This is a genomic window from Paenibacillus baekrokdamisoli (genome assembly GCF_003945345.1).
GTDB lineage: Bacteria > Bacillota > Bacilli > Paenibacillales > Paenibacillaceae > Paenibacillus_Z > Paenibacillus_Z baekrokdamisoli.
Genome location: NZ_AP019308.1, coordinates 3,921,660 through 4,037,002 on the forward strand (window position 1 = coordinate 3,921,660; position 115,343 = coordinate 4,037,002).

Annotated in this window: 108 protein-coding genes (1 of these 108 only partly in view); 22 read left to right on the plus strand and 86 right to left on the minus strand. The window is 46.3% G+C overall.

The window, feature by feature from the left end:
• Nucleotides 1-165: 165 nt before the first annotated feature.
• Complete coding sequence (locus tag EKN16_RS17415; RefSeq protein WP_125659868.1) at nt 166-555, plus strand: DoxX family protein; 390 nt, start codon at nt 166-168, stop codon at nt 553-555.
• Between the two features lie 92 nt (nt 556-647).
• Complete coding sequence (locus tag EKN16_RS17420; protein WP_125659871.1) at nt 648-1,424, plus strand: pirin family protein; 777 nt, start codon at nt 648-650, stop codon at nt 1,422-1,424.
• Nucleotides 1,425-1,577: 153 nt separating this feature from the next.
• Here EKN16_RS17420 and EKN16_RS17425 read toward each other — a convergent pair whose 3' ends face one another.
• The 9 genes from EKN16_RS17425 to EKN16_RS17465 all read right to left on the minus strand — a co-directional run bounded on the left by EKN16_RS17425 (nt 1,578) and on the right by EKN16_RS17465 (nt 8,951).
• Nucleotides 1,578-1,799 carry a hypothetical protein gene (locus tag EKN16_RS17425; RefSeq protein WP_125659873.1) on the minus strand — a complete coding sequence of 74 codons (222 nt, stop codon included), beginning with the start codon at nt 1,797-1,799 and terminating at the stop codon, nt 1,578-1,580.
• 109 nt (nt 1,800-1,908) lie between these two features.
• A complete protein-coding gene (locus tag EKN16_RS17430; protein ID WP_125659876.1) occupies nt 1,909-2,649 on the minus strand; it encodes an ABC transporter permease in 741 nt (246 codons plus the stop codon).
• The gene (locus EKN16_RS17435) at nt 2,642-3,565 is read right to left on the minus strand and encodes an ABC transporter ATP-binding protein (protein WP_125659879.1); all 924 of its coding nucleotides are present in this window, start codon (nt 3,563-3,565) and stop codon (nt 2,642-2,644) included. Before EKN16_RS17435 ends, EKN16_RS17430 begins: the two co-directional genes overlap by 8 nt.
• A 15-nt stretch (nt 3,566-3,580) precedes the next feature.
• Nucleotides 3,581-4,432, minus strand: a complete 852-nt coding sequence (locus tag EKN16_RS17440; RefSeq protein WP_164522847.1) for an ABC transporter permease subunit — start codon at nt 4,430-4,432, stop codon at nt 3,581-3,583.
• Entirely contained in the window at nt 4,429-5,385 is a 957-nt protein-coding gene (locus EKN16_RS17445; protein WP_125659884.1) for an ABC transporter ATP-binding protein, read from the minus strand. Before EKN16_RS17445 ends, EKN16_RS17440 begins: the two co-directional genes overlap by 4 nt.
• Complete coding sequence (locus EKN16_RS17450) at nt 5,382-6,518, minus strand: hypothetical protein (RefSeq protein WP_125659887.1); 1,137 nt, start codon at nt 6,516-6,518, stop codon at nt 5,382-5,384. The genes EKN16_RS17445 and EKN16_RS17450 overlap by 4 nt, the downstream gene beginning before the upstream one ends.
• Nucleotides 6,515-7,036 carry a sigma-70 family RNA polymerase sigma factor gene (locus tag EKN16_RS17455; RefSeq protein WP_125659890.1) on the minus strand — a complete coding sequence of 174 codons (522 nt, stop codon included), beginning with the start codon at nt 7,034-7,036 and terminating at the stop codon, nt 6,515-6,517. The genes EKN16_RS17450 and EKN16_RS17455 overlap by 4 nt, the downstream gene beginning before the upstream one ends.
• A 119-nt stretch (nt 7,037-7,155) precedes the next feature.
• Entirely contained in the window at nt 7,156-7,386 is a 231-nt protein-coding gene (locus tag EKN16_RS17460; protein ID WP_125659893.1) for a DUF3502 domain-containing protein, read from the minus strand.
• Between the two features lie 179 nt (nt 7,387-7,565).
• Complete coding sequence (locus tag EKN16_RS17465; protein ID WP_232016552.1) at nt 7,566-8,951, minus strand: MFS transporter; 1,386 nt, start codon at nt 8,949-8,951, stop codon at nt 7,566-7,568.
• A 56-nt stretch (nt 8,952-9,007) separates the two neighbouring features.
• Between EKN16_RS17465 and EKN16_RS17470 the strand changes: the two genes are divergently transcribed.
• The gene (locus EKN16_RS17470; RefSeq protein WP_232015825.1) at nt 9,008-9,703 is read left to right on the plus strand and encodes an ArsR/SmtB family transcription factor; all 696 of its coding nucleotides are present in this window, start codon (nt 9,008-9,010) and stop codon (nt 9,701-9,703) included.
• Between the two features lie 276 nt (nt 9,704-9,979).
• On the opposite strand, the gene EKN16_RS17475 is transcribed toward EKN16_RS17470, so the two are convergent.
• From EKN16_RS17475 to EKN16_RS17490, 4 genes are all read right to left on the minus strand, one after another.
• A complete protein-coding gene (locus EKN16_RS17475) occupies nt 9,980-10,846 on the minus strand; it encodes an SDR family oxidoreductase (protein WP_125659899.1) in 867 nt (288 codons plus the stop codon).
• Nucleotides 10,840-11,352 carry a hypothetical protein gene (locus EKN16_RS17480; RefSeq protein ID WP_125659902.1) on the minus strand — a complete coding sequence of 171 codons (513 nt, stop codon included), beginning with the start codon at nt 11,350-11,352 and terminating at the stop codon, nt 10,840-10,842. The genes EKN16_RS17475 and EKN16_RS17480 overlap by 7 nt, the downstream gene beginning before the upstream one ends.
• A gap of 113 nt (nt 11,353-11,465) precedes the next feature.
• Nucleotides 11,466-12,029 (minus strand): MarR family winged helix-turn-helix transcriptional regulator, encoded by a 564-nt coding sequence (locus EKN16_RS17485; protein ID WP_125659905.1) that lies wholly within the window; start codon nt 12,027-12,029, stop codon nt 11,466-11,468.
• 152 nt (nt 12,030-12,181) lie between these two features.
• Nucleotides 12,182-12,715 carry a general stress protein gene (locus tag EKN16_RS17490; RefSeq protein WP_164522848.1) on the minus strand — a complete coding sequence of 178 codons (534 nt, stop codon included), beginning with the start codon at nt 12,713-12,715 and terminating at the stop codon, nt 12,182-12,184.
• Between the two features lie 301 nt (nt 12,716-13,016).
• Between EKN16_RS17490 and EKN16_RS17495 the strand changes: the two genes are divergently transcribed.
• Together EKN16_RS17495 and EKN16_RS17500 are read left to right on the plus strand one after the other, a co-directional pair.
• Nucleotides 13,017-14,189, plus strand: coding sequence for a magnesium transporter CorA family protein (locus tag EKN16_RS17495; protein ID WP_125659910.1), 1,173 nt, complete (start codon nt 13,017-13,019; stop codon nt 14,187-14,189).
• 296 nt (nt 14,190-14,485) lie between these two features.
• Nucleotides 14,486-15,274, plus strand: coding sequence for a lipase family protein (locus tag EKN16_RS17500; protein ID WP_125659913.1), 789 nt, complete (start codon nt 14,486-14,488; stop codon nt 15,272-15,274).
• Between the two features lie 123 nt (nt 15,275-15,397).
• Here EKN16_RS17500 and EKN16_RS17505 read toward each other — a convergent pair whose 3' ends face one another.
• From EKN16_RS17505 to EKN16_RS32310, 4 genes are all read right to left on the minus strand, one after another.
• Entirely contained in the window at nt 15,398-15,760 is a 363-nt protein-coding gene (locus tag EKN16_RS17505; RefSeq protein WP_125666381.1) for an MmcQ/YjbR family DNA-binding protein, read from the minus strand.
• The gene (locus EKN16_RS17510) at nt 15,747-16,214 is read right to left on the minus strand and encodes an MEKHLA domain-containing protein (protein ID WP_125659916.1); all 468 of its coding nucleotides are present in this window, start codon (nt 16,212-16,214) and stop codon (nt 15,747-15,749) included. Before EKN16_RS17510 ends, EKN16_RS17505 begins: the two co-directional genes overlap by 14 nt.
• A gap of 177 nt (nt 16,215-16,391) precedes the next feature.
• On the minus strand, nt 16,392-16,613 hold the full coding sequence (locus EKN16_RS17515; protein WP_125659919.1) for a hypothetical protein: 222 nt from the start codon (nt 16,611-16,613) through the stop codon (nt 16,392-16,394).
• A gap of 123 nt (nt 16,614-16,736) precedes the next feature.
• Nucleotides 16,737-16,913: a hypothetical protein gene (locus EKN16_RS32310; protein WP_164522849.1), complete on the minus strand. Its 177-nt coding sequence runs from the start codon at nt 16,911-16,913 to the stop codon at nt 16,737-16,739.
• A gap of 265 nt (nt 16,914-17,178) precedes the next feature.
• Here EKN16_RS32310 and EKN16_RS17520 point away from each other — a divergent pair, with 265 nt between their 5' ends.
• Entirely contained in the window at nt 17,179-17,784 is a 606-nt protein-coding gene (locus EKN16_RS17520; protein ID WP_125659922.1) for a TetR/AcrR family transcriptional regulator, read from the plus strand.
• A 20-nt stretch (nt 17,785-17,804) separates the two neighbouring features.
• Entirely contained in the window at nt 17,805-19,301 is a 1,497-nt protein-coding gene (locus tag EKN16_RS17525) for an MDR family MFS transporter (RefSeq protein WP_125659925.1), read from the plus strand.
• Between the two features lie 122 nt (nt 19,302-19,423).
• On the opposite strand, the gene EKN16_RS33770 is transcribed toward EKN16_RS17525, so the two are convergent.
• Together EKN16_RS33770 and EKN16_RS17535 are read right to left on the minus strand one after the other, a co-directional pair.
• Nucleotides 19,424-19,582, minus strand: coding sequence for an IS3 family transposase (locus EKN16_RS33770; RefSeq protein WP_125659928.1), 159 nt, complete (start codon nt 19,580-19,582; stop codon nt 19,424-19,426).
• Nucleotides 19,583-19,672: 90 nt separating this feature from the next.
• Nucleotides 19,673-20,593 carry an AraC family transcriptional regulator gene (locus EKN16_RS17535; protein WP_125659931.1) on the minus strand — a complete coding sequence of 307 codons (921 nt, stop codon included), beginning with the start codon at nt 20,591-20,593 and terminating at the stop codon, nt 19,673-19,675.
• A gap of 183 nt (nt 20,594-20,776) precedes the next feature.
• On the opposite strand from EKN16_RS17535, the gene EKN16_RS17540 reads away from it, so the two are divergent.
• The 3 genes from EKN16_RS17540 to EKN16_RS17550 all read left to right on the plus strand — a co-directional run bounded on the left by EKN16_RS17540 (nt 20,777) and on the right by EKN16_RS17550 (nt 22,961).
• Complete coding sequence (locus EKN16_RS17540) at nt 20,777-21,508, plus strand: ThuA domain-containing protein (RefSeq protein ID WP_125659934.1); 732 nt, start codon at nt 20,777-20,779, stop codon at nt 21,506-21,508.
• Between the two features lie 2 nt (nt 21,509-21,510).
• Nucleotides 21,511-22,545 carry a Gfo/Idh/MocA family protein gene (locus tag EKN16_RS17545; RefSeq protein WP_125659937.1) on the plus strand — a complete coding sequence of 345 codons (1,035 nt, stop codon included), beginning with the start codon at nt 21,511-21,513 and terminating at the stop codon, nt 22,543-22,545.
• 191 nt (nt 22,546-22,736) lie between these two features.
• A complete protein-coding gene (locus EKN16_RS17550; RefSeq protein ID WP_164522850.1) occupies nt 22,737-22,961 on the plus strand; it encodes a hypothetical protein in 225 nt (74 codons plus the stop codon).
• Between the two features lie 281 nt (nt 22,962-23,242).
• Here the strand turns inward: EKN16_RS17550 and EKN16_RS17555 are convergent, their stop codons facing one another.
• Nucleotides 23,243-24,865, minus strand: coding sequence for a glycosyl hydrolase (locus tag EKN16_RS17555; protein ID WP_232015827.1), 1,623 nt, complete (start codon nt 24,863-24,865; stop codon nt 23,243-23,245).
• Nucleotides 24,866-25,068: 203 nt separating this feature from the next.
• Here EKN16_RS17555 and EKN16_RS17560 point away from each other — a divergent pair, with 203 nt between their 5' ends.
• Nucleotides 25,069-26,040: a class 1 isoprenoid biosynthesis enzyme gene (locus EKN16_RS17560; protein ID WP_125659943.1), complete on the plus strand. Its 972-nt coding sequence runs from the start codon at nt 25,069-25,071 to the stop codon at nt 26,038-26,040.
• 121 nt (nt 26,041-26,161) lie between these two features.
• On the opposite strand, the gene EKN16_RS17565 is transcribed toward EKN16_RS17560, so the two are convergent.
• Nucleotides 26,162-27,946, minus strand: a complete 1,785-nt coding sequence (locus EKN16_RS17565; RefSeq protein WP_164522851.1) for a sensor histidine kinase — start codon at nt 27,944-27,946, stop codon at nt 26,162-26,164.
• 293 nt (nt 27,947-28,239) lie between these two features.
• Between EKN16_RS17565 and EKN16_RS17570 the strand changes: the two genes are divergently transcribed.
• The 3 genes from EKN16_RS17570 (at nt 28,240) to EKN16_RS17580 (ending at nt 30,285) form a co-directional block, all read left to right on the plus strand.
• Entirely contained in the window at nt 28,240-29,046 is an 807-nt protein-coding gene (locus EKN16_RS17570) for a M15 family metallopeptidase (protein ID WP_232015828.1), read from the plus strand.
• A gap of 104 nt (nt 29,047-29,150) precedes the next feature.
• Nucleotides 29,151-29,921, plus strand: coding sequence for a class I SAM-dependent methyltransferase (locus EKN16_RS17575; RefSeq protein ID WP_125659949.1), 771 nt, complete (start codon nt 29,151-29,153; stop codon nt 29,919-29,921).
• A 112-nt stretch (nt 29,922-30,033) separates the two neighbouring features.
• Nucleotides 30,034-30,285 carry an NHLP leader peptide family RiPP precursor gene (locus EKN16_RS17580; protein ID WP_125659952.1) on the plus strand — a complete coding sequence of 84 codons (252 nt, stop codon included), beginning with the start codon at nt 30,034-30,036 and terminating at the stop codon, nt 30,283-30,285.
• Between the two features lie 48 nt (nt 30,286-30,333).
• Here the strand turns inward: EKN16_RS17580 and EKN16_RS17585 are convergent, their stop codons facing one another.
• The 7 genes from EKN16_RS17585 to hisJ form a co-directional block, all read right to left on the minus strand.
• A complete protein-coding gene (locus tag EKN16_RS17585; protein ID WP_125659955.1) occupies nt 30,334-32,187 on the minus strand; it encodes a sensor histidine kinase in 1,854 nt (617 codons plus the stop codon).
• A gap of 30 nt (nt 32,188-32,217) precedes the next feature.
• Nucleotides 32,218-32,547: a DUF1904 family protein gene (locus EKN16_RS17590; RefSeq protein ID WP_125659959.1), complete on the minus strand. Its 330-nt coding sequence runs from the start codon at nt 32,545-32,547 to the stop codon at nt 32,218-32,220.
• Nucleotides 32,548-32,559: 12 nt separating this feature from the next.
• Entirely contained in the window at nt 32,560-33,117 is a 558-nt protein-coding gene (locus EKN16_RS17595; protein ID WP_125659962.1) for an SLOG family protein, read from the minus strand.
• Nucleotides 33,118-33,276: 159 nt separating this feature from the next.
• Complete coding sequence (locus tag EKN16_RS17600; RefSeq protein ID WP_125659965.1) at nt 33,277-33,861, minus strand: xanthine phosphoribosyltransferase; 585 nt, start codon at nt 33,859-33,861, stop codon at nt 33,277-33,279.
• A 70-nt stretch (nt 33,862-33,931) separates the two neighbouring features.
• Entirely contained in the window at nt 33,932-34,864 is a 933-nt protein-coding gene (locus tag EKN16_RS17605) for a metallophosphoesterase family protein (protein WP_125659968.1), read from the minus strand.
• 75 nt (nt 34,865-34,939) lie between these two features.
• Nucleotides 34,940-35,668: an MgtC/SapB family protein gene (locus tag EKN16_RS17610; protein ID WP_125659971.1), complete on the minus strand. Its 729-nt coding sequence runs from the start codon at nt 35,666-35,668 to the stop codon at nt 34,940-34,942.
• 410 nt (nt 35,669-36,078) lie between these two features.
• Nucleotides 36,079-36,894 carry a histidinol-phosphatase HisJ gene (hisJ, locus tag EKN16_RS17615; protein ID WP_125659974.1) on the minus strand — a complete coding sequence of 272 codons (816 nt, stop codon included), beginning with the start codon at nt 36,892-36,894 and terminating at the stop codon, nt 36,079-36,081.
• 295 nt (nt 36,895-37,189) lie between these two features.
• Here hisJ and EKN16_RS17620 point away from each other — a divergent pair, with 295 nt between their 5' ends.
• A complete protein-coding gene (locus tag EKN16_RS17620; RefSeq protein WP_125659977.1) occupies nt 37,190-39,007 on the plus strand; it encodes an APC family permease in 1,818 nt (605 codons plus the stop codon).
• A gap of 142 nt (nt 39,008-39,149) precedes the next feature.
• Here the strand turns inward: EKN16_RS17620 and EKN16_RS17625 are convergent, their stop codons facing one another.
• The 11 genes from EKN16_RS17625 to EKN16_RS17675 form a co-directional block, all read right to left on the minus strand.
• The gene (locus EKN16_RS17625; protein WP_125659980.1) at nt 39,150-40,592 is read right to left on the minus strand and encodes a bifunctional 2-methylcitrate dehydratase/aconitate hydratase; all 1,443 of its coding nucleotides are present in this window, start codon (nt 40,590-40,592) and stop codon (nt 39,150-39,152) included.
• A gap of 32 nt (nt 40,593-40,624) precedes the next feature.
• Entirely contained in the window at nt 40,625-41,746 is a 1,122-nt protein-coding gene (gene prpC / locus EKN16_RS17630; RefSeq protein ID WP_125659983.1) for a bifunctional 2-methylcitrate synthase/citrate synthase, read from the minus strand.
• 114 nt (nt 41,747-41,860) lie between these two features.
• Nucleotides 41,861-42,763, minus strand: coding sequence for a methylisocitrate lyase (gene prpB / locus EKN16_RS17635; RefSeq protein ID WP_125659986.1), 903 nt, complete (start codon nt 42,761-42,763; stop codon nt 41,861-41,863).
• Nucleotides 42,764-42,792: 29 nt separating this feature from the next.
• The gene (locus EKN16_RS17640; protein ID WP_125659989.1) at nt 42,793-43,929 is read right to left on the minus strand and encodes an acyl-CoA dehydrogenase family protein; all 1,137 of its coding nucleotides are present in this window, start codon (nt 43,927-43,929) and stop codon (nt 42,793-42,795) included.
• A gap of 6 nt (nt 43,930-43,935) precedes the next feature.
• Nucleotides 43,936-44,799 (minus strand): 3-hydroxybutyryl-CoA dehydrogenase, encoded by an 864-nt coding sequence (locus tag EKN16_RS17645; RefSeq protein WP_125659992.1) that lies wholly within the window; start codon nt 44,797-44,799, stop codon nt 43,936-43,938.
• A gap of 80 nt (nt 44,800-44,879) precedes the next feature.
• Nucleotides 44,880-46,067 carry an acetyl-CoA C-acetyltransferase gene (locus EKN16_RS17650; protein WP_125659995.1) on the minus strand — a complete coding sequence of 396 codons (1,188 nt, stop codon included), beginning with the start codon at nt 46,065-46,067 and terminating at the stop codon, nt 44,880-44,882.
• Nucleotides 46,068-46,082: 15 nt separating this feature from the next.
• The gene (locus EKN16_RS17655; protein ID WP_125659997.1) at nt 46,083-47,204 is read right to left on the minus strand and encodes an acyl-CoA dehydrogenase family protein; all 1,122 of its coding nucleotides are present in this window, start codon (nt 47,202-47,204) and stop codon (nt 46,083-46,085) included.
• A 140-nt stretch (nt 47,205-47,344) separates the two neighbouring features.
• A complete protein-coding gene (locus EKN16_RS17660; RefSeq protein WP_164522852.1) occupies nt 47,345-49,288 on the minus strand; it encodes a stalk domain-containing protein in 1,944 nt (647 codons plus the stop codon).
• A 57-nt stretch (nt 49,289-49,345) separates the two neighbouring features.
• A complete protein-coding gene (locus EKN16_RS17665; RefSeq protein WP_125660003.1) occupies nt 49,346-50,806 on the minus strand; it encodes a glycosyltransferase family 2 protein in 1,461 nt (486 codons plus the stop codon).
• Nucleotides 50,807-50,891: 85 nt separating this feature from the next.
• Nucleotides 50,892-52,901 (minus strand): hypothetical protein, encoded by a 2,010-nt coding sequence (locus EKN16_RS17670; protein ID WP_125660006.1) that lies wholly within the window; start codon nt 52,899-52,901, stop codon nt 50,892-50,894.
• Between the two features lie 393 nt (nt 52,902-53,294).
• Nucleotides 53,295-54,497 carry an MFS transporter gene (locus EKN16_RS17675; protein WP_125660009.1) on the minus strand — a complete coding sequence of 401 codons (1,203 nt, stop codon included), beginning with the start codon at nt 54,495-54,497 and terminating at the stop codon, nt 53,295-53,297.
• Between the two features lie 470 nt (nt 54,498-54,967).
• Here EKN16_RS17675 and EKN16_RS17680 point away from each other — a divergent pair, with 470 nt between their 5' ends.
• Nucleotides 54,968-55,249: an ArsR/SmtB family transcription factor gene (locus EKN16_RS17680; protein ID WP_125660013.1), complete on the plus strand. Its 282-nt coding sequence runs from the start codon at nt 54,968-54,970 to the stop codon at nt 55,247-55,249.
• An 84-nt stretch (nt 55,250-55,333) separates the two neighbouring features.
• Complete coding sequence (locus EKN16_RS17685) at nt 55,334-56,530, plus strand: MFS transporter (protein WP_125660016.1); 1,197 nt, start codon at nt 55,334-55,336, stop codon at nt 56,528-56,530.
• Between the two features lie 421 nt (nt 56,531-56,951).
• On the opposite strand, the gene EKN16_RS17690 is transcribed toward EKN16_RS17685, so the two are convergent.
• The 22 genes from EKN16_RS17690 to EKN16_RS17795 form a co-directional block, all read right to left on the minus strand.
• The gene (locus EKN16_RS17690) at nt 56,952-59,012 is read right to left on the minus strand and encodes an acyltransferase family protein (RefSeq protein ID WP_125660019.1); all 2,061 of its coding nucleotides are present in this window, start codon (nt 59,010-59,012) and stop codon (nt 56,952-56,954) included.
• Nucleotides 59,013-59,968: 956 nt separating this feature from the next.
• Complete coding sequence (locus EKN16_RS17695) at nt 59,969-61,564, minus strand: response regulator (protein WP_164522853.1); 1,596 nt, start codon at nt 61,562-61,564, stop codon at nt 59,969-59,971.
• On the minus strand, nt 61,530-63,314 hold the full coding sequence (locus EKN16_RS17700; protein WP_125660023.1) for a sensor histidine kinase: 1,785 nt from the start codon (nt 63,312-63,314) through the stop codon (nt 61,530-61,532). Before EKN16_RS17700 ends, EKN16_RS17695 begins: the two co-directional genes overlap by 35 nt.
• 124 nt (nt 63,315-63,438) lie before the next feature.
• Nucleotides 63,439-65,160, minus strand: coding sequence for an extracellular solute-binding protein (locus EKN16_RS17705; RefSeq protein ID WP_125660026.1), 1,722 nt, complete (start codon nt 65,158-65,160; stop codon nt 63,439-63,441).
• A gap of 101 nt (nt 65,161-65,261) precedes the next feature.
• A complete protein-coding gene (locus tag EKN16_RS17710; RefSeq protein WP_125660030.1) occupies nt 65,262-66,134 on the minus strand; it encodes a carbohydrate ABC transporter permease in 873 nt (290 codons plus the stop codon).
• Between the two features lie 84 nt (nt 66,135-66,218).
• Nucleotides 66,219-67,217 (minus strand): ABC transporter permease, encoded by a 999-nt coding sequence (locus tag EKN16_RS17715; RefSeq protein WP_164522854.1) that lies wholly within the window; start codon nt 67,215-67,217, stop codon nt 66,219-66,221.
• Between the two features lie 215 nt (nt 67,218-67,432).
• Nucleotides 67,433-68,119, minus strand: a complete 687-nt coding sequence (gene deoC / locus EKN16_RS17720; RefSeq protein ID WP_125660036.1) for a deoxyribose-phosphate aldolase — start codon at nt 68,117-68,119, stop codon at nt 67,433-67,435.
• 20 nt (nt 68,120-68,139) lie between these two features.
• Complete coding sequence (locus tag EKN16_RS17725; protein ID WP_269462710.1) at nt 68,140-69,093, minus strand: DNA-binding transcriptional repressor DeoR; 954 nt, start codon at nt 69,091-69,093, stop codon at nt 68,140-68,142.
• A gap of 44 nt (nt 69,094-69,137) precedes the next feature.
• A complete protein-coding gene (locus EKN16_RS17730; RefSeq protein ID WP_125666389.1) occupies nt 69,138-70,094 on the minus strand; it encodes an ABC transporter permease in 957 nt (318 codons plus the stop codon).
• 2 nt (nt 70,095-70,096) lie between these two features.
• Nucleotides 70,097-71,170 carry an ABC transporter permease gene (locus EKN16_RS17735; protein WP_125660039.1) on the minus strand — a complete coding sequence of 358 codons (1,074 nt, stop codon included), beginning with the start codon at nt 71,168-71,170 and terminating at the stop codon, nt 70,097-70,099.
• Nucleotides 71,167-72,690, minus strand: a complete 1,524-nt coding sequence (locus tag EKN16_RS17740; protein ID WP_125660042.1) for an ABC transporter ATP-binding protein — start codon at nt 72,688-72,690, stop codon at nt 71,167-71,169. Before EKN16_RS17740 ends, EKN16_RS17735 begins: the two co-directional genes overlap by 4 nt.
• Before the next feature lie 130 nt (nt 72,691-72,820).
• Complete coding sequence (locus EKN16_RS17745) at nt 72,821-73,924, minus strand: BMP family lipoprotein (protein WP_125660045.1); 1,104 nt, start codon at nt 73,922-73,924, stop codon at nt 72,821-72,823.
• Nucleotides 73,925-74,329: 405 nt separating this feature from the next.
• Entirely contained in the window at nt 74,330-75,133 is an 804-nt protein-coding gene (locus EKN16_RS17750; protein ID WP_221226754.1) for a DeoR/GlpR family DNA-binding transcription regulator, read from the minus strand.
• A 52-nt stretch (nt 75,134-75,185) separates the two neighbouring features.
• Nucleotides 75,186-76,301, minus strand: coding sequence for an ABC transporter ATP-binding protein (locus EKN16_RS17755; protein WP_125660052.1), 1,116 nt, complete (start codon nt 76,299-76,301; stop codon nt 75,186-75,188).
• Entirely contained in the window at nt 76,298-77,128 is an 831-nt protein-coding gene (locus EKN16_RS17760) for a carbohydrate ABC transporter permease (protein WP_125660055.1), read from the minus strand. Before EKN16_RS17760 ends, EKN16_RS17755 begins: the two co-directional genes overlap by 4 nt.
• 19 nt (nt 77,129-77,147) lie before the next feature.
• Nucleotides 77,148-78,080, minus strand: coding sequence for a carbohydrate ABC transporter permease (locus EKN16_RS17765; RefSeq protein WP_125660058.1), 933 nt, complete (start codon nt 78,078-78,080; stop codon nt 77,148-77,150).
• Between the two features lie 103 nt (nt 78,081-78,183).
• The gene (locus EKN16_RS17770; protein ID WP_164522855.1) at nt 78,184-79,557 is read right to left on the minus strand and encodes an extracellular solute-binding protein; all 1,374 of its coding nucleotides are present in this window, start codon (nt 79,555-79,557) and stop codon (nt 78,184-78,186) included.
• A gap of 131 nt (nt 79,558-79,688) precedes the next feature.
• Nucleotides 79,689-81,041: an aspartate aminotransferase family protein gene (locus EKN16_RS17775; protein WP_125660064.1), complete on the minus strand. Its 1,353-nt coding sequence runs from the start codon at nt 81,039-81,041 to the stop codon at nt 79,689-79,691.
• Complete coding sequence (phnX, locus tag EKN16_RS17780) at nt 81,031-81,849, minus strand: phosphonoacetaldehyde hydrolase (protein ID WP_331852352.1); 819 nt, start codon at nt 81,847-81,849, stop codon at nt 81,031-81,033. Before phnX ends, EKN16_RS17775 begins: the two co-directional genes overlap by 11 nt.
• A 99-nt stretch (nt 81,850-81,948) precedes the next feature.
• Nucleotides 81,949-82,905, minus strand: a complete 957-nt coding sequence (locus EKN16_RS17785) for a PHP domain-containing protein (RefSeq protein WP_125660067.1) — start codon at nt 82,903-82,905, stop codon at nt 81,949-81,951.
• Nucleotides 82,905-83,885 (minus strand): CehA/McbA family metallohydrolase domain-containing protein, encoded by a 981-nt coding sequence (locus EKN16_RS17790; protein ID WP_125660070.1) that lies wholly within the window; start codon nt 83,883-83,885, stop codon nt 82,905-82,907. The genes EKN16_RS17785 and EKN16_RS17790 overlap by 1 nt, the downstream gene beginning before the upstream one ends.
• A 343-nt stretch (nt 83,886-84,228) precedes the next feature.
• The gene (locus tag EKN16_RS17795) at nt 84,229-84,483 is read right to left on the minus strand and encodes a hypothetical protein (RefSeq protein ID WP_125660074.1); all 255 of its coding nucleotides are present in this window, start codon (nt 84,481-84,483) and stop codon (nt 84,229-84,231) included.
• A gap of 129 nt (nt 84,484-84,612) precedes the next feature.
• Between EKN16_RS17795 and EKN16_RS17800 the strand changes: the two genes are divergently transcribed.
• Nucleotides 84,613-84,900 (plus strand): hypothetical protein, encoded by a 288-nt coding sequence (locus tag EKN16_RS17800; RefSeq protein WP_125660077.1) that lies wholly within the window; start codon nt 84,613-84,615, stop codon nt 84,898-84,900.
• On the opposite strand, the gene EKN16_RS17805 is transcribed toward EKN16_RS17800, so the two are convergent.
• Both EKN16_RS17805 and EKN16_RS17810 read right to left on the minus strand, forming a co-directional pair.
• The gene (locus EKN16_RS17805; protein ID WP_125660080.1) at nt 84,897-85,997 is read right to left on the minus strand and encodes an N-acetylmuramoyl-L-alanine amidase family protein; all 1,101 of its coding nucleotides are present in this window, start codon (nt 85,995-85,997) and stop codon (nt 84,897-84,899) included. The genes EKN16_RS17800 and EKN16_RS17805 overlap by 4 nt on opposite strands.
• 126 nt (nt 85,998-86,123) lie before the next feature.
• Complete coding sequence (locus EKN16_RS17810) at nt 86,124-87,080, minus strand: 3'-5' exoribonuclease YhaM family protein (protein WP_125660083.1); 957 nt, start codon at nt 87,078-87,080, stop codon at nt 86,124-86,126.
• 178 nt (nt 87,081-87,258) lie between these two features.
• Between EKN16_RS17810 and EKN16_RS17815 the strand changes: the two genes are divergently transcribed.
• On the plus strand, nt 87,259-87,741 hold the full coding sequence (locus tag EKN16_RS17815; RefSeq protein ID WP_125660086.1) for a GAF domain-containing protein: 483 nt from the start codon (nt 87,259-87,261) through the stop codon (nt 87,739-87,741).
• A gap of 112 nt (nt 87,742-87,853) precedes the next feature.
• On the opposite strand, the gene EKN16_RS17820 is transcribed toward EKN16_RS17815, so the two are convergent.
• The 4 genes from EKN16_RS17820 to EKN16_RS17835 all read right to left on the minus strand — a co-directional run bounded on the left by EKN16_RS17820 (nt 87,854) and on the right by EKN16_RS17835 (nt 94,395).
• A complete protein-coding gene (locus tag EKN16_RS17820) occupies nt 87,854-89,143 on the minus strand; it encodes a homocysteine synthase (protein WP_125660089.1) in 1,290 nt (429 codons plus the stop codon).
• A gap of 521 nt (nt 89,144-89,664) precedes the next feature.
• Nucleotides 89,665-92,250: a metallophosphoesterase gene (locus EKN16_RS17825; RefSeq protein ID WP_125660092.1), complete on the minus strand. Its 2,586-nt coding sequence runs from the start codon at nt 92,248-92,250 to the stop codon at nt 89,665-89,667.
• Between the two features lie 3 nt (nt 92,251-92,253).
• Entirely contained in the window at nt 92,254-93,519 is a 1,266-nt protein-coding gene (locus EKN16_RS17830; RefSeq protein WP_125660095.1) for a class I SAM-dependent methyltransferase, read from the minus strand.
• 84 nt (nt 93,520-93,603) lie between these two features.
• Nucleotides 93,604-94,395 (minus strand): nucleotidyltransferase domain-containing protein, encoded by a 792-nt coding sequence (locus tag EKN16_RS17835; protein WP_125660098.1) that lies wholly within the window; start codon nt 94,393-94,395, stop codon nt 93,604-93,606.
• 185 nt (nt 94,396-94,580) lie between these two features.
• Between EKN16_RS17835 and EKN16_RS17840 the strand changes: the two genes are divergently transcribed.
• Together EKN16_RS17840 and EKN16_RS17845 are read left to right on the plus strand one after the other, a co-directional pair.
• Nucleotides 94,581-95,909, plus strand: a complete 1,329-nt coding sequence (locus EKN16_RS17840) for a helix-turn-helix transcriptional regulator (protein ID WP_125660101.1) — start codon at nt 94,581-94,583, stop codon at nt 95,907-95,909.
• Nucleotides 95,896-96,717 (plus strand): WYL domain-containing protein, encoded by an 822-nt coding sequence (locus EKN16_RS17845; RefSeq protein ID WP_125660105.1) that lies wholly within the window; start codon nt 95,896-95,898, stop codon nt 96,715-96,717. Before EKN16_RS17840 ends, EKN16_RS17845 begins: the two co-directional genes overlap by 14 nt.
• 79 nt (nt 96,718-96,796) lie before the next feature.
• Here EKN16_RS17845 and EKN16_RS17850 read toward each other — a convergent pair whose 3' ends face one another.
• The 18 genes from EKN16_RS17850 to EKN16_RS17935 all read right to left on the minus strand — a co-directional run bounded on the left by EKN16_RS17850 (nt 96,797) and on the right by EKN16_RS17935 (nt 113,299).
• Nucleotides 96,797-97,408: a GTPase domain-containing protein gene (locus tag EKN16_RS17850; protein WP_125660108.1), complete on the minus strand. Its 612-nt coding sequence runs from the start codon at nt 97,406-97,408 to the stop codon at nt 96,797-96,799.
• A complete protein-coding gene (locus EKN16_RS17855; protein ID WP_125660111.1) occupies nt 97,405-98,493 on the minus strand; it encodes a GTPase family protein in 1,089 nt (362 codons plus the stop codon). The genes EKN16_RS17850 and EKN16_RS17855 overlap by 4 nt, the downstream gene beginning before the upstream one ends.
• 21 nt (nt 98,494-98,514) lie before the next feature.
• Nucleotides 98,515-99,150 (minus strand): WD40/YVTN/BNR-like repeat-containing protein, encoded by a 636-nt coding sequence (locus tag EKN16_RS17860; RefSeq protein ID WP_125660114.1) that lies wholly within the window; start codon nt 99,148-99,150, stop codon nt 98,515-98,517.
• Between the two features lie 131 nt (nt 99,151-99,281).
• The gene (locus tag EKN16_RS17865; protein ID WP_125660117.1) at nt 99,282-100,181 is read right to left on the minus strand and encodes an SMP-30/gluconolactonase/LRE family protein; all 900 of its coding nucleotides are present in this window, start codon (nt 100,179-100,181) and stop codon (nt 99,282-99,284) included.
• A gap of 184 nt (nt 100,182-100,365) precedes the next feature.
• Nucleotides 100,366-100,569 (minus strand): cysteine-rich CWC family protein, encoded by a 204-nt coding sequence (locus EKN16_RS17870; protein WP_125660120.1) that lies wholly within the window; start codon nt 100,567-100,569, stop codon nt 100,366-100,368.
• 193 nt (nt 100,570-100,762) lie between these two features.
• On the minus strand, nt 100,763-102,205 hold the full coding sequence (locus tag EKN16_RS17875; protein ID WP_125660123.1) for a nicotinate phosphoribosyltransferase: 1,443 nt from the start codon (nt 102,203-102,205) through the stop codon (nt 100,763-100,765).
• Nucleotides 102,206-102,247: 42 nt separating this feature from the next.
• Nucleotides 102,248-102,790 (minus strand): cysteine hydrolase family protein, encoded by a 543-nt coding sequence (locus EKN16_RS17880; protein WP_125666393.1) that lies wholly within the window; start codon nt 102,788-102,790, stop codon nt 102,248-102,250.
• A 71-nt stretch (nt 102,791-102,861) separates the two neighbouring features.
• On the minus strand, nt 102,862-103,635 hold the full coding sequence (locus EKN16_RS17885; protein WP_125660126.1) for an NUDIX domain-containing protein: 774 nt from the start codon (nt 103,633-103,635) through the stop codon (nt 102,862-102,864).
• 117 nt (nt 103,636-103,752) lie between these two features.
• Nucleotides 103,753-104,094, minus strand: a complete 342-nt coding sequence (locus EKN16_RS17890; protein WP_125660129.1) for a low molecular weight protein tyrosine phosphatase family protein — start codon at nt 104,092-104,094, stop codon at nt 103,753-103,755.
• 18 nt (nt 104,095-104,112) lie between these two features.
• Nucleotides 104,113-104,682, minus strand: coding sequence for a GNAT family N-acetyltransferase (locus tag EKN16_RS17895; RefSeq protein WP_125660132.1), 570 nt, complete (start codon nt 104,680-104,682; stop codon nt 104,113-104,115).
• A gap of 162 nt (nt 104,683-104,844) precedes the next feature.
• Nucleotides 104,845-105,360 (minus strand): hypothetical protein, encoded by a 516-nt coding sequence (locus tag EKN16_RS17900; RefSeq protein WP_125660135.1) that lies wholly within the window; start codon nt 105,358-105,360, stop codon nt 104,845-104,847.
• Between the two features lie 16 nt (nt 105,361-105,376).
• Complete coding sequence (locus tag EKN16_RS17905; RefSeq protein ID WP_125660138.1) at nt 105,377-105,967, minus strand: P-loop nucleotide/nucleoside kinase family protein; 591 nt, start codon at nt 105,965-105,967, stop codon at nt 105,377-105,379.
• Between the two features lie 215 nt (nt 105,968-106,182).
• Nucleotides 106,183-107,622: an FAD-dependent oxidoreductase gene (locus EKN16_RS17910; RefSeq protein ID WP_125660141.1), complete on the minus strand. Its 1,440-nt coding sequence runs from the start codon at nt 107,620-107,622 to the stop codon at nt 106,183-106,185.
• A gap of 198 nt (nt 107,623-107,820) precedes the next feature.
• Nucleotides 107,821-108,636, minus strand: a complete 816-nt coding sequence (speD, locus tag EKN16_RS17915; protein WP_125660144.1) for an adenosylmethionine decarboxylase — start codon at nt 108,634-108,636, stop codon at nt 107,821-107,823.
• Between the two features lie 179 nt (nt 108,637-108,815).
• Nucleotides 108,816-109,313: a CYTH domain-containing protein gene (locus tag EKN16_RS17920; protein WP_125660146.1), complete on the minus strand. Its 498-nt coding sequence runs from the start codon at nt 109,311-109,313 to the stop codon at nt 108,816-108,818.
• Between the two features lie 152 nt (nt 109,314-109,465).
• Nucleotides 109,466-110,665, minus strand: coding sequence for an alanine racemase (alr, locus tag EKN16_RS17925; RefSeq protein WP_125660149.1), 1,200 nt, complete (start codon nt 110,663-110,665; stop codon nt 109,466-109,468).
• A gap of 86 nt (nt 110,666-110,751) precedes the next feature.
• Nucleotides 110,752-111,885 carry an alanine dehydrogenase gene (ald, locus tag EKN16_RS17930; RefSeq protein WP_125660152.1) on the minus strand — a complete coding sequence of 378 codons (1,134 nt, stop codon included), beginning with the start codon at nt 111,883-111,885 and terminating at the stop codon, nt 110,752-110,754.
• Between the two features lie 166 nt (nt 111,886-112,051).
• The gene (locus EKN16_RS17935) at nt 112,052-113,299 is read right to left on the minus strand and encodes a PucR family transcriptional regulator (protein WP_125660155.1); all 1,248 of its coding nucleotides are present in this window, start codon (nt 113,297-113,299) and stop codon (nt 112,052-112,054) included.
• Nucleotides 113,300-113,529: 230 nt separating this feature from the next.
• Here EKN16_RS17935 and EKN16_RS17940 point away from each other — a divergent pair, with 230 nt between their 5' ends.
• On the plus strand, nt 113,530-114,954 hold the full coding sequence (locus tag EKN16_RS17940; protein ID WP_125660158.1) for an amino acid permease: 1,425 nt from the start codon (nt 113,530-113,532) through the stop codon (nt 114,952-114,954).
• 191 nt (nt 114,955-115,145) lie between these two features.
• Here the strand turns inward: EKN16_RS17940 and EKN16_RS17945 are convergent, their stop codons facing one another.
• A protein-coding gene (locus EKN16_RS17945) for a TetR/AcrR family transcriptional regulator (RefSeq protein WP_125660161.1) crosses the window boundary here: on the minus strand, nt 115,146-115,343 show its final stretch. It continues 396 nt past the right edge of the window; the window shows 198 of its 594 coding nt (coding positions 397-594); its start codon lies beyond the right edge, outside the window; its stop codon occupies nt 115,146-115,148.

Below are 115,343 nucleotides of genomic sequence, written 5' to 3' on the forward strand. Positions count from 1 at the left end.
CACTTGTCAGGAAGCTTGGCATTGCCGCACAAGGGAGCTTTACTTAGCTGAGATTCAATGCTCTCAACGTTCCTAATGAGATAGCTGTGCTTTCAAAGTTGCTTTGTCGTACTCATTAATATTTTAATAGTAGGAAATCTAATTATAAAACGGAGGAGATTGTATATGAGTATCGCTCTTGGATTATTGATTATTCGCTTGGTATTTGGATTGATTTTTGTCGGACATGGTGCACAGAAGCTGTTTGGTTGGTTTGGCGGATATGGCTTAAAAGGAACGGGCAGCTGGCTTGATTCTATCGGTGTCAAACCAGGTATTGCAGCTGCCTTTGTAACAGGATTATTCGAAGTGGTCGGGGGACTATTGTTCGCGCTTGGACTGTGGCTGCCAGTTGCAGCAGCACTTATCGTCATTCTCATGATTGGTGCCATCATATCCGTTCACGGTAAAAATGGATTCTGGATTACCCAAAACGGGATCGAATACAATGTCATAATCATCGCTATTGCTGTTGGCCTTGCCTTAATTGGTGCTGGCGATTATGCGATCGGTTAATCGTTAAAAGCTTATGCTTACCGAATGACGTCTTTCTTGCAAGGATGAATTTGAGGATAGTATGTAAAACAATCATTTAGGAGGTCAAAACGATGCAAACACTTGTCTATGGACCTAGTTTACAGGCTGTTGGATCATTTGATGGGGGCAAAATTACGGAGCAGAAACCGATTGGCTTTCCTGGAGAAGGCTCGGCTTTGAAACGCCTTGGTCCTCTGTTCTATTGGGCTTGGGCTCATTCGAAGCAAGATGGTTATATCCCTCTCCATCCTCATCAAGCATTCGAAATTATGACTTATGTTATTGCCGGCAAAGCCGAGCATGGCGATACGTTAGGAACAAGAAGTACAGTTGGTGCTGGCGGTGTTCAGCTGATGCAGACCGGATCTGGCGTTAGCCATGAAGAACGATTCATCGGGCCAGACATGGAGGGGTTCCAAATCTGGTTCGAGCCTCATATGGAGACAGCTATACTCAGAAAGCCAACTTATAGCCAATTCGAGCATAAGGATTTCCCTATCATTGAAGGTGATGGGTATGTCCAAAAAACAGTTATAGGTAAAGAGTCACCCATCCAAATTGTCGCAGATGCTCTTATGTGGGATGTTGAAATTGCTCCAGGCGCAAGCTATACGCATCAGGTACCGAAGGATCGAACGATTTCGGCACTTGCTATACGCGGTGATGGCACTTGGACGAATGGCTTGGACAGCACGCATCGTACCGCTTTTCATCATAAGGATTTCATTGTGGTACGCACCGATGCTGAGGTTGAAGCTGTAATTGAAGCCACCTCAGATTCACCACTGCGGCTCTTGCTTATCGAGGTTCCGATAACCGTCGATTACCCGCTTTATCCGAAACGTTAATGAGTCTTGAAAATGACAAGAAGGAGATCCCATGCGCCTTTTGCACCGGGTCTCCTTCTTGTCTATCCTGCTATATAAGTTGAACTTTAGAAACGAACAATGAACCGCTGCACAGATGGAATGTTCTTCCGATCGCTGTTGAGCCCGGATTTCTTATTTTGTCCCCTGATAAGGGGGAAATCCGGTCTCAAAGGCGAACGCTGATGCTTTCGTATCCACTTTACAAGTGCCGGATATGACATACATAATCTCAATCATTTCATGAGCATGGAAGCCCATATGAAAGTCGTTCCACTGTTTATAGTAATAGGCGCGAATATCCGGACGATAATCGCCGTTAATCCACTTCAAGTCGAACAAACTACTAGACTCCATGTCAGCACCTCCATTGTCCAACGGGGGATCATCCGTGCAGGTCAACAAGTTCGCCTAGAGACAAGTACGCCTAGAGTGTCATAACTTTTATTAATCCTCACCTTACTGCTTACCCGCTATGCACATCGGCTCTTCGGAAATAGTAAACAATAAAGACGAGAGGAACGAAGAACGCAATAAGCATCGTTGTAACACCTATCGAAGCAACATTTAACTTAGGTGACATATCCAACACCAGATTGAGCGGTACGCTCCAAGGATAATACATAATAAATTTGGACTGCATAATCGTGATTTCTGAAATGACTGCAAAGATGCCAAGCCCTATAGCTGGAATATAGCTGCGCCCTAGAATAGCAACAACTGCTGCAATAGGAGCCAGAGCAAACTGCAAGACCAGCAGCAGCCCATACTTGGCCAGCGCTTCGCCCATTATTGACATTGTCAACGAGTCATGCGGCACAATGTACCCCGATACCCATGTCAGCAGAAAAGAGAGCAATAAGACAGCCAGCATAACAGGAATAACAATGATAAACTTAGCTGTCAATACTTGATAGCGTGGCTTCGGGCCTGTCAGCAGATTATTAATGGTCCGCTCCTGAAACTCACGCGCGAACATAAATCCAATAAGGAGCGAGAACAAGGTCGGGCACATGAGCATGGTCATCAGCATGAGATTATCGCCAAAATGGGTAGACCAGTGCAGAATCGTATTCTTGTCATAACTGTACCGATTGAGTACTACAGCTAAATTAAGTAACACTGGAAGCAATGCACCAATAAGGATCAGCCACTGCATCCGGGACCTCTTCCACTTGATCCATTCACAGGCTATTAAATTAGACAATTACTTTACCTCCCTCAATTAGATTGACAAAATAATCCTCTAATGAATCTTTAATAGAGCTGAGACTATGCACGAGTATGCCTTCACGGTTGAGAAAACGGTTCATCTCCCCCGCATGCTCCCCTACATCATAAACGCGCAGCCAGCCAGCCTCTTCAAGGCGACAATCCTGAATATGCATATTGTCAATTAATAACTCTCTGGCCTTCTCCGGCTGATCCACCTGAAGACCAATATATTGTCTATTCTTCTCTTTCAAGCGCAGCATGGATGTTTCCTCGAGCATCACCCCACCGTGAATGATACCGACTTTAGTGGCGAGCTGCTCGACTTCACTAAGAATATGACTGGAGATGAGAATCGTAATCTTCCGCTTCTGAGCCAGCTCTTGAATGAGCAACCGAATTTCCTTGATGCCCATCGGATCCAATCCATTAGTCGGTTCATCCAGAATGAGCAGCTCAGGACGATGCAGAATTGCTCTGGCGATTCCGAGGCGCTGCTTCATACCAAGAGAGAACTGAGCGGCTCTGCGATTGCGTGCTTCCCATAAACCCACGGTATGCAGCGCTTCTTCCAAAGCTTCATTCCCCTTCATACCCATCATCCGGCGATGGATATCCAGGTTCTCAACAGCCGTTAAATTTGAATAGAAGCCTGGATATTCGATAACCGACCCGACTTTGCCGAATATTTGGTTGCGGCCTGGCCTGACTCTCTCACCAAAGAGCTCAACGCTGCCTGAGGAAGGCTGAATGAGACCCATCATCATCCGAATGGTCGTTGTTTTACCTGCACCATTTTGTCCGAGGAAGCCATAGATGTCCCCCCGCTGTAGGGACAAATGAACCTTGTCAACGGCCTTGATATTTTTATATTGCTTACAAAGTCCTTTAACCTGCACGATCGTTTCCATGAACGAACACTTCCTTTACGTGATATCTTTTCTTCTAAAAGCCAAACATCCTATGAACAGCAGCAATAGAAAATATACAATGGCATACAGGATGAACGTGAAGCTGGGTACATTTGTCATTGAGAAGGGGCCTAGCGACCTTATCAAATCGGAATCGATAGGCAAATCTGGCCCCCCCACAATTTCGTAGTTCAAGCGGCGAGAGAGGGAATCTGAGGGCATCAGAAAAGAAAGGAACAGCGAAACTTTACTGATTGCCAAATTACTTTGGCTCATGTTAGACAAACTCTCTGCAAATCCGCTGAATAGACTAAGGCCATAGAGCATGGCACAAGCTACACCGTTCCCCAGCGTAGGCAGAAAAGTGGAACCGAGCATGGAGAGTGCCAGCAGCAGAAGCGGTATGAATAGGAATAAGAGAAACGACTTCAACAAGGCTGCCGGAAGAAGCGGAAAATGCATCAGACTATGTACTGGGAGGACAATAGCCCAGAATAGAACCGCGTTATATAACAGCATCCAGCTTGCCATTCCAACATATTTGCCTAAGTAAACTTTCCACCGAGATATTGGTCTAGCTAGCTGTGACAGCATTAATCCGCTCTCTATTTCGCCTGAGATCGCCCCCATCGTTGCAAAGAAGACGAGGAAAGCAGCGATCATCTGGGCGAAGAACAAACCAAGAACAAGAAAAGTGCCACCCTGCAGCATTTCTTGAACCCGTGATAGATGACGTAGATCCGAATTATGCGCTGATTTCCATAATCCCGTGTTATACAAAGCAAGGAAGGCCACCGTAAGAAGGCATGTAATCAGCATGATTTTTTTACGGAAAAGCTCTTTACCGGCAAAAGCAAGCCACATCATGATCTTAGTTCCTCCTGACTTCCGGACATCGCCAGGAACCATTCCTCTAAACGTCCTTGAACCGGACGTACCTCATAGATCGTCACGGCTTGTTCCATGAGCACTCGGTTGATCCAGCCGATCTGCTCGCGATTGCGTGCTGTAACGTTAAGAATGGCTTCGCCGTTGTCATCCGCCGTCTTAAGTGAACAAGTCAACCCAGGAAGAAGCTGCTGGGAAACAGTATCCATGAGCTCTGGGAACCACCCGCCAACATGAATCTCCCAGTTCATTCCGGACCGCAGCAGTTCGCTCATCGGTCCAACTGCACGCAGCCTTCCTTGATGTAGAAAGGCAACCTCATCGCAGAGCGCCTCCACATCCTCCAGCAGATGGGTATTCAAGAAGACCGTTTTCCCCTCCGATCGGAGCCCCTCCAGCAGCTCGCGCACTTCATATCGGCCAATGGGATCAAGTGCCGATGAAGGCTCATCCAGAATAATGAGCTCAGGGTCCATAAGAAGGGCACAAGCAATACCAAGACGCTGCTGCATCCCTTTGGAATACTGGCGAACGCGATCATGTCCACGCTGCTCCAGGCCAACTTGGTTAAGCACTTCTTTGAACCGCTCTACCATACGAGGGGACCTTGTCTGTGATAGGGTCATGCCGCTGAGGCATGCATGGTAGGCAAGTACCTCTGTTCCCGTCAACCAGTCCTGGAAGCGAAACAATTCCGGTAAATATCCGATGCGCCGACGCGATTCTGTCGCACCGATCGGAAGGCCGAACAGCTGTCCGCTGCCCGAAGTGGGATGCAGCAGACCAACGATCATTTTTACGAATGTACTTTTACCCGCTCCGTTTGGTCCAAGCAGCCCGAAGATTTGGCCGCGTTTCACCTCAAGCGTTATGTCAGTACAGCCACTTCCTGTTGCATAGGTTTTAGTCAACCCATTCGTCTTCAAAATCATGATTGGATCAATCCTTTTGCTTCTTGAATAAGATTCTCATCGGACGGATAGTCATCAAGCGAGCCGCTAAGCTCATATACCCAGCCATTCTGGAGCCAGAGAAGAGATCTTCTGTGATCCGTAGAGCTTAGTATCGTCTCTAGCCCAGCAACTATGACCGATCTGATATCCCCCCCATTCGTTGGTAGCGGAAGGGTATGACGCCAATCCCCAATTCCAGCTAGCTGGGAGCGAATGCTATCCGGCAGTATAGGCAGATCTAGGACAGCTTCGCGCACCTGCTCCAGATCGACGCCTTCAGGTACTTCTATAGAAGGAGCAGGGAACTGGCTTAAACTTTTGCCAGATGATGAGAGAGCATCCTCCTTCTTCTTGCTTGCTTGCATCAGGAATGTGCCGGATAATTGGAGCTGAATGGGCTTATTATTAACCGATTTAGGGAACACAGTCTGACCGCCAAGCAGTGTAATCAAGGTGTTGATTTCTTTCGTATGCAGCTTGAATATTAGCCTTTGCTGCGGTTGATAGATCACTTGATTCGAGTCAACGCCTTGGAAAGTTTTCAACGGATGGCCTGCTATTGCGCTGGCTTCAGCCAAACTCACAGTCTTAACTGGGCCGTCACCCTGCTGTTCAATTTCTCCATAACGTTTCAAATCCAATTGACGGACGCCGCTTGTTCCCTGAGCTAGTGCTTCGCGAAAGGCATCCAAGTCGGAGCTGCTGATCGAAACAGTTTCCAAATGCTGTACACGGAACGTACTCAGCATTGAGGCCATAACCGTCTTCCCCCAAGGACTCAGCAGCAGTAACCCCGCTACTAGAGCAGACATCCCTAGAGAAAGCCATCTCTTAGTCATTCGATTAGGCTTATTCCGGCGATTCATTCCTTTCTTTTCGGATAATGATACTTCCCTCTCATCGATAAGCTGAGGAGAAATGCTTTTCTCAATGGACTGCCCCACCTGAACGACTTGTTCAACAGCATGCTTAAGCTCTCCATGCTCTTCGTTAGCAGATTTGCTCCAGAATTCCGATAAAGGTTCCCGCTTTAGCTTCTCAGCCATTCTCTCCCATGCATGATCAATATCTTCGTCGCTGATGTCCAGCTGCTGCTTATTATCATCTCTCATGAATCCATAACCCCCTCAGATGGCATATTCTGCTTGAACCGTTTCGTCGCTCGCATCAAGAGCGTGCCGACAATCTGCGGATTTACCTGCAGCGCCTCGGCAATCTCAGCATGGCTGTAGCCCTTCTGCTTCAGTAATAAAGCTTGTCGATCCCGATCGGATAGCTTAAGAAGCACCTGCCTTACAATATCTCTCTCCCAGTCCCGAATGACCGTTTCCTCATTGGAGGGATAGACTCGCTCCTCAGAAAGCATCTTGTTCCTTTGTCTATTCATTAATTCATTTTCTCGCCCCGATGAGCGGTAATAGTCATATACGATTCGGGTTAACACCCGGTGAAGCCAAGGCCCTACTCGACTGAGATCCTCTGGAGGATGGCGATACAGTCGTAGGAATACTTCCTGAGTCAAATCCTCAGCAGCCGCTCGATCATCGATCAAGCTGACGATCTTGCGAAGGACCGAAGGATAATGCTCCCGAAATACCTTTTGGAACAGGGCTATCGTTTCAATCTCCATCTCATTCTCACTCCTTCACTCTATAAGACGAAGGTTTCCCTAGAAAGATAGCAGGCCTACAAAAAAAAGCGGTCCTACAGGTAATTACACCTGCAAAACCTCCTGCTTACTCTATTTCTTTAGCCTTCCATTAGCTTCTTAAAGGCATCCAACTGACTTTGGATTTCCGCTTTCACTTTCTCGTAGCCAGCTGATTTCAGTTTCTCACGAAGATCGTTAACCGCTTTAGCTGGATCATCGGTTTTTCCGAAAATAATAGCTGGAATTTGTTCGCCGATAACTTGGCTAAAATAAGTGCTTGATAAATGCGAAGCATTGGTGCGTAGAAGCCCGCTGCGCAGACGGATCATTCTTACGATCGCTGTTGTCTCCCTATTTCTTGATTCTATCCCTTAGGGGTAGAAATAAGGAGACAAAGGCGAACGCTATCGCTTCTTCAGAACGATTCCGTCTGCTTCGCTTAGGTTTTCGTGATGCCAATCACTGATTATGGTTTAGAGCCAAAATAAAGCATATCCTTCTAGTGTAGTTACCGACGGAACAATCGCAATGAACCCATGCCGAGTAAAGCTATCAGAACTGCAACGGCCGCAATAATCCAAAGTTCACGAAACGTTGACAAGTATCCTGCTGCCCCTAAGTTTGAGTCGAAATGAATCATGGAGGTAGCTGTCGATGTACCCACGGCGAGCCCAATGTTATGTATCATGCGCTGAATAGATCCGATTGTTCCCTGTAATTCATGATCTACCGAACCCATAATAGCCAATAAATTTGCGGGAATAAATAAACCTGCACCCATCCCATAGAGTAGTAACAAGGTACCATATGAGGCGGCATGCCAGTTCAATTGCATTGTACCTAATGTTATAAGGGCGATGAACATGATTCCAAACCCTGATGCCGTTAACAGACCTACACCCCAGATACCGATAAGCTTTCCTGATAATCTAGAAAGCATTACGAGACCTAACGGGGAAGTTAAATTGACTAATCCCACCTGCCATGGTTCAAGGTGAGTTACCTCTTCGAGAAAATATGGCGGAACAATAAAAGCAATTGCAGTGGCGAAACCTAAGACCAGGCCGGACAGTATAGGGACAACGAATGTGACTTTGCGGAATAATGACAATGGCACAATGGGATATAATACTCGAGTGTCCCATACCATATAGCCGATAAGAGCTAACGCAAAGAGGCAGAATGGAAGCATCCTCGATAATCCATGTAAAGAATTCGCTGAAAGTCCATAAAGAAGTCCGAATGTAGCAACCCCCAGGAGAATATTACTCACTAAGTTGAGCGAGACTCGGCCGTATTGCTCTTTCGTCACCCTTATAAGCCTAAAGCTCCCCCACAGTCCTACTGCACAAATGGGGATGTTAATCCAAAAAATCCATCGCCATCCCACGAAAGAGAGAATTAGCCCGCCAGCGCTTGGCCCCAATACATTACCAAGTCCAAGTATCATTCCCAAGGTACCTAAAGCAGTCCCATGCCTTTCTTTTGGAATACATGTGGTTATAATAGCCGCTGATGTGGCTTGAAGCATCGCTGCACTCATTCCTTGAAGCCCCCTAAACAATATCAGTTGGGGAGCAGAGAATGACGCGCCACATAAAATTGATGTAATAGCAAATAGGATCAAACCCATTGAATAAACCTTCAACCGACCAATTCGGTCGCTAATACGGCCAAAAACTACGATAGTGGCACTAAGTGAAAGAAGATACAAAGTAACCGTCCACGCAACTACATGGACACTGACGTGAAAAGTCTGACCCAGTGTCGGTAGCGCCACGTTTATAATGCCCGTGTCCAATGTGGATAGAAAAAAACCAACCCCAGCTGTAAAAATAATCGGCCAATCGCGTGTGCTTGCATGTTGTTGATTTATTGCAATTAATCCCTGCATGTACACTACCCGGCTTCCTGTTATATATTAAGGCGATTGTAGCATGCAGTTATTTCATGTATCATCGAAATATGAATATGTACAAAAACATCGCATCTGTCGCAGCTCTCATAGGTGACCCAACTCGTACAACTATCCTCTCTTCTCTTGCAGATGGGCGTGCACTAACTGCAGGTGAATTGGCCTACATTGCTGAGGTATCTCCACAAACAGCGAGTGCTCACCTCACCAAATTGGTCGAAGGAGGGCTTCTAGTCATGCAGGCACAAGGTCGGCATCATTATTATCGGCTAACGAGTTCGAAAGTGGCAGAAGTCATGGAGGAAATAGCCTCTCTCGCACCCCCAGCTCCCACCCGATCCCTACGTGAATCTGATCAAGCAAAGGCGCTTCGTTTTGCCAGGACATGTTACGAGCATTTGGCTGGTGAGCTCGGGGTATCCATTACCAATGCACTTTTGAAGAAGGGGTACATCAAGGAATCGAACGAAAAGTACCAGCTCACTAATTTAGGGGAACAGTGGCTCATTGCGTTTGGTGTGAAGATAGACGGGTTAAATCGGCTTGCAAGCTCGATCCCTCGCCACATCGACTGGACTGAACGTCACCACCATATAGGTGGCCCTATCGCAGTTGGTATCACTCGTCGTCTACTCGAACTGGGTTGGGTTACGAGAGGTCCTGTTCGGCGTTCTATTGTACTTACTGATGCTGGGCGCATCCATATTCAACGAGAGTTCAACTTTGAATAATAAGGTTTTGGGAAGCATTTGCTGGCGGGACTCCTATAGAGAGTTTTAAGTGAATCGTTATTTGGGTATCTCCATTTTTTTGAGTCGTCGGAAGAGGAATGTTAAATCCGAATAAAATAATTGAGCCGTATTCCTTAGAGCAAAGGATTACGGCTTTTATATGTTTATTATTCTTTTAGCTTATATTTCCGTTAAAATATTGGCGGGACAAGATTAGATAATTTCCTGTTTGGGGGTATTTTAAAATCCTAACTTAATGGTTATGAGGCAGAACCCCTACCGGAAATTTTCTACATACTCATGCAGAAAAGCGTCTAGACTGCGGGCCTCTCTACCGAGCAATCGCTTTACAGTGTCCGTAGGCTTTTCCGGCACCACCGTAGTCATGGTTTGAATTTCCACAACGTGGTTCGCTAGCCAAGGAGGCATATGCCCGTGTTCGATTAGATTGCTGTGTAATACTTGGGGGTCCAAGTTGATGTAGCTTATCGGCCGATTAAGCAGGGCAGATAGTTGACTGGCGATCTGGGGATAGCTAAAAATCTCCGAACCGGTAAGCGTATATATTTGGCCTGATACCTCGCGATTGGTCAGAACTTCTGCGGCTACATCTGCGATATCGCGACAGTCAATGAAGTTACAGGGTGAATCGCCCATGGAGCCGAAGAAAACATTTTGAGTTGTGATCGTTGGTGCAAAGCGCAGTAAGTTTTGCATGAACGCATATGGGCGCAACACGGTGTGGGTAAGGCCCGATTCACACAAGGTTTTCTCGATTTCGTGATGCCAGCCCGCCACTGCCACTGGAGAGCTCTTCTCAAAGGCAGGACTCGATATTTTGACGATATGTTCGATTCCAGATTCTGCGGCAATCTGGATGATCGAAGTCTCCAATTCGATTTGTCTTGGACTGTTTGACATGGCAAGGAAGAGCTGGCTAGCTCCTGCAAACGCCCGGCGCAGCGATTCGGGGTCGGAAGCATCGGCCGCTGCGACCTCGATTATCGATCGGCCTTTATCCCCGATCTGATCACGCAACTTCTCAGGCTCTCTGCTCAGCGCCCTGACGGGCATGCCAAGATCCACCAAACGTTTCAAAAGCGCACTACCTATCGTACCTGTTGCTCCAATAATAACTACCATTTTTTATCTTCTCCTTTGGATGAAAAATTTGTTTTGACGGCAAGACGCCACCGCCATGTTACTATCGTGCTGGCAATCACTCCGGATAACGGGAAATCAATCCAGACACGATCGACCCAGGTCAAGTTATCCATCGGAATAATAATTCCTAGTAAATTAGATGTCGCCCATGCGGCGAATAGGCCAAACGCTGCCCCCATCAATGCGAACAGCCCAACCACAACCAAGTGAGGTGCGCCGATGATCCACCGTTTATGGCCTCCCCGGCTGCGCAACCAAAGACCAAGCATCAAGGCTATGAAGGCCGATGCTCCGCCGATTGTGGTCAAGGCCCCTATTTGGAGCCCCTTGTCGGCAGTGACCAATCCCCCGATTCCTGCCATAATGGCAGGAGAAACATAAGCCATTACAACTTCACGCCACAGTACAAAAGTCTTTGCGCCAGAACCAGCAGCCTTGATGTCATAAAAACCTTCTGTCTTACTCGGGTATTCTGTCTTGTTCATTCAGTTACATCCATCCATTCTTCTTTTAAATTGTTCAGCAATTGCTGTTAGCTTCATATAATTAGGAGGCTAACTATATAAGAGTGAAAATGGGCTAGCTTCACTAGCCCGTTCTACTCCTTACTGATATTTTTCTTTGGCTCGCCTGGTTCGTCCGTAAGTGCTGAAATGCCTTGTGTAACTCGGCCGAGCAGGTCCAGAAATACACTGCGCTCCTCGATACTGAGTAAACTCACCATGGCTTCCAGCCGTGCAAAATGCTCGCGAGCCATTTCACAGAGCTTCTTCGCTCCTTGCTCTGTCAATTTAACCGCTTTCTGACGGCCATCGACTGAACTTAATCGCCGGGATACGAGGCCATCTCGCTCAAGAATGTCGATAAGACCAGTCACTGTAGCACGTGTAACACCTAGATGCTCCGCCAATTGCGAGGGCAACTCTTCTCCTTCGTGATCTTCAAGATCAGCCAATAAACGATATCGCCCTGTTGATAAACCAAATCTGGAGAAATGTATCTCCGATGCATGTCCAAGCTTGGCTCCCGCTGCCATCAGCCTAGACGCGACGAGCACAGCCTGTGCGTCTACGTCTAGATTATAGCGATCAATTTGACGCTTGGATTGTGCAAGCGAGGGAACAGCGTCAATGTCATTTACTGCTTTATTTTCGTTGTTCATACACATAGTATGGCACCTAATTACTTTTGTGTCAACACATTCTTCTAACACAGCTTCAATAACTGCTCATGAAAGCTCGTCCAGTACGAAAAGCCGCCCCTCAAGTAGATCATAAGTCTACCCTTGGGACGGCTATTGGTTGGATGCGTAAACTATAGAATCCGCTTAGCCCCACTGCGGCGCAATGCCGCTTCCGCAGCACCGCTGCGAGTCAAAGTAGGACCTCCGTTATCTGTGTCATCACCCGTATCAGCAGCAACAGCAAGATCACCCTCTGCTATTGCCTTACGGCAGCTGCTAGCTGCATCATTATCAAGTCCGAGACCGACCAAAGCTTGCTCTATCTTATCATCATCTTCGTATAGGGCTGCGCCGACTAGAGGGGTACCATTGGCATATGGACCTGCGACCCCGGATAGTGTTCCCATCGTATACATCCCTCCAGCTAATCCGGGAGGCACAACACCAAGACCTATTATAGGGCCATCATTCGTATGTCCTCGCCTATCTACGAGCTCATTCATCTCTTCAGCATGTACATTTGTCTCTGATTCCACGCGCTGTGAATGCTCCCTATCTTTGGCGAGCACCTTGATTTCAGTTTTGATAAACCCCTCCATCTCCAATGCCTGAATCGCTTCTATGACCTGACTTTCATTCTCAAAAATCCCGATTTTCATTGACATGTGGACACCATCCTTAAGATTATATGGGAAGCATAAGCGCATCGAATTACTTAATCTTGGTATACCCTGTTTCATCTGGATTCAATCGAATGAATAGTTGATATGATATGGAGCTTACCGTTAAAGAAACGACAGAGATTCTTGCAGGCCGATTATAATGGCTTGTTTTCTTTGTTAGGTAGACTTTTTGCAGCTGTGATGACATATTCTAGGGCATCGGTAGTTGTGTCAGATTCATGTTCGCGTTATGATGGTAAAGATAAGTTAGAGCATGAACGGACAAGCAGGAGGCTCGTAAACCATGATGCATCGAATGCTGCGTTTTCCTTCCAAATGGGAGTGGCATGTGCTTCACGAAGTACGGCCGGAGACGGCCAATCTTAGTAGTCGCCGTCATAAGCAGGATGCCCCTTCCTCCCCTTTCATCCAGCTGAATACGACGGACGATAACGCGGAAGCGATCTATAACATAAAACAAGCGAATCCCGAAATGGCTGACTGGCTAAGCGAGGTAAAGAGCTCCAAGCATAATCACGTTGTCGTATCAGAGCTTCCAAGTGGAGAACCTGTCCTTTATGGGACATTAATTTTTCAAGCTTCTGAGGATAAGCGTGACTTATTACCTCTTCACTTCTGGGTAACGAATGATAAGATAGCGACAATTCACGCGGATTATCGCTTATCCATCAAGCTGCAGATGGAGCCCTGGGAAGAGAAATTGAACCGCTGTCAGGCTGCGCCAGAAGCCTTCTTCGTTATGCTCGGTCTCATCTTGGAGACTTTCCACACCGGTCTAGATGATTTTGAGACTCGTCTTGGAAATTTGGAGCAGAAGATGGAGCGTCGCAATCGCACCGGTCTTATGAACATTATATTTGAGCGCCGATATGAGCTGCTCCACTGGAGTCACTTATTTATTCCCATCCGTGAAATTCAGGCTGCAGCCAAAGAAGCATTCCTAGGCAGCTTGGCCGACCAGGAAGAATATAAGCGAATGGAATTTAAACTGGATCGTGTCCAGGCGCTATTCACCCATTACACGATGGAAATTGATACCCTAATTATGATGGATGACGCAATATCCAACTTTCGCGGCAACGATATTATGAAGACTCTGACGATTTTCACCGCACTATTCACACCCGCTACGGTGATAGGAAGCATCTGGGGAATGAACTTTAGTCGTATTCCATGGCATTCTGAACCCTGGGGCTTCATGGTTATTTCCTTGCTCATTGTTGTGTCTACGTTAATCATTTACGGGTGGTTGTGGAAAAAGGGCTGGACAGGCGACTTATTAAAAAGCCGTAAGCCGCATGATATCGTCAGCTCCTCCTCAACATTGTCCCTCCCTTCCCCACAAGGCCGATCTGACGATAAACAATTGACCCCGCGAGGTACGCGATCAAACATCAGAAAATCCGAGGAAGAAGAGATTAAGCCGGCTCGAATACCTCCGCGTTCCAACCGTTAACGGTTGCCTAAAGCAATGAAAAAGGGAGCTGCGTTGAATGCATCTCCCTTTTTCATGCTCGCCAAGGCGTCTAAACGTTCATCTTGAAACCAAACAAGCTTATTGCGGTATTCCACCGTAATAAGCTTGTTTCTATTTATTATAGAAGTCACTTCAATGCACTCTTTACCCAACCATCTAGAGATAGATGGTTTTGGGGTTTGCGAAGGGAGCTATCCACCTCCTCTTGTTAGGACATCAGCCTAAAGCATATTGGCCTATGACGACATACAATGCGATAAGGGACGGTGGAGAAGATGAATGGTAGTAAACTCGACAACCAATCGGCAATCTTTCTGGCGGCAGTTTGTGGGCAAACCTATAATCAGTTCGCCAGCTTGCAGCAATCGTTTCTTGTGCCTTACGGCTATCAGGTTGTTGGATCTTTTCAGGCTTCCGCTTTTTCAATTAATGAACAGCCCTTCGGCTTTGTTATCGAATCGGAACGAGCTGCTATATTGGCATTTCGAGGCACAAGCACCGCCACTGACTGGGTTACAGATATGATGGCTCAGCAAATTACTTTCACTCCTGTTAAGAATAGTGGACTTACCCATAGAGGCTTCACCGAAATCTATATGAGCGCACGCGATCGCGTGTTCAAATTACTAGATAAGCTTCCGAATAATAAACCACTCTTTATCACTGGGCATAGCTTAGGGGGGGCACTCGCTATTTTGGCTACTCTCGATATTACGGTTAATCGCAACTTCAATCAAATCATTACTTATACTTATGGCTCTCCGCGGGTTGGTGATCCTGCCTTCGTACAATATTATAATGCGTCTGTGCCGACTAGTATTCGTGTTCAGAATGAATATGACATCGTCCCTCACTTGCCGCCTCTTGTGTTCAAGGCGCCGAAAACCGACAAAACCTTCTATTATATGCATGTGAAGGCTGAAGAAAAACGTAGTTTTCGAAATGGCAGTATTGGAGGTAATCATATTATAAGCAGCTATTTTGCCGATTTAGCTCGTGAATCGCCGATTTTTGCTGAAACCATTTGTTCACAACCTCTCGGATGGTGTCCAGAATTGCAATAAAATACAAAATCCCTCCTTTCACGTTGATCAACACGATATTCTTATCAATATGGGATTACGGTCATTCTTTACACCATAACCACCATTCTGATTCTCTATATATGGAAATAATCCCGGTATTCCTTAGACGATGTAAGCTGACCATTGGTCTCGCTCCGCTTTGGGCAATCCTTTCACGACGAGCTTGTAGGAGTGATCGATCATATCCTGAAGCTCTTCTTCGGGGATGGACCCATCAAGACGGATCGAATTCCAGTGCTTCTTATTCATATGATAGCCAGGCGTTACAGCTTCATACTGCTCACGAAGGTTCTCAGCTATTATTGGATCACATTTCAGCGATAGGCTGTCTCCTGACAGCAACGCAAACATTTTCCCACCGATCTTAACGACCAGCGGCTCTGGTCCAAAGGGATAATCCTCCGCTGATCCTGGCTTAGATAAACAATACTCCTTGATGAACTCCACTTCCTCAAACCTCCTCATAACTAGCGAACGCTGCTGCTTGCCCATAATAAACACCATGATCATCCGTTAAATTCCAGACGATAGCCTGTTGAATACGAAATCGGCGGCCGCTGCTTGAGATACGAATGCCGCTATAATCGTCGATATAGCCTTTCTCATTCACTGCTTGAAGAAAACGCTGGCGCTCCGCTTGAATAAGGGGCTCTGCCGTATGCTTGGATTCGGTCTGCGTGAAGTGCTCGAAGCTCATCTCCCATAACTTTAACGCCTCAAGATTCCCATAATTAAGTACGGGATCAGCTTCAACTCCATGGGATAGCACAACAATAGGCGCTTCATAAAGCTGCTGCGCCAATGGCTGACTAGTGTCGATTTCGAATAGCTCCTTGCCAAGTAGACGTCGGTAGCTGCCCAAGATAATACGTGCGTGACGCTCAGAGGTCCTGTTCTCATTATTCTGTTGATGATTCATCCGTATAATGGCTCCCTTACAGCTGCTTTTCTTTCAAGAAGAAACGGCTAAACGCCGTCCTTGGCGGTGAAGCAAGTTTCTTCCCTCTGAAATATAAGCAAAGTATAGTGAAAACATATACTTTCTTATATTTTGAAAAAGAACTGAGAGCAGATGCTCTCAGTTCTTTTTGGTGGGTTACACACCCATTTTCTTGCGCTGGTTGTTAACCTTTTTGTGGTTTTGGCTTTTCATTGTTTGTTGATTGCCGCCTGGACCGTGTTTTTGTTTACCGCCTGCAGCTTGCTCCAGTTTCTTCTGAGCTAGCTTCTGCTTCATTGCTTCTGCAAGTGAAACCTTCTTCGGCTCTTGCTTCTCTTGAGCTTCGGATACTTCTGGCGTTTGTTGTTCGTCTGACATGAGATCACCTCATCTGAATGTACTAGTTGTATTGTATCGCTTTTTCAATCAGCTTTCCAGTAGGAAGAGAGCAAATGAAGCAGATTTAGACAATTGCCTATAAGCTCCCTTCACTTATAAAGCTCACTCTCTTAGCGCTTCCTTAAGCTTCGTCGACATGGTATCGAGCCGTCCCGATTGAAGCCGTCCCCTCAATCTCGTCAGTTCTAGGGTAAGCCGTTCCTTATCTTGCTGTAATTCGGCAATGACCAATTTAGCCTGATCAAGCTGTTCCTGCAAGGAGGGCTGGGTATTAGGCATGAGGATGAGTACCTCTCTTTCATCAGTTGCTAATCAACCGTTATGCTGTCATTTTAGCGCTAATAGCAGCCAGAAACAACTCTATCCTCGTTTCATAACGTATATTCCGACCACTTTGGCTGCTTTTCGGCTGGTGACTCGAAGAGACTTGAGCTGTTTGGGGTACTCTATGAAGAACCACCCATACGGCTGCCGAAACTAAGGTTGACATTCACCTGAATTCAAGGTATGTTAAACATTGTTTTAAACACTGTTTAAACTTACGATCGGAGTGATTACCTCGACTAAAGAAAAAATACTTAATGCAACCTTGGAACTAATCAAAGCAGAAGGCATCGAAGGGGTAACCATTCGTAAAATAGCCGGAATTGCCGGAGCCAATGTCGCTCTAATTAATTATTATTTTGGTTCTAAAGAAAAGCTAATTAGCGAAACACTCAAAATCCAGCTGGATTCGTTTCGGGAAGCTTTCTCTGTTTTTGATGAAATAGAGATTCCTCCCATTGCTCGTCTGAAGAAATTTTTACTTTGGTATACGTCATCGCTTCAAGAGCACCCTGAGCTTGTTAAACGGCTCCTTGGTCAAGATCAGCTTTTCGAATCGCAAGCTGAATACGCCAGCTTTCTCAAGCGTCAAGGGATCGAAAAACTAAGCTCCACGCTAATTGAAATCATGGGCGAAACCAGCAGGGAAAGGATCCTGCTTATGATGCAGCAGATTTTCGCAGCTATTTTTTCTCCGATTATTAAGGCTTCTTTCGTTCAAAAGCATGAATCAACCGACGATTTGCATTACTATCCTTCTGCAACCGTCGAAGAGCAAATTGATCTTTTCTTAGATCATTATTTCTACAAATACATCGCTCGTTGAGCAGAAAGCAGAGGCCATTCATGTCAGCGCCAGCGCAATCGAAAATCCCTGCAAATGCAGGTGATAACTTCTCCCTAAAGGCCATTCTTCCTCCATTGTTAGCCATTATCGTCGGTATGATTATGGTTATCTTGGACAGCACGGTCGTCAACAATGCCATTCCTAAGCTTGTCGAATACTTCGATACCGACCTGAAGACCATTCAATGGACCGTTACCGGTTATACACTCGCCTTGTCTGCCGTCATCCCGCTCGCTGGATGGCTAACCGATAAGTTCGGCTCCAAGCAAATATTTCTCACTACGATTACCTTGTTTACGATTGGCTCGATCCTCTGCGGAATTGCTCAAACACCAGAACAATTGATTTTCTTCCGTATCATACAAGGTTTAGGCGGCGGTATGGTCTCCCCAATCGGGATGGCTATGGTATTCAAGCTCGCTCCTGCTGAACGACGGGGATCCATCATGGGTGTGCTCGGCATTCCGATGCTGATGGCGCCTGCATTCGGTCCGATCTTATCTGGGTGGCTTGTAGATTCTGTCAGCTGGCATTGGATCTTCATCATCAACTTGCCGATCGGTATCGTCGCTTTCATTCTTGGTAAGAAATATCTGCCCAAATCTGATCGTCATCAAGCACCGCATCTCGACATTCTCGGTATGTGTCTTGCTCCAATCGCCTTCTCCATGCTGGCTTACGGAGTGAGTGAAGGCGGCACGAGCTGGTCATCCACATCGACTATTACCGGCCTTGCTGTCGGCGGTGCCGCTCTAATCCTCTTCATTATTGTAGAACTACGTCAGAAACAGCCGCTTCTGGAGCTCAAAGTATTCAAGTCCTCTGACTTTACAAGGAGTATCATTCTGACTTGGATCGTGCAGCTCGCACTGTTTGGTGCGATGCTGATAGTCCCTCTATACTTACAGGGCGTTAAGCATTATACGGCACTGGAAACAGGTTGGATACTACTTCCGCAAGCACTCTGTGCAGGAATCGGGATGCCGATCAGTGGCCGATTATTTGATAAAATCGGTGCAAGACCGCTTGCTTTCTCCGGTCTTCTCGTCGTCGCTATCGCTTTGTACATTCTATCCGGCGTTGCCGTTGACACCAGCCTGTGGGTCATCATTGTGTCCATTAGCTTAATGGGTCTTGGCATGGGCTTCTCGATGATGCCGCTCAACACGCATGTACTGAACTCAGCACCGCGGCGATTAGTAAGCCGTGTAACGCCGCTTACTACAGCGGCGCAGCAAGTCGTCGTCTCGTTCGCAGTAGCTGGCCTTACCGGCTACCTAACCTCACAAATCACCTCCCATGCAGCAGGTGCGGGAAAAGAGGCAAATCCTCTAACAGCTGTCGTAGCTGGTTACGGTGATACGTTCTTCCTAGCTGCATGTATCGCATCTGCAGGTGTTGCACTCAGCCTTATCCTGCGGAAGCCAAGGCTTAAGGAAGAGGATCAGCTTAGCGGCGGCGACAAGCCGGATCCCGCTATGATGATGGGGCACTAAGTTATGTGCAGCAGCTTCCCAATCATTCGGACTAACAAATAAGAGATAGGGCTGACCCTTAGCAGCGATTGCTGCTTTGAACTGCACCCCGTCAAGTAGACAGTACAAATAATAAAAATCGATTAAGCGGCCTTGGTCCTGAATTCTATCGGACTAAGGCCGTTTAGTTTTGTCTGCAAGCGCTCGTTATTGTAAAAATAAATGTACGTATCGATATCCTTTTGAAGTTCTTCGAAGGTGGGGTATATACGACGATGACACAGGATAACCGTTGATCCCAATTTGCTTTTCGTTTCTTGTAATCACCGTATGAAACTGAACGCAGACGAATATATTTTATCGCCGATGAATTCTTCCGCTTCTATAGGCAATTAATCTAAAGCGCGAAGCCGTTCCTTAAACTGCTTGGGAGAGCAATCGTTGAATCGACGGAACATGGCATAAAAGTGGCCTAGGTTGGAGATACCTACCGACTCGGCCACTTCCGCTATGCTCACGTCGTTAGTGAGCAGCTGCTGTTCGGCCTTCTTGATCCGCTTGTAGACGACGAAGTCGGTGAACGACATGCCGACGGCTTTCTTGAACGTCTTAATGAAATGGGTGTAGCTCATATTGACGAGCCCGCTAATTTCGCTCACGGACAGCTTCTCGCTCAAGTTTTTTTCGACATAGTCGACCGCGGGCTGGAGTCTTCCGAGTAGTCGATTGTCGTTATAATTCAACTGCATTTGGGTATCGTGGCGGAGCAAGAGCAACAAAATATTTTTAATCCGGGAGGAAACGGCGAGCTCGTAACCGATTTGCGCGTCGTTCATCTCCCGATATATTTCCCTTATGAGTGCCACGGTCTCTGTTCGTACGTCCCGATTATCCCTATAGATATAATTGAGAGAGCTAAGCGGACGAATGACTTCGGAGAAATGCTGCATACTATTTAGCGTGCTTAGGTCCCAGTATTTGCGTAAGTCGATCTGAAACACAAGCTGACTCATGTTCCCTTCCTTCGTCTGCATCGTCGTGTGAGGTTCTGAAGAACCGAACAACGCGATATCCCCCTTGCGCAGTACCAGTTGTTCCTCTCTGTAGAACGCCGTCAGTTCCCCTTTTAGAATGAGAAGAAACTCCACTTCCTCGTGATAATGCCATTCGGTATACCTTTTTTGCCTCCAATCCTGTTCCCTTCTCCGGAAAGTTTCCTCGGAAGCAGGATCTTCAGAATCGATTTGCCAAATGCGCATCGCGAGAAAAGGATTTTGGTATACGACTTGCTCGTGACGCATCTCCGGATACATGGACCAAGCTCCTTACGAGTTAGGATGTGCGACAGGATCGCGTAACGATATTTTAACATAACCGCTCAGTTTGTTATAAGCGATGACAGAATACCGTAAGAAATGAATAGAATTGGCAATCGATTGAAGCGTTTTCCTCGACTAAAATGAAGAGGGAAATCAACGTTAAGGGAGAATCCATTTATGAGCCAAGTGATCAACGTTACGGTTTGGAACGAATATCGTCATGAGAAAAGTAACGAGACAGTAGCTTCAATCTATCCGCAAGGAATGCATACGGCGATCGCCGAGGGTCTGGACATCAAGGGGAACATACAGATAGCTACCCTGGACGATCCGGAGCATGGCTTGTCCGATGCGGTATTAAACGGAACGGACGTCCTCATCTGGTGGGGACATATGGCGCATGGTGAAGTTCAAGATGTCATCGTGGAGAAAGTGTATCAGCGCGTGCTTAAAGGTATGGGGCTGATCGTGCTTCACTCGGGTCATTTTTCAAAAATATTCAAGAAACTGATGGGTACCTCATGCGATCTGAAGTGGCGGGAAGCGGACGAAAAAGAACGCATTTGGGTCGTCAATCCGGGACACCCGATCGCTGACGGCATCGGCGAATACATCGAGCTTCCGCAGGAAGAGATGTACGGCGAGCACTTTGACATCCCGCAACCGGACGAACTCGTCATGGTGAGTTGGTTCGAGGGTGGAGAAGTATTCCGCAGCGGCTGCTGTTATACGCGCGGCGCGGGCAAAATCTTCTACTTCCGCCCGGGTCACGAGACTTATCCGACTTATTATAACCCGGAAGTTCGCAAGGTCATTTCCAACGCAGTGAAATGGGCTGCTCCGGTCAACCGCGAGTACCCGTGTTACGGTCATGCCCAGCCACTAGAGATCATTAAGGAGATAAATTAACGATGCTAAAAGTAGGAGTTATCGGTACGGGCGGCATATTCAAGTTCGCTCATCTTCCGGGATGGCTGTCGCACAAGGAAGTGGAGATCGTTGCGATCTGCGACGCGTTCCGCGCGTCCGCGGAAGCGGTCGGAAAGGATTTTCCGGACGCTAAAGTTTATGATGATTATCGCGAGTTGATCGCCGATCCGTCGATCGATATCGTTGGGATCAGTACACCGAACCTGTACCATTCGGAGATTGCCATTGCTGCTTTGCAGAAGGGCAAACACGTATTTTGCGAGAAGCCGGATGCGGTTAATCCGATCGAAGCGCAGAAAATGGCGGACGTTGCGCGCGAGTCTGGCAAGCTGCTTATGACGATGCGCAACAACCGATTCAGCGAAGAAGCAAAATTTGCTAAGCGGATTATCGGCAACGGGCAGCTAGGCGATTTGTACATGGGGCGCTGCGGCTGGATTCGCCGCCGGGGAATCCCGGGACGCGGCGGCTGGTTCACGACGAAGGAGCTTTCCGGGGGCGGTCCATTGATCGACCTAGGCGTGCACATGATCGACATGGCCATGTGGTTGAGCGGCAATCCGAAGCCGGTCACAGTGTCGGGATCGACCTATCGCAAGTTCGCGGATCGTCCTGAAGCCGACGGGGAAATTCCTGCCGGAACGTTCGACGTCGAGGATCTGGCGGCCGGATTTATCCGCTTCGATAACGGAGCATCGCTGCAAATCGAATTTAGCTGGGCTTCCAATATCGAGGAGGAGAAAAAATTCCTGGAGTGGAGAGGTACCGAGGGCGGTTTCAGTCTAATCAACGATAAATTGAAGATCTTCACGGAAAACGAGGGCGTACTGATCGACCAACAACCTCAGTTCCCAGCAGCCGCGATACCGCAGCATACCGCCAACATTCAACACTTCATCGAGTGCGTGCTTGGCCGCGAAACTCCAATCATTACGCCGGACCACGGCGTGGATATGATCAAGATCCTGTCCGCGATCTATGAATCGGCAGAGCTTGGGCGGGAGATTAGATTGTAAGATCAGGATTGCAAGATTAGATTGCAAGATTAAGAATTGACAAATATAAGGATCTTCTGCATAATCTCCTTATTGAATGATCCAATCCCGGTCGTGAAGCACACCCGGCAGCGTCTTTGACGCTTTGCCTGCGGTGTGCTTTTTGCGTGGACTTGCGTAATAAGAGGAGAGGAAGTGACAGCTTGAAGGAAATGGAGACGATGAACGTCGCCCCCTTTACCCAATGGCTTGTCGACGTTGCCCTTCGCGGCGAATCGGCTGGTCTCAAAATAGACGATAATCCATCATTCTGCTTAATGGATACGGGTTATTCAGAGTTTAACGGGAGGTTACTCTTAATTAGCACGCTCCCGGCATCAAAGAACCGTCAGGCTGCTGACGGTTCTTTTTGCAATATTGCGCGCCTGCACAACTAATTGATGTGAGTTCAATCGAGGTAAGAGCCAAGTCGCCTCGTAGCTGACAGGCAACTGGTGGAGAGATCCTAAGGTTGAAGACCTGTGACAAAGTACCCCTGAGAACCCATGATGCTAAGTTCGACGCATTCGATCTCTTCGAGGATGGCGAGTTTCTCTTTCGCACTATATTGAACTTTGGGCATGAAAAATGCTCCCCTCATTGTAGCTCAGGTTTTTATTATTTAACCTGTCTACCATATGGGGAGCATATCACTTAAGGGTCAGCCCTATTCTTTGTTTTATTTGACTGTAACGGATACCTTCTGCGTTGTTATCAGCTTATTCTGGTTATACGCTTTAATGACAATGTCAATCTTCTTCCCCTTGTAAGGAGCGAAATTAATCGATGCGGTCCATGGAAGCTGCGCAACTGCTGCAACTGGCTTGCCGCCGATTTCGTAAACGACCTTGCTCAGCGTCGCTGACCATGTCTTCACATAAGCGGATACCTTTTGAACGGATGCGCCAACCGACTGATTGTTGATCGGTTTATAAGCAATCGGTGATTCATCACCGATCGAAGAAAGATAGAATGGATTCGAGATCGACGTCTTATAAGCATCCAGCAGCTTCTGATTAGCAGACAGCATGTAATATTTGATCCGATTGGTTGAATCATGGTTGCTATCAAACCAGAATACTGCCTTCACCCTTGGATATAACATCGGCAGCGAAGCATAGAACTCCTTCGTCTTATACACCGCCCAATCTGTCTTGTCCTGCTTCTTCTCCGGATACATATAGGCTACACCACCCTCGGAGATAAAGACCGGCTTACGTGCAGCGTAGAGCTTATAAATTTGATCGAATTTCTCGACATGACTGGAGCGGTCTTCACCCTGCTTCAGGGGATCCGTTGAAGGGTTGAATATCGTGTACAGACTAACCCCCACCCAATCTACAGCATCATCGCCCGGATAGTAATCTTGAATGTTATAATCTGGCAGTCGGTCTGGCGCCCATACCATCACGACGTTATCGGGTGCCTCTTCATGGAATACCTTGGACACAAGCCTAAACTTCTCGATATAAGCCTTTGGACCATCGTTATGCCAGGGAACCCAATCCCCATTCATCTCATTCGCGAATCGCAGGAAGATCGGAATGCCAGCTTCCGCCACATCTTTAGCAAGCATCCGCAAATAGTCGTTGTCATTCACTTCAGACAATCCCTTAAGCGGCTGCAGTCCTATCTCCAGGGCAGTGCCATTCTTGCGGGCGTATTCGATATGCGTTTTTAATTTAGAGAAGGAATCCCCATATTTAAAATAGAGCAAATATGCTGCATGCTTCTTGCCTGTCATCTCCGGAAATGCATCCGAATAGAAGGGCTTGGAATTCTGCGCGTTATGCACCTTTGGATCAAGCTCCGCATAGGCACCAAGCAGAGCCCCATTCTTCGGCTCGAACCTTGCACCATGCGTATTCGCAGCGCCAACCGTCTCTGCATTCGTTTCTATGAACAGCTGGGCATTGCTGCGCAGCATATCCGCCTTGCGTTTAGCGGCAATACTAATTTGCGTCTGATTCGCTTTGGCCGAATATTCCGCTTCTTTATCATAGTTGACCACAGCTAGATCGAAGTTGACCAGCTTAACATAATCGTCTCCGATGCTGCGATACATTTGTGCCAAATTCCCATACTGCTTGGTCTGTTCAAATTCAGGCAGCGTCTGCTTATATTTATTGATCGCCTCAGCATACTTACCTTGTTCGTCCAGCTTGCGAGCTTCCTTCATGATTCCCCATACATCCTGCGCTTGAACGTCATTAGAATGAAACGTAGTAACGCTTAGCACGACTACAAGAATAACCGCGAGCATTTTCCATCCCATTGCCATCATTCGACTTTTCCCTGACACTTTTGCCCCTCCTACTTGTAGGTCTTTATAATCAAACATGGATAATTTTACTATGCATTCAAACTTTAAGGACAGACATATTTTGTAAGAATCATATTAGGGTTTTACTCCAATTAAACCTCCCGCATCCTAAAAAATAGCAATTGTCCCATCAAATAAGGCTGGGTTATACTCGATGTAAACGATAGAAAGCGGTGAGGAAATTGTCGAATTGGAAAACAGGCTTCCAAGATGAGCTTGGTATCGTATTTGCTGAAGCGCAAGACCTCTTAGCTGCTTTTCCCGCTCCACTTGCTATTCGTGGACTTCAATATTTGGACAAGTTCAATCCTTTAGCAGCAAACAGCACAAAGAATTATATTTGTTATTTGCTGCCCTTTTGGCTGCAGGAAACAGTAAAGGCAGATCAGCGAATTTGCCGAAGAATGGCGCTTGCCAACGTATTTCTCATGCTGTACTTTTTCATACAGGATGATGTGATGGACAGTACAGAGGTTCATACCGATTGGAATCAGCAGCTAGCACTCTCCAATCTGTTCTATCTGACCTTCCTCAACATCTATAGAGAGGATTTTCCTTCTGAATCGTCGTTCTGGTTTCATTTCCAAGCTTATATCACAGAGTGGGCCGTAAGCGTTGCTACTGAAGGACAGGCTTCTGAAAGTGCGGCAGACCCGATCCGGTTCGCTAAGAAGGCTGGCCCACTCAAGCTCGCAAGCACCGGTATGCTTCTGCTGACGGACCAGACAAGAGTGATCAAGCCGGTGTCGGATGTTGTAGATCAAGTACTCGTCACCCTTCAAATGGTAGACGATTGGGTGGATTGGGCGGAGGATCTAGCTGATGGCAATGAGAACAGCCTACTCGCCTTCATTCGAGATGAGCTGCAATTGCCAGCAAGCGATACGTTAACGGTAGAACAGGTGAATACCGTGCTCACGCTTCAAGGCGGTCTCGAGCGGTTCGCTAAGCAAGCTCTAGCTCGCCATGAGCAGCTGCTTCAAGCAAAGCCAGCTATTCCCCTGCTGCTGGCCTTCCATGATGCGCTTGCTCAGGATCTGCTTCAAGCCTCTGCTCGGCTGCAGCAGCACAAGCAAGCTCGCCTGCGTGGCGGCTTCGTTAACTGGCTTGCAGCCAAGCAAGAAGAAACGGCTAACGTCGTCCTTGGAAGCTAAGCAAGTTTCTTCCCTCTGAAATAGAAGCAAGGGATGGAGAATACTTATACTTGCTTTATATTATAAAAAGACGGTTGTTATTGCCTGCCATATACAGCAGGCATGAATAACAACCGTCTTCTTATTGCTTCACAATTGGAAACCGGATAATAGCCTCCGTTCCGGTTCCCAGATTACTTTTGAACTCCAATTTGCCTTCCATAAGCTCAATAATACGGAACGTCACCATTAATCCAAGCCCTGTTCCTTTCGTTTGACTTGAGAAGTACGGCTCACCGAGTCTTTTGAGTGTTGACTCCTCCATGCCTCGTCCGTTATCCCTAATATGGATAATGGCTTCTCCTTGTTCTTCATACGCCCACAAATGAATACTGCCGCTCCCTTGCAGCGCTTCAATGCTATTCTTAATAATATTAATAAAGGCTTGCTTCAATTTAGATGAATTGCCTCGCATATGTAGATCTTTGGGAATGTTCATGACGATCTTGCCACCCTCCTGATTAGCAAGCGGCAGCAAAATACCTTCTACATGCAGCAGTTCCTCTGCTAGATTAAGCACGCATACTTCTTCCAGCTGTGGCTTAGCGAAGGTCAAATAATTCGTGATAATATTGGCTGCGCGGTCAAGCTCCTCAATGGCTAGCTTCAAATACTTGCGTTCCTTATCCGCATTCGTGAAGTCCCCCATTAGCTGTAGGAATCCACGAGTCACTTGAAGCGGATTACGCACCTCATGCGCCACAGAAGCTGCAAGTTGACTAATAACCTCCATTTTCTCCGAGCGTTGAAGGCGGTTATTATACATTTCTAGCTCCTTCGAGTACTTCACGATTTGCATATGACTATGCGCGAATCGCTTGCCAAGCAAAATAACTAACGAGCAAATGAACCCAATAAGCCCATATTTCCAAAGGTGCAGCTCATAGTACCCCTTATCCAGATAGAACCAGAGCAGCTCACCTGTGCCAATTAGAGCAAATAAGCCGAAGCCAGTCGAGATAAACACAGCATCCTTATTGCCTCTAACCGCGTAGATAATCGACATGATAAACAGAAGCATGAATTGCACGATCATCGTTATCCCAAAAGCAGTAACCGTCAGGAAGAAATAAACACCTCGTATGGGCACAATGTTCTGAAGGAGCAGCAAAAAGAAACAGAGCGATGAATAGTACACTTGAAAAATACGATACCTTCGAATAATGCTATAGAGCCCTTTGCCAAAAATACTTTCAAAGAAGTAGGTCAGCGACGGCATAAGAGTGAATAAGGCTAAATCAAATAAATGTAGATAAACGGATCCATAATTCCCGTAAAAGGTATACAGAAATGGAGAATAGGCAAGAAGCAGAATGCTAGCAGATAAAATAACTGCACTTAAGGAAAGCCATGCCGCAATCTGTCCTCTACCCAAGAATATCGAACAGATAAACATCAAGGTGGCTACAATTAGAAAGGAGCATCCTAGAATAATATCGATTAAATCCTCTTTGACATAGCTCACGGTGAATTGCTGATAATCGCCGATTTGCACTGTTCCAAGCAGCCCCATCTCTTCCATTGATGAATGAACGTGGATAAGAATGGTCTTGTCCGAATCATTCACCTCAATAGGCAGGAGCAGTCTATTCTTCCCGTAAAGGTAATTGTAGCTATGCTGGTAAATTTGCTGCTCATCCATATACGCCGTAACATGCTCGCCGTATAAGTTATTAATAAACAAGCCCTCTCTATGGGAGATGTGCGGTAATACGAACTTAATCCATATCCCATGTGCACCAGCTTGCTTCGCTCTCACTAAGGTTTCTGGAGTGATTTGCTTATAGCCCTTCGAATCTATTGCCTCCATTAAGGAATACTCAGTATCCGTCTCCCATTTGATCTCCCAGCGATTGATCCTTGTCATCGCTTCAGCACTCGCATATGCCGAAAGAAGAGGAAGTAAACACAAGAGGACTATCATTATACCTAGTAACTTAGGTATGAATTTCACTGAACCACCTCATGTTTGAAGTCATAATAATCATTAATTCGACAATTTTTGTCATAGCCCTTCTATACCCCTGAATTCTTATTTGCGTAGTTACAAGTTAGAAACATTCTTAACACGCTCTAGTTACAACTGCCTCTTAGAATGGAAATAGAAACGTGGATGCTAGATTCCTTGAGCCACGCTATAACATTTAGGAGGTTTTACACTTGAAGAAAAAAACGCCAATTATATCCTTTATTCTACTTGGTTTGACAGGTTTCTCGCTAGTCTTTTTCGCAACTGACCTTCATCCATCAGAAGTATCTGCTTCTGCTTCTGCTTCCTCCGTCTCAGCCGTCTCATCTACCCAGACAAGCAGTCAAATAGCATTCACCAAATTCATGCATACCAATGCGCCTAGTCTAACCATAAAGAAGAATAGCGCAGGTATCGCAATGGTGACGAATACCTCCAGCACAATCATTCTCGTGAACAAGAAGCGGGAGTTAGCTTCCACTTATAAACCATCTGATCTCGTAAAGCCGAATATTCCCTTCTCCTTCGCTGGAGACAGCCCTAAGAAGCTTATGCGTAAGCCGGCAGCTACCGCCATTGAGAATCTCTTCGCAGGGGCGAAGAAAGCCAATATTTCTTTGAAAGGCGTCTCTGCTTACCGTTCCTATGCGACTCAAAAAGCAATTTTTGATCGTAACGCTGCGCTTAAGGGTGCAGCTGTTGCCAACAAAACAAGCGCCCATCCTGGTCAGAGCGAGCATCAGACGGGACTAGCTATAGATGTATCTAGTTCAAGCGTTAACTATGCATTAGAGCAAAGTCTTGGCAAAACGAAGGAAGGCAAGTGGTTGAAAGCACATGCTGCCGAATATGGCTTCATCGTTCGATATGGTGAGGGACAAGAAAAGCTGACTGGCTATACGTATGAGCCTTGGCATTTACGCTATGTTGGCGTCTATATTGCGCAGGAAATAACGAAGCAAGGTTTGACATTAGAACAATATTTAATGAAATATTAATGAAAAAAAAGTAAGGATCTCGAAGGATAGATGATTGGATAGACAGTAGATGTTGTGACATATATCGCCTATAATAGGTTCATCTACAATGTCAGGAGACCAATATGCGCACACAAGAGCACTGGTTCGATCTCATGCTGACCACAACAACCGACCTTTTATTTGATAAGGAAACACAGTTATTAAGCTCGTATTATGAACGTAATCTCGTGAAAAAAGCTTCCGTCCTGGATGTGGGATGCGGCAACGGGGCTTACTTATTAAGAATGAGCCAACAATTCCCCCTATGGTCATGCACGGGAATTGAGATGAATGAGCAAATCTATCGGTTTGCACAGACCAAGGTAAGTAAGGCAATCACAATTGTTCCTACTGCTTATCAGGACTATCATTCACCCAAGCCTTACGACTATGTGCTGGTTCGTTTAATAGCGGCTCATCTGCCGGATCTAGCGCATTTCATGCGCTGGCTGCGAGAACGCATACATCCCGGTTCAATCATTATTATCATTGACGTAGAGGAAGAGATGCAGACTGAACTAACCGAGTCCAAGCTGCTTCCTCTCTTTAGCAATCTATACCAACAGATGAGAAAGCCCCTCCGAACGTCAAAGCTGATGAGCTTCAAGGACCTACTCTCACTGGAAGCAGTCTATGCTGGGCTACATCCAATTGAGCGGTTGAATTATGGAGTAACGACGGATTCGCCTAGTACTAGGGAACAAATCTATAACTATATGAGGCATGTAACGGGGGCCCATTATGGCAGTGCTATTCCACCAGAGAGGGACAGGGAATTGGCCATTTGGTATGAAAGCCGGGACGAATCCTTTGCAATCAGGATGTTTGGTCTCGTACTCCAACTAAAGACTTAACTAGCTCTTTGAAAAAATAGTCGAATAGAATCATATTTTAGTGGATATTGTCATATTTACATGTTAAACTCTTTTTTGAAAGCATTATCCAATAGTAGAGGGTGAATATGTCATGTCCGCAGAACAAGAATTGAAAGAGAAAATCATTGAGAAAGCCTGGAGCGATCCTGCCTTCAAGCAACTGCTCTTATCCGATCCAAAAGCAGCTTTACAGGAAGCATTCGGACTTACTGTTCCAAGCGACATCCAATTAACTGTACTTGAAGAAACAGCTGCTAGCTTCTACCTCGTTATTCCTTCTGCACCTACAGCATCAGCATCAGCAGCTGCGGACGATGGAGGCACCGTTCAGGGAATGTGGTAATACGTTTGACCCTCTGCGCTACGTGGTTAACCCACCTAGCGTTTTTTATTACGATGCCGGAAAGCGAATGATGGCCTCCGTTCCCACACCCTTCTCACTCTTAAATTCCAACTTCCCATTCATCAGCTCAATAATACGAAACGTGACCATAAGACCTAGACCCGTTCCGTTCACTTTATTAGAAAAATAAGGCTCCCCAAGCCTTTGTAGTACGTTCTCATCCATTCCCTCCCCGTTATCATGGAGATGGATAACAATTTCTCCTTGGTGTTCAAAGGCCCATATTCGGATTACACCACTCTCGCCTAGTGCTTCTAAGCTGTTTTTCATCATATTAATGAAAATTTGCTTCAGTTTCGCATCATTGCCATGTAAATGAAGATGAGAGGGAACATTGAACTCAATCCGTGCGCCCTGTGTATCCGCGAAGGGCACGATAATTTGCTCGACATGCGCGAACTCCTTCGCTAAATTCAATCGACTGATCGTATCCAACTCCGGTGTCGCGAAGGACAAGTAATTCTTTATGATCTCCGCTGCCCGATCCAACTCCTCTATCGCGACTTTCGTGAATCCCTGGGCCTTCTCATCCACTAATCTCTCACCAAGCAGCTGTAGAAAGCCGCGGGATACCTGAAGTGGATTGCGGACCTCATGTGCCACCGAAGCGGCCAATTGACCAATGACATCCATCTTCTCCGAGCGTTGGATTTTCAGATTATAGGTCGCTAGCTCCTTCGAATATTGAACCATCTTTCTATGCGTCGCAGCCATTTTACGGCCTAGTAAGATAATAAGAGAACCAATGAATGCAAGCATCCCAAGCTTCCAGAGCTTGAAATCATAGGTTTCGGCTTGCAGGTAGAACCAAACCAGCTCTCCTATGCCTATAATCGCAAATATCCCCATCCCGATGGACAAGATTCGTGCTTCTATATTCCCCTTCAAGGCATAGATAATGGTAAATACAATAATAAGCAGAAACTGTATGACCATCACAACACCTAATAGAGTAACAGTGAAGAAGAGATAGACATCAAAGTAGTTGTAATGTGTGAGCAAGTTGAGCATGGAACACATGCAACAAAAAATGGAATAGCCGATTTGGAATTTTCGAAGCTTACGGAATACCGCAAAGTAGCCTGCACCGAAAATATTTTCAAAGAAATAGGTTAATGCCGGCAAAAAGAAGAAAAGCGCGAGATCAAACATACTGTAAAAAAAAGGGCCATATTGCCCATAAAAGGTGAAAAGGAAAGGGGAATAGGTAATCATCAAGACACCGATTGCCATAATCATAATACTCAAAGAAAGCCAGTTACGACGCTGCTCGTGATTCAAGAAGATCGCACTAAGCAGCATGATAAAGGATACGAAGAGAAAAGAGCAGCCAAGGAACACATCATTGAGGTTCGCTTTGACATAGTCGCCTTCTAATCTTTGATAGTTTCCGACCACAATAGGAGAGAATAGCCCCAAGCGATCTGTATCTGTTTTCGCATGAATGAGAATTGTCTTACCCGAGCTTTTTGAATCTAAGGGGACTAGAATTCGATAAATATCATACTTATAAGTGCGTGCATTCGTATAAATTTCTTTTCCATTCTCCAAAATTTGAACCTGATTCGCATACAGCTTGCTAATATATAAACCATCGTTATCATTAATCTGCGGAAGGGTGATTCGGATGGATACACTTGAACTGGCTTTTGGTTTTGTGGGTATGGCATTCTTAGATGAGTCAACAGATAACCAATCCCCGTCCAACTCCCATTGCTGCTCCCATGCAAAGATGTCCGTTACAGCTTGTTCGTTCGCACAATAGGCAACCGTCGGCATGAACCAAAGAAGAAGGGTAAATAGGACAGCTATCGATAGCCTCGTTTTAGTAGAAGATTTCAACTCGGGCACCTCTATTCATTCTCTCTCTATTTATGTACAGCTGCGTCCGTTTATGTAATAGGCAGACTCTTGATACATTCTAAAGGCGATCTCTACCTCGGGCACACCTATGGATATAACATGACGCGCTAGTGCCGCAGCAAACGAATCTTGTATCGCTTGTCCCCGTTCAAACCAGCCCACCTCAATAAAAGGATAGGTTGGAACCTGCTCGCCTCCGAATACGGATGTGGTCGATAGACAATCGATTGTAAAGTTATCTGTTCCACATTGACAGATGGCCGCCAGTTCCTCTATTAACGCTGTACTGATCGGTACAAGCTGGCTTGGGCTAATTCCTCTAACTAGTAATTGCGGCATAGCATGGTCTCCTCATTCATCGAATTGATTGAACTGCTCATCCTCGGCAAGATGTTGAAGATCTTCTCCGGTAATGGTAAAGATCGGGTAATCCACAACAAGCGCATGCTTTAACGCAAGTTCTTTTATGTATTTGGGTGATCCATCCTGCTCTTCATCGTACATGAGAAGAAGTCCATCCGAATTCTGCAGCAGGAACCTGTCCTTCTCCTTAAATTGCCAAGGCCCATCATACTTCTTCTTTGTTACGCTGTTCACATAGTCCGCATTCGTAAGAATACCGTTATAGATCTCCTTCTTCTGGTCATTCCACTTCTCTTCCTGTTCCAAAAAAGGCGTAATAACGGCTAAGCGTAAATCCGGATAGCTAGCCTTCAGCTCAATTGCCACTTCCGCAGCCCACAGTTCCACACCCCATTGACCGCTTACAATAACCCAGCTAAGCCCTTCCTCTATCCATGGGATAAGCTGTTTACGTATTGCTTTCTTAATCATGTCAATTCCAGGGTGTTTCATGGAATAAATACCAAGTTCTGTCGCCTTGTATCCCGTTATAAGAATCCGCTTCATAACCTGACACTCCTTGTACGTTCCTAACTATCAGGTTAGCACAAATTATCAGAATCACGAAGCACATTCGACAATTCTTGAAAAACTAAAACAGTGCCGCCATTCATGCCTGAGTAGGCATATCGGCAGCACTGTGTTTTCAGGCAAAAATGACCATGACTAGTCCACGTTGTCCTCAACAAAGGTGACCTGATTATTAGCCAAAGTGGCCACTCGAGCAAGAGACTCCACCCGATAACCAAGCTCCAGCAGCTTCTGTCTGCCGGGCTGGAATGATTTCTCTATTACGATTCCAATACCTGAGACCTGAGCTCCAGCCTGCTGAACAATGCGAGCCATTCCAAGTGCGGCTTCACCATTAGCCAAAAAGTCATCAATGATTAGAATACGATCATCTGGAGCTAGAAATTTCTTGGAAACCGAAACTTCACTCTCTTCTCTCTTCGTAAAGGAGTAGATTTTCTCCGTGTACAAACCCTCCTGAAGCGTCAATGATTTGCGTTTACGAGCGAACAGCAGCGGAACCCCCATCTGCATCGCCGTCATTACGCCTGGCGCTATGCCAGATGACTCAATAGTTAATACCTTCGTCACACCGTTCTCCGCAAATAGCCGGGAGAAGACTTGGCCAATTGCCAGCATCAGCTCTGCATCAATCTGATGATTCAAGAATGTATCTACCTTTAGTACTTGCTCGTTTAATACGATGCCTTCATCTCTAATCTTCTGTTTCAATAATTCCAAGCCCAAACACTCCTCGTAATTGCATGTTCTGTTGTATATCCGGTAATTATGACAACTCTAGTGTAATAGCTTACCCCTTAGGATGATGTTCCTTAGGTTCGTCAATTACCGTTCCATTATCAAGTCTAATCCAAGTCGAGAAGTCTCTCTCTCCCTTATGCAGTCGAATGAGTCGCGATCCACGGCGAAAGCCATCTTTTCCATAGGTATGATAGCCGCTAGCTCGTCCATAACATAATCGAATACCATGTAGAGTGCCCCAATAATCATTAATATGATCATGACCACAGAATGTACCGACGACATCGTCCATATCAAGCATTGCACTGAAGAAGCCCGAGTTAATCGGTGGACAACACACCTTCTCATGATGAGAGCCGTAGCAGGTTTCCTTCTTCCAAACCTCCTTATATTCTGGCAGAGGAATATGAAAGAATGCAAGGGCAGGAACAGGCTCACCCTGATTGGCGGCTGTTATTGACTTCGACTGCTCCACATACCAATCGATTTGGTTGCGCTGAATCCATTGATAGCCTTCAATTTCAGGGATCTCCGAGTAGCTTCCGCTATCAAGAAAATATAACGTTGCAACCGGGTTTTCTCCCTCCGCATCCTGTACTTGTATAACGAAATTGCCTTCACCCGCAATATCCGACGGTCCTGCCTCACTCAAACAATGCTCATGCTCCATCTGAACCTGCATCAGCTCTTCACGCGTTACCAAACTCTCCGTATCATGATTGCCGAATACTGCCGCCCAAGGAATACCGTTACGTTCAATGATCGCTACCACATCGCGAAAGGATTGTCTCGGATCCGTGCAGCCATCGCTGTAAATTACATCCCCTGTGAATACGACAAGATCAGGGCTTTCCGCATCAATGACTTGCTGTATAAGCGCCGCTGTACGCAAGTCTTCACTTTCTCCATTTTGCCAATGCAGATCAGTGAATTGTGCAATAGTAAACGTACCATCCTGACGAAAATGCAAAGATTTGCTCATAGCTGCAACCTCTTTATAATTGGATTTGTATGAAAAATACGTCTCATCTTGCGCTTATACGTAATACGTATTACGCTATAGCGATTCTCCACCCGTTTCTAAGCCGAATACACCGTCAATGGTAGCTAGAGATATGATAACCTCTTCAAACTTAATCGGTTTAATCAGCTTCACCTGTATACGCACGATGAGCAGTGTGTTGCTATCGGCATCTGCAGCCTCATCGTTCTCGACGAGCATTTTGCTAATTTGAAGGCCATTTCGGTTCAGCTCAGAGACCACTTTATTCAAGCTGGACGAGCTCTTCTGAATCTTCATGACCAGCTCACGTTTTCGTTTATTCCTTGAAAATTTGCGTTCGAATTTATTCAGAAGGAATAAGTTAATCACGACGAGCAAGGTTAGAGCAGCAGAACCGTAGTAGAATCCTGCGCCTACCGTCAGCCCAATAGCAGCAACAACCCAGAGCGATGCCGCCGTTGTAAGCCCCGAAACTGTAATGCCTGTACGGAGTATCGTTCCTGCTCCGAGAAAACCGATTCCGCTTACTACTTGAGCCGCCAGTCGTGAAGGGTCCAGCCTCACATTAGGTTCAGCCGCGAATTCCGCAAAGCCGTACATAGATAATAGAACAATACCCGCAGAGCCTAGGGATACGAGGATATGAGTTCGAAACCCAGCGGAATGTCCGCCAAGCTCCCGCTCGAGTCCAACTAACCCGCCAAGAATTAGTGCTAACACCAAACGAATGGTTAATTCCAAATTACTGATATGCCATACTGATGGATCGTAAACTTGTGTCATTTGCGTCCAGCCTTTCTCTATTTTCTATGATTTATGAAAAGAGTCAATGGATTCATGAAAATTTAATCGTATTTCCAGTTTCTATCCAAGGACTAATCAATCCGCTTCTTATTATTAATATTGTGTAAATGCCGTTAACCCTTCAAGTTCGACACCTATCCGTGTTCTCCTTCTTAAGTTATCTTACGGGATGATTGGTATGCTCATTCCTTTTACGATCAAGAATAGATATTTAAAATCAAGCGAGCATAACGGGGAGCCGGTGATCAGCAGCTTAAGGTAAAATAAGAAGAAACGGCTATCGCCTTATATTTAAAAATAAGCTGCAGCGCCCTATCTGGGAGCTGCAGCTTATTCACTTTTATTTAGATGGATGTGAGCTGCTTAGCGTTCTTTACTTTCGACTCCAATTATTGCCCTGTTTGCGCTGCAAACCAATCCCAACCCAGGCCTACATGCTCCGGTTTATGAGAGTCTGATCCATACACGCATTCAATTCCTCTGCGCAGGCATTCCTGCAGGAACCATTCCGGTACGTAAGGCTTGCCACAGGTTGGTACCCGAAGGCCTGCCGTGTTGACATCAATGCCGACATTGCCTTGCTCAAGCATTGGCAGTATGGCTTCCAATCGGCGTTTGATCTGTTCTTCCTCTATAGGCGGCAGTTGAAGGGAAAATTTCTCAATTAAGTTAATATGTCCGATTCGTTTGCGCATCGGCAGCTTAGAGGCAACCGCGATAGCCGACTCCACATGATTGTAATATTCATCTACTACCTTTTCCATAGATCCGTAATAAGACAAAAGGTTGGTTTTGAAATCATCCGGGGTGAAATCTATACAGCGTGTTCCGCCAACACCAGGCAGATAATGGACGGAGTAGACAACATCCTCCAGATCCTTCTGCCATTGCTCGACGATCCGCTCTGTAAACGATAGCTGACCGGGTAAGAAATCCAGCTCCAATCCGACAGTAATATCGATCTGCCCCTTGTACTTCTCTTTCATTTGCTTGGCATATTCGATATACAAAGGCAGTTCATTCTCCGGCATAGCGAGTTCCTTCATCAATCGCTCATCGACGACATAACCTTCTGGCAAAGGCGGGTGCTCACTGATTGTATATCGCTCAAAGCCTAGCTCAATAGCGCGGTTAATATACAGCTCCTGATCCGCATTGCTCCCATGATAGCAAAATTTCGTATGTGTATGTCCATCCCATTTCATCTCTTAGTCTACCTCCTAGTATGATCTATGAAAATGCTTTCTAGATTATAACATCCTAGCATCATCACTGTAAGGAGGATTTACATATAAACATTATCTTGACCGTTCTAGCGACTCGTTGTAAATTAATTAGAGCGCTTTTTCTAAGCCCATATTCGAGCAATCGAATGTGGGCATTTTATACTGTTCTTTTCTTGCGTCATCTTATCGATTCAAGGTTATATTTGCGATTCAGACGACTATTAATTAGGGCAGAGATCAATTTGTTCATTGGATTAGGAAGAAGGAGCCAAACATGATTAGCAGATTTAAACGTTTTTTGATTGGACGTCCAATGAAGAGTGCGGAGCTAGAAGGAGAAAAACTAAGTAAGCTCAAGGCCTTAGCCGTATTGTCATCCGATGCGCTATCCTCTGTCGCATATGGCACCGAGCAAATTTTGCTTGTATTAATGGCTGCCGGTTTTGCGGCCGTTTGGTATTCCATCCCCATCTCCATTGCTGTCCTTGGCCTCTTACTCATTCTGATTCTCTCTTACCGGCAGACCATCTTTGCCTATCCTAAAGGCGGAGGCGCCTACATTGTAGCCAAACATAATCTTGGCCTATCAACAGGACTTTTAGCCGGCGGTTCATTGCTGGTCGATTATATCTTAACGGTTGCGGTAAGCTCATCAGCGGGAACAGATGCGATTACATCTGCTTTTCCATCGTTACATGATCATAGGGTACTCATAGCTTTAATCATGATTCTGTTCCTCACCGTTATGAACCTAAGAGGAATTGGTGAGTCTGCTTCGATTCTAGCCATCCCTGTCTATCTTTTTGTTATCGCAATCTTTATTCTAATCATCTCGGGTGTTATCAAAATCTTAACAGTAGGTGTTCACGCTCATGTGCCGGAGATCGGTACAGCGGTTTCGAATATTAGTCTGTTTCTCCTGCTCAAGGCATTCAGCTCTGGCTGTTCTGCACTCACAGGAGTTGAAGCCGTATCTAATGCCATCCCTAACTTCAAGAAGCCCTCTGAACGGAATGCTGCCCGAACGTTGATTATGATGGGTACCATCCTCGGTGCCATGTTCATCGGCATCAGCTTGCTGGCCTACTGGTACGGAATCAAGCCTGATCCCAAAGAAACGGTCGTATCCCAGATTGCCGATGCCACCTTCGGCCGTGGTATTCTCTACTATATCATTCAAGGTATAACAGCTCTCATCTTGTTCTTGGCCGCTAATACCGCTTATTCCGCCTTCCCGCTGCTAGCCTATATGCTGGCGAAGGATAAATTCATGCCTCATGCATTCATGGTACGTGGAGACCGTCTAGGCTTCTCCAATGGCATTATTTTTCTAGGCGTCTTCTCTGCTTTGCTGGTTGTGCTATTCCACGGCGATACGGAGAATTTGATCCCACTCTATGCGGTCGGGGTGTTCATTCCGTTCACCTTGTCTCAGCTTGGCATGATGATCCGCTGGCTCAAACTAAAGCCTTCTGGCTGGGTGATGGGCTTCATTGTTAATTCGATCGGCATGCTGACGACACTCATCATTACGCTGATCTTTATTTTCACCAAGTTTAATCAGATCTGGATGGTGTTCATTTTCCTTCCAATCGTAATCCTTGGCTTCTACAAAATTAAACAGCATTATGAGAATACAGCGAATGAGCTCAGAGTAAATATTAAACTGGATAAACCAGTTGCGAAGGGCAGTACAATTGTCGTGCCGGTGGCGGGTGTTACCCGCGTGGTTATGCAGTCGCTAAGCTATGCGATGTCGCTAACCGATAACGTGGTCGCTGTTTATGTCGGCTTTGATGACGAGGGAATTGCGCACATGGAGAAGAAGTGGGAAGAGTGGAATCCTGGCGTACGCTTGATCATTCTTCGTTCGAGCTATCGAAGCATTATTCGGCCATTAGTTCGCTTCATTGAAACGGTGGAATGGAAGAATGCCGAGACGGATCACATTACCGTCCTCATCCCTCAGTTCATCACCAAGCATTGGTGGCAAAATATTCTGCACAATCAATCAAGCCTACTGCTTCGAGCCTACTTATTCAACCAAAAGGATGTTGTTATTGCTACCGTGCCTTATCATCTGCATCGATAAGATAAAGAGCCGATTAACAGCTGGAATCTTAGCAAGTCCTAACTAATAGAACGAAGCAAACCCGGTTTCCCAAGTTGGGGAAGCCGGGTTTGCTATTGTTCACTTCGTTCTGATTCACCCCCTGTCTTCAAGCACCCCAAAATTAAATCGTTAATTTATCCATAAATTCAACGACTGTTAGCCTTTCGAATGCGGACTGGTCCTTACAGCTCTCTATAATCTCTTGCATTTGTTTCTTGGGAAAGCGCGTCGCAAGGTTCGCCTCGAACTTCTTCTGGAGCAGTGGAATTCCTTCTGCTCGTCTTCTTCGATGGCCAATTGGATATTCAGTAATCGTTTTGTGCGTCGAGGTTCCATCTTTGAAGTGAATCTGTATCGCATTTGCAATGGAACGTTTGTCTGAATCGAGATAATCATGTGTATAGCTGTGGTCTTCTACGACGACCATTTTGCGGCGAAGCTCGTCAATGCGGGGATCTGCGGCTGCTGCATCCTCATAATGATCGGCGTTCAAAGTGCCAAAGAGGAGGCCAATGGCCGTCATATACTGCAGACAATGATCGCGGTCGGCGGGATTGTGCAGGGGACCACTTTTATCAATAATCCGCATGGCTGATTCGTGGGTCGTGATGGTGATGCTATCAATATCAGCCAGTCGATGAACAACTTCAGGATGAAGGCGAATGGCACTTTCCACTGCAGTCTGGGCGTGGAATTCGGCTGGAAACGCGATTTTGAATAGAATATGCTCCATCACATAGCTGCCATAGGCACGTTGAAATCGGAAGGCAGCCCCTTTGAAAAGCACATCATAAAAACCCCAGCCCTTAGCGGTCATTGCGGAAGGGCAGCCCATCTCCCCCTTCATCACCATAAAGGAAAGTCGCACAGCACGGCTCGTTGCATCGCCAGCCGCCCATGACTTGCGTGATCCCGTATTCGGTGCATGACGGTAGGTTCGCAGCGCTTGGCCATCGAGCCATGCATGAGATAAGGCATTCACAATGTCCGCTTTATTACCGCCAAGCAGATCGGTTACAACCGCTGTTGATGCTACTTTAACTAAGAGCACATGATCAAGTCCCACTTGATTGAAGCTGTTCTCAAGCGCGATAATGCCCTGTATCTCATGAGCTTTGATCATCGCTGTCAATACATCGCGCATAAGTAGAGGCGCTTTTCCCATGGCTATATTCCTTCGGCTTACGTAATCGGCGACCGCCAGAATACCTCCTAAATTATCAGAAGGATGGCCCCATTCCGCTGCAAGCCAGGTATCGTTATAATCCAGCCAGCGAATCATACAGCCGATATTAAAGGCAGCTGTAACCGGGTCGAGTCGGAAGCTCGTTCCCGGAACAGGCACACCCTCCTTCATCTCTGCTCCAGGAACAAGGGGACCAAGAAGCTTGGTGCACTCCGGGTAGCGTAAGGCCAGCAATCCGACGCCAAGTGTATCCATGAAACAATAACGTGCAGTCTCGTAGGCTTCAGCACTATCGATCACATAGTCACAGACATAGTCGGCTATATCAACTAGCACCTGGTCGGGCTCAGGTCTCTCATTACTCGTCAAATCACCCAAATCAAGTCACCTCGATTCGTTATTAATAGACGTTACCTACGTTTATCTATCGTTGGCCACGTAAGACTATCCGGACCTATATAGGTAGCGATTGGTCGAATAAGCCGATTGTTGCTTCGCTGTTCAATAATATGGGCGGTCCAACCTGCGGTTCTGGCAAGTACAAATAGGGGTGTGAAGAGCGATGTAGGAATGTCCATAAAATGATAGGCCGTCGCACTATAGAAATCCAGATTAGGGAACAGCGACTTCTCTCTTCTCATGACCTGCTCCACACGTTCCGATATGGAGTAAAGCTGGCTATCTGCTGCCCATAGAGACAGCTTTTGCGAACCATTCTTAATAATATCTGAACGAGGATCAGAGACCGTGTATACCCGATGGCCGAAGCCCATAATAAGCTTCTTGTCCGCTAACATCCGCATGATACCTACTTCCGCATCATCAGGTGTCTCGAATGCGGAGATGAGCGCCATCACCGCCTCATTCGCCCCTCCATGCAGGTTACCTCGCAGCGTGCCGATACCCGTTATAATACAGGAATAGTAATTGGACATCGTAGAAGCAGTCACCCTTGCCGCGAAAGTAGAAGCATTGAACTCATGCTCGGCATAGAGAATAAGGGAAACGTCAAACACTTTGACCGCTAGCTCATCCGCGGGACTTCCATGCAGAAGGTGGAGAAAATGTCCAGCAATGCTGTCGTCATTGGTCTGCGTTTGAATTCTGGCTCCACTTTGGTGAAAATGATACCAATACAGCAGCATAGGCCCCATGAGCGCAATCAGCCTGTCAGCAATATCAGCCGCCGTGCGAGTTGACGTCTCCGGCTCCAGTGTTCCTAAAGCAGAACAGCCTGTCTGCAGCACCTCCATCGGATGTGAAGCAGCAGGCAGCAGCTCGAGCAGCTTGGCTAGTGGATCGGGCAGCTGCCTGGATACAGCTAATTTGAGCTTATAATTCGCGAGCTGTTCCTCATCAGGAAGCTTGCCATAGATAAGGAGATAGGCCGTTTCTTCAAAGGTCCCATAGGAAGCCAAATCATGAATGGAATAACCGCGGTAGGTCAAACCCATCCCCTGCTTCCCTACTGTGCTAATCATCGTTTGTCCCGCTTCAATGCCAGCCAACCCTCCAGGCTTCTTCACCACCATTGCTTGACCCTCCTAAAGGTGGTCCTCTTAGGCTCTGCAACCTCTTCACGCAAGACCCAAGGAACAACCTTGCATTCTCACTCCAGACATCAGCTGCATGACTTCTTGTAACATTTAGCTGGATGGTGATGCTTCATCCCCATTCATGAATAGCTGATCCAGTTTTCTTTCGTACTCATAATAGTTCAGGAAACGGTACAGCTCCTCCCTCGTTTGCATAAGGTTCAGAACAGCGGCTTGCGTGCCCTCCCCCCTGATCGCTCTATACACCTGAAGAGCAGCCGCATTCATTGCACGGAATGCCGACAATGGGTAGAGCGCAAGGCGAACACCCGCCTCCAGCAATTCGCTCGTGGTGAATAGCGGCGTGTTCCCGAATTCCGTCATATTCGCAAGTACAGGCACATCGACCGCGGATGTAAAGGTACGGTATTGATCGAGCGTCGTCGCAGCTTCTAGAAAAATCATATCCGCACCCGCTTCAACATAAGCACCTGCACGTTCAATGGTTGCCTCCATGCCCTCGGACGCAAGCGCATCCGTTCGAGCCATAATTACGAAGGCAGCATCACTTCTTGCATCAACGCTGCTTCTGATCCGATCGACCATCTCCCTGGTGCTGACAATAGCTTTGTTCGGTCGATGGCCGCATCGTTTGGCCGCAACTTGATCCTCTATATGCATGCCAGCTGCTCCAGCGCGAGTGAGCTCCCGGACCGTTCGGGCGATGTTAAAAGCCGAGCCGAACCCTGTATCCGCATCCACTAACAACGGCAATTGGACAGCGCCGCAGATCCGATTAACCTCCTCAATGACATCATTTTGAGTCGTAATGCCAAGATCAGGAAGACCGAATGAAGCGTTCGCCACCCCTGCACCAGACAAATACAAAGCGCGGAAGCCTACCGTTTGGGCCATCAACGCCGCGTAAGCATGAATGACGCCAGCAAGCTGGAGCGGTTGTTCTTGGACTAATGCATCGCGAAGCAGCTCCCCCGGTGATATGCGATTCGTCATGGTTATCACCTCCACCTCCCGTAATTAAGTTACGGTCTCAACAGCTCATTGGAGATCACGATTCGATGAATCTCATTCGTTCCCTCATAGATCTGGGTCACTTTCGCATCGCGAAAATACCGCTCGACTGGACGCTCGTCGTTCAATCCCTCAAAGCCGAATAACTGCAGAACCTTCGTCGTTACAGACATGGCAGTATCACTGGCAATTAGCTTAGCCATCGATGCTTCCTTTCTGCACGGAAGACCATTCTGATATAGATACGCCGCCCGATATACGAGCAAATGAGCGGCTTCCACTTGCGCTGCCATCTCTAATAGAAGCGAGCTGGGTTGAAATCTACGCGAACGCGTACCGGAACTTCGCTCCTTCTCCCACCTTTCTGCTTCCGCTAGTGCCGCCTTCGCAATGCCGAGCGCTTGTGCCCCAATGCCAATTCTCCCTCCGGTCAGTGCAGATTTGGCAATGGAGAAGCCCTGACCCTCCTGACCGAGCCGATGTGCTGCCGGTACACGCATCTCTTCGAATATCAGCTCACAGGTATTGGAGCCATGCAGCCCCATCTTCTTCTCCTTCTTCCCAATTCGCAGTCCCGGCGTATCCTTTTTTACAATAAAGGCCGTGATGCCATCAATCGAGCCCTCCGATTTCACCAAGGCAAATACCATATAGAGGTCTGCCTCTCCTGCATTCGTGATAAACATTTTTGACCCGTTTAGGATATAGTCAGCATCACTGCGCACAGCAAAAGTTCGAATATTGGCAGCATCAGACCCCGCATGAGCTTCCGTTAGCGCGAATGCACCCAGCCACTCGCCAGTCGCTAGCTTAGGAAGGAATAGGCTTTTCTGCTCTTTCGTCCCTTGATGAACAATGGGCAGCGTCGCCACGGACGTATGCACGGATAGAATCACGCCGACAGCAGCACTTACCTTGGAAATCTCCTCGACCGCGATCATATAAGAGGTTATATCCGCACCAAGGCCTCCCCACTCCTTGGGAATCGACAGACCCATGAGCCCTTGCCTGCCCATTTCCTTCACAAGCGCCCTTGGAAAAGCATCCTTTTCTTCCATAGCAGTGACTGCATCCGCCACCCAATTCTCAGCAAAATCCCGTACCTTCCGCCTCAGCTTCTCCTGCTCCTCCGTAAACAATAAATGCAGACCAGATCACCTCACAGCCGTCTCGTACCTATAAAAGCCGCGGCCAGATTTACGACCCAGCCATCCGGCATGCACATAGCTGCGCAGCAGTGGACAAGGCCTATATTTGGAGTCACCGAAGCCGACATGCAGCGTTTCCATAATAGCTAGGCAGGTATCGAGGCCAATCAAATCAGCCAGCTCCAAGGGCCCCATTGGATGGTTCATCCCAAGCTTCATCACCTGATCAACTGCTTCCGGTGAGGCAACACCTTCATACACGGTATAGATAGCCTCGTTAATCATCGGCATGAGGATGCGATTAGATACAAAGCCTGGATAATCATTTACCTCAACAGGCAGCTTTCCCATTCGCTCCGTAAGTCTCTTCGTTGCTTCAAACACCTCAGCCGATGTCTGCAGCCCTCTGATCAATTCAACAAGCTTCAACACTGGCACCGGATTCATAAAATGCATGCCAATCACTCGTTCAGGATGCTGAGTTGCCGCTGCTAATTCGGTCACGGATATCGATGAGGTGTTCGTTGCTAGCACCGTTTCTTCGGAGTAGACCGCATCTAACTCACGGAAAAGCGCAGCCTTTATCGTCAGCTTCTCCGTTACAGCTTCAATAACACAATCCACACCGCCCGCTATCCGAAGACTATTCACCCCATGAATACGAGATAATATCTCTGCTCGCTGTTCCTCTGTTATTCTTCCTTTCGCAACATTTCTCGCCAAATGGCTGCTGATCGATGCTAAGGCCCTTTGAACCCGCTCCTCTGTCAGATCATATAAAAGCACCTCACATTCCGCCTGCGCAGAAACCTGAGCAATCCCGCTTCCCATCTGCCCGGCTCCCACAACAAGGATGCTGCCGATCTCCATGCCCTCACCTCCCAGCCCGCCTCTTGCTATCCTTCACGAAAAACCTCACCTTCCTTCGTTCAGATAGGGGCACTTCCGCTTCATTCATCTACCCGTATAAGCACTGCATCGCCTTGTCCTCCGCCACTACAAATGGCAGCAATGCCAAGACCGCCGCCGCGCCTTCTAAGCGCATGAATCAACGTCAGAACAATTCTGGCTCCGCTCGCTCCAATCGGATGGCCTAGTGCAATTGCGCCGCCATGTACATTTACCTTTTCTGCATCCCATAAGGTTATCGAGCCACTTACCAGTACAACAGCCGCGAAGGCTTCATTAATCTCCAATAAATCAATAGCAGGAAGAGCTATTCCATTTGTTCGGAGCAGCTTCTGAACGACAAGTGCTGGTGTAATTGGAAACTTGCGGGGTTCAACATTTACTGATGCATGCGATAAAATGGTAGCTTGCGGCACATAATTACTCTGATTGGCTCTCTCCCTCGACATGACGACCAACGCCGCTGCGCCATCATTAAGCCCAGGTGAGTTACCGGCTGTTATCGTTCCGCCACTCTTAAATACCGGCCGCAGGCTTGCCAGCTTACTCGCATTCGTATCGGCTCGTGGCGCTTCATCTGTGTCAATGACAAAGAGACTACCTTTACCGCCTGTCACCGTAACCGGAGTGATTTCATCCCGAAAAACACCCTGCTGAGTCGCTTGAATAGCGCGCGTCTGACTTCGTAATGCCCATTCATCCTGCGCTAGCCTGGAGACGGAGTACTCGGCAGCCATTTCATTCGCATAATCACCCATATGCATCTGGTCAAAGGCACAATGCAGACCATCCCGAAGCAGCAAATCAGTAACCTTGCTATCTCCCATTCGCAAACCCCAGCGGGTATCGCCACTTAATGCATAGGGAACATGGCTCATACTCTCCATGCCGCCAGCAATAATAAGGCCAGCATCACCAGCACGAATGACCTGAACGGCCATTGTAAGGCTGCGCATTCCCGAAGCACATACCTTATTTACTGTCACCGCGGGTACCTGCCAGCCCAATCCTCCCAGATGAGCCGCCTGCCTAGCCGGATTCTGACCTGCTCCCGCTTGGAGCGCCATACCCATCGTGACCTCGTCAACCTCAGCAGGATTAACCTTTGCCTTCATCAGCGCTCCGCTGATAGCAATTCCGCCTAGCTCGGCGGCTGTCTTCTCCTGCAATGCCCCTCCGAATTTGCCAAATGCCGTACGGGCGCCTCCAACAATGACAACCTCCGTCATGCCGCGCCTCCTTTATCATCTTCTCGCTTTATCCAGTCCTTTAATGAGCTGAATCGTCTTCGCATCTCGCAGGAATCGCTCAACGGGAAAATCCTTCGTGTAGCCATATGCCCCGAATATCTGCACGGCGCTTATTGCTGAATTAACGGCAGCATCAGACGCATAGCTTAATGCCATCATGGAACGATTACTATCCTCAAGTCCCTGATCCTCGCGCCATGCGCTCTGATAAGCCAGCAGTATAGAAGCATCGGCTGCCGTGTCCATATCTGCTAATGAGAAGGCAATCGACTGATGTTTACCGATCGGTTTGCCAAACTGTGTACGTACTTTGGCATAAGCAAGTGCCAGGTCCGCTGCCCCGCGAGCAATTCCTGCTGCTATGGCAGCCAAACCGTAACGGACACTCGACGATGTTTGGCGGGCGATCTCTTCGCCTTGTCCCTCGTCGCCAATCCGCTGTTCCTTGCCTATTAGGCAGTGTTCGAATTTCAGATGAGCCATTCCCGTTGAACGTAGTCCCAGCTTCCTCCGAACAGGTAGGATATGAAGGCCCGGGGTTCCCTTCTCTACCAGAAAAGCGCTGTACCGCTTAGGCTTACGACTGTTATCACTAAACATTTCGGCATAAATAACATTTACATCTGCATTGTCAGCACCCACTACATACTTCTCAAGTCCTTCAAGCACGTAGCGATTACCTTCAACTTTTGCAATAACACCCTTATGAAGCGTAGACCGTCGTTCTCCCATTAACTGAGGAAGAACTCCCGCCCCTAACAGCTGACCTTCAATCATTTTCCTGATATACAGCTGTTTCAGTTCTTCATGACCAAATCGATAGATCGGCCACATCGACAAATAAACATGCGCCCACAGTACCACCCCTATCGAAGCACTCACTCGGGCTATCTCTTCCAGTGTCATGATGAAGCTTAAGAACCCGCCACCTGATCCCCCGTCCGATTCCGGCCATGGCAGCCCAGTGAATCCGAGCTCTGCCATCCTGTCAAACAAAGGCCGGTTAAATTTCTCCTCTTCATCCAAAGAGCCAGCATTCCTTGCAACCTCCCGCTCTACAAAACGAACGGCCATCTCCCGTATCATCTCCTGCTCTTCCGTGAACCCGAACCTCACTCGTTCACCTCCTCTGGAACAGAGAGCACTACCGCTTCTATACCATCCTATGGATGGTAAAACGGATTCATGTTGATTTGTACCCTTTTAAAAAAAAGCAGCCCCGTCCAAGTGATGGACGAAGCTGCTTCGAATTCATTCTAGTACCGATAAATTTGTGATACTTTCCCATTTGTAAAAGCAACGTAATTATAGCTGCTGTATTCCCAGACATCAACACTGATTCCGCTTGAGGATGCTGATGTTGTCGAGTCTGGTTTTCCCCAAGAGAGCAGTACCTGCTCTTTGGTCATGCCCACTGCAATCTTTTCTGCTTTAATTGTTTGCCAAACAGAGGAGGACCAGTTGTATTTCTTATATGGATCATAACTCAGGAAAAAATAACTATCCGGTAGCACATCCTCCATATACGATTTCCCTACCGAAGAGCTTCGAATTATCTTATTGGATGCAGTTTTGAACACGATAACAAATTCACCTTTGTAATCCGGCTCGATATCTACCACAGTTACTTTCATGAACCGATCCCAGCCTTGGAAATGATTGACCCAATAGGTCTTGCCGATAAAAGCAGTAAGATTGCCTACCGCTGCTCTTTTCTCCATAACCGCTGTTTTATCGGATCGAATAGTCATCTTTGCTTGACCAAAGAAAAGATTCAGTGTTTGCCATTTGGAATCCCATTGCAGCTTAGCGCCTAAGGTATCTACTAGGAAGGCTGCTGGAAATAGCGTCTCCCCATTTTCTAAGCGAGGAGCTGCCTTCATTTTTAACACTTTCCCGTTTACGATTGCATTAGCGTCACCGTTCTTCAAAACAATGGAGGTTTGACCCACCTGGATGGCGAATGATTTTGTCGCAGGCGTAAAGTTTACCGTTCCTCCTATTGCCTGGAACACGGATTTAATAGGAATAAACAACGTACCGTTCACTTGCTTGGCATTGCTTAAAGGGGCCTTCAAGCTTGAAGACACCGTAACTGTCTTCGAAACGCCTCCCGAAATTACCGTCACATTACTCTCGCCGACCCCAAGCGCCAGAAGTGTTCCATCGCTTTGCTTTTTTAATAGATGCGGCTTCTGTATGACTAGGTTAGCTTGGTTGAAAGGAACTTGCAGTTTGAAATCTTCCGAGTAATTCTCAGTAATAGCTACTACATTCACCTTATCTCCAACATTGGGACGAAGCGTTGATAGTGTGAGTGCTACACTTTGCAGGGAAGGAGCGTTGGAAGGTTTGGTCTTTTCATCCGAATACCCCATCCATGTGCCATCTATACGCTTGGTGTAGAAAAAATTATCGTCACTACCTGCTGCAAACTGAGACACCTGATTCATGCCATCAACAGGGAACAGTGTATAATCTTGCTCTTCACCACTGGTTGCCCAGACCGTTCCATCTTTACGTAAAACCAGAAGGTTACCAGAAGGAATGTAGACGATATCAATGGCATCTTCTGCGACCGTTTCTGGAATTGGCTTATTTATATCAAAATTCATATGCAATGTATCATAAATGATAACTTTACCACTGGAATCAAGAAGTGCATGCTGCGAATAGCTTCCTTCCATTTTGACAATGGCTGAAGGGTCTGCAACTTGGGCTATTATTCTTGTATCACTGTTGTACTTATACATCAAGTCCCCGTTCTGGGATAATGCAGTTATTCTGTATGTACCGTTTCCGATACGCTTAATGTGGTCCAAGGATTCGATCTGACCGCTCCTCCCCCATACCGTACCATCTGCCTTTAACCATAAGCTGTCTGTTATTTGGACGACATTTGAAGCACCTGGGATTAGCCCAGGCTCTTCTTTATACGACCAGCTTACAACCTTACCGTCACGGGTTAGCCCAAGCCCTTCATAATCGCTTCCTTCAATTGCAATAAGATTAAGAAATTTGTGCTGATCGCCTTTTGCGTTCCTGATCCATAACGACCCGTCATCCATTAATATGGAGTTATTTCCAATTCGATCCACGATTTTCGGAGCTGCAGCCGCAGCTGATGCTGGCGCGGAAAGTGCTCCGGTTATTGCAAATACGATACATAATGCTGCTAGTGAACTAATAATACGTTTCATTCTGTCAGTTACCCCCATAGATTTTCTCTTTAGATTCCAACCATTTTCTGTTGATTTTTAAAGCTTCTCCAGCTGCTTCCTAACGGACTGCAGGTTTGGATGCTTCTGCAAAATTTGCTCGTACTTCTCTTTCGCCTCTGCATGCTTGCCCGATAGACGGGTAAGATCAGCTAGTGCCACATCGGCTTTCCAGCCGAGAATCGTATGATCAGCCGTTACCGTTCCCCTATAGGACTGAAAGGCTTCTTTAGACTCCTGCAAATGCCGCTCTGCACTTTGGAGCAGCGCAACAGCCTGACGCATCTGAGCTTGGGCTAGATGATACAGCGCATCCGGGAAGGTCGGCTGAACCTCCAAGGCCTTACGGCATACGGCTTCCGCCTGCACGTAATTCTTTGCATTCATATGAATGCCACAGAGAAACATAAGAATGTCAGGCAATCGTCCAAAATTCGGCTTGTTCTGTGCCTTGACCGCTGCTTCTTCGAAGATCTGTTTCGCCTTGTCCACATCCCCGGTTGCCAGAGTCTCTCGGCCATAATACAGCAGCCATCCCGGATTATCTGGATCTTCCTCAACCATCATGCGAAGCAGCCTGAGATTACGATTCACCTTATTCCGTGCTTGTAGAATGTGAGGCTCGTAACCATCATGATGCAGACGAATTCGAATCGATTGACGCTGCATCCGTCCTTCATACATATCTGCTCCCGACATAACAATCTGCTCATGAACACGTCCGTAATACTGCAAATTGCGGTTCATTGGAAACATACGCGGAACACCGTAATCCATCGATTGTTTGCCTTTCATATAGTTAACCTGACAAACATTAAAGACGACCTGCTCTACTCGGTTATGAAAAAGCCCCGCTGCTTCTCTCACACCCGCCACGTCTTCCTCGAATAACCATTCGTCAGCATCCACCCACAAGACCCAATCACTGTTAATATAAGACAAGCCTTGATTGCGTTTACCTGCAAAATCGTCATTCAGTTCAATATGATGAACAATCTTCACCTTTGGCAAATGCTCTACCAACTCAATCGTTCCATCCGTCGAGCCAGAATCGATAATAACAATCTCATCGACTGCCCCCATTAAGCTATGTACGCAGCGTTCGATGCACCGTGCTTCATTAAGCGTCATAATAGCAGCGGCAATTGTAACAGGCTGTACCGCCAGCAGTTCATCGACTTCCGTTCGAGCTGGCCCCATAGGAGCGGCAGCTAATGCCCCCTGTACCGCTTGAACCCAAAGCGCTTGTGGATCTAGCAGCCAGGCTCTATCAAAAGCGCTGCGAGCTGCCTCCCCGCATCCTTGCTTCACCAAAGCCTCTCCCAAATGGACCCAGTTTTGCGCGATAAGGGGATTGCTTTGTAGAAGCTTGATCGCCAGCTTCTCCGCTTGTTTGAATTGCCTTGCCAATAAAGTTTGATGAAGCTGTGAATCTATAGAAGAACTTTTACTTTGTAGACTAGTGACTTGAGATTCGGCATATTCCATAGAGTTATTCAATACTCTCACCTGACTCTAACTATTTTTCTTACCCATCCAGAAAAGAATAGGCCAACCCGAGAGCTGGCCTAAAGGATACTGTAAGTTAAGGAATTAAGTTTGAAAATGGAATAATAACGTATACACTTATATCCTTCGTCACACTTCCATGCGAAATTGTAATCGTAACTTGCCCGACTCCTCCACGTGGTGTACTCTCTTCGTACTCTAGATATGCTTGGAGCTTAATCTTTGAATTAACACCTTGTGAAACCGATTTTATTAATGAGTTCTCACCTATGCTAACCGAATAAGGTTCTGAAATGTCCGTTAAATAAGGCGACAGATCCAAATCGGCTTCTAAGACCCCTTTATCAAAGGAAAGAATTTCATCTGCATCGACGACAATTACTTCCCGTTCTCCATTTCCATCGCCTCCCGGTAACCCGTCGGATGCTGTATAGTTAAGGGTCGTGCTACCTATCTGTTTGCCTGTGATTGTCAACCCACCTGTACCCGTTACAACAGAAGCTATACTCTGTTCAGGTTCTCCAAAATAACCGTTATAGTCTTTAATCGCATCATTGTCCGGATCAATAAAAGGAATGGTAATCGTTTGACCTTTCTTGATTACTATCGGTGCATATGTTTCCCAATTATCAAGAAGTTCCCCTTTAAGCATTGGTGCGTTATTTTGTCGTAATTTAATGTTATATTTCGCACTTTCACTTCCAGCTTCATTGCTTGCTTCAATTGTAATGGTCTTCGTGCCTATGAATCTCTCTGATTCAATAGATAAATCAGATGAAGTGAACGGTGTCCCTAACTCATAACCGCTAATGGAAAAAGCAGGATCCAGATCTGATATTTTGTATGTAGCTCCTGCAGGGAAGATCTTATTCAAATCAAGGTCAGCTCGATAGTTACCTTCACCCGTCCACATAAACTGCGTTCCAATATCTATAGGGGCGAAGCCTACTCCCACATTAAATTCATCCGAAATCGTCGCACCATGCCCATCATCGGAATAGACTACCACTTTCGCGCTCCCCGTCGCTTTACCTTGCACGATCAAGCTAGAAGAAACTAGTGAAGTTGTTATATAACTACTGCCCTCTGTAACTTCAGCACGATAAGTGGCTCCCGTTTCAAAATAGTCGTTGAGTGATACCTCAATCAAATTTGGTACATCCGATTCACCTGAGACTGAGACTCTCTGATCAGCGATACCGCTACCGTAGCTTACTAATACATCTAGTGGCAATGTGGTCCAAGTTGCTCCGTGATCATCACTAGCTTCAAGATTCACGGTTGTGAGGCCGGAACTCCCTAGTGCATGTAAGGTTAACAAGGTGCCCTGTATAGATTCAGTTATTGCATCGCTCCCTGTAAACGGGGTACGGAACTGCAAATAATCCCCATCCTCATCAGTAAACACATCATTGAAATCAATGGTAGCCGTCTGACCCTCCTTAAGCTGTAAAGCACCATCATTATTAATACCAATCCTGTGACTCGCGATAACTTCAGGAGCATGATTAGGAACCGTTATGTTGCTTGCAACAGCGGATTGCAGCAAATTGCGATAGTCTTTCGTCCTCGTAAAGAGATCCGGATGGGACCTAAAATATTTGACAACATCGTTGATGCCTGCTCCATTCCCACTGGTATTCAGCTCTGTATTCTCCCCGACGGTAACGCGAAAGCGCTCATGTACGACCTGCGTTCCATTGGCATATTTTACGCCTAAGTCTACCGTGGTTGTGCCTTTTTTCTTGAGTCTAATATAGAGCATATTATTATCGGTCTCTATATCTGCCACACTGCTATTTTGCACAAAAGCCGGGCCATAGACCAAGCTGCTGCTATTTTGAAAAACTTGACTCAAATCGATCTTGACGGTATTGCCTGCTTTTAATAAAGAAGAGTATGGTGCTCCTGCAAGTAAACTACTTATACTGTGCTGAACGACAGGTGTCCCTGTCTCTACTGGGACTGTTGCGCCTGCAACGGCTGGAATTGTCATAGCCAGCGGCAAAATAACGGAAGCGGCCCCAATTATTTTGGCGACCTTTTTGAGTGCGCCTTTACGTTGTTTATTCGGTTTCCTTTTCATAAATCAAGTGCCCCCTATTGGTAATGGCCTAACGTACGATGAGGATCTTGCAAACCTATGTAAACGAAAATATTATGTAATCTTATCCAGTAAATCCTATAATTCTACTATACCATGAGGCTTTCAATCTGGCATGCACATTTTAGATAAGTTTGTCGTAATATGTAGATTTTCCTAGTACAGCAAAAAACCTTTACCTTAGCTCTATGAAAGCACCAGATAAAGGGTTTTTGCACTCATTCTATTGCTATATAAGTTGAACTTAAGAAACGAACAATGAGCCGCTGCATAGATGGAATGTTCTTCCGGTCTCAAAGGTGAACGCTGACGCTTCTCCAGAATCATCCATCTACTCCGCTCACTTGTTATATCTCTAGTTCAACTTATATAGAACTAACTATTCTCCGAAGCCATGACGTTCTTGCGCAGTCCTTTGGTTCGGTACAACAGTGCAGCTAGAACGAGTGAGCTGCCATTGATGATGAACACCCAGCGGATCGGCATCCAGCCGCCAAGTATGCCCCCTATGATAGGCCCTGCCATTGTAGCCATCTGAGAGGCAGATTGATTCAGGCCGAATGCCCTGCCGCGAAAGTCCGCATCTGTCGCTTGTACGATCATGGCATTGATGGATGGATAAACCGCCGCGAAGAATAAACCATATCCGAATCGCAGAATACCAAAGCCAATGTAATTCGTCACGAAAAACTGAAGGAGATTGCCAATTCCTCCGCCGAGAAGTCCAATGAACAACACTTTGCCATACCCAATGCGCCTCCCCCATCTACCCCACTGGGGCGCCATAATAACTGTCGCAATGCCCACAGCCGAGAAAATGATGCCAGAGCTCAAGGAAGCGCTGCTCCTCGACACGCCCATCTTCAGCACATAAACAGTAATGAGCGGCTCTAGAATCATAACGGAAAATGTAGTGATGAAGATCAGCCACAGCAAGGTAAAGAAGGGCCGATTGGCGATAGCCTGTTTTAAGTCATCCTTAACATGTGAGCGCGCAGCCGAGCGGTTGAAATTCTGCTCCTTTGCGAAGAAGGTTGCTATCAAAGCCGCGATTAACACCACGGCGCTGGAGAAGAGAAAAGCATTCCGGTTCCCATAATAGTGGCTTACGACACCGCCGATAAGCGGACCGATGATGCTCCCTGTCGCACCCGACGTTGACATGATTCCAAGCGCATAGCCTGTCTTATCCTCAGGTGTGTTGGTCGCCACAAGTGCAATCGCCGCCGGAACGAAGCCCGCAAGAAGACCTTGGAATATACGAACCACCAAGAATACATAGGGATCATGAACAAAATAATTGATTAAATACAGTGCCGCTAGACTAAATCCAGAGCGAATCAGCATCGGTTTTCGTCCATATTTGTCAGCAAGCGATCCCCAATAAGGAGAGATTAGAGCACTCGCCAGAAAAGTTATACCAAAGGCAAATCCCGACCAGGTCTCCAAGTTATGCTCGACACCAAGCTCCGTGTTCAAGAAAATCGGCAGAAATGGGATCGAGATCGAATACGCCGTACTGCAAAAGAAAACACCAATCCAGAGCACAATCAAATTCCGTTCCCATGAGAATTTCATTCGCATCACGTCCTTTCACCCGGGAAACATACTTTAATTCTACTCCTATTTCTCAGAAATCTCTAATCGGCTTGTAATTTTACGTATAAAAAAAACCCTCAAGTCTAACTCTAACAGCGCTAGTTTGCACGGTTAGCTTAGATTTTTTCTTCTTGTTGATCAGTGCTTGCCAACACGAAACAAAAGCGAAGCGGACGGAATCGTTCTGAAGAAGCGATAGCGTTCGCCTTTGTCTCCTTATTTCTACCCCTAAGGGATAAATCAAGAAATAGGGAGACAACAGCGATCGTAAGAATGATCCGTCCGCGCAGCGGGCTTCTACGCACATGATGCGCATTTATCAAGCACTTATTTTAGTGTTGAGTCGTAAAAGAAGCTTCATTTAATTACCCATTTACATAACTGAATTCATATGCTATCTTTATTTCTATAGATTTAGAAATAACGAACTATGCGAGGATGAGCTATCGATGGTCGAGGAAAACGAGGAAGTCAAACAAGCTGTGAAAGTATACAAAGCACTTGGTGAACCGACCCGTATTAAAATCGCCCTCTTACTAAAAGAAGAGCGGAATCTGTGCTGCTCTGATATTGGGGGAAAGCTGGAATGTGTGGCTGGTTCAACGCTGTCTCATCACCTGAAGCAATTGACCGATTGCGGGCTGCTTGATCTTCGCAAAGACGGAACATACATCTTCTACAGTGTTAACCGTAACATGGCTCAAAAATACGCTCCTTATTTGTTGGAATAATTTTTTTTCGTAAATATTTCTATAGATTTAGAAATATAAAAGTACAAAGATAGAGATAAAGAGATAAATAAGGAGTGGAAAACCATGTCAAATGCTTGGAAAATCTATATGCTAGCCATTGTAAGTTTTCTTGTAGGAACGTCGGAGTTTATTATAGCAGGTATTCTGGATAAGGTAGCTGCTGATATCGGGGTCTCCGTCTCCGCAGCAGGTCAGCTTATTACCGTATTCTCGCTAGCTTATGCCTTTGGTACTCCGTTCCTCATGGCTGCAACAGCTCGCATGGAACGAAGAAAGCTGCTGCTTTACTCACTCGCCGTATTCGTCATTGGTAACGGGCTCGCGGTCCTTCTTCCCGGATTTGGATTTCTTGTCGCTTCACGGGTCATTCTCGCTATGGGTACCGGAGTATTCGTCGTTACAGCATTAACTGTAGCTTCTAAGCTGGCACCTCCTGAGAAACAAGGAAGTGCCATTGCGACACTCGTTATGGGCTTCAGCACCGCTCTCATTGTTGGTGTTCCACTAGGAAGACTAGTCGCTTCCGTCTATAATTGGAAGCTGATCTTTGGCGGTATTGGCGTGCTTGGAATAGCTGCGATGTTCATTATTTCCATTGCGATTCCACAAACTGACGGTGAAGAACCTGTACCGCTTCGACAGCAATTAGCGCTGCTGAAGCAGCCTCGAATCGTAGTGGCCCTACTAGTAACCTTTTTCTGGATCGCTGGGTATTCCATCACTTATACGTATATTTCACCATTTCTCCTTACGGTTACAAAGATGAGTGAACAAGGCGTCAGCGCGGGATTATTCGCATTCGGGATCGCCAGTTTGATCGGTTCTAAGCTCGGAGGCTTCAGCACGGATAGATGGGGCGTATCCCGGACATTGGTCGGCGGCATGCTGCTGCACGCTATAGCTCTCATTCTGATTTCGCTATCAGCCCATTCACCGGCTATCGTATTCCCGCTGCTTATGCTGTGGTCATTCTCGGCTTGGTCGTCAGGTCCAACGCAGCAGTATCATTTAATCTCGCTTGCTCCAGAGGCTTCCAGTATTATGCTCAGTCTGAACAGTTCCGTTCTTCAGCTGGCCATGGCGGCTGGTGCGGGAATTGGCGGTGTCATTGTCGAGCAAGCATCATTGACATCCATTAGCTGGATAGGCGCGGCCGGCGTAACAATTGCTGCCGGAACAGCTGCTGCATCCTTTGGCTTATTTCGTTCACGGTCCATCTCAAAGGCCAAAAAAAGAGAACTTCAGAAGGCAGGAGCCTGATCCAAAGAAATAGATGTCGACTCTTCCAAAAAAATAAAAGAAGTGTGCCGAAAATCACTTCTTTTATTACGTTTTTTTCATATTATAAATGTACCGTTCACGTAAGTATGACATGGCGTTAATATCACGTTAAAGAATCGCACGTATAATGCTTTAAAAGGAGGTGCAATGACGTATGTATTATGAAGAGGATCGCGTACCATTCGAAGAATCGGATGAGGAAAGCAAAGGAAAAAAACCATCCACAGACAAAGAAGAAACGGAGGCCGTTGTCTAATCGACCGGGCTTCTTTTTTATATAGCAGCAGAATTAATCATCCATGAAGCTCTAACCCCTTACACGGCTAAAAAGAAAAAGGGACTATCAATAAAGCAGTATCAGCTGCTGATTGATAGTCCCTTTTGTCATTCCTTTCAATCGTTACTTACCTAGAGCACTGACGACAAGCTCCGCATAAGCCTTAGCTCCAGCCTTCTTCAGATGGACACCGTCTTTCTCAAAAAACTCCTTATGACCTTCACTAGCGGAATACCAGTCGATCAAACAAATTGCAGGTATTTTCTCCACTGTACCTTCAAGCATCTCGTTTACAGTATCCTGCCATTTTGCCGGAACACGGGTATTAGCGATAAGAATTCGGTGATTGTCACCAATAGCGGCCAGCAGCTTATTCAGCTGTTTGGTTGAGAAAGAACCATTGGTCCCTAGCTCAATAAAGACGGTTTTCCCTAGTTTCCCATTCTTCTTCAGGTCCTCGATAACAGCTGTAGCTTGGATCAATTGTCTTCCTATCTTGCCATCAACAACAATGCCTGGAACTAACTTTTCCAAATTTTCAGCGATATCCAGCATAACCGAGTCACCAATAGCCGTAACTCCGTCCTTGGCAAATGCATCACCTTTATCATTCTTAACGGGAGGCTTAGCTGCAGCACTGCTTCCTTCGCTGCTACCTTTACTGCTTCCCTTGCCTTCCCCCAAACCTGTTGTCGGTTTTTCCACTCCAGGCTTGATCGGCTTAGTATTTGTCGGTTTATCCGTACTTGTATTCGTTGAATCTGGTTTGGTTGTCTCGGGCTGCTTCGTTTGATTATCTACACCTGTCTCTGGAGTGTGGGCTGAGCCCTCTCCAACAACTGTCTGCTTCCCACTATTAGTCGAAGGAATCACTGGTTTCTCAGCTGTTCCTGTCTCATCTGGCCTATCAGCTGTTCCTGTCCCACCTAACTTCTGCCCGTTATCGGCTGAAGCATTCACTGCATTATCCCGCAGCACACTGCCTTGATTCGTACAAGAAACACAGGATATAACTAGCACACAGATACTGAGCAGCATCGCAGCTTTACCAAGCTTTGGCTTGTGATTCCTCGCTTGCAGCAGCTGACTCCGCAGCCTGCCAAGTGCTCCGTGCCGAATCGGCTCCTCCACAAATCTCCAGGATAGCTCTGCCACAATGATCGTCAAAATCACTTGAATCAATGCTCTCCAAGGATGGAATTCACCAGCCTCGGCCGTTGGTGTCGTCAATACAATAATAGGATAATGGTATAAGTAAATGCCGTAGGAACGAACGCCGAACCATCGAATCGGTTTACTCCCAATAATACGACCCAGAATACTTGCAGGATGGGCCATAGCTGCAACTACTGCTGCTGTAGCCAAAGCGGCCAATACCATGCCGCCGCGGTAAAGAAAGGAATCATATTCGCCAGTTTTGCCAATCATAATCAAGACAACAATTAGACCGGATGTAGCGATTCCATCTAAGGTAAGTCGTCCTCTTACAGACAGGGCTGAAGATAGCTTCCAGCTAGGCCAGACGACAGCAAGTGCAGCCCCTATGAGAAGAGCAAAGGCTCTCGTATCCGTTCCATAATAAACCCTGCTAGGATCAACACCAGGCTCATACAGTAGCGCCATAACGCCTGCGGATGCAGCAGCGGCAGTTATGATCGCTAACGCCAGCTTACCTCGCTGCGGTATGAAACGAAGAGCAATAGCTAGTACTAGCGGCCAAATCAGATAAAACTGCTCCTCAACGGCAAGCGACCATAAATGTCCGAATGGAGAAGCTGGTCCGAAGCTTTCGAAGTAAGAAACTTTATGAAAGATAAGCCACCAATTGCTTATATAGAGCAGGGCGGAGCCGATATCCCCCTTTAAAGAAAAAAGTCGAGCTGCATCACTCATTAGCAGCCACAAGGAAACGAAAGCAATCATGATGAACATAGCTGGAAGCAGCCTGCGTGCCCGACGTACCCAAAAGGTTCTCAGATCCAATCGTCTGTTGCGACCCTGCTGCTTGAGCAGGATATCCGTAATGAGGTAACCGGAGAGGACGAAGAATATACCAACGCCGAGCAGTCCTCCTGGTAATCCTTTGATATTGAGATGGTAAGCAATGACCGCGAAGACGGCGATTGCTCGCAATCCATCCAATCCAGGCATGTAACGACCGCTGTTGTCTAAAGGCTTAGGCATAATTGCAATCTCCTTCCCGAAGGGAGTATTCACCCCTCTTGTTGTCCATTTGATATTGTTCTTCTAACGAAAATTATAGAGCCCCGCAAGGAAGAATGTCGTTACAGAAGAGTTACAGATTGGTATCAATCTGGAATCAATAAATAGACCATTTGATTATCCCTAAACTCACTAAAATTGGTTACAAATTTAATACACACAAAAGGGCTCAATCTCATAATCAGTGATTGATTATTTTGTAACGGGCCCGTTTCGAGCCTAAGCCGATTTTTATCGCCGATAGGTGATTCTACACAGCGATTCAGGCGTTCAATAAGAAATAACAGAAAACCTCCATTTAATTCTCTCAATTTTGAGCTGAGCAGTTCATTTAGCAGAACCCCGTAAACTTGAGTAGATTCACCTAAACCCCTATAACAGGAGCTTTTCCCTTTAGTCTTGCTGAGCGGACTGTGGAACCGCTATTCAGATCGAAACACGACTCCAAACTAGTTCAAACGGACACAGGTTCCGCTATTAACTAAAATAAAGCTGATTTCAGATGATTTGCTGGAGAATAGCGTCTTCTCTGTCCTTTAATCCACCTACATGCAACGATTGGGCTGAAATAAGAGCTCTCCTGTCCGCTCACGCTCAGCATCTGATTACCTTCGTCGTCAACCACAAGTTTTGGCGTAGTGCCAAGTTTAATACACAAAAAAGAACATGATTCATAGTCCCGTCAGACATGAATCATGTTCTTCTTGAATCATTTTGCAATCCCCGTGCCACCCTGGTTCATTCATCCGCAGAAAAAATACCTTTGTTCTGAAACTCACAAACCATGCTTGCTTATATGCTTCAGCATTACAGGACCGACCAGCCCTGATGCTACCGGTAACGAATTGTTCGAAAGCAGCAGGTTAGGCCCCCTTCATCCAGACAATAACCAACATCACGCCACCATCTATCGCCAGTCATTGGATCCCTCGTCTCTCTTTACGATTCAAGGTATTCTCAGCACGATCATCAGCTCGGTTAACTCGCTCATTCTTGCGGTAATCTAACGGTGTTGAGCTAGTAAACTCCGAGAATAACCGGGAAAAATAACGGGAATTAGGAATACCCACCTGCTCAGCAATTTCATAAACCTTCAAATCAGATCCCCGAAGCAGCTCCTTGGCTTGATTCAAGCGGACCTCCTGAACATAATCGTGGAAGCTCTTCCCTGTCTCCATGCGAAATAGAGCAGCAAACCAGCTTGGACTTAAATTCACTCGCTTAGCAGTTTCGGTCAAATCAATATGCGCAAAATCAACCGCTATCCACCTAGTAGCCTCCTTGATTTCCTTGCGCATGCTGCCTGAGGCATTAGGCTGCCGTTTCATTAATACCGATGCTAAGCCGCGCATTTCTCGAATGAGAATCGATGCATGAAGCGTAGAGTCAACTGTCTGCTTGAAACGGGCAAGCAGCTTGTTCATTCCTGCTTCCTCCTGATGCTCCCACTCAAAAGACTCCAATTGGCTGAGTATCGCCAGTGCCATCTGTCTAACTTGACTAGGAGCAGGATAGAACACTGTCCCGATTAAGTCAGACCATGCCTGGATCTGTGCTGCTAACTCCTCACCATCCTTGCACCCAACTGTGCTAGTGATAGCTGCGAGGATGATCCGGAACCGTTCAGGTGGAAAAGCAGCAAACTCAATTCTCTCCTCTTTTCGTATCATTTCTCCTGGATCAGCATAAAAACCAGCGTCACATAACGCCAATCCTTGCTGATAAGCGCCGGGCAGATCACTCAATCTGCGATAAACCCCGCTAGCTCCAATCGCATAATCTTCCATACCTCCATTGTTTCTAAGCCAGTCGCCTATACGACTACATGTCGAGTTGTACCAGCTATAAAAAGAAGTATCCCCTTCACGGGCTATGGAATAGCAATAAAAACACCAAATGTCCGGTGTGACCCTTATCAGTATATAGCTGCGCTGGTTCTCGGATCTTCCCGCGTCAGCCAACTCCTCCATCCATTCCTCCTGCATACGCCGCGCCGTCCGGATCAGGGTAATCGCATAGATATCATGCGCGAAGCCTGCTTGCTTCAAGTTCATAAGGACCTGCTCGGAAGGGGACAGCAATAGCTCCTGAAGCAGAACCCGTACAAGCAGTTCGTTCTCCATATGCTCCTTCCGTATGGAAGCAGCTGTTCGCTGCAGCACACCAACAAACTCTTCCTCACTGAGCATGACCTTCGTCAAATAATCACCCGCTCCGAACCTCAGTGCACGCTGCACCTTTCCAAAATCCTCATAACAGGTCAAGAGTACCACCTTGGGAGGTGATGGCTGCTGCTGAATCTGCTGCAGCAGCTCAAGCCCGTCCATCACTGGCATACCGATATCCGTTATGACAATATCCGGCTTTAGACGTTCTACGTATTGAAGCGCCTGAACTCCATTCTCAGCTTCACCTACAATTTCGAAGCCATGTGCAGCAAGTCCGAAGCTGCGAATACGCCGAAGTGCAAGCGGCTCATCATCGACCAGCAGTAATTTGACGGTTTGGCTCACTGCGTCCATCCTCCGTTTCAATAACCCTCAATTTAACGGTAACTATCGTGCCCGATTGCGGATCGCTTTCGATACCAAGTCCGTAACCAACTCCATAATATAACTGAACGCGTTCATGCACATTGCGAAAACCGATGTGATTGCCATCGTTTATCGTTTCGGTATCAATACCCGCAGCAGCTTGGAGAAGACCATCGAGTTTGTCCTTGCTCATCCCGACACCATTATCAGCTACAATAATCTCCAGTTCCTTGCCGCTTGGCCTAACCGTAACCGTCAGCTTCCCCTTCCTGCCCGTAAGCGGACGCAAGCCATGAAATACCGCATTCTCGACAATCGGCTGCAGCACCAGCTTCAGAACAGGGATGCTTCCAAGTTTCTCATCCATATCCTCCACGTTAAATTCAAAACTGTCCTCATAACGCACAGATTGAATATACAAGTAGTCCTTCACATAGGTCAGCTCCTCATCCAGCCGCCTCAAGACATTCGTACGATCCAGTCCATATTTGAGGAGTCGGATGAGAACGGTCATCACACGATGAATTTCCTCTTTGCCCTTGAAATCGACCATAATATCAATGGTGTTCAGCGTGTTATACAGAAAATGGGGGTTGATTTGCGCCAGCAGCATTTGAAAATCAGCCTGCCGCTTCTGCTCCTCCGTCTGCTTCAGCGTCTCGATGAGCTCTTGAATCGTACGCATCATACGGTTGAATTCCCTTGCCATTTCTCCGAATTCATCCTGCCTGACTACCTCAAACGTGTGATCCAGATGGCCTGTGGCAATATGCCGAATCCCTTTTGTTAATGAGGTAATCGGTTTTGTGAACCACCAGGACACGCCGATATATAAGAAAATAAGTCCTGCTGAGCCCAGAAGCAGAATCATGATGGCAAATTGAACAATGGGGCGGTACTTGTTCTCAAGCGTCTTTACATCCCCAACAATGACAACCTTCCAGAAGGGTGCCTGCTTCATATCCGAAATCACATAATATTCATCGTTTCGTTCAAAGTTTGCTTTCGCCGCTGAAAGCGTTTGCGTGTTTCGTTCGGCATATTCTAGCGTTTCATAACTGTTGCGAGCTACGATGGTTATGGAATAAATCAGCCTATCCTTTTGATCATACAGCAGCGTACGGGTATCATAGTTCCCGGCAAAAGCTGCGCTTCGCTGAACAATGCTCGTCACATCGGTGACGAATGCAAGCACCCCTTCCTGCTTGCCCTCCTCGTCAATCACTTGCTTCGTTACAATACTGACTAGACTGTTGAGGCCGGTCGAACCCATCGTGGAGGTGAAGGGCTCCGACCAGACAACACCCATATTAGAGTTCTTTGTCTGGGCCCTAATGACATTCATCTCCTTCTGGGCAAAGCTGTCCCAGAAGTACTCCGGATAACCAACGATCAGCCCATCATTACGAAGATAGACGACACCGCGCACCAATTCTGGCCTTGTCTGTGCGGCAGCTTCCATGGAGCGAACCCAATCGGCAGGCACTTTCTCCCCATATAAGATTTCATCCTCAATTCCCAGCACATTAAGCACCAAATCATTCATCTGGCTTTCCATCAATCTTACAGACTGCACCACCATACCATTCAATGCGCCATCCTGCGTCTGACGCAAAAATGACGTCGTATTAGACTGCGCAAGCAGAATGATCGCCGCCTCCAGAATTAAGCTTGGCATAATCAACCAAATAAGCAGCTTGGTCCTCGCACCGATTCGTCCACCTCGCATGACCTCACTCCTTGTTCCAAACTGAACATCATGTACAACAAGTATACCCGCCACTACCTTATGGTCAAGGCAATGGCAGGTAACTTGTGTAAATAACAATTATGCGCAGTCCGGAAACTTAAGGTTAAGGCTTTCCTACCCCAAGCTGCTCGGCGGCTTGTTCAATTAATTTCTCTCCGCCAGCTTTCTTCCATTCCTCGACATATTTATCCCAATCATCGAAGCTTCGTTTGCCCAGTACAAAGGATATCTCATTTTTCTGTACGAAATCTTTGAGCCGATTAACCGTTGGCCCATCCGGATTGAGCAGCATATCGTAGTTGGTTACACGCGGATAAGCGCGAACCTGGTCTTGGTACTTGTCTCCCGGCTCATTATATGGGAACTCATCGGAATATTTGTGACGCTCCCAGATAAGGGTATATCCGACTGACTGCCAATCCATCATTCCTTTAAGCTCGGGCTTCATTTCATTCTGCAGTTTGCTCATATCGGAGTCATAGAAATAAGTGCCGTCATCATTCTTCGTAACTTTCGTGTAATCTGGCCAAATTTCCGGTCCGCCTCCTTGGTTGCCGACCCAATAGTATTTATTCGGATATTGCACCGCATCGAGGAAATGGGCAATCCGTTTCATCTTACCAGGATCATCGCCAACCTTTTTGGAAATAATGGTAATTCCGCCCGGTGAGCCGCCTGGTCCTAGTTTGCCATCGGAATTCATAGCCGATGTGAGCGGAGGAACTGGCGCCCAGTTTTGCAGGGTATCCTTATTATTTTGCGAAGCGGAATACTGCTCCTGCAGCAGGTTCCATCCCGGATAATTAACCATGCCGATTTTATTCTGGAGCGAGTACGACTTGAACTGCTCCCATTGAATCGTATACCAGTCAGGAGCAAGCAGCTTGTTGTCATTGAGCTTCTTGATAAATTCCAGAAATGCCTTCTCTGTTCCATCCAGCATCGGATGGTTGATCTTGTTGTCCTTGACGTTCCAGCTGCGGTCACCGAACATATCGATCAGACCGTACATCATTCCCCAGCCTTGTCCTGCACCGGCAGCCCCCATGAACCAGGTATCTGCTTTGTTATTGCCATCTGGATCTTTTTCTGTAACGGCTTTGGCATAAGCGAACAGCTCATCCGCTGTTTTCGGCATTTCCATATCCAGCTTTTTCAGCCAGTCCTGACGAATGAAATTTCCCCATACGTCCGGGAAAGTCGGCAGACGAGGAATACCGATCATTTTCCCGTCATCGGTAGCCCACTTCTTATACTCCTCCGTCACATAATTCATCATTTGGGGCATATAAGGAAGAATTTGTGTCGCATCGAGCAGCTGATTCTGCTTGAACAGCGCTTGGGCTACCGATCTTTCACCCAGCAGCACCACGTCCGGAGCATCACCCGATGCGAAACGGACATTCGTTTTATTAACGAGATCTTCTTGAGCCAAATTTGTAAAATTAATTGTCACATTGAAGGTCTTCTCATAAAACTCCTTGATCATATCCTTAGTTGCAGGCTGATTGATGAACCCCTGCAGCATAATATCTATGGTGTATGCTTTGCTCATATCATCATAAGCATAGCTCTTGTCGTAATCGACCGCTTTGGGAACATCCGGGAATGCTTTGGGATATACCAGATCCTCCGGCTTTACCACGCCTGCATCAGAGACATCTGTCGAGCTATCTCCTCCGGTATTGGTAGTCGGTGTCTTCCCGCTGCCTTCATTCGATCCGCTTGACTTAGGACCATTATTCGAATTACTGCTGCATGCAGCGAGCAGCAGCGTCAGAACGAGCAGCAGTGAGACCATCGTGGCCGTTGTTTTTCTAAACATGCCATATCCCCTCTTCTTTCATTAATAATGATGTGCCATCTATGCTAAGAAGCCCGCGGTGCTTCACCAGCAACAATCCTGTGGATAAAGATAAATATCTATTAACCTTTGACTGCCCCCATATAAACACCTTTAACAAAATACTTCTGCAGAAATGGATACACCATCAGAATCGGCAGTGTACCAACGATAACCGTAGCCATTTTCATGGATTCCGGTGTAACCGCACTCCCGTTAACAACCAGTGATTGCATCGCATCACTAGAAGCCGCTGTCAGCATATTCTTGAGAATGAGCTGCATCGGGAAAAGCTTCGCATCATTCAAATACACCATCGCATCAAACCAACTGTTCCAGTGGAACACGACGTTGAACAATCCGATAGCAGCGAGTGCGGGTGCAGCCAGCGGAATGACGATGCGAAACAGCATTTGCATATCACCCGCTCCATCGATCTTGCCAGCCTCAATCAAGCCATCCGGCAAATTTTCGATAAAGATTTTAATAACAAGCAGCCCGAAGCTATCGACTAAATAAAGCAGCACCAGTGACCATAAGGAATTAATGAGGCCGAGCTGCTTGACTACCAAATAAGTTGGAATAAGCCCCGCATTAAATAGAATTGTCGAAACGACGAGGAATAGCATTATGGTTCTTCCAGGCAGCGTACGAACGGAGAGAACGTAGGCGCCAACGACTGTCATCAACAGCATAAGTCCAGTGCCCGCCGCACTGCGGAATACAGAAACGCCGAACGACTTCCATATGAGTGGTGAAGAAAGAATACGTTCATAGGCAGCAAAGGTTGGTTCATGCGGGATGATGACGAAATAGTTGCGCTGCATCATTTCTACTTGACCTGTTAAGGACATGCCTAGTACATATAGCAAAGGAAATACCGCCGTAACTACAATAAGAATCACGATGGTATGAATGGTGATTTGATACGTTCTCTCCGACTTGGATTTATTCATGAATCGTCCTCCTCAGGATATTTACACAGCTTCCAATATCTCTTCCATGCGGGCAGCATTCTGTCTGTTTGGCAAGCATCCGACTCACCATATGCCGCGGCCGGACAGTCTTTTGGCAAAATAATTACAAATTACGACGAGCGCAAGACCTATCACCGATTGGAATAACCCAACGGCTGTAGCCAAGCTGAACTGCAGCCTCGCCAAGCCTTCACGGTACACCCAGGTATCGATTATATCCGCTGTATCATAGACAGCATCATTGTAGAACAGCAGAATTTGCTCGCCTCCCGCATTCAGCAGGAACCCCAAATTAATACAAAGGACGAATGTCATGACAGGCATAATGCTTGGCAACGTAATATGCCGCATTCGCTTGAGCGGGCCAGCTCCATCAATAACAGCTGCTTCATACAGCTGAGCATCGACAGTGGATAAGGCTGCCAAGTAGATTATTGTGCTCCATCCAATCTCCTTCCATAGAGCCGAGCTAATTAATATAGGTCGGAACCAAGAGGAATCAAGCAGGAATTCATGGCGCTCAAAGCCGAGCGTCTGCAGCATATTATTAATAAACCCGTAACCAACAGAGAAGAAACCGAACACGACACCAAACACGATAACCCAAGAGAAGAAGTGGGGAATATAGATGAGTGTCTGGAGCCATTTCTTAAGTCGTTTGCTCATCATATCGTGGAACATGATAGCCAACAAAATCGGCGGTACGAATCCAATGATTAGACGCAGCAAACTAATCTCGATCGTATTGCGAATAACAGCAGGAATTTCTGGCGACAAGAAAATATCCTTGAAGTTCTGCATGCCGATCCATGGGCTTTCGAAGACGCCGCCCCCAAGCTGCAAATCCTTGAAGGCCACTATCCAAGCCAGCAGAATCGGCCAATATTTGAATACAACGAAATAAGCGAATACAGGAATAAATAGCAAGTAAAGCGTTCGATGTTGTTGAATGCGCTTCCATAGTGAGGCATTAACACCACTTCCCGAAAGTGTATTCCTTGGCAGACGCTTCGTATCTGATGCCATCGGGGTTCTTCCCTTCTTTAGTTCTATATCGGACATCTGTACGGCCTCCCTCATATGTGCTTCACATCATGATAGCGCTTTCTTTAATTATTCTACCATGCCCCTGTTACGTCAATGTTCATTGTGTGATTGAAAATGTATACGGTGCAACTTTCCCGCAATGGGAAGCTGAGCAGCCTTCAACAGGTAGAGAGTCAAAAAAAAGGCTGCCCGAATGATTCGGACAACCCTTTAACTACCTTTATGAAAAGTTAATATCCTTCGCCCTGCGCTCCACTAACAATCGCTACGCTTGAGCTTGCACCGACTCGTGTCGCTCCGGCAGCAATTAGGCTTCGCACGGTTGCTAAGTCACGCACACCACCGGAAGCTTTGACACCCATTTCTGGTCCAACCGTCTTCCGCATAAGAGCGATATCCGCTACGGTTGCACCGCCTGGTCCGAAGCCCGTTGAAGTCTTCACGTAATCAGCTCCTGCCAGCTTACAAAGCTCGCATGCTTTCACTTTTTCGTCATCGGTCAATAATCCAACTTCCAGTATTACCTTAACTAGGGCGCGACCTTTACAGGAATCAACAACCCCTCGGATATCCTTAACGACCTCTTCCAATCGGCCGGACTTCAGCGCACCTACGTTCAGTACCATATCGATTTCTGTTGCTCCAGCGGCAATTGCATCTCTAGCCTCGTTCATCTTAGCCAATGTACTTGTGGCGCCAAGCGGGAAACCAATAACAGTCGTAATCCCTACATCTGAACCCTTCAACAATTCAGCTGCATCCGGCACCCAATACGGATTCACACACACCGTTGCAAAATGATATTGCTTAGCTTCCCCACACAACCGTACGATATCTGTAAAAGTACTCTCAGGTTTCAACAAAGTATGATCGAAGTAGGAGGCTAACTCTGCCCCTCCGGTTGCTGCAGAACTCATGTTTAATTCCTTCTCTCTGTTTAGTTGCGTTCCAACAAATATTTGGCAGTGAATTGGTCCGTTATGAGTACATTCGTATACTTACCAAGAAGAGCCCCGTAGATTCCATCCACCTTCCGGATTCCTCCAGCTACGAGAATGGATCTCTCCTTCTTCTTCAATTCTTCGAGGTCGATCCCAATCGTCCGTTGATCTAATTCTTCTGAGCAGATGGCACCTTCTATATCGATGTAACGGGAGCAGATATCACCGGCACACTTGTCAAAGATGAGCGTCAATTCCTTCTCGGTAAAATAATTAGCTTTGATCAGCACGGAATCCTCCGTTGGTGCGCCTACCGTTACAATCGCGATATTGGACTGCTTCCCAAGCTCTAATATATTACGGATATGCCGATCTCTCTCAATCGTCTGCTTCACAATGGGGTTATCCACGATGGCAGGCAGATGGATAAAATATGGGACCGTATGGAAGGCTTTGCCGAACAGGTTAATGATCTCGTAAGCATAGGTATTCGTCTCTGAATGACTAACACCACCATTAAGCTGAACGACTTTCACCTCTCTTACATGCTTGTCTTGGAGGTTAAGGGCAATCTCGTATAAAGTCGTTCCCCAAGTGGCGGCAATGATGTCGCCATCCTTTACAATTTCGTCCAGATAACCTGCTGCTGCCTCGCCCAAATATTTCTTAACAACAGTATCCTCATAATGGGGTACCGATACGATCACCACAGTTTGCAGGCCGAATTTCTGTTTCAATTGTTTGGCTAGAAGCTCATTGTTCTCCTTGGGGTCGACGATTTTGATTTGAACGTAACCCTCTTCTTTGGCCTGCTGCAGGAACCTGCTTACCGTTGGCCTGGATACGCCTATTTCCCTGGCAATATCCTGCTGACTATAATCCAGCTGATAGTACATACGGGCGGCATCGATCATCTTCGCCCGTTTATCATCCGATCGTTCTTCAGGCACTCGCGATCAACTCTCTTCTCTCTTTGCCTCATCGTCTTCCCTAACTACCGCTTACCGGAATCAAAAACCTCTCCCGCTGCCTTCGGAGCTTGCGAGGTTTTGGAGAATAGAACCAGCGCGATTAATGTAACGACATAAGGGAATACCTTGAGAATGAAAGGCGGGAATACCGCAAGCGATGGAATAACCTGCGAGACATTCGCAATCGTACTGGCAAAGCCGAAGAACAAAGTAGCGGCAAGAATGCCAAGCGGCCGCCATTGACCGAAGATCAAGGCTGCAAGGGATAGAAATCCGAGTCCAGCTACCGTTCCCGTGAATTCACCTATGATAGTCACGAGCAGAATCGCTCCGCCTAGGCCTGCGAAGGCACCGGAAATCATAACACCGATATATCGGATCTTTCTTACATTGATACCCGCAGCTTCAGCTGCCTGTGGATATTCGCCACAGGATCTTAACCTTAAGCCAAAGGCTGTTTTCTTCAGGATAAAGGCACTAATACCCACAATGGCTAGGATCAGCCAAGTTGTCGGGTAGCTTTTCGTGAAGAGTAGATCCCCTATAATTGGAATTTTATGAAGTATAGGGACATCAAAAGGCTGAAAGCCTTTTAAAATTCGGATATTACCGCTCCCTGTAATATTCCGGGACAGAAATACCGTCAAGGCTCCCGCAATCATATTAATCGCAGTACCGCTAATAACTTGATTCGCGCTTAGATGAATGCTCGCGAAGGCATGCAGCAGGGAGAACAATATTCCCGCCACTATAGCTGCCAGGAGTCCTATCCAAATTGCTGCAATCTGATGCTGAGGCCAAGCCGCCTGGAGCTTAAAGATGGTAAAAGCCCCCATGAACGAACCGATGACCATAAGTCCTTCCAGACCGATATTAACAATACCGCTTCGTTCGCTGAACAATCCACCCAATGCCGTAATGAGCAGGGGAATGGTAAACATAATCGCATACGGGAAAATTTGTTCTATCGTTGTCCACATGGTTATCCCTTCTCCTTCCCGCTCACGGCGTCGGTCGTAGATGATGCACGGCGTTTGGCGATGAACCATCTAATTAAGCGATCCATCAAGACACTTGTTGCTGAGAAGTAAATAATGATCGCGATAATCGAATCCGCGATCTCCGGCGGAATCTCTGTCATCGCATTCATAAAGCCGCGACCCGAATACAGAAAGCCAAAGAACAAAGCTGATATGAGAACCCCAATCGGTGAATTGGCTCCGAGCAAGGCTACTGCGATACCATCATACCCCTGTGTAGGGAGAAGACCAATTTGGATATTGGAGCCATTCCCCGCGAACTGAGCAACACCGCCAAGACCAGCCAAGCCGCCTGAGATGAGCATCGACAGAATGATGCTGCGATTAACCGGAATCCCCGCATATTCAGCTGCATGACGGTTGAAGCCAACTGCCTTGAGTTCATAACCAAGTGATGTTCGGTTGATGATGAAAGCAATAACAATAACGACGATGACCGCAAGGAACAACCCCAGGTTGATATACGATCCGCCAAACATATCCGAGAGAAACGGCGCCTTCAAAGAAGCATAATCCTGCAATGGCCGCGATTCCGTCTCCACGTCCCCTTTAAAATAAGCGGGTACGGCATAGTAAATCGTCCAATAAGCGATCCAGTTCATCATAATCGTAGATACAACCTCATGCACATTGAATCTTGCTTTCAGAAGACCAGGAATAAACGCCCATAGCGCCCCACCCAGGAAACCTGCAAGGATCATAAGAATGAGCAGGAGCGGTCTAGAAGTATCGAGCGTCAGTCCGACAGCCGTCGCACAGAAACCGCCGAACAACATTTGTCCAGCCGCACCGATATTAAACAAGCCCGTACGGAATGCAAAGGCAACAGATAAGCCCGTAAAGATCAAAGGAGTTCCCGTCGCAAGCGTATTACCAATCCGCTCTGGATTCTTCAATCCGCCTTCAAGTAGAAACCGATAGCCCTCGATAGGCTGATGACCGGTAGCCAGCATAAGGATCGCTCCTGCAAGCAGACCGAATACGACAGCTAACAGCGATATGATGGTGTTTCTCATGCGCCTCCCCCTTTCTCGATGCCGGCCATCATCAGACCGATCTCATTCTCATTCGACTCTGCGGCTTTAACGACGCCAACAAGTTCCCCGTTATTCAGTACTGCTACACGATCAGATACGTTAAGGATTTCATCCAATTCCAAAGATATTAATAATACCGCTTTTCCTTTATCACGATGCTCAATGAGCCGTTTATGAATATATTCGATAGAGCCGACATCGAGGCCGCGGGTGGGCTGAACAGCAATAAGCAGGTCTGGATTCAATTCAATCTCACGGCCGATAATCGCTTTCTGCTGATTCCCCCCTGATAAAGATCTGCTCATAGAGAGCGGCCCTTTTCCTGAACGGACATCGAAGCTGGTCAGAATATCGCTTGCATATTTACGGATAGCCAGCTTGTTCAGAATACCTCGCTTGGAGAATGGCGGCTGATTATAGACTTCCAGAATCATATTCTCTTCAAGCGTATAATCGAGCACCATACCTCGTTTGTGACGATCCTCCGGAATATGGCCGACACCTTTACGAATCCGTTCTCGAATAGACTTATGAGCAATGTTATCCCCTTGAATGAGGATCCTGCCTGCTTGAATCTTCCGAAGCCCTGTAATCGCTTCCACAAGCTCCGTTTGACCATTCCCATCAACACCTGCGATACCTACGATCTCACCAGCACGTACCTCAAGTGAGAGCTGCTTGAGACCCAGCGAATTTTTATTATTATTAACGGAGAGTCCTTCAAGCTGCAAGACCACTTCACCAGGCACACTCGCATCTTTTTCTACCTTAAACGATACATTACGACCTACCATCATCTCGGCCATCTTCTGCTGGCTTGTCTCTGCGACGTCAACGGTCCCAATTGTTTTACCTCTGCGAATGACTGTGCATCTGTTAGCAACCGCTTTAATTTCTTTCAATTTATGCGTAATAAGAATGATGGACTTCCCTTCAGCGATGAGATTCTTCATAATCTTGCTCAGCTCATCGATCTCATGTGGGGTTAAGACGGCGGAAGGCTCGTCCAATATCAATACTTCTGCATCACGATATAGCATCTTTAGAATCTCTACCCGCTGCTGCATCCCAACGGAAATATCTTCGATCTTGGCATGCGGATCCACATTCAAGCCATATCGCTTCGACAACTCTTCAATTCTTCGTGCTGCTGCACCAATACTAAGAACAAGACCTTTAGTTGGCTCATTGCCTAGAATAATATTCTCTGTAACCGTAAAGTTGCTGACGAGCTTAAAATGCTGATGAACCATCCCGATCCCGAGTTTATTCGCAACATTTGGGTTCCCTATACGGACTTCCTTACCATCCACCTTGATGACACCGCGATCTGCTTGATACATACCAAAGAGAATACCCATGAGGGTAGACTTGCCTGCGCCATTCTCTCCAAGAAGAGCATGAATTTCGCCCTTTTTCAACTGAAGCGTAATATCATCATTAGCAACCACGCCGGGAAATTCTTTTCGAATGTTGATCATTTCCACTACAAATTCCATACGATACGGCTCCTTTAAACAAATTGATCGTAAGGGTACTAATCAAAAAGAGACGGTGCAGCCCGTCTCTTCACTATTTGTTGGTTCATGTTCTACTACTACGCTGCAAGGGTACTTTAAAAGAATGCGACTATTTAAGCAGTGTACCTTGTTCAGCAGCTACTTTGATCTCGTCGCTTTTCAATTTGGCAACAATTTCTTTTACTTTCGTAACTGTTTCATCGTTCAGGTTCGGGTTCTTGTCAGGGATACCTACACCATCGTTCTTCACGTCAAACGTCAACGTTTTACCACCTGGGAAAGTACCGTCTTTAAGAGCTTTCACCATATCAAATGAAGCTTGGTCGATTTTCTTCATTGCTGAAGTTAGAATGATAGACTTATCGTCCTTGTATATGCCATCTGCATATTGGTCAACGTCTACACCAACAATCCATACGTTTTTACCAGCAGTTGCACGAGTCTTCGCTTCATTAATTGCACCTACGCCTACGCCGCCTGCTGCTGTGAAGATAACGTTAACACCGCGATCATACATTTGTGCAGCCAATTGTCCACCTGCTGCTGAGTCATTAAAAGTGCCTTGGTATACATCATTTTCTTTCTTAAGGGAAATCTTAGTACCTAGATTGTCATTCGCATATTTAAGTCCTTGCTGGAAGCCCCAGTTATATTTTTGAACAGCTGGAATTTCCATACCGCCGATAAAACCAGCTTCAGCTTCCTTCAATTGAAGAGCTGTAGCAACACCAGCGATAAAGCCTGATTCATGCTCCGAGAAGAAGATCGATACGCTGTTTTCTTTTACATCCGGCTTTGCACCTTTCTCTGCAGAATGCGGCGTGCCGTCAATGATAACAAATTTGGCATCTTTGTATTTCGTTTGAGCAGCGAAGATCGCTGTCTCGAACTTGAATCCTGGAGCAAAGATAATTTTGTAGCCTGCATCGTAAAGGTTACCCATTTCTTTGAGGTAATCCGCTTCTGTTGTTCCAGCTGGTCTTAGATATTTGGTCTCTAAACCAAACTCCTTGCCTGCGCGAAGAACACCTTCCCATGTACCTTGGTTGAATGATTTGTCATCAATGGTTCCCGCGTCTGTAACCATACCAGCCTTGATGTCTGATTTCGCAGCTCCAGTATTCGTCGTACCTGTATTCGACTTGCTTCCACAGCCAACCACCAACGAAAAAGCCATCACACAAGTAGCTAACGTCAATAATCCCTTTTTCATAGTTTTCTGCTCCTCTTTAAAATGTTTTTTTGTTTCGTACAGCTCTTCGACAACCAACCCAATCCCTTAAATGATGAACATTTGTAAAAAGACCTTTTTATCATTTGTTTGATACCTATCAAATATACGAGTAAATATCGAATTTGTAAACAAGTTTCGTAGAAAGCTTACGACTTTAATCACGCTGATTGTTCATATATCTGACCTCAATTATTGAGCCCCCTCTCTTCCCCCTCTTCAGCTAACATGAATATGACTCAAATGGAAAAATATTAATTTAAATCCCTACATAAGTATGCCTAGGTTTTACTATTTACTTGCATCGAAGCATAAAAAAAGCACAAGGTGCAGAATTTTCCACACGGTGTGCTTTTTAACCTTTACAGTGCTTTACTTATTCAAGACTTATTCAGACACAGGACTAATCCACCTGATCTGCATTTCCTTCAGCGATGGAATCCAACCGCTTGGAGGCCCTTCCTCAGAGACGATCATATGTATATCTGGCAAATCCATAATTTTTGCTACCGTTCGTTTCGCGATTTTGGAGCTATCCGCAAGTAGGATTGCTGTCTCAGAGCTGCGAATTAATTTTCTTGTGAATAAAGCTCGATCAAGGTCATAGCTGGTAAGCCCATTCTCCAATGAGATCCCATCGACGGAGAGGAAGGATTTGTTCACATAGAAGTCTTCCATGATTTTCTCCGCAATCGGACCCGATACGCGCAGATGCCTCGCATTCACTTCCCCGCCGATAAAAATAATTTTACCGTCATACAATCCACGCTTCTGATGATCAATAAGTGAAATTAAAGATGGAATCGAGCTGGTAAGAATCGTTAGATTCCGTTTACTCTCCAGAAACTGAATGATCTGAAGAGCCGTACTTCCCTCATCAATAATAATAACATCATTATCTTCAATTAATTCTGCAGCAAGCGCTCCAATGACACGTTTGGCCTCGGCATGGATAAACTCTCTTTCATAATGCGGGGGCTCCACTTCCACTTTGAATTTAACCGCGCCGCCATATACTTTTTTTAGTTTATTATCTTTTTCAAGCTCATCGAGATCTCTTCGAATCGTTTCCGTTGAAACGTCGAATATTTGAGATAGCTCGCTTACATTCACTTTCCCCTTCTCATTGAGCAGCGTCATAATACTTCTCTTTCTCTCTTCACCCGCAAGTGACACCCTGCTCACCCCCATTCGTAATATTAACAAGTATAGCAAACCAAGCCGGGTAAATCCTAGTATTCGCTTATCGATATTGCATCAGATTGAGGCCGCCTGCCGTTTTATCAAAAAGATGAAATTTATCATCACGAAACCGGATAAATATTGTCTCCCCTGAGCGAACCGGTGTTTCATTATCCGCTAACAATCGAATCATCGATTCAAGCTTCTCCTCCGAGTCAATCGCCTTCACAAGCTTCCCACTTCCAAGATGCTCGATCAAATCCACCTTCACCCGGATGCCTCGCGGATCCTCCCCAGTAGTTATGCTAATATCATGCGGCCTAATTCCAAATTGAACTTGTTTGCCGATATGCTCGCGATCCAGCTTCCTGCTCTCTGGCAAGCTGTATTCAAAACCATTGGTAACGACAACCTGGTTACCGGATTTCTCTTCTACAACGCCATCCACCAGATTCATCGGCGGATTACCAAGAAAGCTTGCTACGAATAGATTAATGGGCTGCGTGAACAGCTCATTGGGTGGTGCATATTGTTGGATTTTACCGCCATTAAGAATGGCTACGCGATCCGAGATCGCTAATGCTTCCTCTTGGTCATGTGTCACGATAATGGTCGTGACACCCAAATTCCGCTGTATTTTTCGAATTTCATCGCGCACGTCCAGCTTCAATCGCGCATCCAAATTGGACATGGGCTCATCGAGCAAGAGAATCTCTGGATTCTTCGCCAAGGCACGAGCCATCGCCACTCGCTGCTGCTGTCCGCCCGATAATTGAGTCGGCCTGCGATCCAGCAGATGATCAATTTGGACAACCTTGCTGATTTCACGCGCTCGCTCATAGGCTTCCTTCTTAGGCATCTTTCTTTCCCTTAGCGGGAATGCGATATTCTCCCTTACCGACATATGAGGATACAGGGCGTAGGATTGGAATACCATTCCGATGTTGCGGTCCTTTGGCTCTACATGATTCACAAGTCGATCGCCAAAATATATTTCGCCCGACGTCGGCTTCAGCAAGCCGGCAAGCATCATAAGGGTCGTTGTCTTCCCGCACCCAGAAGGACCAAGCAAGGCTACAAATTCACCCTTTTTTATTTCCAGATCCAGACCATCTACGGCTTTGCTGCCCTCTTGCTTGCCGTCATATTCCTTCACGATATTTTTGAGTGTAATCATACCTGCTTAGCCCCTCCCATGTTCACCTTCATGAATAACCGCTGCGTGAAAATATAGAACACAATAATGGGCAGCGTATAGAACAAGCCTAAGGCCGTAATCAAGCCATAATTGATAATCTGATTTTCCTTGGTGACCAGCTTCGAGAGGTAGCCTGCCAGCGTCATTAAATCATCATTGAATATGAGCAGCTTGAACAGAAACCACTCTCCGTAAGCGCCGAGAAAGGAGAAGACCGAGATAGCGCCAATTCCAGATAATACATAAGGAACTAGCACTTTCTTGAATGCTCTGAACCTCGTACACCCGTCAACCATAGCTGCCCATTCGATATCCCAAGGCACCTCATCGAAGAACCCCTTCATGATATACACACGTCCAGGAAGTGAACCCGTAATAGCGACCAGCACCACACCGACATACGTATTAACGAGATTCATCTGAACAAGAATGAAGAAGGTCGCAATAATTAACGTAATGCCCGGGAAGGATCTCATGAGGAATAGAAACTTCATCGCAGCCCGTTTTCCTTTAAAATCCAATCTTGAGAAGGCGTACGCTGTAGGCACAGAAATGCCTACCTCGATCACAACAATGAATAACGAATAAAGGAGTGTATTCATTACAATCGGCCAAATCATCGGCAGAATGACCCCGGAATAGGTTACAGGCTCCTTAACGAAATTGAAATTCTCCAGTGTGAATTGTCCCGTCGTAAAGTTCGTTGTCGCCGCGAGGAAATACCACACAACCATAGCGATAATGGGAAGTGTAAATAAAGTCATGTAGGTTTGAACGAGTGCTTTTTTCAGCGTGCTGGTCGACATCAAGTCACCTCCATTTCTACTAATCTTCGATTCTCGATGGTTTAATCAATTGATCGAAGTCGAACAATCGAATAAACAACAAGGTGAGAACGAAAGAGATCGCCACGACAATCAAGGATACAGCCGCGCCGTAGCCATAATATTTTAAATTGAAGGCTTGTTGAAAGGCGTATAAGGATAATGTTGTTGTATCCCGCATCGGGCCGCCGTTTGTAAGCAGCATGATGAAGAAGTAAGAGGACACGAAGCCAATCAAATCTGAAATGGTAATATACATGAGCGGCCATCTTAAGGTAGGCAGAATGATTCGCATAATAACCGATTTCTCACTTGCTCCATCCACACGAGCCGCTTTATATAAATCTTCAGGGATAGAGTTAATTGCAGCCGATAGCAGGATCATGCCTCCGGAAATGGTCGAAACAATTGTCGCCAAAATAACAATGGCCATCGCACCCTTCGTGAACCAGGACACCGGCTCCGAAACAATTCCGAATCGATGCATGAGGTTGTTGAGAAACCCCTCTTCGGTCGGGTCGAAGATAAACTTCCAAAAGGTTACATACACAACTGATGGAATAACGCTAGGAATAAGCCATAATACTCGGTATATAACAGCTGATACTTTCCCTTTGAGAAAGTATTGGGTGGCAATCGATATAATAAGTGCGAAGAGCAGCGAGATAGCCAATGATATCACGGCAAAAATAACCGTGTTCCACAAGATGAGAGGCAGATTATAATCCGTAAAGATCCGAGTGAAATTGCTCAGTCCGATGAATTTGGGCTTCATAGATGCATTCAAATCCGTGAAAGCCATACCTACCGTCGCTATGGCAGGCAGGATGAAGAACACAAACACTAAAAGAGAGAACGGCATAATAAACAGATACGGGTATAGCTTCTTTTTGAACGGTTTCTTATAAACCTGCTGAACTGCTGGATTCTCCATGCGCACCTTTCACCTTCTTTCTGCCTGTACTTTCTTTCTCCCTAAGGATCAGGTGCTCCGACCTGTGATCAGAGCACCTGTTGTGTGCTTCATTCCTTTTATGTTATTGAATAATAACGTGATCGGCAGGTACGTTCTGTTTCACTTCTTTTTTGAACAATTCATAAGCCTCTTCGGATGATTTGCCTTTCGTTAGAATCGCATCGACTCCAAGTGTAAAGCCTTGTACGAATGTGGCGTAATCCGGGTGAGCCGGACGCGTACGAGTGAACGAAACTAGGTAAGCGTGATCCTTGTAGAAGTCCATAGCTTTGAAGCGTGCATCCTCTTGCGCAGCAGGCGTTACAGGTAGCTTACCGCTAGCAATCGTGTGATTGATTTGCAGGTCAGGATCCATAACATGTTCAATTAATTGCTGTACATACGGCATTTTCTCATCATCTACTTTAGAGCCAACGAATATCATAGCCGGGTTACTGTAAGAAGCAGGCTTGCCACCTTTTTCCGCTGAAGGAACCGGAATCCACACCACATTGTCTTTGAACCATTTGTTATAGCCCTCAATATCATCCTTCATACCGTTTGCTTCACGCATCATTTGGTAGAATTCCGTACGCGCGAATTCAGCGAAGATCTCGCCCTTCACAAACATGGGTGCCGCTTTGTCAGTATCAATATCGCCGATTCCTTCCGATATAACGCCACGTTTTACAGAGTCAGACCAGAATGCGTATACGTCCTTTACCTTTGGCGAAAGAACCATTTTGTTCTGATCTGCGTCATAGTTGTAGAAGCCAAATGCATAATTCCAACCTTCGAATCTCTTATCTTCTACAGCAAAGCCCATTTTTACGAGCTTCTTCTTCTTCGCATCATCCGCTAGATTAACTAGATCCGAGAATATAAAATCTCCTTTGTCCACGCGATCCTTCAAGCCGTCGATTTGCTCGCCTGTCCAGCCAAGGCCCGTCAGCGCTTTGCGGCTAATAAATACCGGTGATGCATCCATATCTTGAATGACCCCATAATAATGGCCATCGTATTTCATAATGTTTGTGTAAGAATCAGGTACGCCCTTGAATACGCTGGAGTCCTTTACCCAGTCGATATCACGGATCAGACCGCCATCGCGCTCCCAACCAATATCAACACTGGAGTTCATGAAGACATCCGCTACTTTGCCTGCTGTTGCCTGAAGGACCAATTCATCGTCGTCAATGCCCGGCCACCAATCGATGTTCACTTGAACGTTCTTGGCCTTAAGATCTTCATTCAACCGTTTCTGAGCTTCGATAAAGTTGTCCTTACGTGCTCCCCAAGTATTCTCACGAACGGTAATGGTGACCACTTTAGGCTTCGTGCCGTTGCTGGCATTGCCGGCAGCTGCAGGATCACTTGATTCGTTCTTCGTCGTGCAGCCAGCCAATAACCCAACACCGATGACCACACTCAAAGCAGTAACAGTAACCTTCTTCATTTCTTTAACCCTCCTCATTAATTCTCCACGTCTCTCAAAACCATTGTACGTCTCAAATGTAAAAATGGGATTAATTCCAAGTTAATAATTTGTTTTGTTATTGTTTTATGTTAGATCTTGTTGTTTTATTACTAGACGACTTCTTCTAACGCCAATTCTATCATGTTTAATGCCTGCTCCAGCTGCTCCTGCGTCGTAATTAACGGTGGAACTAAGGTCAATACATTCCCGCCTGAAACCTTAAAACTTAGCCCTCTCTTCATACAGAGGTACATGACTTTCTCGGCAGCCTCTACTGCCTTCTCTTTTGTCTGGCGGTCGGTTACTAGTTCAATCGCAGCCAGCATACCAATGACGCGCACATCACCGATAATTACATGCTTATGCATCATTTCAGTGAGCCGCTGCTTGAGGAATACGCCCATTTGCGCAGCATGCTCAAGTAAGCCATTGTTCTCAATATAAGCAATGGTAGCCAGCGCAGCAGCGCTGCCCACAGAGCTCTTCTCATGTGTGTAATGTCCAAGCGAGATATCCTGCGCGACATCTAACCCTTCTCGCACGATAATACCAGCCATTGGGAATATCCCCCCGCCAAAGCCCTTGCCGATAACAACGATATCCGGCACGATATCATAATGCTCATGCACGAACATTTTGCCTGTCCTTCCAAACGCAGTAGGAATCTCATCGAGTACGAGCAGTACGCCGAATTGATCGCATAACTGACGCAGTCGTTTGAAATAAGCCTTTGGCGGGATCTGTACATCCGTGCTGCGAATCGGTTCCATAATAACCGCACCGATATCGCCCTCTCGCTCCAGCATGTAGGCTAAATAATCGAGACCTTTCATACCGGAATCATCACCTTCGCCTAAGATGCTACGATAGGAATTGAATGGCAGCATGTGCTCGGCTCCAGCCAGCAGCGGTCCCATCTCGTTGCGAAACACCCCCTCACCACCTACAGAAATGGCATCCAAGCTGGCTCCGTGGAAGGAATCCCAGGTCGAAACGGTCTTGAACTTCCCCGTCGCTTTGCGCACAAGCTTCATCGCAAGACCAATGGCACTTGTTCCGCCGGGTGTAAACAATACTTTGTTAAGATCCCCGGGAGCAAGCTGCGCGAGCTTCCGGGCTAACTCAATAACAATCGGACTCGTATAGCGGCGCGGCAAGAAAGGCATTTCATCCAATTGCTTCTTGACCGCATCGACCACATCACGATTCTTATAGCCAACCTGATGAACACTATTGCCGTGAAAATCCATATATTTATTGCCGTCCATATCCTCCAGATAGATGCCTTCGGCATTCGTAATGACATTCAAACAAGGTGTAGACATCGACTGATGCAGAAAGTAACGGCTATCTTCCTCTAACACCTCCATCGTTGCTGGACTTAAGTTAGCCTCCTGCCATTGCCCGCGTTCCGAAGATAAATTGACATCCCCTTCCGTTCGTTGGAAAGATTTAATCTCCACTGCACATATCCCCTTCGCTCATGCGGTTATTAATGGTTTCAATAATGTTAGGCAATTGGGACATATCTTCTATGACATAGTGGGCACCGCTGCGTATGAATTGGAGCTTGGCAGCTTCCATTCGGATCTTCAGCTCATTCGGTTCCATCTCATTTACTTCAGCCTCCGTTAATCCGAGCATCGAGCTGCCCCGTATAATACCTACCGCCCAAACCCCGGCATTCCTCGCCTCTTGCATATCGGATTCCGTATCACCAACCTTGATGACCTGTGTCGGCATCCCCATATCCAGGCTGATGATATTGGCATAAATCATATAAGGATACGGCCGCCCTTTACCCTTCACTGAATCAGGAGTAAGCCAGTAATCAGGCGCATAACCGTTCTCCTTTGCCTGCTCCACAACAATCCGCATCATGGCATCGTTATAGCCAGTCGTTCCGCCAATCAGCAGTCCATCTTCCCGCAGCTGATTGATCGTATCAACCACATGATTGATTGGCTCAGCAAACCGATGCAGGATAGCTAGCAGCTTGGGTTCAAACTCTTCATGCATCGCATCCACATCATCATTGGTAAAGGGATGGCCCATCCTTTCCTCGAACAGCTTGCCGATTCGCGGCATCTGCAGCATGGTCTTAATGTGATCCCATTTCAAAACGCCCATCGGAGCACGAACTTCCTCCATTGTCGGTTCGATCCCTTTAGACCGGAAGATCTCCAAAAACACGTAAACCGGTGCCATACATCCATAATCAACAGCCGTTCCTGCCCAATCCATAATAATGCCTCTTACTTTCATCTCCATGATGCCTCCTACATGCCTTGGACAAGATTTCTCGCCCATTTATTTGATCGATATCTGAAATATCCGGAATTTCACATCTAAGGTGCTGTTCACGTTCTTCTATTCCAAATCAGCCGGAAATATTGGATTCGACCAGGCTCTATTTCCTTCAAAATCGATGCATTCCACGCGGATATACTGTTCTTGACCTTCCACTCGGTAGGAGCCGCTGCTAATGGGCGAAGCATCCTTGTTATACAGCGTGCACCCATTAAACGGATGGGTAATAAATTTAATAAATTTCACCGGGGAACAGGCAACGCGCAGGAATCCTTCTTCTACACGAAGATCATAGATTTCCGGACCATTCGATGAATAGTAGCGGCCGCTCTTCACGGTATCTATAATGGACTGCTGCTCAAGCTTTTCACTTTCTACAGCAATCCATCCACCGAAGAACTCGGAGATAGCTATATTCATTTCTCCGCGATGAGCATCATCCGTCGCCACTGCGAAAACCTTTCGGCCGTTCTTGAGCAAGTAATCCCAATGATGAACACCATAACCAGCCGCTTCATCAAGCTCCGACTGATGGTTGTAGATTTCAACCGCGCCATAACCCTGCAGCTTCAACAGATCCTCCGGCTTGTTTCTGGACCATTCCGGATGGTTCATGATGACCAGGTTTCCTTTAATCCGCATTTCGTCGATCAAACTTTGAATGGTTTCCAGATCTACATAATCCGGCATTATATGCACTTCATCATGTTCAAATTCACAATTCGAACCTAGTGATTGATCGAGAAGACCGTGGATATGATACTGCTGCCCCGTCTCTTTCCAGCTCATTTCACAGGCCATTTCATAGCCATCCAGCATAATGAAATGTTCATCGTCGTAAGCATTGGATTTGAAATAAATCTCATGATCACTCAGACACAAGAACGCATAGCCTTTCTCCTTATAAGCGTTAATCACAACTTCAGGAGCGTAATGTCCGTCGCTTCGCGTAGAGTGCGTATGAAGGTTACCTTTATATTTGCGCTGATTTCCGTCCAGATAGATCATTGTTTTCATTATTTTTGAGCCTCCTCTAAGAGATCTGTAACAAACACCGGATTAGACCAAGCTACATTTCCTTCAAAATCGATGCATTCTACACGGATATAAGTCATTTCCTCGTCAATAGGCATAGATGCGCTGGTCATAGGCTCGCCGCTATCGAATTTACCCAGGAAGGGTCCACGCAGTGGGAAAGCCTTGAACATAATGAATTTACAAGGCGAGCATTCAATCTTGAGCTGACCCTCCTCGACCTTCAAGCTATGAATCTCAGGACCGGTACTGGAGTAGAATCTCCCTTCCTTCAAGCTCTTCACAATCTCATAATGTGTGAGCGCCTCGGATTGAACCTGTACCCAGCCTCCGCCGTACTCAGGAATTTTCCAGTTCTTATAATGTCCATGCGAATCATCTGCTGCGATACCGAATACCCGCTTACCGTTTTGCAGAGCATGATCCCAATAAGCCGCGCCGTAGGAGCTGGCCGTCGACCATTCTGTTGAATGGTTATAGATCTCGATAGCGAAGAAGTTATGATAGTTGACCATATCGTCAAAACGCGTCAAATGCCACTCTGGATGGTTGAACACCACCAAATTGCCGTGAGCGCGCATCTCATCGATAAGCAGCTGCGGTGATTGCTCCCCTGTCCAAGGAATGGGAGTCAGAAACGGCTGCAGGTGGCCGAATCTCTCTTGCTCCGGCTCTACCGTAGGATCATCTATAACACCGAAATGATAGCCCGGATCTTTATCCGGTACATGGTTCAGTCCGCCTCTTTCCATTCCTGGAATGGTAATAAAATGATCCGAATTAAATTCATCCGTTCTCGTAAACACTTCATGATCGCTTATCGAAATGAAATGATAGCCCTTTTCCTTGAATACCTCTACGACCTTCGCCGCTGGAAGCCGTCCATCTGACCAATCCGTATGCAGATGCAGGTTGCCCTTGTACGTCGGCTTGCTGCCATCCAAATAAATGCTGTTCTTCACGTCAATTCCTCCCCTTGCACGAAATTGGTTTTGTGTTTATTTTAGTTGTATTATGTTGTTTGTATTCATCATACTGCGTGAAAAATATGATTTCAAGCGATTCTTTAATATTTAATACTGTGTTAACACTCCATCCTTTCCATTTCGCATAAATCCCCATTATACCTGAATTTTTGACAATAAAATCGCTCTATTTACTAACTCAACATAAAGTATTAACAACCATTTAACAGGAAGGAAATGGATAACACCATCTAATCAGTATCACAAGAAACAACATTTTATATCAACAAAAAAAAGCCGCAAGCCTGCGACCTAAGTGGTCGTTAGACTTACAGCTTAGTTACTTCATTTCTATCCCTAGCTCTGCTGCGCGATTAAGAGTTTCCGCAGTAAACTTGCTTTTTTTATACTGCTGTTCAATTTCTTCCTTCGTCATCGGAATCCAGCGAAAATCCTTATTCAGATAGATCATAACCTTATGTCCCCAATCCACATGGATGGTCCGATTGTTCACTTTCTTAATTTCACCAATCTTAGATACCACATGTCCGATAGTAACAATGCAATACTTTCCTAACAAGCTATCCTTCATCATTTGCTCTCCGTTTCGTTTCGAGTTGATTGTAGTATATGATTTTAACGGTACGATTACAATCCATTGTTACTTAAAGTGCCTATTTGGGTAATAAACACTCAACGATAAATCCTTTACTTCATGCTTGGCATGAATCAGAAAGAAGACTATCCACTGCAGCAGATAGCCTTCTTTCTGTATGATGATAAACAAGAAGAAACGGCTTACGCCGTCCTTGGCGGCGAAGCAAGTTTCTTCCTTCTGAAATATAAGCAAAGTATAGAGGAAACTTATACTGTCTTATATTTAAATAAAACTGCCCCCCGGTCACTTCTGACCATGAGGACAGTCCACTCGCTGCTCTCGTTCTATTTCATGCACATGAGCCTCAGATGTATCGGATTAAGCGGATTTTCTCATCATTTGGGAAAAGGTTAGTTAAAGTAATCCTCAAGCCCCTTCACAATAGCGGCCGCGGCTTTCCTCTGATAGCTGGATTCTCGAACGATCTTCTCGTCCTTCTCGTTAGACAAGAAGCCTAGCTCGACAAGGGCTGAGACGGTATTATTCTCCCTCAGAACGTGATAATCCCCATAGGATACGCCGTTGCTTCGCAGACCGATTCCTTTTCCAAGCTGACTGTTAATGGCATGGGCTAGAGGACGATCCTTTGTTTCAGAGTAATAAAAGGTTAGCGTTCCTGTGTTCTTCTTCTCCGATGAATTATAATGAACGCTAACGAAAGCATCAGCATGAGCGGCATCACTAATTCGTACCCGCTCTTCAAGCGATGGCTTCTGATCATCCTTGGTTCGGGTCAAAATGACCTTAGCACCGCGTCTACTTAGCTCATCACGAATATAGAGTGCCGTGCTTAGCGTTAGATCCTTCTCCAAAGTCTTCTTCTTGACTCCGATCATTCCAGGATCATTACCTCCATGACCAGGGTCAATGACTATGACTTTACCTTTAAGTCCCTTTACCTGTGACTTCACCGTGGATGTACCCTTGCCTATGTATCGTTCATCGACCCAGCCAACTTGCCCAGAGGACGTACGAATTTGGACCCAACCGTCGCGTCTGCTCAAGATGGTCACCTGCTCACTCTTAACCAAGCTTCCAACTACTTTATAGTCAGAGCCAGCTCCGGACCGGATCCGTAGTGAGTCTGCGAGCACATTCGCTTGCTTGGTTGTACCATTCTTCTTACCGTCTGTCGACTTGACTTCCTTATCGTCACCCGTGACCGTTTGGCTGCCATCTACCCGCTTCGTATAGTAGCCAGCTACCCAGCCGTTAATCTTCTTGTATGAAACCTGGAGCCAGCCATTCTCTTCCACGGAAACGGTAACGATATCACCGAGCTTCAATGTACCTGCTATCGAGGCTTGCTGTGAAGGCTCGCTTCGAACATTAAGTGAACTGCTGACAACCTTAGCTGTATAATTTCCCTCTGCTTCCGCTTTGGTTACTAGGCTTCCACAAACGCCAAATAATAGGAAGAAAACGACAGTCATGTTCATGAATATTCTCATTGAGAGTCCCCTTCATATAGGCAATGATAGAAAAGATAGGACTCTATTATATCAGCAACTCGGAATTGTGAATAGAAACATAATGAGTATTTCGCCTATATATTTACAAACTCATTCGCTGCTGCCTTATATTTTCATACGATAAATCGCTTTGTTTTCTAAGCCTCTGATGTAAGGTGTCCACTCTTCCGTCTCGGAAGTTGTTAACAGCGCATCCTCTACCATTTGCAGCTTGGCATCCATTGCATCGATATGATGCAGCGCTACTGCCTCAGCCGTCTGCGGCTGAACCGGACTTCCCCATTCACCAAGGTTATGGTGGGAAAGCACCAAATGCTGCAAGCCAAGCACCTTCTCGGACTCCAAATCGATATTGGAACGAATAGCAGCTTCCGTGATCCAATTCGACGCCATGGAGATATGGCCGATCAGCTTGCCTTTAATGCTGTAATCCGACACGATGCCGAGCTCAGCAATCATCTCCTCTGGCTTCGCAATATCATGCAGAATGATGCCCGCTTTTATAAAATCTGCACTTAGGAACGGCCGCTGCTTGCATAGAAATTCACCGATTTCCAGCATCCGAACCATATGATAAGCTAGTCCAGCAAAATAGGCATGGTGATGTGTCTTCGCAGCCGGATAATGCGCAAGCTTCTCTTCTACTTTGCTCACGCAATAAGTGACGAGTGTCTGAATCTCTTGATCACCGATACTAGCAATAACCCTCTTAATCGTATGGATGAGATCCTCAGCATTCATAGGCGCGGAGCGGATAAAGTCGGTCAAAGAGACCCCGTCCTCTACCGTTGCCAGCCGCATTTTGGTGATTTTAATCTGCAATCGTTCCCGGTAGGTTTGGACAAGGCCCTGTACTTTTACGAGACCCATAGGAAAGAAAGTCTCCTTATCCGTTGATGATACCTCCCAGAGCTTAGCCGAGAGCTGACCACTAGAATCGCATAATACGATATCAAAATAATCCTTGGCAGGCGTGTTATTGGTTTGTTTGACTTCCAGTTCCTTCAATAGATAAAAGCCGATAAATTCATCTGTACTCTTCATTTGTTTAATCAATGTCATGAAATTGCCTCCTAAACTTATTACTACCATTATACACGGCAAACGAGGTGCAGGTTGTATGCAATCTGCTGGAACCCGCAATTCGATGCCAAAACGCTTATCCATGATTGCTCCGACTCGTTTATCATGAATTCAAAAAATGATATAGTAGATCTACTATATTAAGGGTGGTGCTTGTATGTTTCAAGCTTTGCAATATGAAGGGACACCGGAACAGAAGATGAACCTCCTTCTGCAGCAGCTAGAGGCGTTAATCGAGGATGAGCCGAATGCAATTGCCAATCTCGCCAATGCCTCGGCTTTATTAGCACACTTTCTAGAAGGAATCAATTGGGTTGGATTTTATCTAGTTGATCAGGAAGAGCTTGTTCTGGGTCCATTCCAGGGACTTCCCGCTTGCGTGCGGATCCCTTTTGGCAGAGGCGTATGCGGTACAGCAGCTGCCAAACGCGAGACGATTCTCGTGCCGGATGTCCATGAATTCCCCGGCCATATCGCTTGCGATGCCGCTTCACAATCCGAGATTGTCATCCCTCTGCTGAAAGACGGTGTTCTGCTAGGGGTGCTTGATATTGATAGTCCACAGAAGAACCGTTTCAGTGAAATGGATCAGAAGAACCTTGAACGTTTTGCAGCACTTCTGGAGAAATATTGGAGATAACAAACAAGCCCCCAACACCGTTCAATTGCAGAACGGATTGGGGGCTTGCTGCTGTTAGCAGGGTACTGAGTGATTCTTCGTTATGATCAATTATTAATTAAATCGTGATGTCTTATTTAGAAGCTTGAATCGCTTGCTCCAAATCTTGCAAAATATCGCGAATCGATTCGGTTCCAACAGATAGACGGATAAGTCCTGGGGTTACTCCAGCTGCAAGCTGCTCCTCTTCCTTCAACTGAGCATGCGTCGTACTGGACGGATGAATAATGAGCGACTTGGAATCACCCACATTCGCAAGATGAGAGAACAGCTTCACACTCGAAATGAGTTTCTTGCCTGCCTCGGCACCGCCTTTAATACCAAAGGTAAGAATCGCGCCTTGACCTGTAGGTAAATATTTTTGCGCCAGTTCAAAGGAAGGATGACTTGGCAGACCTGGGTAGCTTACCCACTCAACATCCTCATGACTCTCTAGATAACGAGCAACCTCAAGCGCATTGGAGCTGTGACGCTCCAAACGAAGATGCAGTGTCTCTAATCCTTGCAGCAGCAGGAAGGAGTTGAATGGCGATAGCGACGCACCCAAGTCACGAAGAAGCTGAACGCGTGCCTTAATAATATACGCGATTGGTCCAACGGCTTCCGTATAGACAACTCCGTGGTAGCTTGGGTCCGGCTCTGTTAGGCCTGGGAACTTTCCGCTTGCCTGCCAATCGAATTTGCCGCTGTCAACAATAACCCCACCGATCGAGGTTCCATGTCCGCCGATGAATTTGGTCGCTGAATGAACGACGATATCCGCACCATGCTTAATAGGCTGCAGCAGATAAGGACTTGGGAATGTATTATCCACGATAAGAGGAATCCCATTCTCATGGGCAATTGCCGCAACGGCTTCAATGTCCAGCACATCGCCTTTTGGATTGCCAATTGTTTCACCGTAGATCGCTTTTGTTTTATCCGTAATCGCAAGGCGGAAGTTCTCTGGATTGCTGGAATCAACGAAGGTTACTTTGATACCCAGCTTAGCGAAGGTGTGCGCGAACAGATTATAAGTTCCTCCATACAACGTAGCGGAGGATACGATCTCGTCACCTGCACTGGCAATGTTCAGGATGGATATCGTAATCGCCGCTTGACCCGATGCTACACCAAGTGCCCCTGCCCCGCCTTCAAGCGCAGTAATGCGCTGTTCAAAAACATCCGTTGTCGGATTCATGATCCTCGTATAGATATTGCCAAATTCCTTCAAAGCAAATAAATTAGCCGCATGCTCGCTATCGCGGAAGCCATACGAGGTTGTTTGATAAATCGGCACCGCCCGCGATAAAGTCGTCGGGTCGATCTGCTGCCCCGCATGCACCGCTAATGTTTCTAATCCGTAATTGTTTTCTTCGCTCATTTTCTTTCCTCTTCTCATTGTTATTTTAATAAATGGCTGGATGCTAATTTACTGCTGCTCATACTAGATGCCAACTAAAATTTTAACCATTTATTCCTATTAATTTACTTGGTATTAGACTACCATGTTGAACAACTGCCGTCAATACTTTCCAGCCACTACATTACATATTCGTGATAAATGCCACCATCTACCTTGCTTCCGACGTGATGGCGCTAAACACATTAAAGCCGTCCCTCTAGCGCTTCAGGCTCTAGGGACGGCTTTAATGGTGACTATATATGTTGAACTAGAGATATAACAAGTGAGTGGAGCAGATGGATGATTCTGGAGAAGCGTCAGCGTTCGCCTTTGAGACCGGATTTCCCCCTTATCAGGGGACAAAACAAGAAATCCGGTCTCAACAGCGATCGGAAGAACATTCCATCTGTGCAGCGGCTCATTGTTCGTTTCTTAAGTTCAACTTATATAGTTTGGACATTCAAATGTTAATTGAATGTGAGACTAACTTGGCACTACTATCACAGCCTCGGATCAATCTCTTTTTCCTTAGACACCTCGAACAGCAGGTTCGCTACTGCTCCTTTAAACACGTCATTGTCAGGATTAATCTCGCTCAACTTGATAGATAGCAGCTTATTCCCTAACTGATGCTCACTGGCTGATGTGCGCAGCTTCGAGCTAATGTTCTTCTGTTTCATCAGCTTATTGTACTTGTGAGGGAAACGGTAATCGTATCCATAGACGATAGACAGATAGTCAGCATTGCGGACCTTCATATGGGGAACGCTGCCTTCCCTTACAACCTCGGGTTTAATAACAACGCCCTCCATATGGTTTGCCACCGTCAGCTTGGAGAAATAAAGCTCCGCCTGCTCATAGCAATCGGGATCCGAGAGGTTCACTACCAAGCACTCTTCCTCTGATACGAAGCGATACATCCTCGAGGTTGTCCAGTCAGGAATTTGCTCTTCCCCATTCTCATAAACAATCTTCAATATGGCAAAAGGTTGATACGCCAGCTCAGCGTCCAGCGCATATAATTCCAGCTGTTTCTTATAGGTTTGATACGCCTTCACATGATCGCTCAAAGGGACATTCGTCTTCCCCACCTCACGAACATACTTATAGTTCTGATAGACACTCGACCCGTATTTATCGCTTAACTCTGACTTGGAGATATGATATTGATCCTTCTCGAAGCCGCTAGCTTCATAGGCAAGCGTCAGTTTGGAGTAAGCTTGTTCAAAGCCGCTATGCTGCAGAAATTCCAGCTCTGTCTCCAGCGCCTTCTCGATCGGCTTGAACTGCTTCTGGATTAACCCATCACCCAAAGCCTTCCACGGTAAAAGCTCGCCATCGAGGATAAGCATCTCAATGGCATGACTCTCCATATAATCTCCGAATTTCTTGAGCAGCTGCGCATAAATTCCGGATAGATCGACTTGGCTGATCTTGTAGCCATTACGACTGACACCGTAGGATTGTGTGACATCCTTATGCAAATAAATATTGCAGCGTGAGCCCATATACTTAGGCTGAAGTACAACTTCCTGCTGTCCTTGCTGTACAAAATAGTCCAGACCTCTCCGCAAGGACTCCAGCTCACCCGCGGCCTCATCCTTGTTGGCAGGTGACATCGTTCCGGAGATAAAGTTGATTTTATTCCGTGAGCAATAGTGCAGTCTTCGAATCTCTTGATTGTCGAGATCCTGGATAGAGACCTTTCGAGCCTCTTGGAATAATACAGGCAGCTCTTCGGTCAACTCAGCTTGCTTGGACTTATGAGACTTGAAGAATGGCTTGAAGGAGATGCTTACCGCTGTCAGCATATTGCCATGTACACTGCCAGAGTCAATATGAAGCTTATTCTTAATACGGAAAGCCTGCTTCGCTGCAATATGCCCAAACACATGATAAGGGTGATTTCCTACCGCTTCTTCCCTGAGGAAATCAAGCTGCTCCTGCAGCGGAGCATTACGATTCACTCTATAATTGCGCTGATGGCGAATCGAATTCGAGTCTAGCTTACCGAGGTATTTGTTCATACATGGCGCATGGGTAACATAGAATGACGGCCCTTGCGCACCATTCAACCGGAAGAAGGGTTTGGATTTGGCCACAAGCGCTTGGAATTTCTCCAGCAGCTCCCAATCCTTCAGCAGTGCCTGGGTAGAATCAAAGTACGTATGAAGAAATTCCTCATCCACTCCCTTGATCTCACCTCGAATAAATTTATCTACGAAATTCTCATGATTGCCAAGTACAAATAGAAAATGCTCCTGATTCTCATAGAGGAACTCCACAATAGCCTTCGTATGCTTGCCTTTATCGATCCAATCTCCTGCCAGAATAAGCTTCGTATCCTGAAGATTGGACTCGACAACTAACTTATTCCCTTCAATCTTGTACCCATAATCAAGCAGCAGTCCTTGAAGTTCGTGAATGCACTCATGCACATCTCCGATAATAATGTACTTCTGATTGTTCGGAAGGATCGTAGCACAGTATGCATCCAGATCCTCCACTACCACTTTGTAGTCGGGATTCGCCTGCTGCTCCGTGACTGAATAGAAATCCTTCGCACGGATTTTGTGGATCTTCGAGTAGCCCTCTCTTGAGAGGGAGCCTAACACATCCTTTTTCAAACGATTCAAATGATTGGTAATAAGCTTCTTCGAACGGTCAGAGGCATAGTAGTCTTCGCGGTTGCGATAGTCGAACAAGATCACCTCAACGTTATAGTTGTTCTCATAAGCAATGTCTCGGATCTTCCCGCGGAAGTCCTCTGCTAGACCAGTAGTATCTACGATGACAAACTCCGCATTAATGGGAAAGGATGTCGACACTTTCAATCGCTCGAACAAGAGATGAAAGGCCTGCGAGCTTGCCTCCAGCATAACATTGTCGTATTTATCGTAATCAAACCCAAGAATCTCTTGGCGAATGCTATCCGACGAGATATATTGCACATTGGATTTACTGTTCTTACTTTCATCAGCAAATTTTAGCTGCGGCATAAGGACTTCCTTTGCAAAGGTTGTTTTGCCGCATTCCGTTGATCCGATCATTAGAAAAATCGTATGAACCTTCGTTTGAATCTCCACTTTCTAGTCCCCCTTCCCCTGCAAAATAACACCTTGCGTAGTCTGAATGCCATTAACCTGGTCGCCAATCGCAACGAATTCGAATGTATATTCCGTTCCCTCCATCATAGAAGAGAACCATTGCTGAAAAGCAACTGTACCCATTTCCCATTTATGATCGTCATGTCTGAATTCGCTTAATTCGTAATATAGGTTGAAATCGGAGTTCGGCGTCGTAATGATAAAGCGATCAAAGCTGACTTCCTTACCTATATGAAGGATAAATGCCTGTGCTTCCTCTTTGCTCATATGCTCAATGACTTCCGTCAGGATGATGTCTACCTGCTCCCCGTTATAGGCAGCTAAGAAACCATCGATCGCGTTGAAAGTGATAATGTTATCGATCTGCTTGGATTCAGCCTTGCGCTTCACAATCTCAAGCAACTCTTCATTAATATCAATCGCATAGTAGCTGTTTTCGAGCTTCCCAGCCAGCGGAATCGCATAATAACCTTCGCCACAGCCAATATCCAGAATAGGCTTATTGAAGGGAAGCTGCGAGCTGATGAAGCTCCTCCGCTGCAATGCCGTCCCCCCAAAGTCAAAGCGGATCTCATACCGACTCGTTTGCTCAACCACTGACTTGTAACGCTTGAATCGCTCTCTAGTCGATAGAAAGTTTCTTACGAACAGGCTGCGAATATAGAATGGCGCATCGATCACGTTAATACTCCTGATATACTTGTCCAAAATATTATCCGAGATGTCGATGTACTCATCACTGAACATGGATAAGAATAAACAAAGTACACTGACCACATGCAGCAGCTGATAGACACTCTTGGATGTGGTAACCGTCAGTGAGTAGCTTTTATGTGCCTGATGCTCAATGCTGAAGGAATAGTCCTTCAGATGCTTGGCGAAATAGTCAATGTAACGCATCATCTCAATATGGATGAAAGGAATGAAGAAGGTATGCTCGTAGCCCTCAATATCCCGTTCATCCTGCCCTTTCAGCGGGTGTGAGAAAAATTCATTAATCGCATTTAACGGGAATAATGGCGTGTTATACCGAGATACATTGAGATATTCGAAGTTCTCATTCTCATGCTGTTTATAGGAAATCTCATTGTCAGCATCCTTGAAGTAAACATTGAATACAGCGTCATCGGTATACCAGCCATAAGCTATACCCTTGCGGACGGACCTCAGCTGCATCCCGGTATTGGGGTTCTTCTTAATTAGAAAGGTGAAATTCGGATTCGTAGATTTCAGTTGAACGATTGCCACTTGCATCTTCTCCTAACTTTATTCGTATCAGAATTGGGTTCGATCGCATCTGCTTCCGTCTAAACACCGTCTTCGTTCGTGCTTCTATCCTTTTTGCCAGACTTCTTGCAAAGCAGCTCGGAACAGCTCATCCAGCCGCTCGTCCTGCGGTTCATTAGCCGTTGGCATGGAGCCTGCAGCTCTCTCATAATAAGTGAGGCACTCTTCAATGTACGCATTGATCGGGAGGATTCTAGGCTCATTATCTAGTTCCTCACCTGACTTCTTCCTAATGAGCAGCTCCTGAATAGCTGCTTTTAATTCACTTCCCTCTGGGACTAGTGCATCCACTAAGATGTCGAACTCAATCGGCGGCATTGTGCTGCTGCGTTCAATCCATTGGCACGCTAAGAGGGGGCGGAGAACATAGAAATACTTTTTAATTTTCACTTGATCCCCTTGGAGATACATCCGATAGTTGCCGCGAGCCATATGCAGGTAGTGGTACATACAGGATTTTGGCGAAAAGGCAAGCGGCGATAGCGCGCGAATCTGCTCAGCTATCGTATACGGCTCCGAATAAATCATCGGAGACTGCAGCCATTCAAGCAGCGGCGGGTTAGATTTGCGAAAGAGATTCAATGCTTTTCTTATATCCCAGCCATTAATATCCAGTAAATCGCTGATCGGCCGTTCGATAACATCTCTTTTATCGAAGATAGACAAATACCAATCTGTAGGACGAATATAGAGAAACCGCACATCATAGTCGCTGTCCCTGGATGGAAACCCCCACGCCCGGCTGCCGGACTCACAGGCATACAATATGCGTACTTGTTCTTCTTGTTCAATGATTCGTAATTGTTCACAGATTTGCTCACGGTTATATGCGGTCATAATAACAACTCCTTACTGCCCTATTATTGCCCTATTACTACTGGGTTTATTGTCTCCTATTTCCATCCGGGCGAACATGGTGAAAGTATGGCGACGACAAAAATCATGCCCTAAACTTCCCCATATTCGCACGCCCCTCCCCCTGTTACAATGGAACTAGTAGTATCAACCACCGGAGGATTCATATGGCAAAAGAAAGCTTTGATAAAGAAATTCAGTTTCTGCGTATGCTCGTCCTAACGAGTGGCGCGTACAGTCGCCAACAGTTTGCAGACCGGCTCGGCATCTCGGTGCATACATTCGATAAGACGCTGCGCAAGCTCAAGGAAATCGTAAACAGCATGTACCAGCAGCTGCCCGAGGAGCAAGGCAAAGAATTCGCAGAGATGATTCGTTTCAACTACTACGACTCTACGGATCCTATGCTCTTGTTTCTATTTCGCGCGAAGTCTCTGAAGGAGTCGGAGAGTCACCGATTCTCGCTGGTCTTAGCCGCCCTGCATGAGAAGCCGCTAACTGCGATGGAGCTTCTGGATGTATGCTGCAATGATCCCGCTTCAAATTCCACACTATTCCCTGACGAGAAGACAATCCGTTCAGATCTCAAATATTTGGAGGAGGTAGGGGTTATTAAACGCGTGCCAGGCCCCCGACCTTCCCGTTATCGCATTCAGAATGAGCTTGTTCAGGCTTTATCTGAGGATGAGCTGCTGGATTTATACGACTTCGTGGATGTGATGGCGAATACGCAGGTACCGTCGGTTCAAGGTTATTTGCTCCGTGATGGCTTGAAGAAGAACGTTGCGCGGAGCTATGCCGACCCTGAAGCCAGTAAGCAGGCGATGGAGCCTTTCCTATACAAGTACCACTATCACTCCCGTATATTGGATGAGGCACACTTGTTCACGCTGCTAGCGGCTATTCGCAATCGACGCAAGGTCAGCTTTATTTATTTCTCACCTAAGTCAGATAAGAGCTATGCCTCCAAGAACACCAATCCCCTCTTCGAACGCGAGACCGAAGGGAGCACCCACACGACACTTCCTGTGAAGGTCATCTATGACCACCAATATGGCAGATGGTATCTGCTGTCGCATAGCCGCGAAGGGATAAGGAAATATCGGCTTGAGGGCATGACACAGATCGGGGAAGAGGGTGAGCCTATCTCCGAAGCGTTCTATCAAGAGCGGCTTCGTACACTTGAGGCACAAATTCAATACAGCTGGTTAATCGACACGGGACAGCCGGTTACCGTGCGTGTTCGGTTTTTTAACCCCGGTGACACAGGGCCGAATTTCATAAGGGAGCGTGTGCTGCTTCAAGGGCAATGGGGACAGATTGTGGAGGAAGAGGAAGAATCATTCATCTATGAAATTCTCGTCAATGGCATCACGGAGATCAGACCGTGGCTGCGCAGCTTTGGCTCCAGCTGTGAGATATTGGCGCCCAATCAGCTTCGGCGGGAAATGATTGCGGAATGGAAGGAGATTGCGGCCTACTATGCATCTATTTGAGAAAATATTCAACTATCAGGTCATCTCCCGCCTTGAGGATTCAGGCACATTCATGGTCACCTCACATGAACGGTCATGGCTCAAAACGATGCTGCAGCACCCCTCTGCTTGCGATGCCTTCTCGGAGGGTACAAGACTGAAGCTTCAGACCATTCTGCTGGAAGATGAAGAAATAGCGATGAGCGAGCATTTTGAAGAGAAGGCTCGCAGCTTGGAGAAGCAGGTATACCACCCGCTCCTGCGTTCCTTACGGCGATTGATTCTGGAGCGAAGCGGCATTCGCATCACCTATGCGATTAAGGACGGACAAATTCATGCCGATCAGCAGGGGATTCCCTACAAGCTGGAATATTCCATGGTCAAGCGGGAGTGGTACCTGCTCTGGTACCATCTTAGGCATAGAAGCTTAATGAGCACACGAGTGGTTAAGATTCATACTGTTATGGGAAAGCCTCTGCATGAAAGCCAATATGAGCAGGGTCTTTCTACAATCAATCGAATTCGAGACAAACGCAAACAAACGGCACGAATCGAGGTTGTCCCCGCTTATAATAAGGAGCTTTCTCGAATCCTGTATGCCTTCTCCTGCTTTGAGAAGGAAGTTGAATATGACTCGGAGACTCGAACCTATTGCATTCAGATAAACATTCTTGGCGATGAGGGCGAATACGTGTTATCCAAGATCCGTTTCTTAGGCAAAAGGGTGCGTGTCGTAGAAAGCGACTATTTGAAAAGGCGCATGTTGGAAGCATCGACAAAAGCTTTGGCGAGATATGGGGTTACTCCATCTTCGTTGCTAGACTCCTGATAAATACAAAAGCGGCAAGTAAACGACCTCTCCGTCGTTTACTTGCCGCTTTGTTCATCCAATAGGTATGCGATCACTCTTACGCTATGCCAACAAACGCTTTTATCTCTTCAATTCCACGCTTATCTCGGTTGCTGAACATCACTGCCTGCCCATCGAACCTCTCGGCATATTCTGTTCGGACCTCAGCTAACTCCAGATCGGAGAGCCCTTCAGCGAAGCTGCGCGCAACCAGCAGCTTCTTCGAAAAGGAATGGCTTTTCAACCACTGCCACAGCCGATCATCAGACTCATATATTTTCCCCTTTAACACAAGAAGAAGTCGATCGAACTCACTGAATGGGAACACCTTCAGGAACGCTTCCACTGGATGTGCAAGCGTATCATAACCCGGTGCATCAACGAATACGGTATGCTCGTAATGGTGAAGAAGCGGAATATTAAGACTCGTACTCCAATTCGTTGCATCCGTCTGCTGACCTATGACGGGTCTTGGACTACAGCGCCCAAGGGTGATCAGATCCAGCAGCGTCGATTTGCCCGCTCCCGGCTGTCCCAATACCGCAACCTTACGTTGGTCTCGATATAGCGATAGCTCTGCACGTAGACGAATCAGATTATGCTCTAGAACCGTCCGGGCTGGAGGCTGAACAGATAAGGATGAAGCCGATTTCTTCTTCCGCAGTATCATTGTCGGATCCCGAGCTCTTCTTCTAGGATTTGCTCCGCAAGCTGATGACAGTCATTCAGGTAGGACTTGCCTGCTGCGAGAGTCATGCCGAATCCCGCAGCAGCGGCAATTGCTTGGCCTACAAACGGTACGTAACGCCCGATTTGTATAGAAGCTTCTCTGCCTGCATATCGCTTCAGTAGGATCATGATTCCTTCCTTCGTTGAATATTCAAGCACTCTTTTGCCAATAGGCAGCAAGGAAGGGATCAGCTTGTTCACTTTTTCGTCGCTGAGGCCATAGGATTTGCGAATATCATTGAACTGCTTGAGCATGATTGAGATATCGACGCCAATGTTTACGCCTGGCACAGGATTCAAGCCGTTCGCAGCTGCCAGTCCGGCATACTTGTAGACGGATTTCTCACAAGCCGCTTTCTTCGCTTCCAAATGCTCCTTGCTGTAGGCTTTGGCCGAACGAGCGTATTTCTCTCTTTTGGCCGGATCAAGAGCTGCATAGATTGCATCGACTAGCTCAGTTAGTCCAGCTTTCGTACGACAGCTGACGAAATGCACGTTCTCAGCAGACCCTACATGCTTGTGGACATCCGCGATAATTTCCGCTTCCAGCTGCTCCGTTGTTTTGCCTTCTTCCCACAGATCATCCTGTTTGTTCCGCACGAAGATGCAAACTCTGCCCTTCTCCTTCAATTGCTTGAAGAACGTCGTATCCGCTTCGTGGAACTTAGAGGCAAACACGCACAGGAATAGATCAAGCTCTTCCGGCTGAAACTGCTCCATCCACTTATTTGGTGGAAACTTGGACGTCCCATAACCAGGCAGATCAACTAGCAGCAGCTCTTCATGCTCGATAACCTTTGCTTCGGTTGTCATATCAGTCGTTGCACCGGTTTGCGTTACCGGTTGTCCGACGATCAGATTGATTAGCGAGGACTTTCCTGCTCCAGGCTGGCCGAACAAAGCGATTTTCAACTTCAGGTTCTGTTCATCCTCAATATCTTGACGCAGCTTCTCAGCATCTTCGCGAATATTCATAGGCTCTGCACCTTCCATGGACCAAATTGATATCGATGATAACATACTCATGATTATCCTACCCTGCGTACCTTATTCTTCCGGCTTCCATGTCTGACCACCATCTGAGGTTATATAAGAGGTCATATTTTTAGTGGATTCGTTAACAAATTCGATCTTCAATGTTCCTACAGAGCTGTTCTTCGGATCAAAAACAGGCGGGTAGGCGTTACCATATTTATAGGCTGCTGGAATTTCAATCTTTTGAATCAACCAGGTTTTCCCGCCGTCCGTCGTTCTGTATAAGGGCAGCAGGGCTTCCCCATGCTGGGTAGCTGCAATCCAACCATTCTTATCGTTGCGAAAAGCAATCCCCGTCACATACCCATCCACGATGAGCGAAACATCCTTTACATAAACCCACGACTTCCCGCCATTGCTCGTTTTATATAGCGTTTTGTCCATAAGTCCAGCTGCTGGCTCCGAAGTCAGCATGATCCAGCTGGTTAGTCCTTGTGCTGCGGTAGAGAGGAACACGCCCTCAGGCTGGGTATGCTTCTCCCAATCGAATTGAAACGGTAGCTTGGGAATCGGCCAAGTTGAACTATCCTTCGTTGTAGAACTATCTTTGGCGCTATCCGAATTGCTTGATGAATGATCATTAGTGGTTGACTGACAACCCGTTAATGCCAACAGGAGCATGAACGAAATGATGGAGATTCTCTTCATCGTACCCAACCCCTTTCGTCTAAGTATGACTTTCTTATCAGACGTTGGGACGAATCATTATGTTTCCTCATATTGCCTACCGGACTCGGATTACTGGACTGGACTGGACTGGTCTTACTTGCACGGCCTAATTACTTCATTTCACCAAACGAATAAGTCCGCGTTCCTTTAACACCAGGCTTGAATGAGTAAATACCACCCGCATGCGGCTGATTGCTAAGCTGCTCTTCATCTAACCCAACCCGTGCTGTTGTAATGTATAAGATATCCAAATTTTCCCCGCCGAATGCACAAGAGGTAGCCTTCGCTGCTGGCACAAAGACCGAATCTATCTTGCGGCCAGTTCTCGGGTCCCACCTAGATACTTGCCAGCCGTCCCAATGCGCAATCCAGAGCATACCTTCCTCATCGACCGTCATCCCGTCAGGATAGCCTGGTTCGGATTGAAAATCAATCAACAGCCTAGGGTTGCTAATGCTGCCTGTTAAGACATCGAATTCAAAAGCAGTAACAGTCTGCTTCATAGAGTCAATATAGTACATTTCCTTATCATCCGGACTCCAAGCAAGACCGTTGGAGACAAACACGTCATCATGCATTTTTCTATAACTGCAATCTGCTTCCAGCACATACAGAGAGCCACATACATGTACCTCCACAGCTTCCATGGTCCCAGCCCAGAGCCTGCCTGCGGAATCACATTTGCCATCATTAAATCGATTCTCAGGAAGATGCGCCTCGGGATCAACAACAGATGTAAGCTGCTGCGTACTGCAATCATAGCTTTCGAATCCATCTTTTGTTGCCAGCATTACACGCTCTCCCCCCGCACAGACGACCGCACCCACCGGTTTACCAATCGGGAATACCTCGTTCAAGCCAGTACGAGGATCAACCCTGCAGAACTTCTCTCCTTGGATATCTACCCAGTACAGCTTCCCTTGCTCAGCATTCCAGCACGGCCCCTCAGCCAGAATCGCCTCTGCATCTAAGAAAAGCTCCGCCTCATGTGCATGCTCATGTGATCTCATAACTATCAACTCTCCCGATAACGTATTCATATGGTATCTCTCTATCTCTATATGTAACAAAACGCAGACCGCGAGCGAGCACAAGATTCATCCACCTTATACTTCATTCACCTCTAAACCGATTATACGTTTCAGATTCATAGGAGTTCCCTCTTCTACCCCCTATGTTTATACTAATTAGAGATTAGACCCTATTCGCTTTGAATTCTTCCACGCATATGCGACAAATGCACACTCTTCCTCGCAGCTCTGCCGGAACTCGATCTTGCAGCTCTTGCGGCACCGTCGTATGAAAGCACCAACAATCGCCGCTTTCAACGCTGCATTGATTTACACAACCACATAAGGGGCAACGACTCTCATCAACATGTTTGTTTTCGTTATCCACAAGAAACTACGCCTCCTACAGCAACGCTTTATCTCATTTTACTTAACTTGCTCGACATCCCTTTTAATTAGAGCCAAAACTATGCGACTAGTTGGATAGCCAAAGCCATTGCTCATATGCTCACCATAGCGCTCGTTAGAATATGCGTAATCCTATTCCTCTAGCAGAAAATGCAAAGTATAATCCTCTCCGTTTATTCTTGATGCTGATGAATCAGATCCATCTTCAGCTGCCACGCACGTACGCTCAAATTAACGCGGTACGTCTCTGGATTCAATTTACGCAAATATTGCGGCCAGAATAAACGGATTTGCTCCTCATGATGGGCTCGGATTGTATCAAGCGTCGGCAGCTCATACACCAGCTCCCCTTGAACAAAAATCGCATGCAGCAGTGGAATTGCCTCATAACCCTCGATAAACTTGTGAATATAGGGATGAACGGGGTCAAAGAGCTTAATCCTCTCTTCTCTCTTCACATCATCTTCCTCTTGCAGGGCGATATAGTCCGCTTCCGCCCGCCCTGTCTGCTTATTGACGATCCGATAGACATCCTTAAAACCGGGATTCGTCATTTTCTCCGGGTTACCGGATACTTTGATTACAGGTACATATTCGCCATTTTTCTCCCTTGCGACTAACTTATACACCCCGCCAAGCGCAGGCTGATCAGCAGCTGTAATGAGCTGTGTGCCGACGCCCCATGAGTCGATCCGAGCGCCTTGCGCCTTCAAGTTAAAGATGATGCTCTCATCCAGATCATTCGAGGCTACAATTGCCACATAAGGGAAGCCGGCTTCATCCAGCATTTCACGCGCACGCTGGGAGAGGTAGGCAAGGTCACCGCTATCCAGTCTAATCGCGTTCATTCGCTTACCCTGCAGCTCCAATTGGCGCGCGATTCGAATGGCATTAGGAACGCCGCTTTTAAGCGTGTTGTACGTGTCTACCAGCAGCGTTACCTGATCAGGAAGTGCCTCTGCATATTTGCGAAAAGCCTCCTCCTCCGTGTCATGCCCTTGCACCCACGCATGAGCATGAGTCCCCTTCGTCGGAATACCGAACAGCATGCCTGCGCGCATGTTCGATGTAGCATGGAAGCCTGAGATGTAAGCAGCACGTGCACCCCATATGGCCGCATCCGCTTCTTGCGCACGTCTTGTACCGAATTCCATTAGAATATCATTCTCCGCCACTTGCTTAACTCGCGAAGCTTTGGTCGCGATCAACGTCTGGAAGTTCATAAAGTTCAGCAGTGCCGTCTCGATTAGCTGCGCTTCGAATACACGAGCTTCGACGCGAATTAAAGGTACATTGGCAAAAACAAGCGTGCCCTCCTGCATCGCATACAGGTTGCCTGTAAAGCGAAAATTACGGAGCTCCTCTAGAAATTCTTCCTTATAATTCTCTTCCTGCTCACGCAGATAGTTGATCTCGTCATCACCGAACCGCAAATTTTGCACATAATGAACGATTCTCTCAAGTCCAGCGAATACCGCATACCCTCCGTTAAAAGGAAGCTTGCGGAAGTACGCTTCGAACACCGCTTTATCGTTCAAGCTCCCCTGCACCCAGTGTGCATACATCATATTAATTTGATATTTATCTGTATGAAGCGTTAGATTCTCATAAGTCATCTGCTGCACATCCTTCTCTTATCCTCTATAGTAGGGTTCCACTTAATAACCTTCGATAACCTCGGCCCCAAGCGTCTGAGCAAAATGGCCTAGCGCCCACGCATGACCAGCTGGATTGAAGCTTGCTACAGCATCCGCATGAACATAAATTCGGAAGCCTCTGTTATAAGCATCAACTGCCGTATGCAGAACGCAGATATCTGTACACACGCCGATTAGATGGAGCTCCGTAATCCTTCTTTCCCGAAGCCGCTGCTCCAGATCCGTTCCGCAAAATGCACTATATCTCGTTTTATCCATCCAGTAGATCTTCTCCTCATCCGCTTGATAGACCTCGCCCAGCTTGCCGTAGAGATGCCTACCATCTGTACCCTTTATATTGTGAGGTGGGAACAGCTTATTCTCAGGATGATAGAAATTGGCCTCATCATGCAGATCAACCGCCATAACAACGAAATCTCCATCCGCTACGAATCTCTCTGTCAAAGCAGCTATCCGTCCCTCAATATCGATCCCTGGCTGTCCGCAAGGCAGCTTCCCAATGACAAAATCAACCGTGTAATCAATCACAATTAATGCTTTCATCATGCATAACCTCCTTAGAATGGCTTCCTCATACCTTCAATACGACAATATCAATGATGGAAAAATAAGGCCTAGCTGTAGATCGACAGCTGAGGCTCATAATCATTAAATCGGTACAGCTGTGCTGCCCGTTGCGAATAACGATTGGACATTTTCAGATTACCGTGAAGGTCTCGCACCTCTTCTATGATTCCTTTGCGACTTTGCGTGGAGGTAATTTTACGAACAAAATTGCTCTCTTCGAAGTCCAGTACTACCGTCTGAATAACCTGATACAGCTCGCTAATCGTAAACTCAGAAGGCAGAAATTCTTTGGCAATGGTCGTCGTGCGCATCTTTTGCTGGATCTGATGCAGAGCATCCTTGACAATGAGCTCATGGTCGAAAGCCAGATCCATCTTCAGCGCCTCTTCCACTGTGAACAGTCTGACATCAGCCGCATCATCTGCTGCTCGTCTGTTCAATAGGAGTGATTCATTTACTAGGGCGAAGAAAGCATGAGAGATCATCCATCCCCTTGGGTCACGTCCCGGTGTGCTGTATACATTGAAATACTCCATGTGAACATTCGCGACCCCAGTCTCTTCTGCAAGCTCGCGCTTCGCGCTTTCATAGATCGTCTCCGATTCCTGAGAGAAACCGCCCGGCAGCGCCCACTGTCCTTCATAAGGCCAATGCTTGCGCTGGATGAGCAGCACCTGCAGCTCACGATGCGGAAGCGACTTTTTCGCCGCGTTTCTCTCCGTGGATGTAATGGTGAAGATCACAATATCCGCGGGGGCGCCATCTGGTGTTCGGTACTTATTAGCCGTGTAGTTCACTTCATTCTCGATCGGGTCGTTCATCGTTATCACCTTTTTGGGTAGCTATTTTAGCAGCTCGACTTTATATTATCACTTTAATAAACTCATTATGACATAATAAAGATCAGGAAGTCAACTTGCATATTCAATCTTTCTCCCCTACTCCGTAATATCCAAATACTCCGCTACTCTTCCCTTAAGAATCTCGATAAGCTCCTCGTCCATGAATCGATAATCGTCCGGAATATCTAGACAGATCAGCTGCTTGCCTAGAAGTAGATCACGGAACTTATCATTTATCCGCCTTATATGCTTCTTCTCCATTGCAAAAATAACATCCGCCCAGCCAACATGCCCGCTTGTGAGCTTGATTCGGGCAGCATCCTCCGTACCCGCTGATCTAACCTCAAACCCCTCATAACCAGAGAAAATCTTCTCTGCCGTTAGACTTCTCCACTTGTTATGGCTGCATACGAACAGAACTTTTACCCTAATATCCATTCAACTTCCCTTCTTAACTCATTTCATATAATCTACTTTAAGGATACTATACATCTCTAAATCAACGACACCCTTGCCTGACCACAACGCAGCCTGCCTTAACGTTCCCTCAAGAACGAAGCCGTTCTTTAACAGTACCCGCTTCGATCGATCATTGAGAGGCATCACTTCTGCTTGTATACGATTTACGTTAACTTCCTCAAATAAGTATTTAACTAGGAGCTGCACCGCTGCAGCAGCAATCCCCTTACCCCATTGCGACTCCGCCAAAAAGTAGCCAATCGTCACCTTGTTCACCTTTTGATCGAAATCTAGCGCCTCTATAATACCAACTAGCTGACTACTCTCAGCAGTAGCGAATATGCCCCATTTTACTCTAGATCGCTTATAATAATCACGTTCAAAATGGCCAATCATGTTCTGTACCGTACTTTTATTATGCTTGGGAATAATACCGCAGAATTCAAACACCTTGTCATTACTATAAATTTCATACACATCATCCAAGTGACTGTCTTCAATCTTTTTCAAAAGGATGGCATCTGATTTCAATATAGGGAACTGTTCAAAAACCACGTCAATATTCATCTGATTTCCTTTCTGTATCTTCTTCTTAATGGGTAGATCGTAGAACGCTCTCTCCTTCAGGTGAGCATTATTCACACCTTCAGTACGACGTTCGCTTGGTCTGAGCTTATCCGAATAACATCCGCTTTGAATCCGGGAGTCATAGGTGGATGGATTCGCGCCCTATTCCCCGCCCAGCTCCCGCAGTGTCCTTAACACATGCTGAAGCAAATCGGGAATATCATCCATTTGATCCTCACTAATCTTACGATTGAACTTCAGCTCAACAGTAAGATTATAGCTTGCCGGATATTGACCATAAACGAAACTAATCGTTTGTTTCGCTTGCAGCTCTGGCTGCCAGATCCCCTTAATAATCGTTTCTATTTGTTTGCACTGCTTCTCTACATCCTCAATTTGTCTATAAAATCGTAGCCTTAGCGTACACGCAGGCGTCTCACCGGGCTGTTCCAGTAGTTCTGCGGCTAAATCCTTGAGTGAAGCTTCAAGGCGAATCTCAGCCGTGACTCCTTTCTGTTCAACCAATGTGAATTGCAGCGCAAATACTCTTGCCATCACGGATAATTCCATCCGATCGATCCTGTTCGTAATATGGATTTTACCATCTAGATTGTCCAGATCGTAGACCTGGTTCTCCATGGCGACCTTCAGGTTGTCAAATACAGTCGGATCGAACATTCGACTATTCCTCCTCTTACTCATTTCCATAAATAAATCGTTCAAGCATGGTCAATCGTTCCTCAGACAGCATCCCTGAGTTATCGAAATACAGGATAGAATCAGTCGCAAGATTCCATTTGATTTCCCTGCGCGTAAGAGAGCGTCGGAATTGACTCCAATTGTCTAGCTTCCACCTGTCCAGAACAGAGCTTCTTGCTTCAATTCGCTGCTGGTACAGTTGTTCATCCTGAAGATGAACCACCACTACCTTCACTTCAACCTCATTCATCGTGGCGCCGATTGCCGCAAGCTCATTCTCAAGCCACAGCGGATCCTCAGTCTCCTGAGTAAACGGACCAATAACGATCGCATCGGTCCCGATTGCTATATTTTCCAAAGCTGCATCCATCGTAATCCGATAGCCGAGATCTCGGCATAGCCGCTTATAAGTGGCGGAATCACGGTCATTCGGATCAAGGCCCGCTTGGGTCATAATGGCCTCCGCAGCCGGCCGTAATAGGGTATCCATATCGAACAAAGCAGCACGCCGTGTATGCGCTAGAGCCTTAGCCACCGTTGTCTTCCCCGCCCCAGCCCCACCAAGCACAAAAATCAGTTTTCGCATGCGAGCGTTACCTCCATTTCACCTTGTCCTCTAACTATATACGATTTTCCGTTTTGTTCATAAATGAATCTGCTCCATATGTAAAACAAACCTTGAGATTCCTCTCAAGGTTCTATTCTGCATATTTAATAAACATCCTCCATTAACCACATTCCGCCTACGAACCGAGACATCTATTCCGTTTGGCTTCGCCAACTACGAAGAACTGTCTGAGTTTAACTCAGTTTAATATGATAGTCTTTTCGCATATACGCATCAATGCGTTTAAAATCTGCAGGCGTCAGTTCTTTCAACCGTTTGCTCTTCAACTCATGACCCAAAATGACACCGATCGTTTGAGCCGCCAGCGCTGTGGTTGGCATGATGCGCGCGCTGCCGTATGCTTTGCCGTCTGCTCCTACATTTTTCCCTGCGACAAGAACATTATCATAGGCTTTCAATTCAAAGGAACGAAGAGGTAGACCATAACGATCCGGCTTGCCCAAATTCATTCCTTTAGGCACCCTTTTCGTTCCTTGCAGGTCGACAGCATAACCGCCAATGCTGACGTTATCCCAATACATTTTGCTAGACATGACATCCTCATAATCCAACACGTATTCCGTTTCAAACCGATTATAATCACGGATATACAAGTAATCTGGGAATCCATCGAGTTCAGCCTTTGCGTATCCCGGAATATGAGAACGCAGAAATTTCAAGATTAGAGGCGCTTCTTTCTTTCCTTTGGCAACTGCTGCCTGTACGGATTGAGGGTTGGAAGGATCAACCTCATACAGCAAGAGCGCATTCATAATTACTTTCCCTTTGGACAAGTACGTGGTATTAATACCTCGCAGCATCAGATCCGGTGCAGTTGGTTTATACTGACTCGTTAAGTTACTGAAGCCTGTACCATAATCCCAATCCACATAAGTGCCAGGGCCATATTTCTTATCGACATTCGTTAACGGATAGTTGTTCAGCACTTCTTGATGCAGTTTATTCCAATCGACCTGCTTGAACTTCAGCATAAGCGTTGCCGCCATATATTCTGGCTTCTTCCCTCGAAACGCGGATTCCAGACCTGGAATTCGCTTTACTCTCAGCTTGCTCGTCAGTGCAGCAAAATCCGTATTTTCCACCCAATAATCTGCTTGAACGTTATAGGACAAACCATCCTTAGCTTGGTACGTCAGGGATTGAATCGACTTCTCTTGCTTAGCCGCATTAATGTTCAGCTTTCCCATGGTAATACCGCTTCGCATCGGAATCCCTTGAATTAATTGGTTAAAATAGCGAGTAAACTGTTCATTACTGCGAATCTTTCTTGAATGATAATCATCATAGAGCTTCTTGATCTCTCCCTGCACAAGACTGTGCTTATGATTATCATTGGGCTGATCCAGCACCTGCATTTGACCTTGGATGAATTCTCCGCCCGGCTTTTCACGCGGATCCAGTATTAATACAGACAAACCTTCATCATGCGCCGCCTTAGCGAGCATAATACCTTCGATCTCACTACCAATAAGAACAACATTGTAGTGACTGCAGCTCGGCCCACACCCGTGTTCGGATGCTTTCACATGGGAAACAGGCATGATCAGATGGGCAAAAAGTGCCAGCACGAGTAAGGTAAGAGTCAATCGAGCATAGCGGATTCGTTTTATCATATCTTCTATTCCTTTCTCGCTCTTCTGACTCGCAGCTATGATTATCTCTCCTTATTCTAGAGAGCTCTTCGAATTCCTTTGCCTTCACTAAAATTACACAATTATCCATTAGCGTTAGAAAGAGGGGCCGCGCATAGAAAAAACCACCCTATTCACCTGAATGAACAGTGAAGAAGGCGGCTTATACTGGCAGCAGGCTTATTTGACCATAGTTATATTCTTGCCATAGAAGATTTCGTCCATTTCCCATTTCACGCTTTCGGTTATTTCCTTCTGCTCCTCAATGCTCAGCTTATCCTTCGTATACCCGAATAGATAGTTATTCAGGTCGAACTCTCGCAGCTTACATTTGGTATGGAAAATATTCTCTTGGTACACATTCACATCGATCATATGAAATAAGCCTTTTACATCCTCAGGGATATAATTCTGAATGGAGCTGATATCGTGATCGATAAAGAGCTTATTGCCGCTTATATCTCTTGTGAAGCCGCGTACGCGGTAATCCATCGTCATAATATCGGTATCAAATGAGCTAATAAGATAATTCAGTGCTTTAAGCGGAGAAATCTCCCCACAAGTCGATACGTCAATGTCCGCACGGAACGTGCTAATACCTTCATCGGGATGATACTCGGGATAGGTATGAACAGTAATATGGCTTTTGTCCAAATGCATAAGTACGATATCTGGAAGCGGTCCCGGAGATTCGTCATAGGATTCCCGCGTCGCATCGGCAATAGGACCTTCTGATACCAGCATCGTCACGCTTGCACCTTGAGGTGCGTAATCCTGTTTCGCTATATTCAAGACATGCGCCCCAATAATATCGGCCACCGTCTTCAGAATTTTGGTTAACCTCTCCGCATTATATTGCTCATCAATATACTCTATATAAGCTTCACGTTCATTTTTTGTCTTCGTATAACAGATGTCATACATATTGAAACTCAATGATTTGGTAAGATTGTTAAAGCCATGTAATGTGATACGCTGATCTTGTGTAAGTTCCATCCTGACTCCCCCTTGATTCCTTATGTTTCCTAGGCGCTTAAACTAATATACATCGATTTATATCGACATGGAAGAGGGCTTGTATAATACTTTTTGCACGCCATCTAACTTCCTTTACAAAGAAAAAATATAAGACAGCTGCCCCTTCCCTTAAAAGCTCACTAGTATCCCATCGTCAACTATGACTTGGCTTGAAGCTCTCTCCATACCTTCTTGTTGCTGTACTGCCTGTCCGAGCTAATGTCCCGTCCGAACCAGTCAGGCGCAACAAAATCATTAGCCGCCTCTTCGGAATCGAATTCGACTTCCAGCACCAACATATCGATCTGATCATAACAATCGATTTCCACTATAATATCGCCCCATTCGGCCGTTACTCGTTTCTTCGTAAGCGGCACTGCGCGAAAAGCATTCGTGATTTGTTCATAGATGCACTCCGAAATGGCATATTCAATCTCTTCCCGAGATAGACCATTACCCATTTTGAATGTATGTGTGTATTCAACCTCATCCGATTCGAGATCCTGAAGCCTTCGAACTCTCAGCTCCTGATTCTCATCCATTGCCAGATAGGTCTGATCTATCTTCTTTTCCGAAAGTATTTTCAGTTCCCCTTCACTTATTAACCGTGTCGGATATTCGAGTAACAGAAACTTCCGTTCGATTTCCATCGCCATGTTATTAAATCCTCTCTGCGTGACCAATTATCTAAAAAAAGAGCCTCCCATAATGAGAAGACCCATCCATTATATTGTATCAGCTTTTCAGAACCTATGCTCACTTAGAGTAGGCCCCAGATCCCTTCAATAAATTACGCAACGCACTTGAATTATTGAGTAATCAGCGCCTCATAGGCGTAAATTAAGTGATTTTTGGCTTGTACAACGCAGCCCTTTTGCGTATAAACACGCGGGACCCTTTTTCCAACACCGCAAACAACCTCATAGTTGATCGTGTTCATAAGCGCTGCGGTTTCATCGATTGCAATAAAGCCATCTTCGGAATGGCCAAATAACGTCACCTCATCCCCGATGTGCACAGATGGAATAGAAGTAACATCGAGCATTGTTTGATCCATACATACTCTGCCGACAATCGGTACTCGCTGCCCACGCACTAGGGCAAATCCTTTGTTCGAAAGCTGCCGTGAGAGCCCATCAGCATAACCGATCGGGATGGTCGCAATGGTGCTGTCAATTGCTGTTCGGAAGGTGCAGCCGTAGCTAATCGCATGATTGCGGGGTACCTGCTTTACTGCTGAGATCTTCGTTTTCAAATCCATCGCTTGTCGAATGGGATAGGCATCGTGAAGCACCTCTTGTGATGGCAATAAGCCATATAGGCTAATACCGACGCGTACCATATCCAAGTGCATCTCCGGAAAGTTCATCATCGCCGCACTATTGCAGCAGTGCTTTATCGGGATGTCGATTTGTTTCTCCTTTAAATCGTCGATAAATGAAGCAAACAATTGAAACTGCTGCCGAGTATAAGACGGATCTTCACTGTCTGCATTTGCAAAATGGGTGAACATACCCTCCAGAATGACCCAATGTGAAGACATTGCTTTGCGGGACAATGCAACCGCCTCATCTATGGTGGAAACACCTATGCGTGACATACCTGTATCAATCTTGAGATGAATTCGGGCGCTGCGCCCTAATCGCTCGGTACAAGCTATGATTTCGTCTAACACATCCTCGGCAAATACGGTTAACGTAATGTTGTGCTTCACAGCGGTTTCAACAGAATGCGGCGGGGTATAACCGAGGACTAGAATCGGCTTATCTATTCCCTCATAGAATAGCTGCAGCGCCTCATCCAGAAAAGCTACGCCGATATAATCAGCGCCTGCTTGGATCGCTGTCTTTGCAACTTCGATGGCACCGTGCCCGTAACCATCGGCTTTAACCACAGCCATAAGGCGGCATTGATCACCATTCAAGTTCGTTTTGAATGTCTCGACATTATGTTTAATGGCATCTAGTGAGATTTCCGCCCACGTCTCACGGTAGCTTATCACATTCATTGGGGCATCCTCCTTCAATTATGCTTCATGGATGAAAGGAAATCCCCTCAGGAGAAGTCTCCGAGGGGATGTTATTGTTATTATGATTACAATACAGAAATCTGCTTATCCATCGCAGTTTCGACCGGAACATAAGCATAACCAAGATCTCTAGCCACAGCCTCGTATGTGATAGAGCCGCCAGCTGCATTAACACCAAGCTTCAACGCGTTGTTATCTGCGATCGCTTGCTTCACGCCTTTATTGGCAATCTGCAGCGCGTAGGGAACAGTTACATTCGTTAATGCAATGGTTGATGTTCTTGGAACAGCACCAGGCATGTTGGCAACAGCGTAATGAAGAACACCGTGTTTTTCGTAAGTTGGCTTATCGTGGGTCGTAATTCGGTCCACTGTTTCAAAAATACCGCCTTGATCGATCGCAACATCAATGACAACCGAACCCGGCGTCATTGCTTTAATCATGTCTTCAGTAACGAGCTTTGGAGCTTTGGCGCCTGGAATTAATACCGCTCCGATCACAAGATCCGATTCTCTGACGGCTTCAGCAATATTGAGCGGGTTGGATATTAACGTATTCACTGTCGCACCGAAAATATCATCCAATTGGCGAAGGCGATCCGCACTCAGGTCAATAATTGTAACTTCGGCACCAAGTCCTACGGCAATTTTCGCCGCATTCGTTCCTACAACGCCGCCGCCGATAATCGTTACCTTGCCGCGCTTAACTCCCGGCACGCCGCTTAGGAGGATTCCTTTGCCCCCGTGCGGCTTCTCCAAAAATTGTGCGCCGATTTGCGCTGACATCCGGCCTGCCACTTCACTCATCGGTGTTAACAACGGTAACGTACGGTTCAATTCAACGGTTTCATAAGCGATAGCTGTCACGCCTTTTTCTGTAAGGGCACGGGCTAATTCAGGTTCTGCAGCCAAATGTAAATACGTAAACAAGATTAAACCTTCGCGGAAAAAACCGTATTCGGAAGAGAGTGGTTCCTTTACTTTCATAACCATATCTGATTCAGCCCACACATCAGCTGCCTGATCCAAGATTGCAGCACCTGCTGCTGTATAGTCCTCATTCGTAAAACCACTGCCAATACCAGCATTGTTCTCAATTATAATTTTATGACCCGCTTTGACTAAGGTAACAACACCTGCAGGGGTAATAGCAACGCGGTTCTCATTGTTTTTAATTTCTTTCGGAACACCAATCAACATGAGGTTTTCCTCCCTTTATCTGCGAATAAGCCAAGTATAAGGGTGAAAACGCTTTTTTGGTTTGTTTAGAAACAAGAAAAAATAGCAGCTTCGTTGTGGATTTCAACAAATAGGCTGCATGCCTTAAACCTCTACCCGACGGATTAACCTTTGTGCAGATTCAACATTATTCGTTCGTCGGATAGATGCCTAGCTTTTCAGTTTTCATCTCCAGATAGAGCGTTACTTTCTGATCCATATTGTTCAGGTCTACGCCGCCAATTTCAGAAATTCGCTTTAATCGGTAGTTTAATGTATTGGTATGAACATGAAGAACATCAGAGGCAATCTTGATGTTACTATCATTGCATAAGTACGTTTCTAATGTGTGCAGCAGATTGCTGTTATGCTCATAGTCGTATTGTTTTAGCTTGTGCAGACATTCATTTTGATAATGGTGTGCACGCTTTTCCTCCATAATCAATGGCAAAAACCGATAGTACCCGAGGTCGGGGTAATAATGTATCGATTTCGTTTCATCCGGAAATTGCTTCTTAATTTTCAACACGGTGAGCGCTTCTTGATAGCTTTTCTCCACCATCGCATAGTCTGCGTATAAAGTACCGCTGCCTCCTTTAATAGGAGATAAGCCAAAACGGTTTTTCATCTGGTTCAAAAGCTGCACAAAAGCTTCGGTGTAGTCTTCCTTAGAAAAAAGCTGTGGCAGCGGCGTGGAAAGCAGGATGAGCTGATTTTGGTCAATCACATGACAAAATATGCGGATACGTTGGCTCGTTGTGATCATGTATTGGATTTGTTGATGCAGCTTCTCATTAATGGGAGCTTCGAATTGCAATACGATGACATGAAAGGAAGCCGGAAGTATAGCCCCTAGCTTTTCCGCTCTTTCCTTGATCATCGCATTCGATTTTAAATGTCCGGTTAACAGCTGCCAGAAGAAATCCTGAAATCCTTGTTCTTCCTTCCGCTTCTGCATCTGAAGCTGGAGCAGCTTTGTTTTCGCCGCTTCGGCCGCTTTTTTCAACTGATTCGTAGCATCGTCATTAAGCTTTTCATCGACTTCCAGTACCCAAATATATCCTAATATTTCGTTATTTTTGCGAATTGCAATGGCTAAACGATCACCAAGCCCAATATCATGTATTGCAGACACTCTAACCGACTCATTGCTTTGCATTAATTGTTGAATGATTCCGTCTCGCCATAAGCTGCTGATCACTTTCTCTGGAACGCGCCGACCAATAATGGTTGCAATTCGAGCCGGATCCGTCTGCGGATCATGAGAACTGTAGGCAATAAGCCTGTGATTGGCATCTTCAATCGTTACCGGGCAATGTAATACTTCGCTGATCGTATCAACTAAGGCTTCCAAACTATCAAAGCTTCTATCGAACGGGTCTTTTTCATTCTTCATCTCCAGACGACTCCTCAAACCAATGTTTAACAATTGTATACTGTCTTTGTTGAAAATCACAAACCCTCTGAATAATCTTTTCATAATTCAACAAAAAGCAGGCTGAAAAATTATGATACCATAATATCATAACTTTCATGGCATGGTTTTAGGTTTTACTATTGTGCCCTTTTGCATCCCTTTCATGACAGCGGTTTCAAAAATATTATTTACTTCAGGGGGAACAGAAAGTGAAAGAAAAACAAACAACTGAATTGCACCGCGGTTTAGAACAAAGGCACATTACGTTAATGTCTTTGGGGGCAGCAATTGGAGTCGGACTGTTTCTAGGGTCTGCTACAGCCATCAAGTTAGCAGGTCCGGCCATTCTGATCGCTTACGCTTTGGGTGGCGTAGCTATGTTTTTCATTATGCGGGCGCTTGGAGAAATGGCCATTCATAATCCTGTAGCCGGGTCATTCAGCCGTTATGCCCGTAATTATGTAGGATCGATCTTCGGGTATTTGACAGGATGGAACTATTGGTTTTTGTGGGTAGTTACAAGTATGGCAGAAATCACAGCTGTTGGGATCTATATGGAATACTGGTACCCAGGTGTTCCCCGCTGGATTTGGGCATTGGCGGCACTTGTGATCATGAGTCTTGTCAACTTATTAACAGTTAAAGCGTATGGGGAGTTAGAGTTTTGGTTTGCTCTCGTTAAAATCGTAACCATTGTTCTGATGATTGTAATCGGTATCGGCGTGATCGTTTTCGGCTTTGGAAACGGCGGCGTTGCGCTTGGAATCAGCAACCTTTGGTCGCATGGCGGATTTTTTGCAAACGGTTTCAAGGGTGTACTCATGTCCTTACAAATGGTTATGTTTGCTTATCTGGGCATCGAAATGATTGGGGTAACCGCAGGCGAAGTTCAGAATCCGCGCAAAACACTGGCTAGAGCAATTGACTCCGTATTCTGGAGAATTCTAATTTTCTATGTTGGAGCATTATTTGTTATCATGTCCATCTATCCGTGGACGGAAATCGGCAAAACTGGAAGTCCTTTTGTGATGACATTCTCACTAATCGGTATTCCTGGCGCGGCAGGTATTATTAATTTTGTTGTATTAACAGCAGCATTGTCCTCATGCAACAGCGGTATTTTCAGCACAGGACGTATGCTCTTTAATCTCGCTGAGCAGGGTGAAGCCCCTGCCAAATTCGGTAAGTTAACGAAAAACGGCGTCCCTGGAACGGCAGTTATCGCCTCAGCTATAGCTTTACTAATTGGCGTACTTCTTAACTATGTTGTCCCTGGAAAAGTATTTACATGGGTAACCAGTATTGCAACATTTGGTGCGATCTGGACTTGGGCCATTATTCTAATCTCCCAAATCCGCTTCCGTAGAGGCTTATCCCTTGAGGAAAAAGGCAAACTATTTTATAAAATGCCGTGGGCGCCTTACAGCTCCTATATCGTACTTGTCTTCCTTGTGGGTGTAATCGGCTTGATGGCTTATTTCCCTGATACGCGTATTGCTCTTGTTGTCGGTCCGATCTGGTATGTCATCTTGGTGGCGTTCTACTACGGAAAAGGACTCCATAAGAAGAAATCACTTGGAAACCTCGACGCTCACAACGATGGTCAAAAAGATCCAGTCTTATCAGTTAAATAATGTTATGAATAAAGTCCCCCATCATTTCAACTAGAGAAATGATGGGGGACTTCTTTATATTTATACATATTTACTTAAGGGGAAGATTCCTGCCTATCTGGGATCGAGCTCCGCCTTCATCGCTCCATTCTCGGTAACGGAATTTCGATGATGTTTAGGGCCATTTTCTCATCAATCCTCAGAAAGCTGTATCAAACCTTCAATAGCAAACCGTTCAATGTAAGTGAAAGGCTGTCTAAAGACTTGGTCAAATCAGCTTCTGCATCCTCGGAGTTTGCAATCCAAATCGCACTGTTCATTAGCCCCCCATTCAACAACCGCGCTAATGCTTCGCAGTCTGTCGTTCCAATAATTCGGGCCTCCATTAATTGCTGAAGCATGTCAGCCAT

Coding starts and splice junctions, on each gene's coding strand:
- EKN16_RS17415 (WP_125659868.1), top strand. CDS start 166: ATGAGTATCGCTCTTGGATTATTGATTATTCGCTTGGTATTTGGATTG.
- EKN16_RS17420 (WP_125659871.1), top strand. CDS start 648: ATGCAAACACTTGTCTATGGACCTAGTTTACAGGCTGTTGGATCATTT.
- EKN16_RS17425 (WP_125659873.1), bottom strand. CDS start 1,799: ATGGAGTCTAGTAGTTTGTTCGACTTGAAGTGGATTAACGGCGATTAT.
- EKN16_RS17435 (WP_125659879.1), bottom strand. CDS start 3,565: ATGGAAACGATCGTGCAGGTTAAAGGACTTTGTAAGCAATATAAAAAT.
- EKN16_RS17440 (WP_164522847.1), bottom strand. CDS start 4,432: ATGATGTGGCTTGCTTTTGCCGGTAAAGAGCTTTTCCGTAAAAAAATC.
- EKN16_RS17445 (WP_125659884.1), bottom strand. CDS start 5,385: ATGATTTTGAAGACGAATGGGTTGACTAAAACCTATGCAACAGGAAGT.
- EKN16_RS17450 (WP_125659887.1), bottom strand. CDS start 6,518: ATGAGAGATGATAATAAGCAGCAGCTGGACATCAGCGACGAAGATATT.
- EKN16_RS17455 (WP_125659890.1), bottom strand. CDS start 7,036: ATGGAGATTGAAACGATAGCCCTGTTCCAAAAGGTATTTCGGGAGCAT.
- EKN16_RS17460 (WP_125659893.1), bottom strand. CDS start 7,386: ATGATCCGTCTGCGCAGCGGGCTTCTACGCACCAATGCTTCGCATTTA.
- EKN16_RS17465 (WP_232016552.1), bottom strand. CDS start 8,951: ATGCAGGGATTAATTGCAATAAATCAACAACATGCAAGCACACGCGAT.
- EKN16_RS17470 (WP_232015825.1), top strand. CDS start 9,008: ATGTATCATCGAAATATGAATATGTACAAAAACATCGCATCTGTCGCA.
- EKN16_RS17475 (WP_125659899.1), bottom strand. CDS start 10,846: ATGGTAGTTATTATTGGAGCAACAGGTACGATAGGTAGTGCGCTTTTG.
- EKN16_RS17480 (WP_125659902.1), bottom strand. CDS start 11,352: ATGAACAAGACAGAATACCCGAGTAAGACAGAAGGTTTTTATGACATC.
- EKN16_RS17485 (WP_125659905.1), bottom strand. CDS start 12,029: ATGAACAACGAAAATAAAGCAGTAAATGACATTGACGCTGTTCCCTCG.
- EKN16_RS17490 (WP_164522848.1), bottom strand. CDS start 12,715: ATGTCAATGAAAATCGGGATTTTTGAGAATGAAAGTCAGGTCATAGAA.
- EKN16_RS17495 (WP_125659910.1), top strand. CDS start 13,017: ATGATGCATCGAATGCTGCGTTTTCCTTCCAAATGGGAGTGGCATGTG.
- EKN16_RS17500 (WP_125659913.1), top strand. CDS start 14,486: ATGAATGGTAGTAAACTCGACAACCAATCGGCAATCTTTCTGGCGGCA.
- EKN16_RS17505 (WP_125666381.1), bottom strand. CDS start 15,760: ATGAGGAGGTTTGAGGAAGTGGAGTTCATCAAGGAGTATTGTTTATCT.
- EKN16_RS17510 (WP_125659916.1), bottom strand. CDS start 16,214: ATGAATCATCAACAGAATAATGAGAACAGGACCTCTGAGCGTCACGCA.
- EKN16_RS17515 (WP_125659919.1), bottom strand. CDS start 16,613: ATGTCAGACGAACAACAAACGCCAGAAGTATCCGAAGCTCAAGAGAAG.
- EKN16_RS32310 (WP_164522849.1), bottom strand. CDS start 16,913: ATGCCTAATACCCAGCCCTCCTTGCAGGAACAGCTTGATCAGGCTAAA.
- EKN16_RS17525 (WP_125659925.1), top strand. CDS start 17,805: ATGTCAGCGCCAGCGCAATCGAAAATCCCTGCAAATGCAGGTGATAAC.
- EKN16_RS17535 (WP_125659931.1), bottom strand. CDS start 20,593: ATGTATCCGGAGATGCGTCACGAGCAAGTCGTATACCAAAATCCTTTT.
- EKN16_RS17540 (WP_125659934.1), top strand. CDS start 20,777: ATGAGCCAAGTGATCAACGTTACGGTTTGGAACGAATATCGTCATGAG.
- EKN16_RS17545 (WP_125659937.1), top strand. CDS start 21,511: ATGCTAAAAGTAGGAGTTATCGGTACGGGCGGCATATTCAAGTTCGCT.
- EKN16_RS17550 (WP_164522850.1), top strand. CDS start 22,737: ATGGAGACGATGAACGTCGCCCCCTTTACCCAATGGCTTGTCGACGTT.
- EKN16_RS17565 (WP_164522851.1), bottom strand. CDS start 27,946: ATGACAAGGATCAATCGCTGGGAGATCAAATGGGAGACGGATACTGAG.
- EKN16_RS17575 (WP_125659949.1), top strand. CDS start 29,151: ATGCGCACACAAGAGCACTGGTTCGATCTCATGCTGACCACAACAACC.
- EKN16_RS17580 (WP_125659952.1), top strand. CDS start 30,034: ATGTCCGCAGAACAAGAATTGAAAGAGAAAATCATTGAGAAAGCCTGG.
- EKN16_RS17590 (WP_125659959.1), bottom strand. CDS start 32,547: ATGCCGCAATTACTAGTTAGAGGAATTAGCCCAAGCCAGCTTGTACCG.
- EKN16_RS17595 (WP_125659962.1), bottom strand. CDS start 33,117: ATGAAGCGGATTCTTATAACGGGATACAAGGCGACAGAACTTGGTATT.
- EKN16_RS17605 (WP_125659968.1), bottom strand. CDS start 34,864: ATGAGCAAATCTTTGCATTTTCGTCAGGATGGTACGTTTACTATTGCA.
- EKN16_RS17610 (WP_125659971.1), bottom strand. CDS start 35,668: ATGACACAAGTTTACGATCCATCAGTATGGCATATCAGTAATTTGGAA.
- hisJ (WP_125659974.1), bottom strand. CDS start 36,894: ATGAAATGGGATGGACATACACATACGAAATTTTGCTATCATGGGAGC.
- EKN16_RS17620 (WP_125659977.1), top strand. CDS start 37,190: ATGATTAGCAGATTTAAACGTTTTTTGATTGGACGTCCAATGAAGAGT.
- prpC (WP_125659983.1), bottom strand. CDS start 41,746: ATGGTGGTGAAGAAGCCTGGAGGGTTGGCTGGCATTGAAGCGGGACAA.
- prpB (WP_125659986.1), bottom strand. CDS start 42,763: ATGACGAATCGCATATCACCGGGGGAGCTGCTTCGCGATGCATTAGTC.
- EKN16_RS17645 (WP_125659992.1), bottom strand. CDS start 44,799: ATGGAGATCGGCAGCATCCTTGTTGTGGGAGCCGGGCAGATGGGAAGC.
- EKN16_RS17650 (WP_125659995.1), bottom strand. CDS start 46,067: ATGACGGAGGTTGTCATTGTTGGAGGCGCCCGTACGGCATTTGGCAAA.
- EKN16_RS17660 (WP_164522852.1), bottom strand. CDS start 49,288: ATGAAACGTATTATTAGTTCACTAGCAGCATTATGTATCGTATTTGCA.
- EKN16_RS17670 (WP_125660006.1), bottom strand. CDS start 52,901: ATGAAAAGGAAACCGAATAAACAACGTAAAGGCGCACTCAAAAAGGTC.
- EKN16_RS17675 (WP_125660009.1), bottom strand. CDS start 54,497: ATGAAATTCTCATGGGAACGGAATTTGATTGTGCTCTGGATTGGTGTT.
- EKN16_RS17680 (WP_125660013.1), top strand. CDS start 54,968: ATGGTCGAGGAAAACGAGGAAGTCAAACAAGCTGTGAAAGTATACAAA.
- EKN16_RS17685 (WP_125660016.1), top strand. CDS start 55,334: ATGTCAAATGCTTGGAAAATCTATATGCTAGCCATTGTAAGTTTTCTT.
- EKN16_RS17690 (WP_125660019.1), bottom strand. CDS start 59,012: ATGCCTAAGCCTTTAGACAACAGCGGTCGTTACATGCCTGGATTGGAT.
- EKN16_RS17700 (WP_125660023.1), bottom strand. CDS start 63,314: ATGCGAGGTGGACGAATCGGTGCGAGGACCAAGCTGCTTATTTGGTTG.
- EKN16_RS17705 (WP_125660026.1), bottom strand. CDS start 65,160: ATGTTTAGAAAAACAACGGCCACGATGGTCTCACTGCTGCTCGTTCTG.
- EKN16_RS17710 (WP_125660030.1), bottom strand. CDS start 66,134: ATGAATAAATCCAAGTCGGAGAGAACGTATCAAATCACCATTCATACC.
- EKN16_RS17715 (WP_164522854.1), bottom strand. CDS start 67,217: ATGTCCGATATAGAACTAAAGAAGGGAAGAACCCCGATGGCATCAGAT.
- deoC (WP_125660036.1), bottom strand. CDS start 68,119: ATGAGTTCTGCAGCAACCGGAGGGGCAGAGTTAGCCTCCTACTTCGAT.
- EKN16_RS17730 (WP_125666389.1), bottom strand. CDS start 70,094: ATGTGGACAACGATAGAACAAATTTTCCCGTATGCGATTATGTTTACC.
- EKN16_RS17735 (WP_125660039.1), bottom strand. CDS start 71,170: ATGAGAAACACCATCATATCGCTGTTAGCTGTCGTATTCGGTCTGCTT.
- EKN16_RS17740 (WP_125660042.1), bottom strand. CDS start 72,690: ATGGAATTTGTAGTGGAAATGATCAACATTCGAAAAGAATTTCCCGGC.
- EKN16_RS17745 (WP_125660045.1), bottom strand. CDS start 73,924: ATGAAAAAGGGATTATTGACGTTAGCTACTTGTGTGATGGCTTTTTCG.
- EKN16_RS17750 (WP_221226754.1), bottom strand. CDS start 75,133: ATGGGGGTGAGCAGGGTGTCACTTGCGGGTGAAGAGAGAAAGAGAAGT.
- EKN16_RS17755 (WP_125660052.1), bottom strand. CDS start 76,301: ATGATTACACTCAAAAATATCGTGAAGGAATATGACGGCAAGCAAGAG.
- EKN16_RS17760 (WP_125660055.1), bottom strand. CDS start 77,128: ATGTCGACCAGCACGCTGAAAAAAGCACTCGTTCAAACCTACATGACT.
- EKN16_RS17765 (WP_125660058.1), bottom strand. CDS start 78,080: ATGGAGAATCCAGCAGTTCAGCAGGTTTATAAGAAACCGTTCAAAAAG.
- EKN16_RS17770 (WP_164522855.1), bottom strand. CDS start 79,557: ATGAAGAAGGTTACTGTTACTGCTTTGAGTGTGGTCATCGGTGTTGGG.
- phnX (WP_331852352.1), bottom strand. CDS start 81,849: ATGGAGATGAAAGTAAGAGGCATTATTATGGATTGGGCAGGAACGGCT.
- EKN16_RS17785 (WP_125660067.1), bottom strand. CDS start 82,905: ATGAAAACAATGATCTATCTGGACGGAAATCAGCGCAAATATAAAGGT.
- EKN16_RS17795 (WP_125660074.1), bottom strand. CDS start 84,483: ATGATGAAGGATAGCTTGTTAGGAAAGTATTGCATTGTTACTATCGGA.
- EKN16_RS17800 (WP_125660077.1), top strand. CDS start 84,613: ATGAATCAGAAAGAAGACTATCCACTGCAGCAGATAGCCTTCTTTCTG.
- EKN16_RS17805 (WP_125660080.1), bottom strand. CDS start 85,997: ATGAGAATATTCATGAACATGACTGTCGTTTTCTTCCTATTATTTGGC.
- EKN16_RS17810 (WP_125660083.1), bottom strand. CDS start 87,080: ATGACATTGATTAAACAAATGAAGAGTACAGATGAATTTATCGGCTTT.
- EKN16_RS17815 (WP_125660086.1), top strand. CDS start 87,259: ATGTTTCAAGCTTTGCAATATGAAGGGACACCGGAACAGAAGATGAAC.
- EKN16_RS17820 (WP_125660089.1), bottom strand. CDS start 89,143: ATGAGCGAAGAAAACAATTACGGATTAGAAACATTAGCGGTGCATGCG.
- EKN16_RS17835 (WP_125660098.1), bottom strand. CDS start 94,395: ATGACCGCATATAACCGTGAGCAAATCTGTGAACAATTACGAATCATT.
- EKN16_RS17840 (WP_125660101.1), top strand. CDS start 94,581: ATGGCAAAAGAAAGCTTTGATAAAGAAATTCAGTTTCTGCGTATGCTC.
- EKN16_RS17845 (WP_125660105.1), top strand. CDS start 95,896: ATGCATCTATTTGAGAAAATATTCAACTATCAGGTCATCTCCCGCCTT.
- EKN16_RS17850 (WP_125660108.1), bottom strand. CDS start 97,408: ATGATACTGCGGAAGAAGAAATCGGCTTCATCCTTATCTGTTCAGCCT.
- EKN16_RS17855 (WP_125660111.1), bottom strand. CDS start 98,493: ATGAGTATGTTATCATCGATATCAATTTGGTCCATGGAAGGTGCAGAG.
- EKN16_RS17860 (WP_125660114.1), bottom strand. CDS start 99,150: ATGAAGAGAATCTCCATCATTTCGTTCATGCTCCTGTTGGCATTAACG.
- EKN16_RS17865 (WP_125660117.1), bottom strand. CDS start 100,181: ATGAGATCACATGAGCATGCACATGAGGCGGAGCTTTTCTTAGATGCA.
- EKN16_RS17875 (WP_125660123.1), bottom strand. CDS start 102,205: ATGACTTATGAGAATCTAACGCTTCATACAGATAAATATCAAATTAAT.
- EKN16_RS17880 (WP_125666393.1), bottom strand. CDS start 102,790: ATGAAAGCATTAATTGTGATTGATTACACGGTTGATTTTGTCATTGGG.
- EKN16_RS17885 (WP_125660126.1), bottom strand. CDS start 103,635: ATGAACGACCCGATCGAGAATGAAGTGAACTACACGGCTAATAAGTAC.
- EKN16_RS17890 (WP_125660129.1), bottom strand. CDS start 104,094: ATGGATATTAGGGTAAAAGTTCTGTTCGTATGCAGCCATAACAAGTGG.
- EKN16_RS17895 (WP_125660132.1), bottom strand. CDS start 104,682: ATGAATATTGACGTGGTTTTTGAACAGTTCCCTATATTGAAATCAGAT.
- EKN16_RS17900 (WP_125660135.1), bottom strand. CDS start 105,360: ATGTTCGATCCGACTGTATTTGACAACCTGAAGGTCGCCATGGAGAAC.
- EKN16_RS17905 (WP_125660138.1), bottom strand. CDS start 105,967: ATGCGAAAACTGATTTTTGTGCTTGGTGGGGCTGGGGCGGGGAAGACA.
- EKN16_RS17910 (WP_125660141.1), bottom strand. CDS start 107,622: ATGATAAAACGAATCCGCTATGCTCGATTGACTCTTACCTTACTCGTG.
- speD (WP_125660144.1), bottom strand. CDS start 108,636: ATGGAACTTACACAAGATCAGCGTATCACATTACATGGCTTTAACAAT.
- EKN16_RS17920 (WP_125660146.1), bottom strand. CDS start 109,313: ATGGCGATGGAAATCGAACGGAAGTTTCTGTTACTCGAATATCCGACA.
- alr (WP_125660149.1), bottom strand. CDS start 110,665: ATGAATGTGATAAGCTACCGTGAGACGTGGGCGGAAATCTCACTAGAT.
- ald (WP_125660152.1), bottom strand. CDS start 111,885: ATGTTGATTGGTGTTCCGAAAGAAATTAAAAACAATGAGAACCGCGTT.
- EKN16_RS17935 (WP_125660155.1), bottom strand. CDS start 113,299: ATGAAGAATGAAAAAGACCCGTTCGATAGAAGCTTTGATAGTTTGGAA.